We start from the raw sequence: 105,197 nt of genomic DNA, 5'->3' as shown, positions 1-105,197 counted from the left end.
GCTGAATGGTGCTTGCGGGTCTTGCGGCGGATGTCCTTCACGGCCTGGTCGACCGTGGCTCTTTGCTTACCGGATTTCTGTCTCATCTCCACTCCTCGGCGGTTACGATGAGCCAGAAATCCTCCGCTAGGCAATCACATCAAAATGGCCCAAAGGCGCTGACCGGGGACAGGCTGCGCGCGCCGCTCGATCTCGTGCTGGTCCGCAAGATCGGTGCGCCGGGCCAGCCGGAGCTCGCCATGGGCGCAATTGCCGAAGGGGAACCGCCCGCCATCGTCCGCAACGAGGACGTCATCCGCGCGCTCGGGATCGACCGGCTCCGTTTCGATGCCATGAAGATGAAAGCGCTCGAGGAGATCGCAGAGCGCCGCCGGCGCTATATTGGCCAGCGGCCCCGTGCCGAAATCGCCGGGAGGATCGCCATCGTGATCGACGACGGCGTGGCGACGGGCGCGACCACGCGGGCGGCGCTGCGATCGGTGCGGGCGCAGAGACCGCGCCAACTCATCCTTGCCGTGCCGGTCGCTCCTGCCAGCCTGCTGGAGGTCCTGCGCCTCGAGGCGGACCGCGTCGTCTGTCTTGAGGCGCCGCACGACCTCTACGCCGTCGGCATCCACTATCGAAAGTTCGATCAGACAAGCGACTCGGAAGTGATCGAGATGCTCGCCCGCGACCCGGCGACGCGCGTTGTTGCCCATCCAGGAAAAGGAGAAACCTGATGTCGCCGCTGTTCTTCGCCCTCGACACGTCGCACGAATATGGCGAGCGCATCGCCCGGGCCCTCGAGATCGCGCCGGCCGACCACGAGGAACGCGCATTCGAGGACGGGGAGCACAAGGCGAGGCCGCTGATCGACGTCTGGCGCCAGGAGGCGCTGGTGTTCCACACATTGCATGGCGAGCCGGGACGCAGCGCGAACGACAAGCTCTGCCGCCTGCTGTTCTTCGCCGCCGCGCTGAAGGACGCAGGCGCCGACAGGGTGACGGCGATCGTGCCCTATCTCTGCTACGCGCGGAAAGACCGTCGCACGAAATCCCGTGACCCGATCACGTCGAAATATGTCGCCCGAATGTTCGAGGCCGCTGACGTCGACGCGGTCCTTACCGTCGACGTGCACAATCTCGCCGCCTTCGAGAATGCCTTTCGCCGTCCGGTGATCAACGTCGAGGCGACCACGCTGTTCGTCCGTCATTTCGCGTCGCGTCTCCGGGGCGAACGGATCGCGGTCGTTTCGCCTGACGTCGGCGGCACCAAACGGGCCGAACAGTTCCGCAGCGCGCTGGGCGCCGCGCTCGGCGTCGAGCCAACCTCGGGCTTCGTCGAGAAGCGTCGCAGCAGCGGCGAGGTCAGCGGCGACTATTTCGTTGGCGATGTCGAAGGGCGGACGGTGATCCTGTTCGACGACATGATAAGCACCGGCACGACGCTGGCCCGCGCCGCAGCCCGATGCCGCGATGCCGGCGCGGCAAAGGTGCTGGCCGCCGCCACGCACGGTGCCTTCAGCCAGCCGGCCGTGGCCACGCTTTCGGACGCAGGGCTTGAGGAAATGGTGGTCACGGACACGATCGCGACGCCACCGGCCATCCGGGAGGCGCTGGGCGACCGTCTCGCCGTTCTGTCGACGGCGCCGATCCTGGCCGAGGCGATTATCGCCCAGAAGGCGCCTGACGGAGACAATTGACGCGGGCGGACCAGGTTCACCGCCGTCCGCTATGTCAGGGAGTGGCTCGGCCATCAGGCCGCTTCCGATTACGTACCTATGATCGGCGGCGGGCGGGTCCAGATTCACTGCCTGTCCGCCGCGCTGAAGTTCCGGCAGCGGGCCATCCGCGCCGGCGAAATGGAGTGGGCCGGGCTCGCGGCCGACCCCTGACACATATGGTCAAGCCGACGGCGCTCAGGCGGCGCGCCGCGCCGTCTGCAGGCCCGCGACGCGCTCGGTGTCGTGCAGCAGCGCGATCGCTTCCGAGGGCGTCAACCAGTGCTGCAGCGCGGTCAGGTCGCCCGCCAGTTCCGCCTTGGCGCGAGCCACCAATGCTTCGGCATCGAAGGCCGGATCCACGGCCCCGCCCGGCAGTTGCGCCAGGTGCCATTGCCGCAGCGCCGCATCGTCGGCGAGCCGCTGGAGCGCAGGGGCAGCCGGGAAATTCTCCCGAAACCCGGCGTGACGCTCCACCTCGGTCAGGATCGCCGGCCGCGCCGGCCCCTCCTCGGGCGTCAGCAACAGCCCTGCGCGGCGCAACGCGCTGCCGAGGCGCGCGCTGCCACTTGCCCACTCGAGCACACCCGCGGAGATCAGGCCGCCGCTCACCGGCGCCAGCCAGAGCAGGAGATCGGGATTGAGCTGGAAGGCCAGTGCGCCCAGACCGGCGCCGGCCGCGATCTGCAGGCGATGCGCCTTCAGCGCCGCTGCAAACGGAACCCGGCCGTCGTCGCGGCGCTGCGGCTTCCAGCCGCTGTCCCGACCACTCAGCACCTCGGCGACGAGACGGCTCTGCGCGATCATCATCACGGGCGCGTAGAGCGCCGAGAGAACGGTCTCCGCCAGTGCGCCGCCGATCAGCCGGAAGGAGCCGCCGAAGGTCCGACGCTGGCGGGCGTCGAGCAGGACGACGACGACACCCATCGCCTTCGGCGCGAGCAGGATCGCGGTCGAGAAGAGAAACAGTTCAACCGCGCGTTCGGAATCGAAGACCGGCCAGACGGGAAACAGGGACGGACCGGCGAAATAGCCCGGCTGGCCCACCAGGGCCTGGGCCGCGAGCACCAGACCGACGACGACCAGCATCAGCCATAGCGGCGAACTGAGATAGGCCATTATCCCGGACAGGAGATGCAGCCTCGACGGCAGCACCAGCCCCTGCGCCAACAGAAAGCGCGCATGCTGCAGGTTGCCCTGGCACCAGCGGCGATCGCGCACGATCACGTCCTGCAGCGCGGGCGGGGCCTCCTCGAAGCTGCCGGCGAGGTCTGCGTCGAGACGGATGCCATAGCCCGCCCGGCGCAGCAGCGCGGCCTCTATGAAGTCGTGGCTGAGCACGTGCCCGCCGAAGGGCGGGCGTCCGCGCAGTTCCGGCAGGCGCGCTGCCGCCGCGAAGGCGCAGGTGCGGATGATCGCATTGTGACCCCAGAAGTTGCCGTCGCGTCCGTGCCAGGCCGCCAGGCCGCGGGTCACGACAGGGCCGTAGCAGCGGTTGGCAAATTGCTGCATGCGGCCGTAGAGACTTTCGGCGCGCCATACCGCCGGCGCGGTCTGAAGCAGGCCGAGACCGGGATCGGACTCGATCCGCCGCGCCATCTCCACCAGCGTCTCCGGCGCCATTACGCTGTCGGCGTCCAGCACCGCCATCGCCTCGTAGCCGCCGCCCCAGCGCATCACCCAGTCCGCGATGTTGCCGGCCTTGCGCTCCGTGTTGCGGCGGCGATGACGGTAATAGACAGGACAGCGCGGATCGGATTCGCGGACCAGCCCCGAATAGACGACTTCCTCCTCGACCCAGGCGTCCGGCCGGTTGGTGTCGCTCAGCACGAAGACGGCGAAACGATCGGGCGCCACGGCGGCCAGTCCGCGGGCGATCGCTCCGATCGAAGCCGCAACGCGGCCCGGCCGCTCGCAATAGACCGGAAACAGCACCGCGGTCCGGATGCCGGGCAGCGCCCCGCCGACCGGGCGGCGCAGCCGCCGCGGCGCCGGTGCGAGCAGCGCGATGAAGCCCACCACGGCCTGGCAGCCGGCGAAGCTGATCCAGGTGAAATTGACCGCGAAGAGCGCAAGAAACAGCCACTGCAGGCTGGTGACGCCGTCGGTCGCCAGAACCCGGTACATCTCGTGGACGCCGAATGCCGTCAGCGCCACCGAGCCGGCCGCGACGAGAATGCGGGCCAGGAAGACGGACAGGGTATTGCGCCAGCCGCCGACCCGCGGCGCCCGCGTGCCGTCAACCGCCTGGCGGGGCATGTCGAGACGCTGCTCCGGCGGCAGGGCGGGCGCCGTCACCGGCGCGTGCGGCTCAACCCTCGGCCGTCCAACGGTAGAGCCAGGTCTCTCCGACAGGGACATCATCGCGCTTTGGCTGGACACGGATTTCGCTCAGGGGCTGTCCGGAGGGATCGAACCGGACGGCAGCCCTGAGCCCGCCGGTGATCTCGTTGACGTGGACGGTGGCCTGTCGCAGGACACCGGGGACGCAGGTAACGTCGAGGCTCAGATCCGCCGGATCCAGACCCGGCACGGGCGCGTAGTCGATGACGATCTCGCGCTCATCGGATTCGAAGGCCATGCCCTGGGCGCTGCGGATGACGCGGGCCAGGCCCGGCGGCGGCGGAACGTCGTCGGGGAAGCTCACCTGCCAGGAATAGGCATAGGTCTCCCCTTCCAGCAGCGGCTCGGCCGGGCGCCAGTAGGCGACGATGTTGTCGTTGGCCTCCGAGTCGGAGGGGATCTCGACCAGCACGACATGCCCGCGTCCCCAGTCCCCGACAGGCCGGACCCAGGCCGACGGGCGGAGTTCGTAGCGCGCTTCCAGATCCTGGAACGCCTCGAAGCCGCGCTCCCGCTGGATCAGACCGAAGCCCTTCGGCGACTGATCGACGAAGGCGGCGATCTGGAGGGTCCGGGGGTTGGCCAGGGGCCGCCAGATCCGCTCGCCGCGGCCTGTCAGCATCGCCAGACCGAGCGAATCATGCACTGCCGGCCGATGGTCGGGACGGCTGTCCATGTCCATCGGGCCGTGCATGAACATGGACGTCAGCGCGCCGAGTCCGACATGTTCGACCGTCCGGCGGGGGAACAGGGTCGCCTCCACGTCCATCGTCGTCGGATCGCCGGGCCGGACCGTGAAGTGATAGGCGCCCGTCAGGCTCCGGCTGTCCAGCAAGGCGTGGATCACGACATGGCTGGCGCCCTTCTGCGGCCGCTCGATCCAGAAGCGGCGGAAGGTCGGAAACTCCTCCCCGCCGGGCTCGGCGACGTCGACCGCGAGACCCCGGGCCGACAGGCCATAGCGCTGATCCTTGGATACGGCGCGGAAATAGCTGGCGCCCTGAAAGACGAGGAACTCGTCCGGATAGTCGTCGCGGTTGATGGGATAGTGCACGCGGAAGCCGGCAAAGCGGCGCACCCGATCGAGCAGCGCCGCGATCTCCGGCCTCGGCGTCTCGAAGGTCGCGGCGCTCGCGGCAACCGGCAGTGCGACGCCCTCCTCGACGAGGAACAGGTCGACGCCCTCGTTGTAGAGGAACCCGGGCGCGAAGAGCTCGACCGAGAAACGCGAGGGCGCGGTCGCCCAGATCGCCTCGCTCTTGCGGAAGCGGATCCCGCGATAAGTCGAATAGTCCAGACGCGACAGAGCTTCCGGAATGCGTTCGGGCGGCGTGAAGTCCCGCCGCGCCAGGGCCGCGGCTTCCTCGATCACCACCTGCGGCGAGAACGCCGCCTGGCTCGCCAGCGCGCGCGGGACGGCAAGCAGACCGAGACCGGCCGAGAGCGCGGCGATAAAGTCGCGCCGCGTCGACTGCAACAAGGAAACTGGCATCGGATGGGTCTCGTCGATCCCTGGAAGGCCGGCGGACTTGTGCCACGCACCGGCACAGCCGCCGCCGCGGTCCATGCCAGCTTCCGGGTCCATCGGCTTTTCCGGATTGCCTTCCTGCCGCGTGGCCGGACAGGCCCTCGGCGCGCGCTATAAAATGGTCAGACCGCGTCGCCTTGCAAGAGGGTTATGCGAAACGCCGCGGCGGCACGCCTCTACCTCTCATCGGCCGCCTGCCCGGCCATCTCCCGGGGGCGGTTTCGGCGGGCAGGGCCGGCCGTCCCGCCCGTCGGGGCGGCCGCCGGCGCCCTGACCTGACAGCGCGCCCTACCCCGCCTTCCGCTTTTCCGTTTCGTACTCGTCCAGCTTCGCCTCGCGCGTCATCTCGAACAGGTCGACATTGCGGTAGGGGAAGTTGACGGTCACGCGGCCCTTGTCGTTGCGGTAGTAGGTCTGCATTCCCGGATGGGTCCAGACCATGTTCTCGTGGGCCTTCTCGACATGCGCGTTGTAGGCGTCGTGGACGTCCTTGCGGATTTCGGCCGCGCCGATGTCCTGCTTCGTCATCTTGCGGATCAGATCCATGATGTAGTTGATCTGCATCTCGATCACGAACAGCAGGCTGCCGCCATGGCCCGGCTGCGTGTTCGGCCCGTAGAGGATGAAGTAGTTGGGGAAGCCCGGGACGAGCGTGCCCATGTAGGCGCGCGCGTCGTCGTCGTCCCAGACCTCGCGCAGCGACTTTCCGTCCCGGCCCCGCGCTTCGTAGGTGTTGATGAAGCGCAGCACGTCGAAGCCGGTGGCGATGATCAGGACATCCGCCTCGCGGCGCTCGCCGTCCTCGGTCACCAGCGCATTGCCGTCGACCTTCTGGATCCGCTCGGTGACCAGTTCGACCTTCGGATTGCGCAGCATCCGGAACCAGCCATTGTCCATCAGCATGCGCTTGCCGAAGGGCGGATAGGGCGGCACGACCTTCTCCAGCAGATCCTGGCGGTCGCCCAGTTCGTCGCGGATGTACTTGGTGAAATACTTGCGGTGGCCGTCGTTGATGGCGTTGAGCGAGCGTTCCTGATCGGGCCAGTCCGGATCCTTCTGCAATGCCGGATGAACCCGGTCGTTGAACGTCCAGCCCAGGCGGCAACGGTACCACGCCTGATAGAGCGGCACTTCGCGGATCAGGAAGCGGAGCGCGTCCGGCACCGGCTTGCGGAAATGCGGGAACGGCGCCGCCCAGTGCAGGGACCGCTGGTAAATGGTCAGCGATTCGACGTCGTGCTGGATTTCTGGGCAGATCTGCATGGCGCTCGCGCCGTTGCCGATGATCGCCACGCGCTTGCCCTTGAGGTCCAGGTCGTCCGGCCAGCGCGAGGTATGGAAGGACGGCCCGTCGAAGTCGTCGATGCCGGGGATGTCGGGAAAGACCGGCGGGTTGAAGATGCCGGCGGCGCTGACAACGATGTTGGCGTACTCGACCGCTTCGCGGCCCGAGGGGTCGCGCGTGGTCACCTTCCACTGCTGGCGGTCCTCGACCCATTCGGTCGAAACCACTTCCGTCTGGAAGCGGATGTGGTCCCGCAGTCCGAAATGATCGGCGACATGATTGAGATAGGCCTTCAGCTCGTCGCGGAGCGCGAAGAACTTCGACCAGTCCCACATCACGAAGGAGAACGAGTAGAGGTGGTTCGGGGTGTCGACGCCGGCGCCGGGGTAGCGGTTCTCCAGCCAGACGCCGCCGACCTCCGTGTTGCGCTCGATCATTTCGAAGGGAATGCCGGCGGCCTTCAGATGGACGCCCATGCACATGCCCGACGCGCCGGCGCCGATCACCAGCGCGCGGAAGCCTTCCGGGACCTCGATCGGTTCCTGCTCGACCGGCCGGAGGCCAAGCTGCGCCTTCGTCATCTCGCCGTACTCTTCCGGCACCGGCTCGCCCATCGAGATCGAGAGCATCTTCACCAGCAGTTTCGGGTCCGGATCGGGCAGCGCCACCGGCTTGCCGGCCCGCCAGGCGAGGATCGCCTCGAGCGACGCCTCGCGGATCTCCCGCTGAACGTCCTCGGGCAAGCCGCCGCTATCGTTGTCGTCGAGGCCCTGCCCGCGCGACGGCCGGTAACGCGGCTCCAGCCAGCCCAGTTCGCCGGTGAGCTGCACCAGCACCATCAGCAGCGTCGGGATGTTGGCGACGGCGACCGCCTCCTCGAACAGACGGGCTTCGTCGGTGTTGCGTTCCATACTCGATGACATGATCAATCTCTCCCAGATGTGCGGGCCTGAATCCGAATGGCGCGGCGCGGGCCTAGGCCGAACTGCGGGCCGTCCCGCCAGAATTCGCATCGCCGCGCGCGAAGCGGTGTCCGCGCACGCGCATGCCGGCCGCTTCCCTGTCGAAGGTGTCCGTGGTGATGCCCTGTTCGCGGAGCACGACCTTGCGCACCTTCATGGTTGGCGTACGCGGCAGTTCGTCGACGATGCGGACATAGCGGGGCACCATGAAGTGGGCCATGCGCGGCACGAGGAACTCCACCAGCTCGGCTGGCTCGAGTTTGCGGCCCGCGGCGGGAATCACGACCACCATGACTTCGTCCTCGCCATGCTCGGAGGGTACGGCAATCGCGGCGGCCTCCTGCACGTCCGGGTGGGCCGCGACCTCCGTCTCGACCTCGTATGAGGAGATGTTCTCGCCCCGGCGGCGGATCGCATCCTTCTTGCGGTCGACGTAGAAGTAGTCGCCGTCAGCGTCGCGCATCACCGCGTCGCCGGAGTGGAACCACCCGTTCGTCCAGGCCTTCGCCGTGGCTTCCGGGTTCTTGTAGTAGCCGGAATTCAGCGCCCACGGCTCGTCGTCGCGGATGATCATCTCGCCCACAGCGCCGGCAGGCAGCTCGTTGTCGTGATCGTCGACGATGCGGACTTCCGCGCCTTCGCGGAGACGCCCGCAGGTGCCGGCCTTCTCGGGATTGCGCCGGGAGATCAGCGGCACACTGATCTCCGACATGTTGAATGTGGTGTACCATTCGACGCCGACCCGCCGGGCGAAAGCGATCGCCTCGGTCGTAAGCGGCGCCACAAGCATCGATTTCAGCGGCGTCGCGCGTTCGTCCTCGGTTTCGGGCAACTTGGCCAGAAGGGACGCCATCGACCCCATCATCAGTGTGCAGGTCACGCCAAGCCGGCGGACCATCGGCCAGAACTCCTCCGTCCGGAAGGAATCGACGACGGCCAGGGAGCCACCGGTCTGCAGGGCGCGGGTGGTCAGCGACGTTCCCGAAATATGGAACATCGGCAGGTTGAGCAGAATCCGGTCCGAACCGTCGAGCCAGTAGTAGAGCACGGCCGACGTGATCGCGAGTTGCTTGCCGGACGATAGCACGCCCTTCGACGGGCCCGTGGTCCCGGACGTGAATATCAGGCACTGTGTGTCCCAGACCTCGATCGGGCGATCGAGCGGCGGCGGCGCCTCGCCGGCGGACGGTTCCTCGCCAGGGGCCAGCGCATCGCTCTCCAGGACGTTCAGTCCCGGCACGTCCCGGGCCGGGCCGCCCATTGTGACGACAGTCTGCAGTTCATGCGGCTTCACTTCGCCCAGGCGGTCAAGCAGGTCGGCGTGGACGACCGCGACCTTCGCGTCCGACAGCCACACCACGTGTTCCAGCAGGCCGCCGCGGTAGGCCGTATTGAACGGGACGTAGACGGCGCCGAGATAGCTCACGCCCAGAAAGGTGCGCAGGGCATCGGCCCCTGTCGGCTGCCAGGAGACGACGTGATCGCCCTGCCCCACGCCCAGCGCGGCGAGGCCGCGGGCGACGTGCACGGCCTTCGCGCGGAGATCCGCATAGGTCCAGGCGCTGCCATCGTCGAAGACGGCGAACACCCTGTCCGGATGTTCCGCCGCGCGGCGGTCGATCAGTTCCCGGAAGACGATGTCCTCTCGGGCCTTCGGATATGGAATTTCCAGCTTCAACGGGATCTCCCATTCAGTGCTGCGCTACAGGAGGCTTCCGGGCCGCCCCCGAGACTGACTCGGGCGCGGCCCGGACCGTTCCTCAGAGTCCGTAGGTCTTCGGATCGATCTTGCTCCAGACCTCGGTCCAGAGCAGTTCACCGAACGCCTGCGGGCTCGTACGGTCGATGTCGGCCGTGAGCTTCTTCCACTTCTCGATCAGGGCGAGATAGCGGTCTGCCTTGGCCTGGGCGTTCTCGAGCCCGGTGGTCCGCTCGGCTTCCTCCAGGCCGAGCTTCACATCGGTCGCGATGTAGGCCTCGGAAGCCTTCTTCAGTTCCTCGGAAGGCTCGACGAGTTCGATGCCACGCTCCTTCGCGACGTCCTTGGCCCGCTCCTCGTCGCGGACATAGCCGGTGACGATGGTTGCCACGCCATAGGGCGCCACCCGCAGGATGGCGGCGCGCTGATCGTCGGTCAGGTCCGCCCACTGGGGCGCGCCGAAGCTGAAGGGCGAGTTGCCGTTGAAGACGCCCACCGGCAGCATGTTCACGTGGGTGTTCACCTCGGCGAGGTTGAGATTGAAGAACTCCGCCAGTGCGGCCAGCGTCACGTCGATGGTGCCCGTGGAGATCGCCTCGAAGGCCTCGGTGCCGGAGATCGCCACGCGCACCGCGCCGAAATGCTCGGCCCAGCGGCCCTGCGCCGCAGTGGCGGTCCGGACCTTGGTGCCTCTCAGTTCGTCCAGCGTCCTGTAGGCCTTGCGGCCCTGGCCGTAATAGGGCGTCGCCGAGTAGGAACCAAGATAGACATGCCCGTGGCGGGCATGCTCGGCGAGGCACGGCTCGCAGGTGGTGATGTATTCGTGGATCGCACCGGTCATCGCCAGCGCATCGTCGCCGACGATCGCCATGTTGGCGGCCAGATTGAATTCCGGAAACTCCGCCGGGAAATAGGGCGGCAGCAGGAAGCCGACATCGCCGACGCCGTCGGGCAGGCCGGACAGCATCTGCAGCGGGGTCAGCAACACGCCGCCGTGGAGAACCTGCACGGTGACCTCGCCGTTGGTCTCCTTCTCCACCTGTTCGGCGAAGTAGTTGTAGCCGTGGGCACCTGCGCCCTGGGGCGCCAGGATGCTGGACACCTTCAGTTCCGTCGCGCCCGACGTTCCGGCGAACAGTCCGGCCGCTAGCGCGGTCGACGCGATCATACGTCCGAGTTTCATTGACGTTTCTCCCAGTGTTTGAGCGGTTGTGTGTTTCGTCCGATCATTCGGCTTCGCGTTATTCGATGAGGCTTGGCAGGTAGAGGACGATCTCCGGGAACGCCATCAGCATCGCAACCACGACGAGGTCGGCGAGCAGGAACCAGAGCACGCCCTGAAAGATGCGCGTCGTCGTCGTCAGTTCGCCGACGACCCCCTTGATGACGAACACGTTGAGGCCGACAGGCGGCGTGATCATGCCGATCTCCAGGAACTTGGTCAGGACGACGCCGAACCAGACAAGGCTCAGACCGGTCGAATCCATGACCGGGAGCAGGATCGGGATGGTGAGCAGCATGGCCCCGATCGGCTCCAGGAACATGCCGAGGACCAGGTACATCAGCGCGATACCGAGCATGAGCATCAGGGGATCCGCGCCGAGCGAGATCACGTAGGCGGACAGGAACTTCGACGCGCCCGAGAGGGTGAGAAAGCGCGTCAGCAGGCTGGCGCCGATGGCGATGACGAAGATCGCGGCCGTGGTCTGCGCCGTCTCCCTCAGCGCGTCGCGGAAGGCCCTCCAGGTGAGGGTCCGCTTGAAGGTGGCGATGATCATCGACAGCAGTGCGCCCGCCGCCCCGGCTTCGGTCGGCGTGAAGATGCCGCTGAACAGGCCGCCGAACACGCCGGCGATCAGCAGCAGGACGGGCCAGACCTCGCCCAGCGCCCTGATGCGCTCTTCCAGGCTGACACGCTCCTCCACCGGCGGCGCCATCTCGGGCTTCAGCAGGGCGACAGTAACGACGACCACGACATAGCCCACCGCAGTGAGCAGTCCCGCCGCGATGCCGCCCAGGAACAGTTCGGTGATCGGCACCTGGGCAAAGATGCCGTAGATGATCATGATGATCGAAGGCGGAATGAGCGCGCCGATCGTGCCGGCGGCGGCCACGGTGCCCGTGGCCAGCCGGCTGTCGTAGCCGTAGCGCATCATTTCCGGCACGGCGATCTTGCCCATCGCCGCCGCGCACGCCACCGACGATCCCGTGACCGCCGCGAATCCGGCGGAGCCGAAGATGGAGGCGATGGCCAGCCCGCCGGGCAGCACCGACAGCCACTTGCGGGCGGCGTCGAACAGGCCGGTTGTCAGACCCGCCTGGTAGCAGAAGAAGCCCATCAGCAGGAACATCGGCACCGATGTCAGCGCCCAGCTGGATGCGAAGTCGTAGGGGATCGCCGTGAGGATGCCCCAGGCCGGCCTCGGGCCGAGGAGCATCCAGATGCCGCCGAAGGATACGGTGATCAGGGAAATGCCGATCGGCACCCTGAGCAGGATCAGTACGAGCAGGACGGCGATTCCGCCCAGGCCGATTTCGGTACCCATGCGCGCGGCCGCCTAGATGCGCTTCGAGACGGCGGGCTCCGCCGGCCCGTCGTCCGTTTCCATGCCCAGATGGTCGGGCTTCCGGAACAGGGTGATCGCAATCTTGTAGAGGAGCACGAGCGCGATCGCCGCGAAGCCGACCGGCAGCACATAGTAGGAAGGCCAGGTCATGAACTGGTAGCCGAAGTCCAGTTCGAAGGCGCCGATCCGGGTCTTCTTCAACGCATCCAGCAGGGTCTGATAGGCCAGCGTCGCGAAGACCGCGGTCGCCAGGATCCAGGCGAAGACCTCCAGCGCTTTCTGCACGCGGCGCGGCATCACCTGGGTCAGGACCTCGACGCTGATGTGGTTTCCTCGCCGTTCGGCCATCGCCAGCGGCAGGAAGACCACGGCCGGGAGATAGTACTTGGACACGAGGGTCAGCGTACCCGGCACCGAGATGCCGAAGACGTAGCGCATCATCACCTCGAAGGCGATGTGCAGCATCATCAACGCCACGAGGGCGTCCGCCACGATCGCGAGACCGGATGTCAGATAGCGCAGCCAATGTCCCAGCCGCCGCGTCATCTTCCGGATCCGCCTGCCGCGACACCGCAGACATGCGCCGGGCCTCTCCTCCAAAGTCGCGCTGTCATCGCATCCTCCCCAGTAACGACCGCAGCAACGTCATCATAGATATGCCAGCTAAAATATCCAATGATTTAATCTTATAAGAATTTTAGAGTGAAGCCTCGCTGCGGGCCCTCGCCGTCTTTACGTATGCGGAACCACGCGGTAATGGGCGGCGGCCCGACATCGCCGGAAGCTGGCGCCGTCGCGCGAAACAGGTTGGAAGCGGGCCGAAGAGAGGCGTCTTGACGGATATTGGCAGAATAGAGGCCAGGAAGGGGTTCGAGACCCTGGCCGAGGAGTTGAGGGAGCAGATGCTGGACGGGCGGATCGCCCCGGGTCAGGTGCTGAACGAGCGCGAGATCGTCGAGAAATCCGGACTCAGCCGCGGATCGGTGCGCGAGGCATTCCGCGTACTGGAAACCGAAGGTCTGGTATCGACCCGCCGCGGCCGCCATGGCGGCCGGGTCGCCCTGCAGCTCGACGGCGACGTCCTCAGACGCTCCCTCGATCTGTTCATACGCGGCCAGCAGGTGCCGATGTCGGTGCTGGCGGAAACCATCCAGGTCTTCGAGCCGGCGCTGGCGGAACTCGCCGCCCGGCATCGCAGCGACGAGGACATCGCCGTTCTCGAGGATCTTCTCGAAAAGCTCGACCGGGCCGCCGATTCGCCGCGTTTCGTGCGCGGCAACATTCAGTGGCACCTGGCCGTCGCGCGCGCCAGCCACAACCCGATCCTGGCCTCGATCTACCAGGTGATCGGGCCCGACCTGCTGACGCCGAAGCCCGAAGGCTTCGCCAACAGGCAGATCCGCACCGACACCATCAACGCCCAGCGCCGCGTCCTCGACGCCATCATCGAACAGGACTGCGCCCTCGCCCGCCGGCGGATGGAGAAGCACATCATCGCCTACAACCAGCAACTCGAACTGAAGTCCGCCTGAGTCGGGAGGCCCGCCTTCGCCGCCCGCCCCGCCCCGCCCTCTCGGGCCGGGACGGCATGTTCATACCTCAGGGATTGTGTCGGCCGTCACATTTCCCGACAGGTCCGCGCCCTGGTGAAGATTTCTGCCGCCGCGTGCTGGATCGCCCGGGAGTACGCGTATAGGATGCGCGACAGGGAACGGGCGTGGGCGGCGAAGTGGCAGACCAGGTCGAAAGGAAGGACGAGACCGGTACGCCGGGCCCGCTCGGGGCCGGCGCTTTACCGATGTACATCCCCACCGACGATCTATTCGATCAGCAGTGGCATCTGTCTTCCAGCAGCTCCTGGACGATTGATATCAACATCACCGATGTCTGGGACGAATACCGCGGCAGCGGCATTGTCGTCGGCATCGTGGATGACGGGGTGGACTGGCGTCATCCCGACCTGATCGACAACTACGACACCAACCTCGACTACGACGCATACCGGCGCGATTCCGATGCGGGCCATGAATATGGAGACGAGGGCCACGGCACCGCGGTGGCAGGAATCATCGCGGCCGACGACAACGGCACCGGCGCGGTCGGCGTCGCGCCGGACGCGACCATCGCAGGATTCAGGCTCCAGTTTGGTGAAAATGTCTCGACTTCGATGGTTCAGCGTGCGCTCGCGCGGCAAGTCGACGTCGATGTTTCCAACAACAGTTGGGGGTACATCGCGCCATTCTCAGACAATTTCAACGAGTCGGGCTTTAGGTCCTATGGGCAGGCACTCGAAGACGCTGTCGAAAACGGCCGCGATGGACTGGGTACCGTTTGGGTCTTCGCAGCAGGCAATGCCGGCCAGATCGACGACGATGTCAATTATCATAACCTTCAGAACTCTCGCTTCACGATAGCCGTCGGCGCCGCCACTGATTCCGGCAACATCGATCACAGAATGACACCGGGCGCTTCAATCCTCCTTTCCGCGCCAACGGCAGGCGCCGACATTCTGACAACCGATGCAACCGGTTCGGCAGGCTATGAATCCGGTGACTATACCAGCATCGGCAATACATCCGCCGCCTCAGCGGTGGTAAGTGGTGTCGTCGCTCTCATGTTGGAGGCGAACCCGAACCTGGGATATCGCGACGTACAGGATATCCTCGTCTACCGTTCAAGGTTCTCCAAACTCGATACAGCATTCGACTCCCCCTCCCAGTACTACGCAAACGGTGCTGATGACTGGAACGGTGGCGGATTGTTTCGGGACTATCATCTGGGCTTCGGGCTGGTGGATGCGCATGCTGCGGTTCGGCTCGCAGAAAGCTGGCAAGATCAGTCGACGTTCCAGAACGAGGAGGTGCTGACATTCACATCTGCCGGTCCTATCGACCTGCCGGACCGCGCGGTCACAAGTATCGAGATTGATGTCAGTGAAATCGGGTTCGACGTTGATTGGGTCGAACTCACATTCGATTTGTCGCACAGCTACGTTGGCGACGTACACATCACGCTGGACCACGACGGCAAGGACTCACAAATGCTGCCGCGGTTCGGTGTCCATGGCCAGAAGAATGGCTTCGATGCTGATGCACTGAGTTTCTCGACTACTTCCGCAAGGCACTGGGGAGAAAGCGCCGAAGGCACGTGGACAATCAATATCGAGGACTGGGTGAGCCAGGATTCCGGCACTCTGGAATCCTGGTCGCTGAAAATCTATGGCTCCACGACCGGCGACAATGACCAGTATGTCTTCACCGACCTGTTCGGCGAGGTCGCGGCATCACAGACCGCAAGGTCGAGGCTTTCGGACATGGCGGGGACTGACCGCATCAATGCCGCGGCCGCGACAGGCGGTCCCGAAATATTCCTGATCCCGGGAATTGAAGGAAGTATCGCCGGCGCGGGGCTGACACTTGCTGCCGGGACCGAGATCGAAGACGCGGTCACCGGCGATGGAGACGACACGCTGGTCGGCAATGATCTTGCCAATCATCTGGTCGGAGGCCGGGGCGATGACCTGCTTGCAGGTGGAGACGGCGATGATCTGCTGGACGGCGGAGGGGGGTCGGATACGATCTGGGCGGGCGCCGGGTACGATACGCTTGTCGGAGGCGTTGGCAGCGACGTATTCGCGTTCGGACTGACTGCCGGACACAACTACATCGCTGATTTTGACCTCGGCTTGGACCGGATCGATTTCTCTGCTCTTTCAATCACGGCCGAATCTATCCTGATCGATTCTGCCGGCTTCGGTTCAATTGTCCGCATCGATGACTTCATAGAACTGGAACTGGCGTCGGTTGTGGCCACCGATCTGGAACTCGGGCATTTTCTTCTGGATGCGGTGGCCCAACCGGATCTGGTGTCGGAATCAATTGACGACCCCGGCCATGCCACGCTGGTCGGTACAGACGGCGATGATGTGCTGCAGGGCAGCGATCGACATGACTACATAGATGCACGCAGAGGTTCTGACGAGGTTTCGGCGGGAGCGGGCGACGACACGATCCTCAGCGGCAGCAGCAGTAACGATTCAGCTACGCTCCGCGGAGAAGACGGCGATGACCTGATCATCCGAAAGGGATTTGGAGCGGCCCAGTTGTTCGGCGGCGCCGGAGCCGACGAAATTGATGTCAGTATTTCCAACGATCACCTTGTCTACGGCGGTGTCGGCGACGACACCATTACTGTCAGCGGTCGTGTGGGCGCTTCCTACGGAGAGAACGGTGACGATCTCCTGATTGGCGGCTATGAAGATGTGACGCTTTATGGCGGTCTTGGCGCCGATATCCTGATTTCCGAGTATGGCGGGGGCCGCTTTTACGGCGGCGAAGATAATGACCTGCTTCTCAGTTCTGCCGACCAGCGTGACACGCTCGGTGGCGGCGGTGGCGACGATATACTTCTCGGCGGCGAGAACGACAACAATCTGGGCGGCGGAGCGGGCGACGACTACCTCAATGGCGGCGGTGGCTCGGACTCCTATCACGGGGGTGCTGGAAGCGACATTTTCGCCCTTGTCGGCGCACTCGTTTACGTCAGGGACTTCGACGCAGGTCTGGACAAAATCGAGATTGGCCAGGCAGGCGTCGGTTTCGAAGATCTCACGCTGGAAGATGATGCGGGATTCAATGGCGGCGGCGTATTCGTCCGGTTCGGTGAGCACACCTTGTTCGTCGAAGATCACTCTGCTTCTGAATTCGGGGCAGACGACTTCATCGACTTGATGCCTGTCTATGCGGCGCCACAGATCGGCGATGAACTGGCCGGGCGGATTGACGGATCTGTTCTCAACGACGTCATGCTGGGGCTGTCGGGAAATGACACGCTCTTTGACAGCATCGGTGGCGATGATCGCGGTGTTGGCGGCGCCGGAAGCGATCTTCTTTCACTTGGAGGCGGCGACGACACGCTCCAGGGCGATGCCGGCAGGGACACCTTGTTTGGAGGTGAAGGCTCGGATCTCGCGATGGGCGGCAGCGGCAGCGATCTGATTGAAGGTGCAAACGGCAATGACAGTTTGCGAGGCGGCGAGGGTGAAGACAGCCTCTACGGAGGCGCGGGCGACGATTATCTGAACCCTGGACGAGGGGGCGGTATTGTTGACGGTGGCAGCGGCCGCGATCTGGCAGATTTCACCTTTGCCGAAGAAGTCGCTTACGACAGCGGGAACCGAATCGTTAACGCGGATGGCCAGCTCTACCAATTGGCCGGCATTGAGCGCGTTGTCGGAATTACGGTCGGCTCCGTTGATGGTGAGTTCGGCGCTGTCGGTTCGGCGAGTGACGATGCGATAAGCGGTGAGGCGCGCGCAGAGATTCTGGTGGGCCTCGACGGCAACGATACGCTGGGGGGCGACGCAGGCGATGACAGTCTCTACGGCGGTAACGGACAGGATGATCTTTACGGCGGCGCCGGCGACGATCGGCTCGATCCCGGTGCCGGCGGCGGCGTGGTCGACGGCGGCGACGGCCTGGATACAGCGGACTTCGGATTCGCGACTGTTGCGGTACTGTCCGACGACGGCCTGACGGTCGTTGCGGACGGAGACACCTATGAAATCCGCGATGTCGAGAGCTTGCTGGACGTTAGGCTCCCGGCGACCGCCAACGCCGATACGATCATCGGTTCCCCGATCGCTGACGAACTGGAAGGTCTCGGTGGAGACGACCGCATTGTAGGCAATGGCGAAGCCGACAGCCTCTATGGCGGTGCCGGTACCGACAGCCTCTACGGCGGCGAGGGCGACGATTTGCTTGACCCCGGCGCAGGCGGTGGACTGGTCGATGGCGGTGCCGGGTTCGACACCGCGTACTTTGGCTTCGCGACTGACGCGGTGCTCAGCGCTGACGGCCTGACGGTGACCGCCGATGGCGAGGACTACGACCTCATCTCGATCGAAAATCTGCTGAACGTCCGGCACGCCGCCACCGACGGAGCGGACAGCCTCTCCGGATTCGGTACCGGCGACTCCCTGGACGGGCTGGGTGGTGACGACACCCTTCAGGGCCAGGGCGGCGCAGATACGCTGCTGGGCGGAGACGGTCGCGATCAGCTGTTCGGCGGCGCGGATGCAGACAGCCTCTATGGCGGCGCGGGGGACGACACCCTGGACCCCGGCAGAGGCGGCGGCCTCCTGGATGGCGGCACCGGCACTGATATCGCAGATTTCCGCTTCGCAACAGAATCAGTCTGGGACAAGGACGCCGGTACAGTGACGGCCGATGGCGAGGTTTATCAGATTGCCGGTGTCGAAACATTTCTCGGCGTGGATGAATTGCCGTCGAGCCAGAACGACCAGCTGACCGGCTCCGACGCCGCCGACACTATCGACGCCCTGGGCGGTGACGACGCGGTCGACGGGCTTGGCGGCGACGACAGTCTGCTGGGCAATGACGGCAATGACACGCTGAACGGCGGCGCGGGCGCCGACAGCCTTTATGGCGGGGCCGGCGGCGACATGCTGAACCCCGGCGCGGGCGGCGGACTGGTCGACGGCGGCGAAGGCGTCGACACGGCCGATTTCTCCTTCGCCGCCGACGCGATCTTCGATCCCCTGACGAACACGGTCATCGCCGATGGTGAGACCTACACCCTGTCGGGGATCGAAAATCTCGTCGGCACGGAGCTCGCCATCAACGGGGCCGCGAACCTGATCGACGGCACGGAAGCCGGCGAAGCGATCGACGGCCTGGGCGGCAATGATACGATCGACGGTGCGGACGGCGACGACACGCTGACCGGCGGCGCGGGCGACGACCTGCTGCGCGGCGGCGGGGGCACGGACACCGCCATCTTCGCCGGCGCGGTCGGGAACTACGTCATCGCAGCGAACGCGGACGGTTCGCTGACGGTGACCGACACGGTCGGCGGCGACGGCAGCGACACGGTGGCGGCCGACGTGGAAACCGTCCGCTTCGGGGCCTGGACCGCGCGTACCGACGGCCAGACGGGCGGCGGCAATCACCTCCGCGTCGGCGGCGCGGGCGCCGAGACGCTCACCGGGGAGGCCGGCAATGACAGCCTCTCCGGCGGTGCGGGCGACGACTGGCTTGCCGGCGGGGATGGCCCGGACACACTGGACGGCGGCGACGGCATCGACACGGCCGACTATTCCGGCGCGCCCGGCGCTGTCTTCGTCAACATGTTCGGTGGCCAGGGCGGCGGCGGCGACGTGTTGTTCGGCATCGAGAACGTGGAGGGCTCGGCCGCCGGCGACACGGTCTACGGCGGCAGCGACGGCAACCGGTTCCGCGGCAATGACGGCTGGGACTTCATTCTGGGCCGCGGCGGCGCCGACGAGCTTCATGGCGACGGCGGGCGGGATTCTCTCTACGGCCAGGAGGACAACGACATCCTCTATGGCGGCGCAGACGTCGACTATCTCCGCGGCGATCAGGGCGACGACCGGATGTGGGGCGGCGCCATCCTCGATTTCATCTATGGCGGCACCGGCGCGGACGAGATCTTCGGCGGCGACGGCAATGACCGCATACAGGGCGGCGACGGCGCCGATACGCTCGCCGGCGAGGCCCACAACGACGTCATGGCCGGCGAGGCGGGAGCCGATACGCTTTTCGGCGGCACCGGCGGCGACCGACTCGACGGCGGCATCGAGAACGATCTGCTCGACGGCGGCGGCGGCGGCGACCTGATCTGGGGCCGCGACGGCGACGACACGCTCGATGGCGGCGCGGCGCTGGACCAGATGTACGGCGGCGCGGGCCACGACCTGATCCGCGCAGGCCTGGGGAACGACTACCTCCGCGGTGGCGCAGGCGACGATACGCTGGAAGGCCAGTTCGGCGGCAACGTGTTGCAGGGCGAAGAAGGCGACGACCTGCTGACGGGCGCCGAGGGCATCGACATCATGGAAGGCGGCACAGGCGCCGACGCCTTGAGTGGTATGGCGGGCAACGACCGACTCTACGGCGAGGACGGCAACGACATCCTAAATGGCGGCGACGGCATCGACCGGCTCGACGGCGGCGCCGATGCCGACAGCCTGAACGGCGGCGGCGGCAACGATGACGTGCTGGGCGGCCTCGGCGCAGACACCCTCTCCGGCGGCGACGGGTCCGACCGCCTGTTCGGCCAACAGGGCAACGACCAGCTGTTCGGCGGCCTGGGCCTGGATCGGCTTGACGGCGGCGCGGGCAACAACCTTCTCTCCGGCGGCGGTGACAACGATGTCCTGATCGGACGCGCCGGGGCCGACACGCTGGCGGGCGGCGGCGGCGACGACCGGCTCTATGCCAATGAGGGCATCGACAGCCTCGACGGCGGCGATGGCGACGACCTTCTCATGGCCGGCGATGACGGCGACGCGGCCCATGGCGGCGCGGGCGCCGACGGTGTCTACGGCGAAGCGGGAGACGACACGCTGGATGGCGGCGCCGGTGACGACCGGGTCGATGGCGGAACCGGCAACAACCTGATCTCCGGCGGGCTGGGCAATGACACGCTTATCGGCCGCGACGGGCTCGACACGATCGACGGCGGCGACGGCAACGACCGCGTCTATACAGGCGGCGGCGACGACAGCGCCTCGGGCGGCGCCGGCAGCGACTGGATGGTGGGCCAGGCGGGCAATGACACGCTGCAGGGCGGCGATGGTGACGACGGACTCGAAGGCCGCGCCGACGACGACAGACTCGACGGCTGGATCGGCAATGACAGCGTCTTCGGTGGCGACGGCGCCGACACCCTGATCGGCCGGCACGGGGTGGACGAGCTTTATGGCGGCGCCGGCTCGGACCTGTTCTATGGCGGCCTTGATGCCGACACGGCCTATGGGGGCGCCGGCGACGACCGGGCTGTGGGGGATCAGGGCGACGACCTGCTTCTTGGCGAGGCGGGCAACGACATCCTGGAGGGCCGAGACGGCGACGACACGCTCACAGGCGGCAGCGGCGCGGATCACTTCCGCTTCTTCACCGCCGATGGGGCGGAGAGCAACGACGTGATCACCGATTTTGCGGTCGGCGAAGACGCGCTCTGGCTCACCGACATCGCCATCCAGTCGCTCGCCGCCACGGACGCGGACGGAAATGGACAAACCGACGACACGGTCGTCACCTTCTCCAGCGGCGCCACCGCCGCCCTGCTCGGCGTCAGCGGCGTGGACGAAGCCGACCTTTTCTGACCCCTCCCCGGTCGCTGCAAACTCCTCGACGTACACCAGCCGGCCTGCTGCCGGGCCGACGACGCATTCCCCGCGCCATTTGATACAGGTCAAGTCGGGCCGCCCCGAGATGCGCGACGATCTGCGGGCAATGCCGCGATGAACCGGCCAGCGGAGGAGAGTGAGATGCAAGCCGCAGATGTCATGACGCCGAACGTCATTACCGTATCGCCGGACGCCACCGTCCGGGAGATCGCCGAACGGCTGCTCGCGAACCGGATCAGCGCCGTCCCCGTTGTCGACGTCGACGGCGGGCTCCTCGGCATCGTCAGCGAAGGCGACCTGATCCGCCGCGCCGAGACCGAGACCGAACGCCGCGAGAACTGGTGGCTGAGGGTCTTCGCCACCCAGGACGAGGAAGCGAGCAAATACGTCAAGGAACACGGCAGGCTGGCCCGGGAGGTGATGACCCGGGACGTCGTCACCACGACGCCGACGGCGACGCTGCGCGAGATCGCGGACCTTCTCGAACGCCACCACATCAAGCGCCTGCCCGTCGTCGACGGCGGGCGTCTCGTCGGTATCGTCAGCCGCGCCAATATCCTGCGCGGGCTGATCGCGGCCCCGGACCCCCAGCTCAAGACCGCCTCCGATGACCGCAAGCTGCGCGAGGACGTGCTCAAGGCCATCTCCGAGCAATCGGGCCTGGTGATGCCGACGATCGACGCCATCGTCCATGACGGCGTCGCCCAGCTCTGGGGTCTGGCCAGGTCGGATGCGCGCGCAAAGGCGGCCGCTGTGGCCGCGGAGAACGTCCCGGGGATCCGCAAGGTCGAGAACCACGTGCGGCACGTGCCGGGCTGGTATTACGGCCTGTAACATCGAAGGAGACGGCCGGCTTCGCCTTCCGCAGGACGGCGTCGCCGCTGGCCGACGGGAATTGCCGGGCGTAGAATGAGCCTGACCATGTCCCGCCGGGGACGGGCTGTGGGAGGGGATAGCTCGGCATGGAAGCGGAACCGATCAGTGAATCGCCGATCCGTCTGGAGGTTGGCGTCGCCACGTTCGCCGACATCCGGGGGGCGCTTCGCGCAGGGCTGCGCGACCTCGCGAGACGGCCCGCGCTCAGCCTCTTTTTCGGCCTCGTCTACGCCCTGTTCGGCGCCGCCCTGATCGCCGGCCTCACGGTCTTCGACCAGATCTGGATCGTGATCGCCGTCGCCGTGGGCTTCCCGCTGGTGGCGCCCTTTCTTGCCGCCGGGCTTTACGAAATGTCACGCAGGCTGAAGCGCGATGAAGCCTTCACGGCGCGCGACATCTTCAGCGTGATCTTCACGCAGCAGCGCCGCGAGTTCGGCTGGATGTCGTTCATCGTCCTTTTCGTCTTCTGGATCTGGGCCTATCAGGTCCGCCTCGTGCTCGCCCTGACGCTCGCCTATCAGGGTTTCCGTTCGCTGGATCACCTGTTCTCCGTCCTGTTCACGACCAGTGAAGGCGTCACCTTCCTGCTCATCGGCTCGGCGGTCGGCGCCGTGCTCGCCACGGTCCTGTTTTCGATCACGGTGATCTCGATGCCGCTGCTACTGGACAAGCGGGTCGATTTCGTCACGGCAATGATCACCAGCGTGAAATCAGTGGTTCAGAGCCCTGTGGTCATGCTGGGGTGGGGTGCGGCAGTAGGCGCGCTCACGCTGCTCGCCATCGCGCCCCTGTTCATCGGGGTCATCTTCGTCTTCCCCCTTCTCGGCCATACGAGCTGGCATCTCTACGAACGGCTCGTCCGCGAGAAGTGAAGGCCGGAACGCCCTGACCCAGTCCGGTTCGCCGGCTATCGGTGAAACACCGCCCCGTCCGTCAGAATCACGCTGTCCATGGGCACGTCCCAGGGCATCGGGAAGATCGTCTTCATCCGGCAGAAGGCATGACCGACGCCGACGATCTTCGGCATCGGGCGCAGGCGCACGAGCGTCCGGTCGTAATAGCCGCCGCCATTGCCGAGCCGGTAGCCCGACTCGTCGATCCCGAGGAGCGGCACGATCACCGTGTCAGGCATTTCGGCCTCGCCGTCGACGGGCGCCGGTATGTTCCAGACTCCGGGCGCCATGGCGCAGCCGGGACGCCACCGGCGGAAGACGAGCGGCGCTTCCTTCTCCGCCACAACCGGCAGCAGAACGCGCGCGCCGGCAGCGTCGGCGGACGCCATCCAGTCCCGCAGGTCGGGTTCGCCGCGGATCGGCCAGTAGACGGCGATGCGCGTCCCAGCTTCCACGGCGACATGCTCGTCGAGCCGTCTCATGAGTTCGCCGGCCATGGCGCGCCGCTCGCGTGAGGACAGTTTCCGCCGCTCGGCCAGCAGTCTCGTACGCTCGGCGCGCCTGAAACGCGCGACGTCCCGCGCCGCTTCCGGATCCACGGGGTGACCGTCGACCAGCATGTGCGCGAAGCACGGGACCGATCCGGCACGCTCATTGTCGTCGTTCATCATGACGGTCGATCCTACATCCGCGCCCCGCTCCGCGGCCAGCGCCGCGCGGGGCTAACGCGTCAGCCCGCGCTCAAGGCTGTGCCAGATGATGGCGCGGGCTTCCGGGTCGCCTTTCATCAGCGCCCTGACGTAGCTCTTCGCCTGGCTCCGGGTGATGTGGGACGGCAGAGTCGGCACCGTGGGATCGACCAGGGCGTCGATCACCACCGGCCGGTCGGCGGCCAGCGCCGAATCCCACGCCGGCGCAATGTCCTCCGGCTTCTCTATGCGGATGCCCTTCAGTCCCAGCGTCCCGGCATAGTGAGCGTAGTCGAACGCGGGGACGTCCTGTGTTTCCTCGACCTTCGGGGTCTTCGCCTGCGCGCGCAGTTCCCATGTGACCTGGTTGAGATCGCCATTGTTGAGCACGCAGATGATGGTGCGCGGGTCTTCCCATTGCCGCCAGTACCGGGCGATGGTGATCAAGGCATTGAGACCCAGCATCTGCATCGCCCCGTCGCCGATGAAGCCGATCGCCGGCCGATCCGGATAGCAGAACTTCGCCGCCGACGTGTAGGGGACAGCCGGACACATGGTGGCCAGCGTGCCCGACAGCGATGCCTTCATGCCGCGCCGCACCTTCAGCGCGCGCGCAAACCAGTTGGTCGAGGTGCCCGAATCGGCCGACAGGATCACGTCGTCCGGCAATCTGGACGACAGCTCCCAGAACAGCAGTTGGGGGTCCACCGGGTCGGCCTTCTGGTGCGCCCGCTTCTCCGCGCCCTTCCACCAGTCGTCGATGTTGTCCTCGACCTTCCTGCGCCATTTGCGGTCGGTCTTGCGTTGCAGCAGGGGCTTCAGCGCCCGAAGCGTCGTACCCGCATCGCCCTGAAGGTTGACCTCCATCGGGTAGCGCAGGGACAGCATGGCCGGATCGATATCGATCTGCACCCCGCGCGCGTGGCCTTCCTTGGGCAGGAACTGGGCATAGGGAAAGCCGGAGCCGATCATGAAGAAGGTGTCGCAGTCACGGACCAGTTCCCAGGAAGGCTTGGTTCCAAGCAGCCCCGACTGACCGGTCACGCCCGGTTCGTCGTCGCCGACGGCGGCGCGGCCGAGCAGCGCCTTGGCGACGCCGGCGCCCAGGATATCCGCAATCTCCATGACCTCGTCGCCCGCGCCGAGCGCGCCCGCGCCGACGAACATCGCCACCTTCTCGCCCTCGTTGAGAACCGCCGCTGCGCGTTCCAGCTGCGCCTGGTCCGGCGTGACGACACCAGGCGTGTAGCCGGCCCCGCTGTGCATCGTGCCGTGCGCGCGCGGCGGCTCCTCCACCGCATCCGCTTCCTGCACATCGACGGGCACGATCAGCGCGGTGACCGTCCTATAGCCCTTCGCGATTCGGAATGCGCGATCCAGCAGGTGACGTATCTGCTCAGGCGACGCGCACATGTGGACGTATTCATGGGCCACATCCTTGAACAGCGCCGGCAGGTCCACCTCCTGCAGGAAGTCGCCGCCCAGGGCGGGCCGCGGCTGCTGTCCGACGATGGCGACGACCGGCTGATGGTCCAGCTTCGCGTCGTAGAGACCGTTCAGCAGATGGATGGCGCCCGGTCCGCTGGTCGACATGCAGACGCCCACCTCGCCAGTGTACTTGGCGTGGGCGCAGGCCATGAAGGCGGCCTCCTCCTCGTGCCGGGGCTGGATGAAGTCCGGGCCGTCGCCATCGGCGCGTTCGACCGCGCTGAGAATACCGCCGATGCCTTCGCCGCTGTAGCCATAGACCCGTTCCACGCCCCAGTCGCGCAGGCGCTCCAGCATGAAATCCGCGACGGTCTTCGCCATCTTCCTGTCCTCCATCGTCCAGCCACGGCGGGCGTGGTAAAGGCCGGTGCATCGGGACATGGGGAAAACGGTTCGGATATGAACCGCGGCATTCCGTCGAGGCTCACTCGTGCGTCGTGGAACTTCGAAGCCGCGGTGGCAGGAAGTGCGATGCGGGCAGCCGGCTCAGGCCGATTGGCGGTGAATCTCGCCATTGGCGGGCAGCGGCGCCTCTTCGATCTCGACGGCGTCGAGCATCGCGGCGACGCGCTCGAGCGAGGCGACCAGCTGGGCCTGTTCCCAGTCCGCGAGAGCCTGGAAGGCGCGCACGAAGCGTTGCGGCAGGGCGCCCGCGGCCTGCTGCAGGCGCTCATGGCCGATCGGCGTGCTGACGATGTGGGTCTGCCGCCGGTCGGCCTGCGACGGCAGACGCCGGACCATGCCGTGCGCCACCAGCTTGTCCACCAGAGATGTCACTGTCGCCTGGCTGACCCGCATCTGCTGCGCCAGGGCCTTGGGCGTAGCGCTGTCCTGGCTGTCGACGATCTGAAGGACGCGGAGCTGCGTCGGTGTCAGCCCGGCGGCCTGCGCCAGATCGCGGGAATACAGCTCCGTCGCGCGCACGATACGGTGCAGGGCGATCAGGCTGTCATCTGTTCTGTGGCGGGATGCGGTGTTCATGATTCTCTCACGGCATTGAGTCCTATTTGCTTCAGCACGTGAAGATTTTCAATATAAAATTTGCTTCGGCTAAGAGCGTCCATCCGCGACATGCTTAGCCTGTATGCGCCCCGTCGGCGGCTAAATGCGCGTATATATGCGGCATATTCCATCCGCTGGCGGAAAAATATGCTTTGATGGTTGAAATTTCGGCAGCCCCCATATAGTTAGCTTCATCGAAGTTAGTGTGGAGGCGCAGGTACAATGCCCGAGATCATCGGAGACGAACCCAAATCCAAACCTCGAACTCGTGCGCCCCGTCTGCGCAAACCTGATGCGAAAGACGGGGCGGAAATCTGGGCGCTTGTGCGTGATTGCAAGCCGCTGGACGAGAACTCGATGTACTGCAATCTGATCCAGGCCGATCATTTCCGCGACACGTGCGTGGTGGCGGAACTCGACGGCGACGTCGTCGGCTGGATATCGGGACACATGATTCCCAACGAAGACGCGTTCTTCGTCTGGCAGGTGGCGGTGAGTCCGAAGGCCCGCGGCCTCGGTCTCGGCAAGAAGATGCTGCTGCACCTGCTGGAGCGCGACGCCTGCGCCGACGCGGCAGAGCTCAAGACGACGATCACCGAAGACAACGACGCTTCCTGGGCGCTGTTCCGCAGTTTCGCCCGCGCGATCGGCGGCGAACTCACCGATGAGCCGCATTTCGACGAAGAGGCGCACTTCGACGGTCGCCACGACACCGAGCACATGGTGACGATCACCCTGCCCGAGGAATTCGATCTCAAGCAGGCGGCCTGACCGCCGCAGCGAAATTCCCGAATCTCCGAAAGGACGTACGCCATGCCCAACGACATGGACCAGAAGACCTCTGTCTTTGCGCGCCGCGAAAGCGAAGCGCGCTCCTACTGCCGCTCCATCCCCTCGCTGTTCACCGAGGCCCGCGGCTCCGAACTGTTCGACGACGAAGGCAACCGCTATATCGATTTCCTGGCCGGCTGCTCGTCGCTGAACTACGGCCATAACGATCCCGACATGAAGCAGGCGCTGCTGGACTACATCGCCGGCGACGGCATCGCCCACGGCCTGGATCTTCACACCGAAGCCAAGGGCGCCTTCCTCACCGCCTTCGAGGAGCACATCCTGAAGCCGCGGGACATGGATCACCGGGTCATGTTCATGGGCCCGACCGGCGCCAACGCCGTCGAGGCGGCGATGAAGATCGCCCGCAAGAAGACGGGCCGCACCAACATCGTGGCCTTCACCCGCGGCTTCCACGGCGTGACCATGGGCGCGCTGGCCGCGACCGGCAACGGCTACCACCGCGGCGGCGCCGGGATGGACAAGTCAGGCGTCACCCGCATGCCGTACGACGGCTTTGCCGACGGCGTCGACAGCGCCGCGCTGCTGGAGCAGATGCTGACCGATCCGTCGGGCGGCATCGATGCCCCGGCGGCGATCATCCTGGAAACCGTCCAGGGCGAGGGCGGACTGAACGCCGCTTCGACCGAGTGGATCGAGAACGTGGCGCGGATCGCCCGCGACAACGGCGCGCTGCTGATCATCGACGACATCCAGGCGGGCTGCGGCCGCACCGGCACCTTCTTCTCCTTCGAGAAGATGGACGTGCAGCCGGACCTCGTGACCATGGCAAAGTCCATCTCCGGATTCGGGCTGCCCATGGCGATGGTTCTGGTCCGTCCCGAGCACGACGTCTTCGGCCCCGCGGAGCACAACGGCACCTTCCGCGGCAACACCCACGCCTTCGTCACCGCGCGCGTCGCGATCGAGAAGTTCTGGGCCGACGACAGCTTCGAGAAGGCTCTGGAAGAGAAGGCCACGCGCCTGACCCGGGCGCTGCGCAAGCTGGCCGAGACGGTGCCCGGCTCCCGCCTGAAGGGCCGCGGCCTGATGCAGGGGCTGGACGTCCATTCCGGCGAACTGGCCGGCGCGATCTGCGCCCGCGCCTTCGAGCTTGGCCTGGTGGTCGAGACCTCGGGCTCGAACGACGAGGTGGTCAAGATCCTGGCGCCCCTGACGACGCCGGCGGCGCTGTTCGAGGAAGGCTTCAACATGCTCGAGCAGGCGGCCGCGGACGTTACCGGCGGCCTTCAGATCGCAGCGGAGTAAACGTTCATGATCATCAGGGATTTCAATGAGCTGAAGGGCACCGACAGGGCCGTCTCCGACAAGGACTGGACGTCCGTGCGGATGCTGCTGGCCGACGACGGGATGGGATTTTCGTTCCACATCACGACGCTGAAGGCCGGCTCGGAGCATACCTTTCACTACAAGCACCACTTCGAGAGCGTCTACTGCATCTCGGGCCGCGGCTCGATCACGGATCTCGGGACCGGCGAAACCCACCAGATCAAGCCGGGCGTGATGTATGCGCTCAACCTGCACGACCACCACACCGTCCGCGCCGAGGAAGACCTCGTCATGGCCTGCTGCTTCAACCCGCCGGTGACGGGCAAGGAAGTGCATCGCGAAGACGGTTCCTATGCGCCGGCAGACGAATTCGCAAAGTAGTTCAGAGTAGTATCATGCCACATACAGTCGAAAAGATCGGCGGGACTTCCATGTCCCGCCTCAACGAATTGCTTGAACCGCTGTTCCTTTCGGGCGGCGACGATCCCTACGGCCGTGTCTTCGTGGTCTCCGCCTTCGGCGGCATCACCAACCTGCTGCTGGAGCACAAGAAGACCGGCGAGCAGGGCGTCTATGCGCGGTTCGCCAACGCCGACAACGACCATGGCTGGCACGAGGCTCTGGACCGGGTGGCCGAGGCGATGCGGTCGGCGCACCGGGAGATTCTTTCCCACGCAGGCGACGTCGAACGGGCCGACGAGTTCGTGCGCGACCGTATCGAAGGCGCACGCAACTGCCTGATCGACCTGCACCGGCTCTGCGCCTATGGCCATTTCCGGCTGGCGGAACACATGCTGCAGATCCGCGAACTGCTTTCCGGCCTGGGTGAGGCGCATTCGGCCTTCGTCACCACGCTGATGCTGCAGCGCGCCGGCGTGAACGCACGCCGCGTCGACCTGACCGGATGGCGCGACGAGGGCGACATGAGCCTTGATGAGCGGATCACCTCGGCGATGAAAGGCGTCGACCCGATGTCGGAGATGCCCATCGTCACCGGCTACGCGCAGTGCGTGGACGGCCTGATGAAGGAGTTCGACCGGGGATACTCGGAGGTCACGTTCTCCCGCATCGCCGCGCTCACCGGCGCGCGCGAGGCGATCATCCACAAGGAGTTCCACCTCTCCTCGGCCGACCCGAACATCGTCGGGCAGGACGCGGTGCGCAAGCTGGGCCGGACCAACTACGACGTGGCCGACCAGCTTTCCAACATGGGGATGGAAGCGATCCACCCGAAGGCGGCGAAGACGCTGCGCCAGGCGGACGTGCCGCTGCGCGTGACCAACGCCTTCGAACCGGGCGATCCGGGGACTCTGATCGACGATCAGCCGGCCGAGACCGCCGCAGTCGAGATCGTCACCGGCCTCGACATCATCACGCTCGAGCTGTTCGAGCAGGACATGGTCGGCGTCAAGGGCTACGACGCGGCGATCCTCGACGTGCTCAAGCGCCACAATGTCCGCATCGTCTCCAAGGTGTCGAACGCCAACACCATCACGCACTATCTGGACTCCTCGCTGAAGACCATGCGCCGCGTGGAGCGCGACCTTCAGGGGCTCTACCCCGCCGCCAGCATTTCGGCGCGGCCGATGGCGATGGCCGCGGTGATCGGGCGGGACCTGAACGGCCTGTCCGTGCTCACCCGGGGTCTGCAGGCGATCGCCGGCGCGGATCTGGAGGCGGTGGGCGCGAGCCAGGGCCCGCGCAATGTCGATGTCCAGTTCATCTTTGAACGCGACGCCCTGCAGCCGGCCATCAAGGCGCTCCACGCCGCCTTCATCGAGAATCAGCCGACCGAACTGCGCCGCGCCGCCTAGTCGGCCGCGTTTGTGGCTGCCGGGCCGTCGCTGACGGTGTCTAGGGGCGCGGCGAGCGGCAGGCGGACCAGCGCGACCGTCCCCTCCCCGGGGCGGGAGCGGAGCTCGAATTCGCCGCCCAGCAGGGTCACGAGTTCCCGGGTGAGCGGCAGCCCCAGTCCCATACCGCCATGACGGCGGTCATAGCTGTCGGCGGCCTGGCCGAAGGGCGAGAGCACCTTCTCCATGTCGTCGGAGGCGATGCCGATGCCGGTGTCGGCGATCGATATTATCACCGGCCAGTCGCCGGCGCCCGGCGCGGCCTTCACGCGAACCCGCCCGCCGGCCTCCGTGAACTTCACTGCGTTGGACAGCAGGTTGATGATCACCTGACGCAGCTTGCCGGTATCGGACCACAGGGCCGGCAGCGTGCCTGTGGTCTCGTCCACCAGTTCGACGCCCCTGTCCCTGGCCATCGGCGCAACCATCGCGATGGCGAAGCCGATGCTTTCGGCAACGTCCGTCTCCTCCACATGCAGCTCCAGCCGGCCCGCCTCCGAACGGGTCAGCAGCAGGATCTGGTCGACGAGTTGCAGAAGGTGCTGCCCGGCGGTCCGGATCGAGCGCGCATGCTCCTCATAGGCGCCGTCCTTGCCGACCGGGCCCAGCAACCGGTCAACCATGATGTCGGCGAAACCGATGATGGCGCTGAGCGGCGTGCGCAGTTCATGGCTCATGTTGGCGAGGAAGCGGCTCTTGGCGCGGCTGGCCTGATCGGCCTCGTACGCCTTGATGCGCAGCTGCTCGCCCGACTGCTGCATTTCGCCGAGCATGCGGTTGAACGCTTCCGACAGCGACCGGATTTCCCGTGGCGTGGGCTGCGGCAGGCCTTCGACCCGGGCCTCGGCGTTGCCGCCCTCGACCTCGCGCGCCACGGCCGCCACCGTCTCGATGGGCCGCGCAAGATGCCGCGCCAGCACCCAGGCGAGCGCCAGCGCCGCCAGCAGGCCGAGCGCGCCGATCAGCAGGGAGGCCATCTGAACCTGGTTGGCGTGGCGCTCCAGTTCCCGGATCGGCTGCGGCACCATCACGCCCCAGCCCGTCCTGTCGACGCTGGTGAAGCCGGCGATCATGTCGGCCTCCATGGCCGGCGAATAGAAGGTCTCGACGCCGGTTTCTCCGGCAACCATCCGGGCCACCGGCAGGATGGCCGATATGTCCTTCATTTCCAGCCGCCAGGACTCGTTCGGATGCGCCAGAACGCGGCCGAACTGGTCGACAATGGCGGAGTGGCCACGTTCGCCGAAGGCGATCTCCTTCTGGAGACGGAGAAGGTAATTCATGCCCAGCACGCCAAGCGCAGTGCGGCCATCGTCGAGTTGCCTCACCACCACCAGCTTCGGCTGGCCCGCCCAGTTGGCCCTGACGCCGGTGAAGACCACGTCGCCGTCCGCTGCTTTCGCGGTCGCCTGCAGTTCGCTGATCTCCGCCGGCGTATAGTATCCCTCGCGGTTCTCGACATTGAGGATGATGCTGACGGGCCGGCCCCTCTCGTCGACGATGCAGTCATGCTCGAAACCCATCTCCACCAGCAGGCGGGCGACGCCGCCGTCGATGGTCGTGCCGCCGTTCATCGCCGCGATCGAGAGCTGGAACACGGCCTCCACGTCCCGGGCGTAGCGGTCCAGTGCGTGCGACAGGTTCTTCGCCAGCAGCAGGTGGCGCTCGCTGACCTCGTCGAGTTCCTTCTCGTAGGCCGACCGCTGCGTCCAGAAGGCCAGGAGCCCGACGGGGATGACAGCGACCAGGAAGAAGGCGACAAGCAGCATGCTGCGCAGCGAATCGCCCCGCTGGCGACGCGCGCCTGCCTTCCGCTTGCTGTCCGCCTCCGCCATTGCATGCTCCCGGGCCGTCGCGGCCGGTTGTTCCATGCAGTCTACGCCATGCAGGACCGCGCAGGAAACAAGCCGGCATCACACCCGGCGTCATCAGGAAGCGCCCCTGTCACCCGGATCAGCACGACGGTAAAGATCGGATCGGCGGCGGCGGTCGAAGCCACGGAGGCATGAAGATGGCGGATGGCGAGGGCACCGGCATGGCCGGATGCATCGGCGGCGGCATCGTTCTGGGCGGCTGCGCCGTGGTGCTGCTGGCGGCCCTCGCCGGAGGCGTCATCGCGCTCGGCCTCTTCGCCGCGGTCAACCCGATCATCACCACGACCGTTCTCGTCCTGTTGGCGGCGGGCGGCATACGCGCCTGGCAGTTGCGCCGCCGGCACCGCAGCGACGCCGAAGGGGAGCGGCCGACCGACAGCTAGGCGCGCGGCGCGACGTCCTCCATGAAGGCGCGGAGCGCGTCCAGACGGGCATCCACGCCGCCGCGGGCGACCGGATCGAGCAGGATGTGACTGACCCCGATTTCCTTCAGCCGGCCGATGGTCTCCAGCATCTCTTCCGGCGAGCCGGCGATGGACTTCTCCGGCTCCATCGCCTTCGCCGGATCCAGGAAGACACGTAGCGACAGCGTCAGTTCGTCCGGGTCACGCCCGATCGCCCCGCACGCTTCGCGGCACTGCCGCCATTCGTCGGCCACGACCGGACGCGGCTGGAAGGCGGCATGGAACGCCTGTCCGTAGCGGGCGACGCGCCGGAACGCCGGCGTGCTGGAGCCGCCGATCCAGATGGGCAGCGGCTTCTGGACCGGTTTCGGCTCGAAGCCGACTTCGGGAAACTGGTAGAACTCGCCCTGGAACCTAGGCGCCGCATCCTCGAACAGCGTCCGGAAGATCTCGAGTTGCTCGTCCGTCCGCCGCCCGCGGAGGTCCCATGGCATGCCGAGAACGGCCGCCTCCTCTGCCATCCAGCCAACGCCGGCGCCCAGAATGACCCGGCCTTCGGAAAGGACGTCCAGAGTGGCTATCTGTTTCGCCGTCTGTACCGGCGGCCGGTAGGGCAGGATCAGCACCGTCGTACCGAGCCGGATCTTTTCCGTGCAGGCCGCGACAAAGGTCAGGGTGCTGATGGCGTCCAGCCAGCTCATGTCCGGCGAAGGGCCGAAGGAGCCGTCCTTGCTGTAGGGATATTTCGATGCGAACTCGGCCGGCCAGCAGATGTGGTCGCTGACCCAGGCCGAATGGCAGCCCAGCCGCTCGGCTTCGCGTGCGAAGCCGGTCAGTGTCCGTCGGTCGACGTTCCGCCCCAGATGCGGCAGATGAATGCCCCATTCCATGGCTCCCCTCCATGTCCGTTCTCTCCCACTCGCGCCAGTCTAGCGGGGCCGCTAGGATCGTGCGCGGGGAGAAATCGCATTCGGGGAGACAGGGAATGCGCGAGAAGACGATTACCGGCTACTGCAATCCGTTCTCGGCAACGCCGGGCGAGACCATCGGGTTCATGATCTCGACCTACGCGCCGGGCGACTATGAGGCCGAACTGGTGCATGTGCGCGCCGGTGACGATTTCAGCGACGCCAGCGTGGGCATGATCGAGGATGTACTGGCGGCCGATTTCGCCGGAACCTATCCCGGCCGGAATCAGCCGCTCCAGCCAGGTTCATTTGGCGTCGTCGAATCCGGCGCCCCCATCGGCCCCATGGACGGACTGACCATGGCCGCCTGGATCTGGCCCACCCTGCCGGGCGGCCGGTCGCAATCGATCCTCGGCTGCTGGGATGCGGACCGCCGCGCCGGGTTCCGCCTGCTGCTAGACGCCGAGGGGGCGCTGGCGCTGGAAATCGGTGACGGCAAGGGCGGCGGCCGGATGATCTCTACCGGCACGCCGGTCGTCCAGCGCCAGTGGTACCGCGTCTCCGCCAGCTACGACGCGAGGACCGGAGAGGTCCGTCTGAGCCAGCAGCCGCACGGCCTTTCACCGGGCCAGAGCGTGGCCGCCGGGGCCGCGGAGGCGCGAGCGACGCTGGAGCGAGGCCTGCGGCCGGAATCGGGCGAGGCTCCGGTCATGTTCGCCGCCAGCGCCGGCGCCGAAGGTCCCGCCGATCACTACAACGGCAAGATCGACCGACCGCGCATCGCCGCGCGCGCCCTCGACCCGGCGGATGTGGATCGCCTCATGGCCGCCGGTCCGGACGAATCTCTTCGCGGCGACCTGATTGGATGCTGGGATTTCAGCCGCGACATTCCCACCGACCGGATCACCGATCTCGGCCCGGCGGGCCGGCACGGCCGGCTGGTCAACCTGCCGGCGCGGGCCTCGACCGGGTTCAACTGGACCGGCGAAGCCCACGACTGGCGGGAGAAGCCCGAGCACTACGGCGCCGTACACTTTCACGACGACGACCTCTACGACGCGGGCTGGGAGCAGGATTTCTCATTCACCGTACCGGCGGACCTGCCGAGCGGGCTCTACGCGGTGCGCCTGCGCCATGGCGGCGACGTCGACCGCATTCCCTTCGTCGTCCGCCCTCCGCTCGGCACTGCGACGGCGCCCGCGGTCTTCCTGATGCCGACGGCCTCCTATCTCGCCTACGCCAACTACCGGCTGCGCCTGAAAGCCAACCCGCTGTTCGGCGACGGCCGGCCGAAATGCGTCAACGACGCCTTCCTCGGCGCCCATCCGGAACTCGGCGGCTCGACCTACGATCTGCACAGCGACCGCTCCGGCATACAATACTCTTCCCGACTCAGGCCGGTGACCAACATGAAACCGGGCGACAACCGGCCCTGGGGCCTGCCCGCGGACTGCAACATTCTCGCCTTGCTCGACCATGTCGGCGAACCCTTCGACATCATCACCGACGAGGACCTGCACCAGCATGGCGCCGCCCTTCTGGCGCCCTGGCGCTGCGTCATCACCGGCTCGCATCCGGAGTACCACTCGACCGCAATGCTCGATGCGCTGGAGACCTTCACCGGTCAGGGCGGGCGGCTGATGTACATGGGCGGCAACGGCTTCTACTGGCGCGTCGCCTTTCGCGACGATCTGCCGGGCGTGCTGGAGGTGCGACGCGCCGAGGACGGCACCCGCGCCTGGATCGCCGAGCCCGGTGAGTACTACCACGCCTTCAACGGCGAATATGGCGGGCTCTGGCGGCGGCAGGGCCGCCCGCCCAACCGGCTGGCGGGCGTCGGCTTCGCCGCCCAGGGTTTCGAGCGGAGCACCTATTACCGCCGGCGGCCGGAGGCCGACGACCCGCGAGCGGCATTCATCATGGCCGGTGTCACCGACGAGATCATCGGCGATTTCGGCACTGTCGGCGGCGGCGCGGCCGGCGAGGAGATCGACCGCCACGACGTCCGCCTGGGCTCGCCGCGGCATGCCCTGGTGGTCGCGACCTCGGAGGACCACGGCGAACAGATGCTGCGCACCAAGGAGGAGTTCCTGTCGACCATTCCCTGGTTCGACGACCCGAAGGTGCGTGCCGATCTCACCTTCTTCGAATGCCCCAATGGGGGAGCGGTGTTTTCCACCGGATCGATCAGCTGGGCCGGCAGCCTCGGCCACGAGAACTGGAACAACAACGTGGCCCGCATCACGACCAACGTCCTGCGCCGCTTCATCGATCCGACGCCCTTCGAACTGCCCGGCGAGACTGCGAAGGGAGACCGCAGATGAGTCAGCGCAACGCGTTCCGCTTCGCCCATCCCTTCCGCGTCCGCTATGCGGAGATCGACGGCCAGGGCATCGTCTTCAACGCCCACTACCTGACCTATTTCGACACCGCGATCACCGAGTATCTGCGCCATCTGGGCTATGACTACGAGGCCGAGGTCAAACGCACGGGCGACGACTTCCATCTCGTCAAGACGACGCTGGAGTACAGGGCGCCGATTCGCTTCGACGAGGAGATCGAGGTCGGCGTCCGCGTGCCGAGGATCGGCCGTTCCTCGCTGGTCTTCGAACTCGGCATCTTCGGCAAGGGCGAGAGCGAACCGCGGGCGACGGGCGAGAACATCTGGGTGAACACCAACCAGACGACGCACGAAACGGTGCCCGTGCCGGACCGGTTCATCGATCTGATCCGGACCCTCGAAGGCGATGCGCTGGAAGTCGGGCGGCCGGGATGACGGCGGCGGTTCCGGCTGCCGGCCCGGCGCGCTAGACTGCGCTTCGCATCGATCGCCTGTCGGGGGAGAAGGCCATGGAACCGGTCCGCTATGTCGAACGCCTGAACGAGAAGTACCAGTCGCTGGGCTTTCCGCCGTACCAGTGGACCATCAACGAACATGCGCCGCTGACGCCGCTGGAAAAGCCGCTCGGCGCGTGCCGCGTGTCCATGCTCACCACCTCGGGCGCTTCGTGCCGCGGGGAGCCCGGTTTCGACCCGGACGCACGCAACGACCTGCGGCTTGACGCAGTGCCGTCGGACTGGCCGGCGGACGGCTTCGAGATCAACGACAACTATTACGACCACACGGACGCCAACGCCGATATCAATTGCCAGTTCCCCATCGAACGGCTGCGGGAACTGGCGGCGGATGGCGTCATCGGCAGCGTCGCGCCCCGGCTCTGGAGCGGCTTCATGGGGCGCATCTACAAGCGCCAGGCGACACTGGAAAAGGCCGCCTGGCTCGCCGACGAACTGAAAGAGGACGGCGTCGACCTGCTGATCCTGGTGCCGGCCTGCCCGCTGGACCATCAAACCGCCGGACTGGTGGCGCGCACGGTCGAGGAAGCGGGCATTCCCACGGTCTGCGTCTCCACCGGCCGTGATCTCTCGGCGCAGGTGAAGCCGCCGCGCACGGTCTTCGTCAATTTTCCCATGGGCAACGCCTTCGGCCGGCCCGAAGACCGGGCCCAGCAGCGCCGGATTCTGACCGACGCGCTGGAGCTGGCCGCGAGCGGTACAACGCCGGGCGAACTGGTCGACCTGCCCTATGACTGGGGCGAACCGGTGACGGTGTTTTTCAAGGAAACGACGCGCGAATATCAGTTGAAGAAGTAGCAGCGCGGTGACCGCGCCAGCGCCGAACGGGACCGGCAACCCCATGGACGCCTATACGCCGGCCGAGATGGCCGTGCGCGTCCGCACCGTCGGCGTCGCCAAGGTCAGGCTCCCCGCCGTCTCCGTCCTCACCCTGGGCCTGCTGGCGGGGGCGTTCATAGCCTTCGGCGCGGTCCTCTACACCATCGTCATGACAGGCTCGCCGCTGGGGTTCGGGCCCGCGCGGCTGCTCGGCGGCGCGGCTTTCTCGCTGGGCCTGATCCTGGTGGTCGTCGGCGGCGCGGAACTGTTCACGGGCAACAGCCTGATGGTCATGGCCTGGGCGGCGCGGCAGGTGAGCACGGCGCGTCTGCTGCGGAACTGGGCGCTGGTCTATCCTGCCAACCTGGCCGGGGCGCTGGGCACCCTTGCCCTCGTCTGGCTCGCCGGAACCCACGACATGGCGGACGGCGCGGTCGGCGACACCGCGGCGGCGATCGCCGCCGCCAAGCTCTCCCTGAACCCTCTGGAGGCGTTTGCCCGCGGCGTTCTCTGCAACGTGTTGGTCTGTCTCGCGGTGTGGCTCTGCTTCGCCGCCCGCGATGTCGCCGGCAAGGTGCTGGTAATCGTGCCTCCGATCACCGCCTTCGTGGCGCTCGGCTTCGAGCATTCGGTCGCCAACATGTACCTGATCCCGGCCGGGATGCTGGCGGGCGGCGAATTCGACCTCGCCGGCCTGCTCGGCAACCTCGTTCCCGTAACGCTGGGCAACATCGCCGGCGGCGGCCTGCTCGTCGCCGGCGTTTACTGGATCTGCTACCTGCGCGGCCGTACCGACGAGACTGACTAGGTCCGGCGATCGCTCAGTAGCAGGTTGGCCAGTAGGCCAGCGGGTTGGGCTGCCCCCAGGGCTTCGGCTTCACCCGCAAGCGGCGGATCTGCGACTGCAGCCAGCGCTTGGTCTCGGCCGGGTCGACAATCTCGTCGACGCCGAGAATGCCAGCGCCATCATAGGGGTCGGTATCCTCCGTCCACTGCTCAATCAGAGCCGCACGCTCCGCCGCCGCGTCCTCGGCCTGTTCCAGCCGCCCGCCATGCACGACATTGACGCCGACGTCCGGATCCATGAAGGAGAGTTCGGCCGACGGCCAGGCCGCGACGACATCGGAGCCCATGTTGGTGCCGCCCATGGCGAAGTAGGCCAGCCCGAAAGCCTTGCGGAAGACCAGCGAGATACGCGGCACCCGGCAGATCGACAGCGCTTCCACCATCATGATGGCGCGGCTGAGCAACCGGTCGTGCTCCACCTTGGACCCGACCATGAATCCGGGTACGTCCTGCAGGAAGACGAGCGGGATGTTGAAGGCGTCGCAGAGACAGATGAACGCCGTGATCTTGTCACACGCGCCCGGTGAGAGCGCGCCGGCGTAGTGCAGCGGCTGGGAGGCGACGAATCCCACAGTCCGTCCGCCCATGCGCGACAGAGCCGTGATGATGCTGCCGCCGAAGCGCGGTTTCAGCTCGAAGATGCGGTCGTCGTCCGCCAGGTAGCGCAGCACCCGGCGCATGTCGTAGGCGCGGGTGCGGCGCATCGGCACCAGGTCGTAGATCGTCTCGTCGACATCCGCGAGGCCGGGCCAGTCGTGCTCCGGGGGCAATTCCCAGGCGTTCGACGGCAGGTAGGAGAGGAAATCCCGGATCAGCTGGAAGGCCTCGTCCTCGGTTTCGGCGACCCGGTCGATCATGCCGGTGACCTTTTCGTGCACCTCGGTGCCGCCCAGATCCTCGAAGCTGATCTTCTCGCCCGTGGCGATCTCCACCACGCGCGGGCTGGTTACCGCCATGCAGGAACCCCTCAGCTGCACGACGAAGTCGGAGAAGGCGCCCTGGAATGTGCCACCGCCGAAGCAATTGCCCAGGATCGCCGTCGCCAGCGGAACCGAGCGGTTGCGCCGGTGGGTCTCGACGCTGGGCGTGACCTTCACGAAGCCCTCCGAGCCCAGGGTATCGGGAATGCGCGCGCCGCCGGTCTCGGCGAAGAAGACGAAGGGATGGCCGTGCTCCACAGCCTGCTGCAGCATGCGCGTCTTCTTGCGGCTGCCGACCACCGAGCTGGAACCGCGCTTGACGGTCAGGTCGTCGCCACCGACCCAGACCGTGCGGCCATCGACCGTGCCATAGCCGCCGATCTTGCCGTCGCCGGGCGAGGTCGCAGCGTCCTCGGGCCGCTCCGACCGGGCGAAGGTTCCGAGTTCGATGAAGCTGTCGGGATCAAGAAATCGGTCAATGCGCTCGCGGACGGTCAGAGCGCCGCGATCGTGCAGCCTCGCGATGCGCTCGGCGCCGCCCATCTCCTCGCGGATCTTCCGCCGCCGCTCCCGGAACACGCCGGTCACGCTGCCTACATTCTCGTCGCCGGTTTCGCCATCGGCCATTGCCGTCCTCCCCTTGGATCGCAGTTGCCGAACGGCCTACTCCGCCGTCCGCGTCGCCCCGGATTAATGAAGGGGCCTGCGGACGCCGGCAAGGGCCGCGCACGCGCATGGCGGCCCGCGCGAGACGGGCGGCTCAGCGGCCGCTTTCCGACGGGCGGCCGTCCACCAGTTCGACCGCGCTCGAGACGTCGGCGCTCAGTTTCCAGCCATTGTCGAGCACGGCCGAGCGCGCCGCTTCCATCGCGGCGGTGCGCACCAAAGCGAAGTCTGCGCCACGGAAGGTGTCGATCCAGACCCAGACCTCCAGCATGACATGGGTGGCCTCGTAGCTGGCGATCGTCACCCGCGGCTCCGGCGTTTCCAGTACGCCCTCCAGTCCGGCGACCCGGGCGACGATCGCCGCCCGAACCTCCGGCAGCGGCGCGCGGTAGTCGACGCCCAGGGTGAAGGTCGGCCGCCTCAGCCCGTCCCGGGTGAAGTTGATCAGCGGCGAATTGAAGATGATCGAATTCGGTATGTAGATGTCTCGGCCGTCGGCGGTGCGGACATGTGTGTTTCTCAGGTCCACAGCCGTCACCGCGCCTTGCGGCAGGTCGCCCGACTGAATGAGATCGCCGATGCGGAAGGGACGGGAAAAGACAAGAAAGAAACCCGCCAGGAAATTCTCGCCGACGCCGCGGAAGGCAAAGCCGAGAATCAACGCCGTCATCCCGCCGCCGGCGAGCAGACCGGCGGCCAGATTTTCCCAGCCGAGCAGATCGGTGGCCAGCAGCACCCCCAGGAAGGCGAATATCCAGACCGGCAGACGACTGACGAAGTTGGCGTGGATGCGGTCGCCCCGGCGGCGGACCAGCGACCCCAGCGCACGGCCGATGATCCAGCCGACCAGAACGAACGCCAGCAACAGGACGAGCGCGCCAGCGAGGTCGGGCAGTAGTTCCGCCAGACGTTCGAGATGGCGATCCAGTTGCGCGGCGGTCTCCGTCTCGGACTCGTTTTCCATGGCCGCGCCTTGCGTCCTCCAGGCTCGGAACGGGTGATCGGCTCCAATCCTAGGTCGAGGCTCCGCACCGCAGGCGCAAGGCGGCGGCAGCGACTGTCAGACGCGTTCGATCTCACCCATGCGGCCGGACTGGTAGTCGCGGACGGCGGCGTGGATCTCTTCCTCCGAGTTCATGACGAAGGGACCGTAGCGCGCCACGGGTTCGCCGATGGGCGTGCCGCCCAACAGCAGGAAACGCCCGCCCTCGCCGGCCCCCGACACGGTCAGCGAGGCGCCCGGCCCGAAGACGGCCATCTGGCCGCGTTCGACCGTTTCGCGTTCCCGACCAAAGGATACCGTGCCGTCGAAGACATAGGCGGCGGCGTTGAAGTCCGTCGGGATGGCGATTTCCGCCTCCGCGCCGGCGCCGACGCGCCAGTCCTGCAGCCAGATCGGCGTCCGCGTGCCGATCTTCGCCGCTACACCGAAGGCCTCGCCGGCAATGACCACCACCTCGATGCGCCCGTCCGGACTCGCCGCGCGCGGAATTTCGGCGCCGGCAAGATGCTGGTAGCCGGGCTCCGCGAACTTCTCCCGGGCCGGCAGGTTGACCCAGATCTGGAAGCCGTGCGCCGTGCCGCCCGCCCGCTGCATTTCCGGCGAGGGCAGCTCCGAATGGACGATTCCGGCGCCGGCGGTCATCCACTGCACGTCGCCGGCGCGGATCAGCTGGGTCTTGCCGGTGGAATCCTCGTGCAGCTTCTCGCCCTGCAGAATGTAGGAGACGGTCTCGAATCCCCTGTGCGGATGATCAGGCGCGCCGAGCGCCTCCCCCGGTCCGTAGTCGACGGGACCGACCTCGTCCAGCATCAGGAACGGATCGACCTGGTCCAGCCCCCTGGTGGGCACGGGCCGGCGCACCAGAAAGCCCGCTCCCTCGCGCTGCTGGTGCGCGGTAACGGTCTGCGCGATGCTGCGGCTCAACTCATTTCTCCTCGATGGCGACCTTCGCCGCATAGTCGGGCGGCGTGTAGCCTGCCTGCTTGTAGAGATGCACGGTGCAACCGCCATCGGCGCGCGCTGGATCGGCGAAGACCCATTGCGCCCGGCCGAACCAGCGCAGGGTCGCGGAGCCGTTCCAGATCGGGCAATGGGTGCAGTAGACCGGCAGGCGTTCCCGGCCGAAGGTCAGCGGACCGGCTTCCTCGACAAAGGGCAGGTCGCCACCCTCCCCAGCATAGCTGCCGGACTTCCGCAGACGGCCGCCGCTACCGCAGGGATCCATCTCGATGATGAAGCGGTCCGACTCCTCGGTGACGGCGACATGGCTCATGTGCTGCTTCAGAAGGAAGGCGCTGATCCGGGCGAATTCGGCCGTCGGCAGCTTTTCCCAAGCCTCGAAGCCGGCTCGCTGTCCCTCGGCCAGGTCGAGCTGGAACCTCAGAAGTTCGTCCTCGCCAAAATGTTGTAGCGCCCAGGCGAAGCTGTCGGCCATGAAGCGGATGATGCGATCGTGAAAGGGTACGTAATGCGCCGTCTCACGCCTGCGGAGCACCTCTCGTGCGGCCTCGGCGTCGCCTTCGTCGATGCGGGCGACGATCTCCTTCGCCAGCGCGCCGTGGTCCTCGTGGAAGGCTTTCAGGCAGGCAGCATAGGTCTCGGGCAGCGCCGCCGCCTCGCCCGCCGCGCCATCTGCCGCGTCGACGCCCACGCCATAGAGGTTTCCGATGTCCTGCCTGAAGCGGTGAATCAGCGCCGTGATGCCGTTGGCCGCTGCGGCATCCGGTCGGCGTTCCAGGGTCGAGACGGCGAGATCGGCGATAATCCGGACCGTGATGCCGAGGCCGCCCACCATCATGGCGTATTCCTTGGCGAGGCTTCGGGTCTCCCCGTCGCCGTCCTGCACCAGCCGCCGCGCCGCCGCCAGATCGCCGGCGGCCAGCGCGCCGTCGACCTTCTCGCAGAGCCTGACGCCCCATTCCCCGATCGGTATGCTCATGGCCGGATCTCCCCTGTCCTTGCCAGATATCTCCCCGCGTTCAAGCGTGCTTCCCGGCCAGGCTGCTGTCAAACGGCACATCGCCGCCCGCCGGGGCCGTCTTTCGGAGTGACCGCCCACTTCCTATACTGACACTTCAGCGGGTTTCACCCGCCTGACGACTGGGGAGGCGTCGGATGACCAACCATGACCTGAAACCCGTCAGCGGCCGGAGCGTCTGGCACGGCCGCGACCTGGAAGTGGATCGCAGTTTCGAGTTCGGCCTGGAACCGGCAGATGTCCGCGAACTGGAAGACGCGCTGGCGAAGGCGAAGACCGAAGGGCTCGCCTATGCCGATCTGACGGCGGACAATTTCCGCCTGCCAGGGCTCGGCGCGACGATGCGGCGGATCGAGTCGGAATTGCGCGACGGGCGCGGCTTCGCCTTGTTGCACGGCTTCCCGGTCGACGGCCACGACCTTGCCGATCTCGACATGCTCTATTTCGGCCTCTGCGTGCAGCTTGGTCAGCCGCTGACACAGAACAGCGACGCGACGCTGATCCACTACGTCACCGATGGGGCGCTCAGGCCCAACCAGGGCACCCGCGGCGTCGGTCTGCCGAAGGAATCGCGCCTGCATGTCGATCTGACCGACGTGGTCTCGCTGTTCTGCGTCCGCCAGGCGCCGGACTCGCCGCACAGCCGCGTCGGCAGCGCCGGACAGATCTACAATACGTTGCTGGAACGCGGTCCCGAGGCGCTGGAGCGGCTGATGGCCGGCTTTCACTGGTCGCGCATGGGCGAGCAGCTCGGCTGGGAAGCGCCGTATTCCGAGTACCGCGTGCCGCTGTTCTCACTCGCGGCAGGGCAGCTTTCCTGCCGCTACAACCGCAACTGGATCGAAAGCGCCGCCACGAATGACGAAAGCCTGGTCACGGCGGAGGAGCGCGAGATCTTCGACCTGATCGACGAGATTGGCCACGAAGCCCGCTTCGAGTTTCCCTTCGAGAAGGGCGACATCCAGTTCTGCAACAACCTGACCGTTCTGCACGGGCGCGCGGCCCACGCCCCGATCGAAGCGGAAGCCGAGAAGCGTCTGCTGCTGCGCATCTGGCTCGACCTGCCGGACTTCCGCGAGACGGTGGACGAGGCGGTGATCCGGTATGGCATTGGCCGCCACGGCCTGATCGGCTTCACGCCCGAGGAGATGGCGGCAGGCCTGCACCGCCAGCCACGGCCCCGCCGCGCCGACGGAGCGATCCGGCTGTGAGCGCGGAACTGCACTGGAAATCGGCGGCGGAACTGACCGGCGATTTCCGCAGCGGCGCCGTCTCGCCCGTAGAGGTGACGTGCGCCATGCTGGACCGGATCGAGACGGTCGACCCGCTGCTCGGCAGCTATGACGAAGTGACCGCCGAGCGGGCGATGGCTCAGGCGGCGCGGGCCGAGACGGCCTGGCGCGCAGGCGAAGCAGGACCGCTGACCGGCGTGCCGGTCGCCGTCAAGGCGCTCTGCGACATGAAGGGCGTGCGCACCGCCGCCGGCACGAAGGTGATGCGCGAGCGGGTCGCCGAGACGGACGCGACGGTCGTGCGGCGGCTGGAGGAAGCCGGCGCGGTGATCCTGGGCCTGCTGGTGATGACCGAGGGCGCCAGCGCGGTGCACCACCCCGAGACGCCGCAGCCGAAGAACCCCTGGAACCCCGACTACTGGTCGGGCGCGTCGTCCAGCGGCTCCGGGGTCGCCGTAGCCGCCGGTCTCTGCTTCGGCGCGCTGGGATCGGACACCGCGGGCTCGATACGCGCCCCGTCGCACTTCAATGGCGTGACCGGCCTGAAGCCGACCTATGGCCGGGTCTCGCGCGCCAAGGTGTTCCCGCTTTCGGCGACGCTGGACCATTTGGGACCGATGACGCGGAGCGCGGAAGACGCCGCCTCGATGCTGCGCGTCATCGCCGGGCCTGACGAGGCCGATCCGACGGCTGTACGGCGTTCGATCAGCGGCGATCTTGCCGGTCTGGATCAGGGCATCGAAGGGCTCAGGATCGGCGTCGACGAACGCTGGATCACCGACGGGGTCGATCCGGAACTCAGCAAATCGGTTCTGGAAGCGGCGGCAGAACTGGAGCGTGCCGGCGCCGTCCGGGTGAATGTCGATGCCCCCGACCGCGGGGAGGCGATCCGCGCCGGCGCGGCAATCCTGCATGCCGACGTCGCCTTGGCGCACCGCGACCTGTTTCCGGGACGCGAGGACGACTATGGCCCGCACCTCGCGGAGCTCATCCGCATCGGGCAACGCCTGACGGGCGTCGAACTCGCAGAGGCGCACGAACGCCGTCGGAACTGGACGGGGCGGCTGGCCGCGCTGCACGAGGAGGTCGATCTGCTGATCCTGCCGCCGACACCCGCGCCGGCGCCGCCGGCCCGGCTGACTCACGCACTGTCAGGCGACTTCTTCGATCAGGGCGATGTCTTCCGCTTCACCCTGCCCTTCACGCTATCCGGGCAGCCGGCGCTCACCCTGCCCTGCGGTTTCAGCCGCCTGGGTCTGCCCCTGGCGTTCCAGCTGATCGGCCGGCCGTTCGAGGAGGCGGCGGCGTTGCGCGCCGGCATGGCCTGGCAGGCGCGGACCGACTGGCACCTCCGCCATCCGGACGAAGCCGCCTGGCAGGGCCACGCCGCCTGAAACGCGAAACGGCCGGCTTCCCGATGGAAGCCGGCCGTCTGCAACGCTACAGAGGGCAATTGGCAGTGCCGTCAGTCGGCGGCGTCGCCCACGCGCTGGGCGTTCAGGGCCGCGGCATAGGCCTCGCCGGAGGTCATCTCGATGCCCTCATAGCCCGCGCCGGCGACCTGCTTGATACGCTGGACGTATTTCGGCGCGCCGCCGTTGTAGACCAGATAGCGCGGATTGCCGGCCTCGTGGCCCTCGACGTTCGAGTTGTAGCCGGTGAACCAGGACTTGGCCTTCCGCATCAGCATGACCGAGTACATCTGGACCACATGGTCGGTCCATTCCTTCTCGGCCTCGGCGCTCGCCTCGACGCGGGTATAGCCCCGCTCCTGGACGTATTCCAGCATGTCGCTGACCCAGTTCACGCCGGTCTCGATGCCGCGCGGGTAGTTGGTCGACGCAGAGCCTGACTGCGGTCCGGCCGGCAGGAACATGTTCGGGAAACCGTGGATGAACATGCCCAGATAGGTCTGGATCGCCTCGTCCCACTTGGCCTTCAGGCGCTCGCCGCCGACGCCACGGATGTCGATGTGATCGTAGGCGCCGGTGATGGCGTCGAAGCCCGTGCCGTAGATGATGATGTCGAACTCGCGCTCGACGTCGTCGGAGGTCATGATCCCCTTCTCCGTGATCCGCTTGAGCGGCGTCTCGGAGAGATCGACCAGATGCACGTTGTCGCGGTTGTAGGCCTCGTAGTAGTTGGTCTCCAGCGGCACGCGCTGGACGCCAAAGCCGTGGTCGCGCGGAATCAGCTTCTCGGCCAGTTCCTTGTCGTTGACGCGCTGGCGGATACGGTCGGCGATGTATTCGGAGAACTCCGCGTTCGCCTTCTCGTCGGTAAAGATTTCCCGGAAGTTCTGCAGCCAGATGCCGAAGCCCGGCTCGTCATAAAGACGGTCCCAGAGCTTGATCCGCTCCTCCCGCGTGACTTCCCAGAAGCCGCGCCGGTCGGGCTGATGCTCGAAGCCGCCCGGCGACTTGGCGCAGTTGGCGAAGATCTCGTCATAGCGCGCGCGGATCTCCGCCATCTTTTCGTCGTCGATCCGGTAGTTGTTCAGCGGCGCGGCCCAGTTCGGCCGGCGCTGGAACACGGTCAGTTCGCCCACCTTGTCGGCGATCTCGCCGATCACCTGGATGGCGGTGGCGCCGGTGCCGATGATGCCGACCTTCTTGCCCTTCAGGTCCACGCCTTCGTGCGGCCAGTAATAGGTGTGGAAGGACTGGCCCTTGAAGTCGTCGATACCTTCGACGCGCGGCATGGTCGGCTGCGAAAGCAGACCGAGGCCCATGACCAGGAAGCGGGTCGTCAGGGTGCGCCCGTCGTCCAGGCCAAGACGCCAGAGGTTCTCCGCCTCGTCCCAGTGCGCCGACTTCACGAAGACGTTGAACTGCATGTACTTGCGCAGGTCGAACTTGTCGGCAACGAAGTTCAGATACTTCAGGTTCTCCGGCTGCGGCGAATAGGCCTCGACCCAGTGCCACTCGTCCAGCAGTTCCTGCGAGAACGTGTAGCCGTAGGTGTAGCTCTCCGAATCGAAACGGCAGCCCGGATAGCGGTTGAAATACCATGTGCCGCCGAGATCGCCCCCGGCCTCCAGCACGGTCGCGTCCATGCCCATATCGGCGAGGCGCTTGATCTGATAGATGCCGCACACGCCGGCGCCTATCACAATGGCCTCATAGTGTGTCTTGTTCTTGTCGGTCACCATCTGCTCCTGTTCCTGAATGCTTTCCGGCCATTTTCGGCCGATGCGGACCAGCCGTCGCATCTGGAGCGCGGCAGAGGGTCCTCCCCACAGTTTCTGGCCATTAATATACTCATCGGTAGGTTTTTCTGTCAAGTAGTAAACCACACATCGTTGCATGAAATGCTACGCTGCGTCACACAACGCCCGCGCATGGCGGATCGCGAAACCGACCCTGGGAAAATGCACCGCCACCTCACCCACCCTGTCGTCTTCGCGAACCAGGGTAATCCCTTCCGGGCCGTACCCCCTCAGCATGCCGGCGACCGGCTCGCGGCCATAGTCCGTCGGCGTCACTTCGACAAGGTCGCCCTCGCGCCAGCCTTCGGCGTTGGCCATGACGCCAGCCGGCGGCTCCGGCATGGCCTCGCGTGCGGCGTCCAGGGCGGCTTCGGCGCTCATCGCGCGCATCTCGCCGTGGCCGATCGCGGCAATGCGATCCATGAAGGCGATCAGCGCCGGATGCGGTTCGAGAACGCGCGCAACGCCCGGGCCGTTGACGCGGATGAACCAGAGCGGATGGTAGAGCGTGAAATCCGCCAGCCCCGGCCGATCACCGGCGACGAACGGGCGGCCGTCGCGAAACAGGTCCGCCATCCAGGCAAGCCGCGGCCGGAGCTGTTCCAGATGGCGCGGCACCGAGGCCTTGATGCGTTTGATGTCGGCGCCCGCCGCGCCCCGCATGCGGGCCCGATCCTCATGGAACGAAGCCGGCATGACGTCGGCATTGGCCCCCATCACGTAGACCGCCAGGGTCCAGAAGGACGGCCCCTCGGCGAAAGCCGACATCACATTGGCGAGCCCCCGGCCGCCCGCCATGATCGACGGCTCCGGCCAGCACCGCTCCAGTTCTTCGGCGATCCGCCGCGTGTCGCAGTAGATGTCGGCGCCGATCTGCATGACCGGCGTCTTGCGGTAACCCCCGGTCAGCGGCACCAGATCCGGCTTCGGCAGCGTCGAGGGGATTTCGACGCCCGACCAGGCAAGCCGCTTCAGACCCAGCATGGGCCGGACCTTCTCCGCATATGAAGAGATGCCGTAATGATGAAGTATCGGACTGGACACGACCGCCTTCCCCCGTGGTCGCCCTTAACGTTCGTTCAGTGTAGGCCCGCCCCGGCGCCACACCAACCGCGATGTACACGACCCTGCCATGTTGTTGGCCACCGGGCCGCTCGTCGATAGGCTGCGGACGGAGGAGAGGGAGCCGCAAGGGGAGACGCGGATGACACTGCCGATGGACCGGAACAACCTGCAGATGTTCCATATCAACGTGAACTGCAGCAATCTCGATCGTTCCGTTGCCTTCTACAAGGCGCTGGGGTTCAAGGTGATCAACGATTTCAGCATGGATGAGCCGGCGGACGGCCGCGACCGGACGATCGGCGAACGGACGCCCGGCCTGGCGGAGATTCTCGGCGTCGATCCGACCGCGAGGATGCGCGCGGCCTTCCTGCGCCTCGGCGACGATGCGCGCGCGACGATCCTCGACCTGATCGAGTGGATCGAGCCGAAGCCCGGCGGCGCGCCCGCGCACATGACCCAGATGGGCATGGCGCGGCTCTGCTTCCGGGTGAAGGACTGTGACGGGGCCTATCAGGCCGCCGTGGCCGCCGGCGCGGAATGCTTCACCGCGCCGACGATGCTCGCCATGGGCGGCACGCGCCAGAAGGTGTTCTGCTGCTACGATCCCGATCGCACGATCCTGGAATTCCAGGAGTTCCAGAAGCCCTGAGGCGGCGGCGCCTCATTCGGGCTCGGGGTTCTTCCTGGCGAGAAAATAGCGGATCACGTTCTCCATCGTCAGGCCCTGGACGATGATCGAGAAAATGACGATCACATAGGTGACCGTCAGCAGCAGCGGCTTGTATTCGCTCTCGTCGGGCAGTGAAAGCACCAGCGCCACGGAGATGCCGCCGCGCAGGCCGCCCCAGGTGAGCATGGGAATCGCACCCGTGGTGAAAGTACGGCGCAGGCGCAGGACAGTGACCGGCAGCCCGACCGCCAGGAACCGCGCCGCGATGACCAGAGGGATGCAGACGAGGCCCAGTATGATGTCTTCGGTGTGGAAGGCGACGGCGAGCACTTCCAGACCGACCAGCAGGAACAGCACCGCGTTCAGAATCTCGTCGATCATCCGCCAGAAGGCTTCGACATGTTCGCGAGTATTCTCGCTCATGCCGTAGCGGACGCCGCTGTGGCCGATCAGCAGACCGGCCACGACAACGGCGATGGGGCCACTGACGTGCAGGCGGATCGCCAGAGCGTAGGTTCCCATCACCAGAGCGAGGGTGAGCAATACCTCCAGCGCATAGTCGTCCATGCGCCGCATCGCCTGGAAGACGAGCCAGCCTGCCACGCCGCCGAGGACCGCGCCGCCACCGACCTCAACCACGAAGAGCCGCGCCACATCCACCGCTCCGAGCGTGGACTCATGGCCGCCGAAGGCCAGCGCCGTGACGATCAGGAAGAGCACATAGGCCACCCCGTCGTTGAACAGGCTTTCCGCCGCGATCTTGGTCTCCAGCGAATGCGGCACCTTGATGCGCTTCAGCAGGCCGAGCACGGCGACCGGATCGGTCGGCGAGATCAGGGCGCCGAAGACCAACGCGATGATGAAGGGGACCCCGGCGAGAAAGTGGAACCCCGTCGCCACCAGGGCCGCAGAGGTGAGCACGCCGATGGTCGCCATGGAAGCGACGGCCCACTTCTCCTTGCGCAGCGCATCGAAGTCGACATGCAACGCACCGGCGAACAGCAGGAAGCCGAGCATGCCCTCCAGCAGGGTGTCGGCGAAATCGATGCCGAACAGTTCCTTGCGCACCCTGTCGTCGAGAGAAAAACCCGGTATCACGGCGTCGAGGCCGATCAGGATCAGGGACGCGACGAGGCCGATGACGACCAGGCCGATCGTGTTGGGCAGGCGCAGGGAAAACTGGTTGAGGACGCCGAAACCTGCGGCCAGACAGACCAGAATGGCGGCGATCTCGAAGAAATTCACCTGGCGGGCCTCCGGACGCGGTGAAGGAGGGGACCGTCACCGGATCCCGCCGACACTCTGACCGCGCCGCGTCCACGCTTCAAGACGCGCGCGGGCGGCTCGCGTCGGGTCCGCTCAGTCCTTTCGGCGCTTCGCCACCGCGGATGCGCTGCCCGACGGCAACTGACGGCCCGGCGCATAGGTCGCCGTTTCGAAGATGTCGTCCCGCCGCCGCGCAAGGTCGAGGAAGGGCTCGGCGTCGCGCTGCGTTCTGCCCGGGTTCCGCGCGCGCTCACGGAAGGCCCTGTTCATCCGCTCGCCATCGCCGTGGGGCCGGCGGACATGACCAACAAGCGAGGCGACCGACCGTTTGCGCTTCCGCACCTGATCGGCGATTCCATCGACATTCGGCTGAATGCGCGCCTCGTCCGTATTGATCCAGTAGGCCATGGCTTGCCTCCATCAACGCGTGAGCCAGGGGGACGCTACCCTTGTGGAAGAGGTTGGGGCGGAGGGCGCGCCGTTCAAGCCGGCTCCGGCGCCGGTCAGACCCGGATATCGACACCCGTCCGCCTGACAGGCGCGGCGGCCTCTGCTGCCGCGGCCGGCATGGCTTGCGCCTCCAGACGGGTCATGCCGCCCGTCGCAATGCCGGCGATGCGGTCGATCCCCTGGGACAAGGCCGCCATGAAGCCTTCGGCGCGCGACTTGCGGTCGTCCACGGCGCCCAAGCCGTCGGTTGCCGCGCCATCGCCCTGTTCGTCCCGGGCCTCGGCCCCGATGGAATCGCCGGCGGACTGAGGTCCGGCCGTGGCCGCCGCCTCGCCGGTCGGGATATCGGCGGCTTCGCGGGGCTCCGGCGCCTTCACCTCGCCGCCCTCGTCGAAGCGCGCTCCGGCCTCCTCGGCCGTCTGGGCGGCGATCTCGGCCCGGGCCGCATTGCGCTTGGCCGTGGCGTCGGCGGCCACGCGGCGGTCCTGCCCCGACGGCTCGGCCGGAGCCAGGGCCGCCTTGCGGACAATATCCATCTTGTCGACGGTCGCTTGCGGATCGCCGGGCACCGGACTGGTCGAAATGGAGACATGGCCGCCGGTGGCGTAGCTCCGCCCGTCCGGGCCGCGTTCGAGTTCGTATTCCGGCGCGCTGGCGTAGCGGCCGCCGGCGCGGGCGTGCGCCTGTTCATGGGCGCGGACCTCACGGTCCTGGGCCTGCAGGTCGCGGACTTCCTTCTTCTCTTCCTGGCCGAGTTCCGAGGGCGCGCCCGATCGCGGCTCAACCGTCGGCTCTTCGGCCGGCTTGCGGGAGCGGCTGCCCTCTTCCTGGGCCGCCACCAGCGTCCCGCCGGCAACGGTGAAGCCGCCGCGGGCCTCGGCGAATCCGTTGCCGCGGCCGCGGTACTCGGCGAGGCTCTCCGCCACCGGACGCACGCCCTGGGGCGCCGCCTCGCGACTCGAGCGGGCGGTCGAGTTCGCGACCGTCGCCGGAGGCGTCGATGACAGTCCGACGATCATGCCGACCGCTTCCGCGCTCTAGAGACTTCTCGGCTCATGCCGCCAGCAGAACCCGGACAGGTTAACAAATCGTCAACGCCGCGCCGCACCGCACCCTCTGGCCCCGGCGGACGAATGCGGTCAGGATCGCCTGCGGGAGAGAGACAGACGGGGAGAGAAACCATGGCCCGACCGCCGCTTCGGATCGGCGTCGCCTACGATTTCCGCAATCCGCCGGATTCCGGCATCGCCAACACCGAGCTCTACGGCACTATCCTGGACCAGGTCGCCTGGCTCGATGGCCTCGGCCTGGACCTGGTCTGGTTCACCGAGCACCACTTTCTGGAGGACGGCTACCTGCCGTCATGGACGCCAGTGGCCGCGGCCATGGCCGCGCGGACGAAGCATGTCCGCTTCTCGTCGGACATCTGCCTGATGCCGTTCCAGAACCCCGTCAGGCTGGCCGAGGACCTGGCCGTCATCGACAACCTGTCGAACGGACGGATCGAGATCGGCATCGGCATGGGCTATGCGCCGCACGAGTTCCGTGGCTTCGGCATTCCGGTGAAGCAGCGCGTCTCCCGTACCGAGGAAGGAATCGAGGTGCTGCAGCGTTGCTTCTCGGGCGAGAAGTTCAGCTTCGCCGGCAAGCGATACCGGTTCGAGGATGTCGAGATCCGGCCCGGCTATGTCCAGGAAGGCGGCCCGCCCATCTGGATCGCCGCCATGTCGGAGCCCGGGGCGCGGCGCGCCGCCCGCTTCGGCGCCAACCTGCTGCCCCAGGGACCGCGGGCAGAGGTTCTCGATCCCTGGCGCGAGGACATGCGCGCCGCCGGCCACGATCCCGATAGCCGCCGCGTCGGCATCATCCGGTCCTGTCTCGTCACCGACGATCCGGAGCGGGACTGGCCCGCGGTGAAACAGGCCGAGCGCTACCGCATGGAGGTCTATCTGCGCTTCAACCGGGAATCCGGCGACGGTCTCGCCACCAGCCGGGATGTCGACCGCATCCCTCAGAGCTGGGTGGTCGGCGACGTCGATCACTGCGTCGCCGAGCTGTCCGCCTTCATCGCCGAGTACGGCGTCACGGATCTTGTGACCTGGGGCGTGCCGCCGGGCATGACCGCCGCTCAGATGAACCCGCATCTGGAGCGGTTCGTGCGCGACGTCGCCCCCCGCCTCAAGGCGGCGGCGGGCTGACCGCTACTCCGCCGCCTGAGTGCCCGACATGACCGCCGGCATCCGTCCGCTAATGATGTAGGCCAGCGCCTGCACGACCTGTTCGGGCTCCCGGGCGACGGCGTTGGCCGCGCCGTCGACTTCCTTCAGCGCGTGGTCGTGCTGCTCGGGATGGAGCGTGATGTAGGGAATGCCCAGAGCCGCCGCAAAACCGGCGTCGAAGGCGGCGTTCCACTGCTTGTACTTTTCCCCGAAGCGGACGACGACAAGGTCGGCCTCCCGGATCAACGTCTGGGTGCGCATGGCGTTGAGCTGCGCGCCCTTGCGGTCGTGCCAGAACTTGTCCGGTTCGGCCCCGAAGATCGCGACGCCGCAATCGTCGGAGTCCTCATGGACGGTGATCGGCGCGCTCAGATCGACCGGCAGACCGGCCTCGGCGATGCCGCTCTCGATCCGCTCGCGCCAGTCGCTGTGGATTTCGCCCGACAGATAGACGCTCCAGCGCTTCTCGCTCATGGTCTCGCTCCTCATTGGCATGGTTTCCGCCACTATGGCTGGCGTGGCCTCAGGTTCCAACCGGCAGGGCGCGCGGCGGTTCCATCCCGGCGCGCCTTCATCTAGCTTCGGGCGGTCGACACCGCCGCGCCATCATCCGTCTTCCGGGAACCGAACCATGACCAAGCGAACCGCCCTCGTCACCTGCGCCGAGCGCTATATGGGTCCGGCGATCGCCCGCAGGTTCGAAGAACTCGGCATAGCGGTGATCCGGGGCGGCGAGCCCATGAAGAGCCAGGCCGAATGCGAGGCGCTGGTGGCGGCCGCGGGCCGGATCGACATTCTGGTCGCCAACCTGGCCGAACCGCCGATGACCGGGCCGGTCGAGGCAATCGACAATACGGACTGGCGGAGACTGTTCGAATCCATGGTCGATCCGCTGATGTACGTGGTCCGCGCGGTGGTTCCGCAGATGCGGGAGCGGCGGTCGGGCAGGATCATTGCCGTGACTAGCGCGGCGCCGCTCCGTGGCATTCCCAACAACGCCGCCTACTGCGCCGCGCGCGGCGCGCAGAACGGCTTCATCAAGGCCCTGGGACTCGAACTGGCGCGCGAGAACATCCAGGCCAACGCCATCGCGCAGAACTACATCAACAACGACACCTATTATCCCGACGACATTCTGGACAACGCGAAGTTCCTCGAGCACGTCAAACGCAACGTGCCGACCAACCGGGTGGGCGCGGCCGAGGAAACCGCGGAACTCGCCGCCTACCTCGCCAGCGAAAGGTGCAACCACATGGTCGGCCAGATCATCCCTCTGGCCGGCGGCTGGGCGACCTGAGGCTCAACATGACCCGCATCTTCGTAGACGCCGACGCCTGCCCCGTCAGACAGGAGGTCGAGCGCGTGGCCGCGCGGCACGGGCTGGAGGTCTACGTCGTCTCCAATGGCGGCCTCAGACCCAGCCGCGATCCGTTGGTAAAGACGGTGATCGTCGCCGAGGGCGCCGACGCGGCCGACGACTGGATAGCCGAGCGCGCCGGACCGGGCGACATCTGCATTACAGGCGACATACCGCTGGCCGGCCGCTGCCTGGAGCGGGGCGCGATGGCCATCCGCCACAACGGCGACGCCTTCACGCCCGACAACATCGGGGCCCAGCTCGCGGCGCGGAACCTGATGGCTGACATCCGCGCGGCCAATCCCCTCTGGACCGGCGGCGGCGGCCGCCCGTTCGGCAGGGCGGACCGCTCGCGCTTCCTCGACCGGCTGGAGCGGGCGGTGCAGGCCGCGCGGAAACAGTCCGGCCCGGGTGACGACAGTCCCTAGAATTCGGTGGCCAGCCGGTCCAGGCACGCGTTGGCGAGACTGCGGTCGGGCCGCTCGTCGCCGGGCATCGTCGCCCAGCCGCTCTCCATCAGCATCTCGGCGCGGGAATAGGTCGGCGCCGCCTTCATCCGTGTCAGCACCGCGACCCGCTGCGGGTCCGCACCGGCGTTCTGCACACAGAAGGGCACCAGCGCGGCCACCACCTCCGCGTGGGCGCGCTGCGTTGCCATCTGCTCGGCGGAATCGGCTGTCTCCCAGCCAGCCCAGGCAAAGCCGACCAGGGCGAGAAGCGCTGCGCCACCGGCCGCGCCGAAAAGGGCTGGTTTGGTCCATACGGGGGTATTCATGCATAAATTCCTTAAATTTCAGCTGCCGTAACTTCAAAATACGTGTACATTATAAATCAAGTTGCCGCAACGATAGATTTTTTTATTTGTATTTTGCATTTTATTTTTTTCAGTTTTCAAAATTGTTTCGAGCAATTTTTTATATCGATTGAGCGCGATACCATCGAATTTTGCGCCGGGGGCACATATTCGCGAGGCAATTCGCGCGGACGGACCGGCCTTGTCGGCCGTTTCACCCGCTGCCGCCGAGCATTTCCGCCGCGGGACCGATGCGGCAGGCCAGCCTGGCGTTCCCGGAAAACCGCTGCCAGTCCCTTCTCGGTCCCTGCCGAAATCCATGATTGAATTTCCCCCGCCCTATGGCTATATTCGTGGCTGCAGGCAAATTGTCAGGCGCGGGCTTCGAAGAAGTACCCGGGTCATTCGACGCAATCTGCCTGCGAAGCGAAAAAAGCGGCACGAGACGGCATTGCATCGAGTAACGCCCGACGCCGCGAACTGTTCTGGAGAAAGACAATAACCGTAGGCACCGTTAAGTGGTTCAATTCGACCAAGGGGTTCGGATTCATCGCTCCTGACGACGGCTCGAAAGACGCCTTCGTCCACATCTCGGCCGTTGAACGCGCCGGTCTCAGCACGCTCGACGAGGGCCAGAAGGTCGAGTACGAACTCGTCACCGGACGGCAGGGCAAATCCTCCGCGGAGAACCTCACGATCGTCGACTGAACTCGCGGTCGGCCGGGGTCCGGACTCATCTAGATCCGGGTCATGGTTCGGCTACCGTGCATGTGCGGGGGTGCTGGCGACAGCGCCCCCGTCATTGCTTTTGGGATCGGTCCGCGCCGCTCCCCTCCCCTCGCAGATTGGGAAACCTTGATGAAGAAGCCCGCGATGACCGCCGCCGATGCGCGCCGTGAGGCGGACCGCAAGAAGGACAAGCAGTTCATCCGCGACAAGGAGAAGGAACGCCAGTCGCGTCTCGCCAAGACCGAGAAGCTGCGCCTGCTCCGCCTGGCGAAAGAGGAAGCCGAGATCGAGGAAAAGGCGGCCGCCACCGCTGCCAAAGCCGCCAAGAGCGCCAAGAAGACCGCCCGGCCCAAGGCGAAGGCATCCGGCACGCCGGGCGAATAGACCCGCCACCGGGACGCGGCCGGAGCGTCCCGCCAGATTGTCGCCGACCATGCATTGAGGCGGAAGCCCGCCTTCCTCCTTCCGATGTTCAACAAAAGCACAGGGAAGGACCGGCAATGCTCATCAGGATCGGCTACGAGATCGTTCATGATTGCCCGCAGCCGACGCCAATGCTGCTGCTGCTGCACACTCATTTTTCACGCGTTTCGGATTTCGTCCGCCCGGACCACATGATCGTGAGTCCGTCGGTTCCGATGGATGCCTATCGCGACGGCTTCGGCAACTGGTGCACGCGGATCGTCGCCCCGGCCGGTCCGACGACGGTCACCGCCGACGCGTTGATCCGGGATTCCGGCCAACCCGATCCGGCGCTGTACTCGGCCGCCCAACACCCGGTGGAGGAACTGCCCGCCGAGGTGCTGACCTTCCTGCTCGGCAGCCGCTATTGCGAGACCGACCGGCTGATGGAAGCCGCATGGGATCTTTTCGGTCATACGCCGCCCGGCTGGCAGCGCGTCCAGGCGATCTGCGACTATGTGCACAACCACATCACGTTCGACTATTTCCGGGCGCGGCCCACGATGACCGCCCTGGACGTCTTCAACGAGCGTTTCGGCGTCTGCCGGGACTACACCCACCTGGCGATCGCCTTCCTGCGCTGCCTGAACATCCCGGCGCGCTACTGCACCGGCTATCTCAGCGATATCGGCTTCGAGCCGACCGAACCGGATTTCGCCGCCTGGCTAGAAGTCTGGCTCAACGGCGGCTGGCGTATCTTCGATCCGCGCAACAACACGCCGCGCTATGGCCGCATTCTCATCGCCCGCGGCCGGGACGCCACGGACGTGCCCATCAGCCTGACCTTCGGCCCCAACACGCTTCAGAGCTTCCGCGTCTGGACCTATCCCGTCGACGACGCCGCCAACTGAACGGATGCGCTATTCCGCCGGCTGTTCCGCCGCTGCAGGCCCGGTGTCCACGGCGCCGAACAGCCAGTCAAAGAGCGGAAAGGTGAAGTTCATGTTCGCGCGCATCATTCGCGACGGTTCATGGTGCGCGATGTGGTGGCGGCGCATCATGGCGATCAGCGGCGCGTGCCGGACGAAGGCGTTGTCAGGCATGTGGGCGCAGAAGTGCATGACCTCGAACAGGATGTACATCGCCGCCACCGTCGCCAGAAGCAGGAGCGCGGCGTTGGCGGAGGTCGCAAGCCAGGCCAGCCCCGCCACAGGCGTCGACAGCAGCAGGGTCGCCGGCAGCGCGAAGACGGGAAAGAACACGATCTTCAGGTCCCGCGTCCCCTCGTAGCGCGCCAGTTCCCGGGTGAAGAAGCGGTGATGGGTATGGGTATGGCGCTGGTAGAGCGCCCGCGCGATGCGGTTCTTCCGCGGCTGGTGCAGCACCCTGGCGTGCACCCACCATTCGACGAAGTTCCAGCCCACGATCCCGACGGCGATCATGGCGAGGTCGGTCCAGGCCAGCGGCGCGTCGAGTGCCCAGAGGAACAGCGCGATGAAAGCCAGACCGATCCCCAGCGCCGTCAGGCCGTGGCGGACGCCGCTGTAGCCTGCCGGTATCGTATGCCGGAACTCGGCGCGGAATGCCTGTTGTTCGGCAAGGGTCATGGCCGTCCTCCCCGACTTGCCCCGCTGATCGAGCGATCATCCTAACGAAGCGGCGGGCCCCGGGAAACCGCCTCCGCGCAGGCCGGCGCGGCCAAGGGACACAGTCCCGCGGCCGGCCCGTTGTCCGGGGCGCACACCGTTCCCAGATCGCGGTTTCAGCCGCAGGCCGCATCGAACGGCCCGCAACGCCAATCGCAGAGTAGAGGACGCGAGACATGGCCGAGAACAGCAAACGGGTGGCCATCCTGGTCACCGACGGATTCGAGGAAGTGGAACTGTGCGAGCCCCGTGAGGCCTTGCAGGACGCCGGCATGGAGACGGTTATCGTCGCGCCGCACGACGGCAAGGTAACCAGCTGGCAGAAGACCGACTGGGGCAGCAAGTTCGAGGTCGACGCCACCCTGGCCGAGACGGACGCGGCCGACTACGACGCCCTGTTGCTGCCCGGCGGTGTGATCAATCCGGACGCGCTGCGCATCAAGGACAAGGCCGTCGCCTTCGTGCAGAGCTTCGTCGAGGCGGAGAAGCCGGTGGCCGCGATCTGCCACGGTCCCTGGACGCTGATCGAGGCCGGCGCGGCGAAGGGCCGGAAGATGACCTCCTGGCCGTCGCTGAAGAACGATCTGGCCAATGCCGGGGCGGAATGGGTCGACCAGGAGGTCGTGGTCGACGGCAATTTCGTCACCAGCCGCAATCCCGGCGACCTGCCGGCCTTCTGCAGGGAGACGGTCCGTCTGTTCCAGGCTGCCTAGCCTGGTCTCATTCGCCGCCGCGTCACCGTTCGGCGGCGTGCCAGGCGGCGGGGGAAAGTCCAATGAACTTCTTGAAGGCACGGCTGAACGCGGCCTCGGACGCATAACCCACCTCACGCGCGACAGCAGCCACCTTGACGCCGTCACGCAGATATCGGCCGGCCACGTGCATCCGCCACAGCGCAAGATAGTGCATCGGTGTCTCCCCCACCGTGGCGGCAAAACGGGCGGCCAGCACGCTGCGCGACAGGCCGGCTTCCTGCGCCAGAGCGGCCAGCGTCCAGCCGCGGGCGGGATCGGCATGGATCAGGGAGAGCGCGCGCCCGACGCCAGGATCGGCGAGCCCTGACAGCCAGCCGCACCCGCCCCCATCCGTGGCCGACAGATGGCGGCGAAGCGCTTCCACGAACATCAATTCGCTCAGGCCGAGACGGATACTGGCGCCCCCGGCCCGCTCGCGCCGGGATTCCTCGAGCGTCAGTTCGATCAGGCGGTCGAGCAGATCGGCTTCGCCGGCGGCGCTTCGGCGTATGTGCAGAAGCCGGGGCAGGTTCGCCAGCAACGGATTGAACGGCGACAGGTCGCAACCGAGAAAGCCGCAGATGAACTTCGCCGGCGGCGGCGCCCCGCCACCCTCCGGAATGACGAAGGGCAGCCGCCCGGCGGCAAGGTCGCGAAAGAAGTCCATCGTCTCCGCAGGGCCCAGTTCGGGCGGCGTCCCCGGTTCGCTGAGCATGGTGTAGGGATCACCGTGGGGAAACACGACGATGTCGCCGGGCCCGATCTCGACGGCGGGACTGCCGGGCACGCCGGCATGGCCCCGCCCCTCGACCACGACGTGATAGGAGATGATCTGCCGGGCGCCCGGCAGGATGATCTCGGCGAAGGACTTCGCCCGCGGGATGTCCACGCACCAGGGGCTCGAGGCATCGACGACGAAGAACAGCGCGCCTGTCAGTCGGATCGAACGCAGGACATCGGAGAGCGGGTCGGCGCCGGGCGGCGAAATGGACGCCGGAGCAAGGCTTGAGGACGCCTGGTCATGGGCTTCGGACATGGCGCTCCCTAACATCGGAGCGGTCGGGCCAGCCGCAAGACTAGGCCCCGCAACGGAGCAGGGGAAGCTCAGCCATGACGCCTACCGTCGCCGAGAAGCCGCCCGCCGAGATATATGACGAGAAATTCGTGCCGGCCCTGTTCGGTCAGTGGGGACCCGTGATCGCCGGTCTTGCCGGAATCGGCGCAGGGCATCGCGTGCTCGACGTCGCCTGCGGCACGGGCGCTCTGACACTGGCCTGCGCCGAACGCGCAGGCGACAGGGGCCGGGTCGCCGGTCTCGACGCCAATCCGGAAATGCTGGAGGTCGCAGGGCGGAAGACGGACACCGTCGAATGGCATGAAGGGATGGCCGAGGCATTGCCGTTCGAGAGCGGCAGTTTCGATGCCGTGGTCAGCCAGTTCGGCATGATGTTCTTCGACAACCGGCCGCGGGCGCTCCGCGAGATGGCGCGCGTGCTCCGTCCGGGCGGCCGGCTTGCGGTCGCCGTCTGCGGCGACGTCGCCCGTTCGCCGGGCTACGCTGTCTTCGCAGGTCTGCTGGATCGCCTGTTCGGGCGGCAGGTCGGCGACGCCTTCCGCGCGCCCTTCGCGCTGGGCGACAGGGTCCTGCTCGGCGCCATCGCCGGAGAGGCCGGCCTCTCCGGCGCCGCGATCGAGGACCATTGGGGCCAGGTGCGCTTCGACAGCATCGAGGCGCTTGTCTCGACCGAGCGCGCCTGCGTCTGGACCCTCGGCGGCATTCTGGACGACGCGCAGTTCGAAAGCCTGCTGGCGGAATCGGCGCGCGAACTGGCGCCGTTCAGGGGAACGGACGGACGCGTCGCGTTCGACATGCCCGCCCTGATCCTGACCTGGAAAAAGCCGGCGGCCTGAAGCCGCCCCGGCTCAGATCGGCTTCTGGCCGATCACCTTGCGGCCCTTGTTGAGTTCCTTCAGGTACTCGATGCCGTCGGCCGCGATGGCCTCGCCGATGTGCAGGCCCTCCTCGCGCTCCAGATCGTCGACGTCGATCCAGTTGGCGTAGAGCGGCCGCGTGCGGTCGGTGATGATTCCGGCATTGAGCAGGGTCTTGACCAGCACGCGCATGATGTTGGTCGGATCCTTCAGGTCGTTGCGGCGTTTGGAATCGCGATCCCGGTAGACCTCGCGCACCGAGTCGCGCACCCACTCCCAGTCCAGGCCGAACTGCGGGTAGATCGCCCGCTTCTGGCGGATATTGGTGAGATTGAACAGCAGGGTCTCGAAGCACTTCGCCGCCCAGTCCTCGACGATGCAGTGCTCCTCTTCCGAGAGCTTCGGAATGGTGCGGTCCGCCCAGATCTTGCCGAACTTGTGGTGGAAGGCCTCGTCGGTCATGACCAGCTGTACCAGGCGCTTGAGCACCGGGTCGTTGGTGTACCGGTGAAGGTTGGCGAAGGCGCCCATGGCCAGCCCCTCGATCAGCATCTGCATGCCGACCAGCTTCTTGTACACCTCCGGCGCCAGCACGAGCTCTTCCATCAGCGAGCCCAGCGAGTCGCCGACCGGGTAGGCGCTGCCCCAGCGGTGGGCGATGTACTTCGCGAAGCCGGTGACGTGGCGGGCCTCCTCGCGGGCCTGGTTGGAGGCGTATTCCTGCGCGCCCGGATCGACCAGGATGTGGCAGAGGCTGGCCGAGAGGCTGAGCGCGCCCTGCTCGCCGTGCAGGATGGAAGAGACGCCCCAGCGCGTGGATTCGTTCGCCAGCCGGATGCGCTGACCCTCGTCGAGGCGGTCGTAGACCGCGCCCGAAAGCTCCGGCACCTGCTCCGGCGGCATGATGTATTCGTTGTCGATGTCGAAGGGCTGGGAGAAATCCACGTAGACGGGGTTCAGCGGATCCCAGAAATGGTCGTGCGTGGCCGAAATGATCTCGTCGAAGGCGTCGGAGCGGCGATTGTAGCGCTCCACGTCCATCATGACGGAGAAGGCGTCCCGGTCGACTGTGTCGTAGGACCGGTCATGGGTAATGTGGCGGGACATTCGGGCTACCTCCCCAAAGCGACTTTTCCGACCCGGATACTGTCTGCCGCTTACGTTAACGTCAATAGGTTTCGACCCGGCAGCGCACCGCTCCCGCGTCCCGCGCCGAAAACCGGTTTCCCTTTCCGCCGCGTCCTCTAGTCTCACTGCCGGGCGTCACGCGGCTTGACGGAGGGGCGGCGAATGCAGGCGGGATTCAAGGCCCGGCTCGGCTGGGCCATGTACGACTGGGCGGCCCAGCCGTTCTTCACCATCATCTTCACCTTCATCTTCGGCCCTTATTTCGTGAACGTGGTGGTCGGCGATGCGGCAGCCGGGCAGGCGCTCTGGGGCGACACCCAGACCATCGCCGGCCTGGTCATGGCCTTCATGGCGCCGGTGCTGGGTTCGCTGGCCGACGCGACAGGTCCGCGCAAGCCCTGGGTGGTCGGATTCAGCGTCGTCTGCATCGCCGCCTGTTTCGGACTCTGGTTCGCCACGCCCGGCGCCGACGACAGCCGCATCGCGCTGATCGTCGCCCTGGTGGTGATCGGCGTCATCGGGGCGGAGTTCTCCATCGTCTTCAACAACGCCATGCTGCCGTCGCTGGCCAAGGGCGACCAGGTCGGCAAGCTGTCCGGCTTCGGCTGGGCCATGGGCTATGGCGGCGCCCTGATCGCCCTGCCCATCATGCTGTGGGTGACCGGGCAGCTGCCCGGCATGGCAGGACCGAGTTTCCCGGAAGGCAGCTATATCGGCGAGCGGCTGGCCGGCCCCTTCTCGGGCGTCTGGTTCATCGTCTTCCTGATTCCGTTCCTGATCTGGACGCCGGACCAGCCGCGGCTGGTCAGCGACCGCCTGGCCGCGATCCGCGCGGGGCTCCGCGAACTGCGCCAGACCATCCGCACCCTGCCGAAGCGGCGCAACATGTTCCGCTTCCTGATCGCGCGCATGATCTACTATGACGGCCTCAACGCGATCTTCGCCTTCGGTGGCATCTACGTCGCGGCCCAGCTCGGCTGGACAACGCTGGAGCTCGGGCTTTTCGGCATCCTGACGCTGATCTTCGGCGTTCCGGGAAGCCTGCTGGGCGGCTGGCTGGACGACCGCATCGGCTCGAAGCGGACCCTCTTTCTCTCGATCGGCGGGCTGGTGCTGACGACGCTCGGAATCATCTCTATCGGCGACGACCGGGTGCTGTTCTTCGTGCCGATGGCCTTCCCCGTCGCCGGCGACGGCCTGTTCGCCGCCCCGGCGGAATGGGTCATGCTCGGACTTACGGCGCTGCTCGGCCTTGTCGCCGGCCCGTCGCAGGCCGCCAGCCGGTCGATGGTCACGCGCCTCGCCCCGCCCGGACAGCTCGGTCAGTTCTTCGGCCTGTTCTCGCTGTCGGGCAAGGTCACGGCCTTCCTGGCCCCCTTCGCCATCGCGCGCGTGACCGACGCCAGCGATTCGAACCGCATCGGCGTTTCGGTGATCCTGGTCTTCCTGATCGTCGGCCTGTTCCTGCTGGCCGGCGTCCGCGAGGAACGCGACCAGCCGTTCTGAGGGACTCAGCCCTTCAGATCGCCGATCGAGACATAGGCGGAGATCCGTTCCAGGCTCGAATGGACATCGGCCACGACCGGCCCGTCATGCGCCATCACCTCGGCGACCTTCGCAGCGAGATCATCGTCCTTCGTGATCGTCACCCCCATCGCGCCGAAGCTCTCGCCCCATTTGGCGAAATCGGGATTGGCGAGCTGGGTCGAGGCGACGGTGCCGGGAAAGAACTTCTCCTGATGCAGGCGGATAGTGCCGTAGGAGCCGTTGTTTGAGACGAAGACCTTGAACTTCACGCCGCGGGCGATCGCGGTGGCGAGCTCGTGGCCCGTCATCATGGCGCCGCCGTCGCCGAGAAAGGTGATGATCTGCCGTTCCGGCGCGCGCAGGCTGGCAGCCACCGCCGCCGGCGTGCCCATGCCCATGGCGCCGGAGACCGCGCCCAGCATGGTCTGCCGCCCGTTGAAGCGGACATGGCGGTGAATCCAGCTGGAGAAATTGCCCGCGTCGGTGACCACGATGGCGTCGTCGGTCAGGTGCGGCTTCAGCGCCTCGACGACAAGGCCGAAATTGACGCCGTCGTCCGCCGGCTCAGGCGCGCCGCCCATCAGCTTGTCGACATAGGCTTTCAGCCGCGCGTTCCAGTCGCCCCGGCCGCCCCCGCTCCCGCGCGCGGCGAGCGCCTCGAGAAAGGCGACGGGGTCCGCCGTCAGACCGATTTCGGCGGCGAAGATCCGGCCGACGACGCCGGCGTCCGGATAGACGTGCACCAGCGGCTGCTTCGGCGGGATCGAGGGGAAGACATAACCCTGCGTGGTGGTGTCGCCCAGGCGCGTGCCAACGGCGACGATCAGATCGCTTTCCGACAGCAGCTCCACCTGCGGCTTCGGAATGTTGAAGCCCAGATAGCCGGCATAGAGCGGGCTGTCGTTCGGGAAGACGTCCTGATGCTTGAAGCTGGTGACCACCGGCAGCGACCACGCCTCCGCCGCCTTCAGCAGCGCCGCGCGGGCCGGCGGCAGGTCGAGCAGGCCGCCGGCGATCATCACCGGCCGCTCGGCCTTTGCCAGCAGCTTCGCGACACGGTCGACATCGTCACCCGCCGGCGCCGTGCGCGGCACGGGCATCGGCTCCGCGGGCCGCGCCTCCGTCTCGTCGAACTGCATGTCTTCGGGCAGCACGATGACCACCGGCCCCGGCGTCCCGCTCTGCGCGATCTGGTAGGCGCGGGCGACAATCTCCGGGATGCGGTCGGCGTCGGAGATGGTCCAGACCGCCTTGGCGATGTCGGCGAACATCTTCGAATAGTCAATCTCCTGAAAGGCCCCGCGGCCGATCTCGTCACGGGAAACCTGGCCGATGAACAGCACCAGCGGCACGGCGTCCTGCTCGGCCGTGTGCACCGCGATGGAGGCGTTGGTGGCGCCGGGTCCACGGCTGACCAGCGCGATGCCGGGCCGTCCGGTCAGCTTGGCGTCGGCCACCGCCATGAAGCCCGCGCCCGATTCGTGGCGCGCCTGGACCAGTTCGATGCGGTTGCGCCGCGCGAAGGCGTCCAGCGTGGCCAGGTAGCTCTCGCCTGGCACGCAGAAGGCGCGGTCGGCGCCCTGCGCCTCCAGGCAGGCGACGATCAGATCGGCGGCGCGGGTCATCGGCATGTTCCTCCCCGGGATCAGGTTTTTCTTGTTCTCCAAGTGCTTCCTAGCACGGGCTGATTTTGCATACCAAGCTTGCAGCGGACGCGCGTGTCTGGAAGTATACGCCCTTCCAACAGGCCACGTTCCAGATGGTCAAGGATCAACAGGGAGGAGTTTACCCATGCGAATCATGACTCGAGTTGCGGCCGCCGCCGCTCTGGCCACGCTGCCGTTCGCGGCCGGCGCCGCCGAGGGCGGGCTGCCGGACAAGATGACCTGGACCGCCTATGGCACCACGGCCTCGGGCTACGCCCAGTCGGTGGCCGTCGGCGATGCGCTGAACAAGGCCTATGGCGTCAAGATGCGCGTCATTCCGGGCAAGAACGACGTTTCCCGCATGGCGCCGCTGCGCGACGGCCAGGCGGACTACTGCGCCTGTGGCGCGGCCGCCTATTTCGGTCAGGAAGCCGCCTTCCTGTTCGCTTCCGAGGAGTGGGGCCCGCAGCCGCTGCGCGTGGTCATGACCGCGATTGGCAAGAACAACCTGGCCCTGGCCACCGCCAAGGACGCCGGGATCGAGACCATGGCGGATCTGAAGGGCAAGCGGGTTTCCTGGGTGGTCGCGGGCGACGCGCTGAACTGGAACGCCGCCGCCAACATGGCCTTCGCCGGCCTGACCTGGGACGATGTCGAGAAGGTCGAGGTCTCGGGCTTCAAGGCGTCGATCGACGCCATCATCAATGGCCAGTCCGACGCCGCCTTCATGTCCACCGTGACGCCGCATGCGCAGCGTCTGGCGGCTTCCCCGCGCGGCCTCCACTGGGCCGCCCCTGCCGCATGACGACACCGAAGGCTGGAAGCGCCTGCAGGCGGCGCAGCCGATCGCGCTCAAGCACGTGGGCACCCAGGGGGCGGAAATGTCGCCCGAGAACCCGCATGTCGGCTACACCTATCCGTACCCGATCCTGGTGACCAATGCCGATCAGGACGCCGACGAGGTCTATGCCCTGATCAAGGGGATCCACGAGAACTTCGACGCCTACAAGGACTCCGCGCCGGGCGCCGACGGCTGGTCGATGGACAACCAGTCGATGGTCTGGGGCATCCCCTATCACGAGGGCGCCATCCGCTTCTTCAAGGAGCAGGGCATGTGGACCGACGAGGCCCAGGCCAACCACGAGACGCTGCTGAAGCGCCAGAAGCTCATCAAGGACGCCTGGGACTCGATGGGTTCGGTCGCCGGCATGAGCCCGGAAGAGGTCAGCGCCAAGTGGATGCCGATCCGCGCCAAGGCCCTCGAGGACGCCGGCCTGCCGGTAGTCTTCAACTGAACGGTCGGAAATGAATGAACCAGAGCGCCGGTAAAGAGCCGGCCGGCCCCGCTGGGGGTCCGCCGGACGCCGCGCGACCGAAGATGGCAGTGGCCGATGCCGAGAACCGGTATCGGCCATTGTCGCCTTTCTGGCGCGGCATATTGATGACCGCAACGGTCATCACCGTTCTCCTGTCGATCTACATGCTCTTCAACCTGGGACATACCTTCGGTTATGTCCCGGTCGATACGCAGTATTTCTTCATCCTGCTGGCGCTGCTGCTGCCGCTCTGCCTCCTCGTCTTTCCGCTCCGGAAGGCCGGCAAGGCCGGTTCGCACGGGACCGAGCGGGCCCTGTTCGGATTCGACCTCCTGCTCATGGCTGCGGCAGTCGGCGCCAACGTCTATCTGTTCACCTACGCCCGCGACATCGTGAACCTGGGCTGGGAATGGGCCGCGCCCACGCACATCCAGATCGCCTCGGGTATTCTCTGGCTGCTGGTTCTCGAGGCCACGCGGCGGGCCGCCGGACTCTCCGTCGTCCTGATCGTGCTCGTCTTCTCCACCTATCCCCTTTACGGTGAGTGGCTGCCGGATCCGCTGGAGACATTCGAGAACGAGCCCTTCGGCAAGACGGTCGCCTATCACGCGATCTCATCCGAATCGATCCTGGGCATCCCCTTCCGCGCCTTCGCCAATCTGGTCATCGGCTTCCTGATGTTCGGCGTGGCGCTGCAGCACACCGGCGGCGGCAAGTTCTTCATCAACCTGGCCTTCTCGCTGCTCGGGCATGTCCGCGGCGGCCCGGCCAAGGTCGCCATCTTCTCCTCGGGTCTGATGGGTTCCATGAGCGGCAGCGTCATCACCAACGTGCTGACCACCGGTTCCCTCTCCATCCCGGCGATGAAGCGGACGGGCTTCAAGGCTCACTACGCCGCCGGCGTCGAGGCCTGCGCCTCGACCGGCGGCGTGCTGATGCCGCCGATCATGGGCGCCACCGCCTTCATCATGGCGATCTACCTGAACGTGCCCTATTCGGAGATCATCATCGCCGCGGCGATCCCGTCCTTCCTCTACTTCTTCGGCCTGTTCATGCAGATCGACGCCTATGCGGCGTGGATGGGGCTTAAGGGCCTGCCGCGGCACGAGATGCCGTCGGTCAGGGAAACCATCAAGGAGGGCTGGCACTACATCTTCGTGTTCCTGCTGCTGGTCTTCATGCTGCTCTATCTGCAGCGGGAGGCGCTGGCCCCCTACTATGCGACCGCCCTTCTGATCGTCCTCAACCAGGTCACGCCGGGCAACCGCTGGGGCTGGAAGGAAATCGAGAACTTCATCACCGGCGTCGGCCGCCTGTTCGCCGAACTGGCCGCGATCCTCGCCGGCATCGGCATGATCGTCGGTGCGCTGTCGATGACCGCCAAGATATCGACGCTCGCCAACGAGCTGCTCTCGATGGCCGGCGGCGACATCTTCCTGCTGCTGCTGATGGGCGCGCTCGCCAGCTTCATCATGGGCATCGGCGTCACCGTCACGGTCGCCTACATCATCCTGGCGATCACCCTGGCGCCGGCGCTGACGCAATCGGGACTCAATCCGATGGCGGTGCACATGTTCATGCTCTACTGGGGCATGCTCAGCTTCATCACCCCGCCGGTGGCTCTGGGGGCGTTCGCGGCGGCGAGCCTCGCGGGCTCCAATCCCATGCGAACGGGGTTCGAAGCGATGCGGCTGGGATCGGTGATCTACTTCATCCCGTTCTTCTTCGTGCTCAATCCGGGCCTGATCATGCAGGGTACTGTGCCGCAGGTGCTGGTGGTCACCGGCACCGCGGTCGTCGGCGTCGTGCTGCTCGCCTCTGCGCTTCAGGGATACATGATCGGCGTGGGCAAGCTGACCCATCACCGGATGCTGCAATGGCCCATCCGTTTTGCGGTAGGACTCGCGGCGCTTCTGTTCCTGGCGCCGGGGGGCGAACTGACCGGATACACCCATGTCGAACTGGTGATCGCCGGTCTTGTCATCGGCCTGCCGGCCGTGGCGCTGGCCTGGATCCAGGCCCGAAGTCACGCCGTGGCCTGAGAAATCCGACCATCGCCGGACCTACCGAGGGGGCCGTCCTGACAGGGGCGGCCCCTTCGTCTATGATGGAACGGTGAAACAGCAACGAAATCAACGAGCGCGCAACAGCATGACGCGTACTCTCCGGGCCGCCCTCGCAGCCCTTGCCATCATGACCATCGCACCTGCGGTGCTGGCGCGCTGCGAGGTGGACAAGCCGGTGACGTTGGCCGACCTGAACTGGGATTCCAGCGCCTTCCACGTCGCCGTCGCGGCCCGCATCCTGAAGGATGGCTATGGCTGCCACGTCGAACGGAAGCCGGGGGCGACCCGGCCACTGTTCAAGGCGCTCGCCCGCGGCGAGGTCGATATCATGATGGAGGTCTGGAAGGACAACATCCCGACCCTCTGGCGGCAGGCGGCACAGGCAGGCGACGTGATCGAGATGGGCGTCAACTATCCGGACGCGGTCCAGGGCTGGTTCGTGCCCGCCTATCTGGTCCAGGGCGAGGACGCCCCCGCGCCGGACCTGGAATCCGTCCGCGACCTGGCGGGCTATCGCGACCTGTTCGCGGACCCCGAGGACCGCGGCAAGGGCCGCTTCTACAACTGCATGCTGGGCTGGGGCTGCGAGAAGGTGAACACGCGGAAGCTTCACGCCTACGGACTGGCCGACGACTTCAACAACTTCCGGCCCGTTTCCGGCCGCGCCCTGGTGCGCGCCATTGCCAGCCACTACGAAAAGCGGGAGCCGTTCCTGACCTACTACTGGGGACCGACCTGGGTGTTGGGGACCTACGATCTGGTCATGCTGGAAGAGCCGCCCTACGACCCCGATATCTGGTCGGAGATGAACCGGACCCGAAGACCCGAGGCAGCGACTGCCTACCCGACGTCCGCGATAACCATCGCGGTAAGCGACGAGTTCGCCGAAGCGGCGCCGGAGATCGTCGGCTTTCTGGAATCCTACCGCACCTCCAACGACCTGGTCTCGGCGGCGCTGGCGGACATGCGCCGTCTTGAAGGCGACGCGGAGGCGGCAGCGCGGCGCTTCCTGACCGCACGCCCGGAGATATGGACCGAATGGGTGCCGGAGGATGTCGCCCGTCGCGTGCGCGAGGGGCTTTCCTGACCCGGCCGGCTGCGGCTCAGGACAGCCAGCGCTTGCGCCGCCGGTAGTGCTTGGTCTCGCGGAAGCTCCTCCGGCCGTCGGAGGACAGGCCCAGATAGAATTCCTTGACGTCTTCGTTGTTGGCCAGGCTCTCGGCGGTGCCGTCCATCACGACGCGGCCGTTTTCCAGGATGTAGCCGTATTGCGCGAAGCGAAGCGCGATATTGGTGTTCTGCTCGGCGACAAGAAAGCTGACGCCCTGTTCGCGGTTCAGGCGGGCGACGATCTCGAAGATTTCCTCGACCAGCTGCGGCGCCAGGCCCATCGAGGGCTCGTCCAGCAGGATCAGATTGGGTCGCGCCATCAGCGCCCGGCCGATCGCCGTCATCTGCTGCTCGCCGCCGGAAATATAGCCGGCCTCGGCGCTCCGGCGTTCCTTCAGGCGCGGAAAGTACTGGTAGACCAGATCGATATCCTTCTGGATCTCGCCCGCTCCGTCGCGACGCGTATAGGCGCCGGTCATCAGGTTCTCCTCCACCGTGAGGTGGCCGAAGCAATGCCGACCCTCCATCACCTGCACGACGCCCAGCTTGACGACATCGTTGGGCGTCAGCCGGTCGATCCGCTTGCCGCGGTATTCGATGAACCCCTTGGTAACCTCACCGCGTTCGGACCGCAGCAGGTTGGAGACGGACTTCAGGGTCGTCGTCTTGCCTGCGCCGTTGGCGCCGAGCAGACAGACGATGCCGCCCTCGGGCACTTCGAGCGAGACGCCGCGCAGCACCAGAATGACGTGGTCGTAGATGACCTCGATATTGCTGATCGACAGCAGAGGCTTGGTCGCTTCGCTCATCGGCGGCTCCGGCAGGATCGGTTCAGGGGGGACTGACGGGCCACGGCGCCCCGGAGCATTCTCCGTGACGCCGCGCCGTCAATCGGATCGCGAGGATCAGGCGCCGCAGTCGCGGGGCGTGATGCCCTTCTCCGCCGCATAGGCGGCGGCCGACTTCTCCACCATCGGACGCACGATCGACTGGTCGGTCTCGATCCAGTCCGAGGCGGACGTCCACGCGCCGTTGTTCCACTGCAGGAAGCGCACCGGCGCGCCGCCCTCATGGTCCTGGCAGGTCATGGCGAACTCGGGCAGCAGGCCGACGGCGCCCAGCTTCTCCAGCCGGGCCTTGTCGAAGGTGAGCTGCTCCAGCGCGGCCTGTACCTCTGGGCCCGTCACCGGCCGGTTCTCGCCCACCATCTTCATGGCGTCGCGGATCGCCTCCGTGCCGACCATGGCCATGGCGAAGGCGCGGTTGACGTAGATCGTGCCCAGGCGGTCCTGATCGACCGAGCCCTTACCCTTGCTGTAGAGGTGCTCCATCATCCACTGGATCACCGGATAGTCAGTGCCCGCGCCGTGGTAGCCGGCGGCGTAGTAGCCCTCGGCCGCATCACCGGCGGGACGGGTATCCTCCTCGGAACCCGACCACCACACGCCGACGATCTTGTTCGCCGGGAAACGCACGCGCGCAGCTTCCTTCAGCGAGGTCGGGTTCATCACGCCCCAGCCGCGCAGGATCACGTAGTCCGGCCGGTACTGCCGGGCGATCTGCAGCCAGATGGCCTTCTGGTCCAGCCCCGGATGGGCAACGGGAAAGTTGCGGAACTCGAAGCCGTACTTCTTCGCCTGCTCCTCCAGGACCGGGATGGTCTCCTTGCCGTAGGCCGAGTCGTGATGGACGTTGGCGATCTTCAGGCCCTTGAGCTTCTCCATCCCGCCCTCGAGCGAGCCGATGAACTTGATCTTCGCCGTCGACTGACTCCAGTAGTTGGTCAGAGCCGGAAACAGATAGGGGAAGACCCGGCCATCAGAGGCGTCCGTGCGGCCATAGCCGATGGTGATGATCGGGATCTTGTCGGCTTCGGCGCGCTCGAACACCGCGTAGGTGCCGCCCGTCGAGAACGGATGGTAGAATGGCGAACCGGTCGGCCCGTTGTTCTTCATCTTCTCGTAGCATTCCACGATGCGGTCGGTCTTGTAGGCCGTCTCGCACTTCTCGTAGGTCAGCTTGACGCCGTTGATGCCGCCGTCGCGGATGTTGAGGAACTCGTAGTAGTCGGCCATGCCGTCGCCGAAGGCCGAACCGCCGGCGGCGTAGGGCCCCGTCCAGTAGGCCGCTACCGGTATGAACTGTTCGGCCGCTTGCGCCGAGCCCGCCAGCATGGCGGCGGCGGTCACGCCGATCGCAACTTTGCGGAATTGCATCGTTGTCTCCCTGTATGTCGCGCTCCGTGTTCGGAGCCTGATTATTGTCGCCGGTAAGGATACCATGCGGAACCTGGCTCCGCCAGCCGATCGCCGTCCTCCGGCAGGGGCAGCGCCGACCGTTTCAGTACGGGAACGGCCAGAGTCTGAGCTTTTCCTTCGCCAGTTCCCAGATGCGGGCGAGGCCGAACGGCTCCACGATCAGGAAGAAGACGATCATGCCGCCGAAGACCACCAGTTCCAGGCTCGCCAGCGTATCCGTGGCGACGGCGCCGCCGAACAGGCCGGCGACGTTGGTGATCACGATCGGCAGGATCACGAAGAAGCCGGCGCCCAGATAGGAGCCGACGATGGAGCCCAGACCGCCGATGATGACCATGAACAGCACGTCGAAGGCGCGGAAGATGTCGAAGGCCTGCGCCTCGACCGAACCGAGGAAGACGAAGGCCCAGAGCGCGCCGGCAAGGCCGCAGTAGAACGACGAGATGGCGAAGGCCAGCAGCTTGGTCTTCAGGATCGGGATGCCGATCACCTCGGCCGCCACGTCCATGTCGCGGATCGCCATCCACGACCGGCCCAGCGCCGATCTGACCAGATTCTTGGCGATCACCGTCATGACGACAAGGAAGCCGAGACAGAGCAGGTATCGCTCCCAGGCCGCGTCGATGACATAGCCGAATGTCTCCAGCGGCGGCGAGGAGATGACGCCGGAGCTGGCGTAATTCGAGAACCAGCCGAAATGGGTCAGCGTCCATTCGATGAAGAAATGCGCCGCCAGCGTCGTCACGGCCAGGTAGAAGCCCTTGATCCTGAGACTTGGCAGGCCGAAGGCGATGCCGACCACCGCGGCCACGACAGCCGCAAGCACGAAGACGATGCCGAAGTGCATCCACGGAAAGGACGTCGCGATCTTGTAGGCGGCGAAGGCGCCCACGGCCATGAACCCGGCGGTGCCCAGCGAGATCAGCCCCGTATAGCCCACCAGGATGTTCAGCCCGATCGTCGCCAGGGCGAAGATCAGGAACGGGATCAGGATGGAGCGCAGCAGGTATTCGCCGGCGATGGCGGGCACCACGACCGCGGCGAACAGCGTCACCGCGAGGACGAACAGGCGCTCCTCGCGCAGGACCAGATGCGCCTCGTCCTCGCGGTAGCTCGACTTGAACTGGCCGGCTTCTCTGAAGATCATGGTTCAGACCCGCTCGATGATCTTCTCGCCGAACAGGCCCTGGGGCCGGAACAGCAGGAATACGGTGGCCAGCACGAAGGGGAACCAGTTTTCGGTTCCGCCGCCGAAATAGCTGCCGATGAACACTTCGAAGAACTTCTCGCCGGCGCCGATGATCAGACCGCCGACGACCGCCCCGGTGATGGAATCGAAGCCGCCGATGATCAGCACCGGCAGCGCCTTGAGCGCCAGCAGCGCCAGGCTGAACTGCACGCCGGTCTTGGCGCCCCACATCATGCCCGCGACCAGCGCGATGATGCCCGCGGCGCCCCAGGTGATGGCCCAGATGGTCTGCAGCGGAATACCCACCGACAGCGCCGCCTGATGATCGTCGGCGACCGCGCGCAGGGCCCGGCCGTATTTCGTCCGGTTGAAGAAGATCGTCAGGATCACGACCATGGCCGCGGCGATGCAGGCGGCGACGATCTCCTGGCGGGAGAGGAACATGCCCGTGTGCTCGATGAAGAACTCGACCGGCGTGTCCTCGATGCGGATGTCGAGGGCGTAGACGTCGGAGCCCCAGGTGACCTGGGCGATACCCTCGACGAGGAAGTTGAGGCCGATCGTGGCCATGAACAGGATGATCAGCGGCTGGTTCACCAGCGGCCTGAGCACCACGCGCTCGATGGCGATGGCCAGCACCAGCATGATGATGAGCGTGAGCACCAGCGCCAGCCAGAAGTTCACCCCCATTTCGAGCAGACCGACGAAGCTCAGCGCCGCGAAGAAGACGAAGGCGCCCTGCGCGAAGTTGAAGATGCCCGAGGCCTTGAAGATCAGCACGAAGCCCAGCGCCACCAGGGCGTACATCATCCCCGTGAGGAGACCGCTGACGATCACCTCCACCAGGAACATCGGCTGTTCCGGAATGATTTCCAGCATGTCCGCGCTACCCCTCTACGCCGTCCTGGTGCGAGACGCCCAGATAGGCCTCGATGACCTTCGGATCCCTCTTGACCTCGTCCGGCGTGCCGTCGGCGATCTTGCGCCCGTACTCCAGCACCGCGACACGGTCGGAAATATCCATCACGACGCCCATGTCATGCTCGATCAGAATGATCGTGGTGCCGAACTCCTCGTTCACATCGAGGATGAAGCGGCACATGTCCTCCTTCTCCTCCATGTTCATGCCGGCCATGGGCTCGTCCAGCAGCAGCAGGTCCGGTTCGGCAGCCAGTGCGCGGCCCAGTTCGACCCGCTTCTGCAGGCCGTATGGCAGCCGCCCGACAGGAGTCTTGCGAATCGCCTCGATCTCCAGGAAGTCGATGATCTCCTCGACCTTGCGGCGATGCGCCAGTTCCTCCCTGAGCGCCGGCCCCCAGCGCAACGCCTGCAGCAGCCAGTGCGACTTCATCATCAGGTTGCGGCCGGTCATGATGTTGTCGAGCGTCGACATGCCCCGGAACAGGGCAACGTTCTGGAAGGTTCGCGCGATGCCGCCGGCGGCGGCCTCATGGGGTTTCATCTGCCGGCGCTTCTCGCCGCGGAAGGTGATCGTCCCCTCCTGCGGATGGTAGACGCCGTTGATGCAGTTCAGCATCGACGTCTTGCCGGCGCCGTTGGGACCGATGATGGCGAAGACCTCGCCCTCGTTCACTTCCAGGCTGACGCCGACGATCGCCTTGACGGCGCCGAAGCTGAGCGAGACGTCCTGGACCGAGAGAAGCTCCGGCCCGAAGGTCCGGGCGGGAAGCTGTTCCGCTGTGCTCATGATCCCTTCCCTCAGCCGGCCTTGCGCAGCGGCTCGGCCGGCGTCGCCTGCGGCGACTGGCGCAGCGGCTCGAACGTCCGGGCGTCGCGCACCTTCACATTGGCCCTGAGCGAGCCCTTGCGCCCGTCCTCATAGGTGACCTGGCTCTCGATGGAGGCTTCCTCGGCGCCGGAGAACAGCGCCTCGATCAACGGTTCGTAGCGTTCCGCGACGATGCGGCGGCGGACCTTGCGCGTGCGGGTCAGTTCGCCGTCATCGGCGTCGAGTTCCTTGTGCAGCAACAGGAAGCGCCGGATCTGGGAACTCGCCAGTTCCGAATCCCGGGCCAGGTCGGCGTTGACCTTCTCGACGCAGCCGGCAATCAGGTCGGAAACCGCGGCGCGGCCGGCCAGATCGGCATAGGAAGCGAAGGAGATGCTGTTCTTCTCCGCCCAGCTGCCTACCGCCTCCTGATCGATGACGATGAACGCGGTCACGAAATCGCGGCCATCGCCGTGGCACACCGCCTCGCGGATGGCGGGGAAGAACTTCAGCTTGTTCTCCAGGAACTGCGGCGCGAACAGCGTGCCGTCGTTCAGCTTGCCCACGTCCCTGGCGCGGTCGATCACCTTCAGATGCCCGTCGTCGGTGAAGATACCGGCGTCGCCGGTGTGGATCCAGCCTTCGACCAGCGTTTCCTGCGTCGCCTCATCGTTCTTGTAGTAGGCTGTGAACACACCCGGCGTGCGTACCAGTATCTCGCCGTCGTCGGCGATGCGTATCTCGCAGCCCGGCGCCGGCGGTCCCACGGTGTCGGGACGGACGTCGCCATTGCGCTGGATGCAGGCGTAGGCGCAGCTCTCGGTCTGACCGTAGAGCTGTTTCAGGTTGAAGCCGATGCCGCGGTAGAAGTTGAAGATGTCGGGCCCCATCGGCGCGCCGCCCGTATAGGCCAGTCGCACCCGGGAGAAGCCCAGATTGTCCTTCAGCGGTCCGTAGACCAGAACACGGCCGATGGCGTAGAGTAGCCGATCGATCGGATTCACCTTCCGCCCCTCCAGGATATCGATACCGCAGCGGCGGGCAACGCCGATGAAGAACTCGTACATTCGGCGCTTGATGGCGCCGGCGTCGTCCATGCGGATGGTGATGTTGGTAAGCAGGTTCTCGAAGATCGCCGGCGGCGCGAAGAAATAGGTCGGCCCCAGTTCCCGGATGTCATTGAGCAGCGTCTCTGCGCTTTCGGGACAACTTACGGGAAACCCGCCGATGACGCCCTGGGCGAAGAAGAAATGATCGCCCACCCAGGCCATGGGCAGGTAGCAGATGATCTCGTCGTGCTCGTTCAGTTCCTCGAACTCGATCACCGCCCGGGCCGCTGTGATGATCGAATGATGGGTGTGCATGACGCCCTTGGGGTTGCCTGTCGTGCCGGAGGTGTAGGCGATCAGGCTGACGTCGCCGGGCTCGCCCTTCGCCACCTCGGCCTCGTAAAGGTCGGGCTTGTCGGCCTGCAGCCGGCGGCCCATCTCCTGCACATGCTCGAAGGAATGCAGGAACGGCATGTCGTAGTTCCGCATGCCCCTCTGGAAGAAGCAGACCACCGTCTCGATGGACGGGCAGGCATCCTTGATCTCGAGGATCTTGTCGACCTGTTCCTGGTTTTCCGCGACGACGAACCGGACTTCACCGTGGTCGAGGACGAACCGGGCCTCTTCGGCGCCCGAATCCTGGTAGATGGGCACGGCGATGCCGCCCATGGCCTCGACGGCGAGGAAGACCCAGTAGAGCTGCGGCCGGTTGTCGCCGACGATGGAAACCTTGTCTCCGCGCTGCAGGCCGAGGGCCTTGAACCCCAGAGCGAGAGCGCGGATGCCCTCCTCGGTTTCCTTCCATCGATAGCTCTGCCAGATGCCATAGTCCTTCTCGCGGAAGGCGACCCGGTCCGGCCATTGACGTGCGTTTCGCAAGACGAGCTTCGGCAGCGTGTCGCCACGCGCGATGCTCGCGCTGACATCGGTCATGCGCTCGCGACCTCCCAATCGCAGCGGCGGAACCCCTGTCGTTCCGCCTTGTTCGTGACCCGGCCGGATGTTCTGTTTCGCTTCCGTGACGGACCGTTCCGTGATTAAGGCGCGCCCGAAACGATCGGTCAAGCAAAGGCTCGGGACGTGTTCTCCGGATGCCGGCGCGACCGACGCCGGAACCCGTCGGGACTGAACCGGAGGAAGACGCCATGCTGGACGCCACCCCTCTCATGAAGATCTACGCCCGCTGGCGGATCGCCCGGCTGAAGCGGCGCAGCCCGCGTGAGGCGCAGGAGCGGGAGTTGATGAAACTGCTCCACTGGGCGAAGGACACGCGTTTCGGCAAGGCCCACGATTTCGCGGAGATCCGCACGGTCGAGGACTTCCAGGCCGCCGTGCCCATCGCCAGCTACGAGGACTACTGGCGAGACTGGTGGCGCGAATCGTTTCCCGTCCACGACAACATCACCAGCCCTGGTCGGACGCCTCACTTCGCCGTCACTTCAGGCACGACCTCGGGCAAGACCAAGTACATCCCGGTGACCCGCGAAATGATCGCCTCCAACAAGAAGGCAGCCGTCGACGTCGTGGTTCACCACCTGGCGAACCATCCCGACAGCCGCCCGCTTGCCGGCAAGACCTTCATGATGGGCGGATCCACCGACCTGGTCGAACAGGCGCCCGGCGTCGACAGCGGCGACCTCAGCGGCATCGCAGTCACCACCCAGAGCGCCTGGACGAAGCCCTTCGCCTATCCGCCGACCGACGTCGCGCTGTGGGAGGACTGGGAGAAGAAACTGGACCGCTTCGCCCGCGACGCCTTCGAGGAAAAGATCACCATCTGGACCGGCACGCCGAGCTGGATGCTGATTCTGATCGACAGGATGCGGGAGATCGCGGAGGGACGGCCGCTGTTCCCGAACCTGGAACTGCTGGTCCATGGCGGCGTCTCTTGGGAGCTCTACCGGGAGCGGTTCGCGCCCTTCCTGGCCGAGACCGGCGCCAAGACGCGGGAAGTCTATCCGGCCTCGGAAGGCTTCATCGCGGTCGCCGACAGGGCCTATGAAGACGGTCTGCGACTGATCGCGGACAACGGCATCTTCTTCGAGTTCGTGCCGCTCGAGGAACTCGATTCGGACAATCCGACCCGGCACTGGGTCGGCAATCTGGAAACGGGACAGGACTACGCCGTGGTGCTGTCGTCGAATGCCGGCCTCTATGCCTACATGGTCGGCGACACGGTCCGCTTCGTCGACCGCGACGGTCCGAGGCTGAAGATCACCGGGCGGACCTCGTACATGCTCTCGGCCTTCGGCGAGCACCTGATCGGCAGCGAGATCGAGACCGCCGTGCACGACGCCGCCGGCGACCAGGGTGTCCAGGTGGCCGAGTTCACCGTCGGTCCGGTGCTGCACGCCGAACGGGGCGGCCGCGGCGGCCACATCTATCTGATCGAGACCGAGGGCGGGAGCGCCGATGCCGACCGTCTCGCCAAGCGTATCGACGAGCGGCTTTCGGAGGTCAACGACGACTACGCGGCCCACCGCGCCGAGGGTACGGGCATGGAGCCGCCGCGCGTGGTGCTGGTCGGCGAAGGCGGCTTCGAGCGCTGGATGGCTTCCCAGGGCAAGTCCGGCGGCCAACACAAGGTGCCGCGCGTGATCGCCGACGCCGACCGGTTCCGCGCCATGCTGGGGGATTTCGGTGTCGACCCGGAGTCAGGCGAGCAGCAGGGCCAGTAGTATCAGCACTGCCGTCTCGCTCAGCACGCAGGCCGCGCCCAGCACGTCGCCGGTATAGCCCCCGAAACGCCGCGCCGCCCTGCGCCCCACCGCTTCCGCCACGGTCAGCGCCAGAACCGGCGCCAGCACCAGTCCCGCAATGCCGAACGGCGCCACCACGGCGGCGGCCACTAGCGCCAACAGTGCGAGTCCGCCGGCGGCGGCAACCGCGCCTTCGCCCGGCTCACCTGCGGCCCTGCCCGCGCCGTCCGTCCGCGCCGGGGCGCCGGTCAGCATCAGCCAGGCCATGGCCGCCCGCGACAGGGTGGCCGCGGCGAGCAATGCCGCCAGCGCCTCGCCGCCCGAGAGGCCGGAAAGCGCCGCGACACGCGCGGCCAGCAGCAGGATCAGGGCGATGACGCCATAGACGCCGACATGGCTGTCGCGCATCGCCGCAAGCCGGGCGGTCCGCCCGCCCCGCGCCCCAAGTCCGTCGAAGAAGTCGGCCACGCCATCCTCGTGCAGGGCGCCCGTGACAACCACCATCGCCGCGACCGCGAGGACCGCCGCCAGCAGACCCGGCCCGCCGAAGCAGTGGGCCACCACGAAAGCGGCGGCGCCTGCGGCAGCGACAACGACGCCGGCCAGCGGAAAGGCCCAGACCGCCTCCGCCAGCGTCCGCTCTCCGCCCCCGCGAGCGGGAAACCGTACCGGCAGCCGGGTCAGCCAGGCGAGGGCCAGCGCCATTTCAACCTGCCGACGCCGGTTCATGACCGCTTCATCACCAGCGGCAGGCCGGCGGTCACGAACAGCACGCAATCCGCCGTCGCGGCGACCTCCCGGTTCAATGCGCCCTGGGCGTCGCGGAAAGCGCGGCCCAGCCGGTTGTCGGGCACCAGCCCCAGTCCGACCTCGTTCGAGACCACCACGGTGGGACCGGAGCGGACAGCGAGAGCCGCGATCAACGCAGCCCGGTCGGCGGCGAGATCGGCCTCCGCCAGCAGGCGGTTGCTCAGCCAGAGTGTCAGGCAGTCGACCAGCATGGGCGTCTCGGCGTCTTCCCGGATCGCGGCAGGAAGCTCATGCGGTGCTTCGATCGTGCGCCAGTTCCGGCCCCGCTCCGCCTGGTGGCGGGCGATGCGTTCGGCCATTTCGTCGTCCAGCGCCTCGGCTGTGGCGACGTAGACCGGGGTCGCGGTCCCTGCCGCGGCCCGGATCAACCTCTCGCCCCAGTGGCTCTTGCCCGAGCGCGCGCCTCCAAGCACCAGGGTCAGCGCCGGCGCGGCCGCTCCCTCTCCCAGCGCTTCGGCCCAGGGATCCATGGCTCAGACGTCGCCCTTGCGTCCCGCGACGGCGGCCTCGGCGAAGGTCGCCATGCCGTTGTGACAGGCCAGCGCGGCGCGCACGAGGCCCAGCGCGGTCGCAGCGCCCGAGCCCTCCCCCAGCCGCATGCCGAGATCGAGCAACGGATCGAGCCCCAGCCCCTCAAGCACCCGCCTATGCCCTGGCTCCGCCGAACGGTGCGCGGCCAGGGCATGATCCAGCGCCGAACGATCCAGCCGGTAAAGCGGCGCCACGGACGCGCAGACAATATAGCCGTCCAGCAGCACGGGCACGCCATGGCGGCGGGCGGCCAGGCAGGCGCCCATGATGGCGGCCATTTCCCGACCGCCCACGCGGCGGAGCGCCTCCAGCGGATCGCCAAGGGCATCGCCATGGAACGCCAGCGCGCTATCCACCACCTCGGCCTTGCGCGCCAGCCCTGTCTCATCGAGCCCCGCCCCGCGGCCCGCCCAGTCGGCACCGGTGCCGCCGAACAATGCGGCGGCGACCGCGGCCGCAGCGGTCGTGTTGCCGATGCCCATATCGCCAAAGATCAGGATGTCCTCGCTGCCACCAACCGCGTTCACGCCCTTGCGCACCGCCTCAAGGAAGCCTTCCTCGGTCATCGCCGGCTCACTCGCCAGATCGCCGGTCGGCTCGTCGACGCCGCAATCGATCGCCTCCAGTCGCGCGCCGAACGCCTCGGCCAGCTGGCAGATCGCGGCGAAACCCGCGCGGAAGCCGCCCAGCATCTGGGCATTGACCTCGTCGGGGAACGGGGAGACGCCGTTGCGGGTGACGCCGTGGCTGCCGGCGAAGACGATGATGCGGGCGTTGTCGAGGCGCGGCCGGAGGGTGCGCTGCCAGCGCGCCATGTGCACGGCGATGTCCTCCAGCCGGCCCAGCGAACCCTCGGGCTTGACCAGTTCGGCCTGACGCGCGCGCGCGGCGTCGGCTGACGCCACGTCGCCGCCGGCAAAATCGGTGCAGGCCGCCCGAAGGGCCTCCATGGAAGACAGATCGATCATGACGCTCCCGTTCGTTCCTGAATCCGCCGTGCCCGCGCCCGGCCGAGGCGGCTTGGAATCGCGGTGGCGGCGCGATATGGCATGGAGCCGTTTCGCACAACCGGAGCCGACATGGAAAAGATTTATGTGACCGCCGACGAGCTGTTGCGCGATTCCTTCGAGCTCGGGCTCAGGGTCTACGAGAGCGGCTTCCGCCCCTCCTTCATCGTCGGCGTCTGGCGCGGCGGCGCGCCCATCGGCATCGCGGTGCAGGAGGTACTGGACCACTACGGCGTGCGAAACGACCACATCGCCATCCGCACCGCGTCCTATGTCCGCCCCGGCGAACAGGCGAACACGGTGCGCGTCTTCGGCCTCAACTACATCATCGACAACATCGACGCCGACGACCAGTTGCTGATCGTCGATGACACTTTCGATTCGGGGCGCAGCATCGATGCCGTGATCACGGAAATCGAACGCAAGTGCCGGCGCAACACGCCCACCGAAATCCGCGTCGCTACCGTCTTCTTCAAGCCGGCGCTGAACCGCACCAGCCGCGAGCCCGACTATTTCATCCACCAGACGGACAGGTGGATTGTCTTCCCGCACGAGATCCACGGCCTGACGTCCGAGGAAATCGCCCGCCACAAGATCCATCCCGGCATCGACCGGGCCAAGCCGTCCTGACCGGAATCAGACCAGATCTGCGCCCGTATAGGGCTGCAGACCGACGCATTGCACCTTCGCCTCGCCGCTTTCCAGCAGGGTGGCGCGGCGGTTCCAGTATTCCGCCTCCGACACCAGCCAGGGCTGCAGCCTGGGCGCCAGCGGACCCGCGGCCGCCAGAATTTGCCGGGTCTTGGCGAAGGCCTTGCGGATGGCCTCAGTATAGAGGGGGGTGATGTCTTCGAATGTCGGCGCGTCGAAGCCGATGTCGTCGGCCATGTCGCGGAAGCGTTGCGGGCTGACCAGATGCATGGGCTGCCGCTCCAGCGCCGACCACACAGCCACCTCGGGGCACTCGGGATCGTCACCCGTGAGAAACAGATCGCTGAAATAGATCTTTCCGTCCGGCTTCAGGACGTGGAACAGATGCCGCAAGACCCGGTGCTTGCGCCGGACGTGGGTAAAGGGTTCCTTGCCGATGATGGCGTCGGCAAAGCCCCTCTTGAGGCCCGTGTCATGATAGTCACGCCGGTCCGCCTTGACGCGGGAGCCCCTGGAACCGAGCCAGCCCTGCGCCAGATCGGCATGCTCGACCTCGTCGTTGTAGGCGAAAATCGCGGCTTCGCAGTCGCCGGTCAGTCGATGGCCCAGACCGCCCATGCCTGCGGCCAGTTCCACCACGCGCGATTCCTCGTTGAGTTGCAGAGGGCCGGCGAGCCGCTCGTAGACAGCGTCGGCGGCGGGACTGATCATGCCGGGACCGAAGAGACCCTCCAGCAGGACGATGCGTTCCTCCGGCCACGGCCCCTTGTCGGATTGGCACTCCGCATCAAGTGCGCCGGATTGTGACGCGCGCCGGGACGGCGCAGACGGTCGTGCGTCCTCGTCACCGCCCCACCAGGAGTTGAGGCGCTGCCACAGGCCGCCATTGCGTGTCGTCCCGCCCTGTTCGTACTGGGTGCTCAAACGATGAATCCTGCCCGGTCACGGGTTTTTCGAACCACCACTCATAACAGCCGCGCCCTAAGGCTTGGTAAACGCGGCGGCGGCTATCCAGACGGCCCCGATGACCCGCAATGCGGGATTCCGCGCTCGCTTCGGGCGGATCCGATCAACTGCCAAGCAAGGCGCGGGCGAGAACCACGTTCTGGATCTCCGTCGCGCCGTCGATGTACTGGCCGATCTTTGCCGATGCGAGGTGCCGGGCGGCGGGCTCCTCCAGCCGGAGGCCGTTGGCGCCCATCACCTGCATGCAGTCCGCGATCCGATGCAGCGCGGCGCGGGTCGCAAATTTCTTGGCGTGGGCGGCCGCGCGGGTGGCGTCCCGGCCGGCATCGACCAGCGCCGCGGCGCGGTAGGTCAGCAGCCGGCTCGCCTCCAGGTCCGTCTCGACATCCGCGAGCATCCACTGCACGCCCTGGAAGTCGGCGATCCGCCGGCCGAATGCCTGGCGTTCCTTCACATAGGAGACCGCCCGATCCAGCGATGCGCGCATCATGCCGACCGACATTCCACCGACGAAGATACGGGCCGCGTCGATGCCCGACATGGCCGCGCGGAAGGCCCGCTCCTGCGGCAGCAGGACGTCCGCTTCGGTCAGGCGGACGCCGTCGAAGCGGAATCCGCCGGCGCCGAGCGCATGGCCGCCGGCAAGGTCATAGGGTCCGACCCGGCTGACGCCCGGCCGTCCGGCCTCGACCAGAAAGCACATCACCCCCCGCCAGCCCTGCTCGGGGTCGGCCTGCGCATAGACCGACAGGACGTCGGCGTGGGCGGCGCTGGATATCCAGGCCTTCTCGCCCTCGAGACGCCAGCCGCCGTCATCGGCGACGGCGCGGCAGGCCACCGCCGTGGCGTCGGAGCCCATGCCGGGTTCGGTCAGGAGGAAGGTGCCGATGCGCCGGCAGGCCAGCATGTCGGGCAGCAGGGCGCGGCGCTGCGCCTCGCTGCCATTGCGGGCGATATTGCCCATCAGGTTGTCATGGACGATCAGACCGAAGGCGAACGGCATGCAGGCCGCGGCCAGTTCCTCGAAGACCCGGCAGGCGCCGGTCAGACTGAGTCCGTGCCCGCCCTCCGATTCCGGCACCAGCAGCCCGGTCAGGCCGGCGTCGGCGGCCCGGCGCTGGGTTTCGGCGGGATAGACCCGGTCCTTCTCCCAGCGCGCGGCGTGAGGCGCCACCTCTTCGGCGGCGAAACGGCGCGCCGTCTCGGCGATCGCGGCTTCACGCTTCGTAAGCTCCGGCTCGAAGGCCATGTTCCCCTCCCCTGTCGATGACTTTGCCGAGCATAGCCCCGGCGCCGGCAACGCGAAATCGATCAGCCCGGCGCAGGAGCGATGACAGCACGGCGTCAATCCGGTTACAGTTCGGCGTCGGAAACACCGGGGAGGCGTCCGGTCCGCAGCCGCGCGCCCGTTCACCATGCCGAGAACGCTCAGTTCGGCCCAGGTCGAAGCCTTCGATCGCGACGGATATCTGTTTCCGTTCAGGGCCTTCGCGCCCGAAACGGCTGCATCCTATCGCGCCAGGCTGGAAGCGTTCGAGGCCGCCGAAGGCGGTCCCATCCGATCCAACATGCGCCACAAGGTGCATCTGCTCTTCACCTGGGCCAACGAGATCGTGCGTCATCCGCGTATCCTCGACGCGGTGGAGGATATCATCGGAGCGAACATCCTCTGCTGGTCGACCAATTTCTTCATCAAGGAGGCGCGCGATCCCGGCTTCGTCTCCTGGCATCAGGATTCGACCTACTGGGGGCTGGAACCGCCGGAGGTCGTCACCGCCTGGGTGGCGCTGTCGGACGCGCCGCTGGAAGCCGGCCCGATGAAGTTCCTGACCGGGTCGCACCATCTGGACCAGTTCGCCCATCACGACACCTTCCACGAGCACAACCTGCTGAGCCGCGGCCAGGTGATCGACATGGCGGTCGAGGAGGAACGGGCGGTCGATGCGCCGCTGAAGGCAGGCGAGTTCTCGCTCCACCACATCCGCCTGGTGCATGGTTCGGAACCCAACCGCACCGGCGACCGGCGGATCGGTCTCGCCATCCGCTACATCCCGCCCCACGTCCGGCCGGTGAAGGCCGCGAACTCGGCCATGCTGGTGCGCGGGGTCGACGCCTGCGGCCATTTCGAGATGGAACCGGACCCGGCGAACGATCTCGATCCGGCCGCGCTGGCCGCCCACGAGGATGCCATGAAACGCCAGCTCGGGGCGCTTTACGAGGGCACAGGCGTCACCGTCGCCCGGGACTGAAGGCCGGAGTCAGATCGCCATCATGCGGGCGCGGGAGCCACGCTCGATCGCCGCTGCCGGCAGACGGCCGACGCCCAGCGACTGGCGGATGATCATCAGCACCTGCAGTTCCGGCTGGCTGGCCTCGCCGTCCGCGGCGGCGACGTCGCAGGCCAGCGCGTAGGCGGTCTCGGCCAGGCGCGGCGGCAGGGCGTCGGCGACGTCACGCATCAGTTCCTCCAGCCCCTCCTCCTTTTCCAGATAACCGAGGCAGGATTCGGAGTCGGCGGAAAGATCGTCGAGATCGTAACCCCGGAAGGCGGGCAGGATGCGGATCATCTCGCTCATCAGGATGATCTCCTGCTCGGCCAGTTCCTTGTCGGCGCACGCGGTCAGCACCATGACGTGCACCAGCGCGCTGTGCGGGCTCATTTTCAAGGCCATCGGTTTTTCCTCATTTCACGCGGATTTGCCGGACGCCTCGGGGACGCCGAAGAAGGTTCTAACACCCTCGACGGCTTCGGCAATGCCCACCCGGCGGATTTCGACCTCGGGCGGAAAGGCGTCGCAGAGCCGGCTCGGCAGCATCGGATCCAGCATCACGAAGACGCCACGGTCGCCGGCGCGGCGGAGCAGACGGCCATAGGCCTGCTTCAGGCGGAGCCTGACCAGCATGTCGTCATAGCGCCGGGCGCCGAAGGCCTTGCGCCGGGCCTTGTGCAGGATGTCCGGCCTGGGCCAGGGCACGCGATCGAAGACGATCAGCCGCAGCGACTCGCCCGGCACGTCGACGCCATCGCGCACCGCGTCGGTTCCCAGCAGGCAGGAATCGGTCTCGGCGCGGAAGATGTCGACCAGCGTCGAGGTGTCCATCGGGTCGACATGCTGCGCATAGAGCGGCAGGCCTGCGTTCTCCAGCGGCTCCAGCAGACGTTCGTGGACATTGCGCAGCCGCCGGATGGCCGTGAACAGTCCGAGTCCCCCGCCGCCCGAAGCGAAGAACAGCTCGCGATAAGCCGCGGCGATCTCGTCGGGCCGGTCGCGGCGCACGTCGCCGACGACGAAGATCCGGGTGTTCTCGCCATAGTCGAAGGGCGAAGGCACACTGAGGCGGACAGCCGGCGCGACCATATGCGCGAGGCCGGTCCGGGCCTCGGCGGTGCTCCAGTCGTCCCCGTCGCCCGAACGGTCGCGCAGGCTGGCCGACGTGATGACCGCCCCGTGGGCCGGCTTCAGCACGGTCTCGGCGAAGGGCCCGGTCGGATCGACAACATGGCGGTGGAAACCGACGTCGACCTCCCGCCCGGCGATGCGCCGCACCGAGAACCAGTCGACGAAGCCTTCCGCCGGCGGGCCGCCCACGCCGCCCAGCATCGACATCCACGCCCCCAGCACCGCCTCGCAGCGGTACTCGATGCCGTTGATCGCCGCTTCAAGCCTGACCCGCTCGCCCGTCGGCAACTCGTCGGTCTCCTCGTCCAGCCGGGCCGCCAGCGCCGACTTGAGCCCGACCAGGGGCTTGCGGATCTCGTCCAGCGCCTGCACAAGCGTCTGCGCCGCTTCCGGCAGGCCGGGCACGGGGGGAGCGGTCTCGCATTCCAGGCCGTAGGGGTTGTCCGGCCCGGCGCTGCGCGCCATCACCTGCTGGCGCAGCCGGGTCAGGAACGCCTCCGTCGGACCGGCCGGGTTCTCGCCCTTCAGCCGCGTCAGCCAGTCGAAACCCGGCAGGACCCGGGCGGCGTGGGTCACCCGGTCCAGCGCCGCGGTCGCATCGTCGTCGCCAACGATCAGGTCGGCGATGCGGCGGGTCAGGCCCCGCGCCCGGCCGCGCGCGCCATCCTCGGCGCCCCGGATCCAGCGCCGGAGTTCGGCGGCCTCCAGCCCCGACAGTTCGGCCGAGAAGGCGCTATCGGCGGCGTCGAGCAGGTGGTGGCCCTCGTCGAAGACATAGCGCCGGGCCACGCTCTCCTCGGCCCGGAGCTGGACTGCGCGCGCCAGCACCAGGGCGTGGTTGGCGACGACGATCTCGGCGCGTTCGGATTTCTTTCGCGCCACCTCGATGAAGCATTTCCGGTAATGCTCGCAGGCGGAGAACACACACTCCCCGCGCCGGTCGGCGAGGCCGGTGGTGCGTTCGGAGCCGAACAGCAGCGTCAGCCAGGACGGGAAGTCGCCGCCGGCCAGGTCGCCGTCGCGGGTCGCCTCGATCCAGCGCGCGACCAGGGCGAGCGGCACGATGTCCGCACGCCGCGCCGCGCCGCCCTGCACCGCCTCCATGAAGTTCAGCAGGCAGAGATAGTTCTCGCGCCCCTTGCGGATCACCGCCCGCTCGGCCTTCAGCTTCGGGTCCGGGTAGAGGCGGTCCAGTTCCTGATCGAGCTGGCGCTGCAGGTTCCTGGTGTAGGTGGAGATCCACACCGCGCCGCCGTTCTTCTCCGCCCAGACAGAGGCCGGCGCGACATAGCCCAGCGTCTTGCCCGTGCCGGTCCCCGCCTCGGCCAGCACGATACGCGGCTCGTCGACATGATCCCGGGGCCGGAAGGCGTGCGCCGCGCCCTCGGCGTAGCGGCGCTGGGCCTCGCGCTCTTCCGCGCCTGTCCCCAGCATGGCGCGCAGACGATCCGCCGCCTCCACCGGTTCGACAGCGGCGGAACCGGGCGGCGGCGGCGGGGCCATGTCCGGGAACTCCGGCACCCGCGTCCAGGCGTCGAGGCCGCGAAAGCGCGATTTCGAGCCCCCCTCGCCCAGCGCCTTCAGCACCGGCGCCGCCCAGGGCCAGCCGCCATCGGCCATCGCCTGGGCCAGCGAGGCCGCGCGCGTCCGCGCTTCGCCGCCGAGCTCAGAGAGTTCGGCCAGCAGCACTTCGGCGATTTCCGGCAGGCGCGCCGGATCCGGGGGTTTGCCGGCCGGCGCAAGGCCGACGGCGCGGGCCAGGCCGTCCAGGGTCGGCAGACAGAAGCGCGCTGGCCTGACGAAGGCGAACAGTTCCAGCAGATCGTGCGCGGCGAAGCGCCGGATACCCAGCCGCCGCGCCACCGTCGGCATGCAGACCACCAGCGGCAGATCGCGCGCGATGCGGCGTCCGGCGGCATCCGCGTCGAGATCCTCGATCTCGCCGTCGGCGGTCATCAGCACCCCGCCGCGGCCCGCCATCGCAAAGGCGGGCACGCTGGGCAGAGCGATTTCGGGCGCACGCGAATCCATCGCCCGGACTATAGCGATCCCGAAGCCGTTCCGCGCCGCCCGATCCGCTTTCCCTTTGCGTCATCCGGCGCAACTGACTAGGGTTCACTTAGGAAATTCCGAGCCTCAGGAACTGTGGAGCAGCACCCATGGCCGTTGCCGAAAGCGTCGAGGAAAAGGACGGGGGCCACTACCGCGCCGGCGCGGAAGAGCTGGCGCACCTGCCCGGCAAGCCGAGCCGGATTCCGCTGAAGGGCACGATCGATTTCATCCGCGACCCGCTGGCCATGACGATGAAGGCCCATGCCGATTACGGCAACGTCTACAAGTCGCGCACATTCATGCAGTGGTCGGTCTCCATGCTCGGTCCCGACGCGCTGGAACTGGTGCTGATGGACCGGGACAAGAATTTCTCCTCCCGCGCCGGCTGGCACCACATGCTCAGCCGCCTGTTCTCCGACGGACTGATGCTGCGCGACTTCGACGATCACCGGGCGCACCGGCGGATCATGCAGGTCGCCTTCAAGCCCGCCCCGATGAAGGACTATCTGCTGCGCATGAACGGCGGCATTCGGGAGCGCCTTGACGCCTGGGAGCGCGCGCCGGAGTTCCTGTTCTACCCGCAGATCAAGCAGCTCACGCTGGATCTCGGCGCCAGCGTCTTCCTCGGCATCGACGCCGGACCCGAGGCGCGGCGGATCAACCAGGCCTTCGTCGACGAGGTCGCGGCCTCCATCGCCGTCGTCCGCAAGCCGGTGCCGGGTCTGAAGATGTACAAGGGCGTGAAGGCGCGGCAGTTCCTTTCCGAGCTGTTCGCGCGCCTGATCGAGGAACGCCGCGGCAGCGAGACCGAAGGCGACGACATGTTCAGCCAGCTCTGCCGCGCCGAGTCCGAGGACGGCCGCATGCTGACCGACCAGGAAATCATCGATCACATGAACTTCCTGCTGATGGCGGCCCACGACACGACCACCAGTTCGCTGACCACGATGATCTGGGCGCTTGCGGCGCATCCCGAATGGCAGGAGCGCATCCGCCGCGAGATCGCGGAGATCGGCGGCGCGGAACTGGGCTATGAGGATGTATCGCGAATGGACGTGGCCGAGCGCGCCTTCAAGGAAGCGCTGCGCATGATCCCCCCGGTGCCGTTCATCCCGCGCCGCGTGGTGCGCGAGTTCGAGTTCCAGGGGCAGCGCATCCCCGCCGGCGCGAACGTCTCGGTCAGCCCGGGCTATGTCCACATGATGCCGGAGCTCTGGACGGACCCGCAGAAGTTCGATCCCGACCGCTTCAGCCCCAACCGCGCCGAGGACAAGAACCACAAGTTCGCCTGGGCGCCGTTCGGCGGCGGCGCGCACAAGTGCCTGGGCATGCACTTCGCCTACATGCAGGTGAAGGCCTTCGCCTTCCAGCTGCTGCAGCGCTTCGAGGTCTCGATCGAGCCCGGCTACGAGCCGAAATGGGCGCGTATCCCGATCCCGAAGCCCCTGGACGGCCTGCCGGTGAAGCTGACCCGGCTGTAGGCCGGGCGGCCTCATGGACGGACGCGTTGCGCCCGTTTCATCCTGCCGGGGATTGCTCTAGGCTCCCCCGCCAATCGACCGGACACATCATGTAGTGGGAGCAGACGATGGCGATCGGTTCCAATGCGGTCCGCATGGGCGCAATGGCGCTGGCGGCCCTGGTCATGCTGGACGCGCCGAAGGCCGGCGCACAGAACCAGGCGCCACAGCCCCGGAGCGAAGTGGTCGGCACGCACGGCGACTGGGAGAAGCGCTGCATCGATCTGCAGGCGCAGGGCCAACGCTGCGCCCTGGTGCAGATGGGCGACAACCCGACGGCCCAGGTCCGCGCCGTGGCGACGCTGACCCGCGGCGGCGAGAACGGGGCCGAGACCGTCGCCCGCTTCGAGGTGCCGATCGGGGTCCATCTGCCGAGCGGTCTGCGGGTCCATATCGACGGTCAGGACTTCGGCGGCGTGCCGTACCAGTTCTGCCACCCCGACCGCTGCGCCGCGATCGCCATCCTGTCTGGCGAGCAGGAAGCCGCGCTGAAGGGCGGAAGCACGGCGACGATTACCTTCTTCGCCGATCCGGAGGTGCCGATCGAGGTGCCGATCTCGCTGATGGGCGTGACCGCCGGACTCCGTTCCCTCGAATAGGCCGAACGGGACTCAACCGGCGCTGCGTTGCCGCCGCCGCAGCGCCGCCATCGGCGTGACCTGCCCGCTTGCCGATCTGCCGGCTGCCGTGAGCGGCTTCATCTGCACCCTGGAATCCGGCTCGCCCTCGATCCACAAGCCCTGCCCCGAGGCCGGCGTGAAGCCGTATTGCAGATAGAGCCTGGGATCGCCGATCAGCACCACCAGGTCGATGCCCGCATCGGCGACCTTCTGCAGACTCTGGTTGACCAGCGCCCGGGCCGCGCCGCGGCCGCGATAGGACGGCGCCACGGCCAGCGGCCCCAGCAGCATGGCGTCGACGCCGCCGGCCCGGCAGGGCCAGTACTGGATCGCGCCGACCATCAGGTCGCCGTCCCAGGCGGCCATGCCGAAGCGTTCGTCCTCGTCGACGTGATCGCGGAAACGATAGGCGATCTTCTTCTCCCGCTCGGGGCCGAAGGAGACGTCGAGCAGGGCGGGGAGCGCCGCCCGTGCGACGGCATTCAACAGGGTGAACTGGAACATGGAGGAACTTTCGGATCGGCTGATGGGGACGATTTCAGGGCATCGCGTCCCGGGCGCCTCTGCCGCCCCGGACACGTCAGACCTGTCGTCGTCGTGCGATCCGAACTCTCATCATGGATTCCCAGATAAGCGATACGCGCCGGCACCGCAAAGGAAATCGTGCCGCGCGCTGACCGGCGGACGGGCAGGCGCCTCGGGGGCCGGCAGGCGCGGGCCCTGCGATTCCCATTCGCCGGCCTCGTAGATCTCGGCGAAAATCCCGCTCTTTCAGTCGACTGCTGGAAAGTTCAAAAAAACCCAAATCACTCATGGCCACCCACAGCACGCGATGTCAAAATGCTCCCGAAGAAGAACCTTTTCATCGCAACAAACAGATGCGTAGAACAAGTTTCTTCCGATCTCAAAAAATACAACCTCTCTCGAAGAACGAAAAAATAGCAATACTGAATTTTCCTATTATTAAATATAGACCACTTTTTCATTTGAATCAAGAGACTATGTTCTGATATATTACTTAATATATCCGGACAGTGATATTTGCAATATTGAATAATTTGTATATCCGCGAAATCTGATTCATATTCAGATGAAGATATCCCACCCTCTTCACTAATATTATCCCATTTTCCCCAGTTTAAATACAGTTTATGTTTCCCAAAATCAAAAGCGTTTACAAGTATTTTTGTCTCCGATCTCGCACAAATATAGAAATTATGATCATTTTTTGCTATTTTTGCGAGATGTTCAAAGAATTCTTTCTGATTTATACAGATTTTTTTATATACATTTTCATCACCTCTCTCTTGGCAAATAACCGTAGTGGATATCAGAAAAACTAGGGCGCTTATCGTAGAGAATATTGCCAAGGTCAGCCAGCGATACTTTGCATGAGTTCTTACCATTCCACCACTCCCGGGTCCTGGGCGGCGGGAACGGGCTGGAGGGATTTGACCTTCCGGTCGCGCTTGAGCGTCGCCAACACCTCATTGCGGCCGCCGAAGGACACCACCGCGTAGACCAGCCAGAGCTTTTCCTCGCCGCCCGACGCCGCGTTCCCGCTCATGCCATTCCCCTGCACCGAATGATTGCAGAAGTATGAGCCGATGGTGATCGCGGTTTCAAGTCAGGCCAGGACTTTCCGGCACTTTGCCCAGATGCCGGCAGGTCGCCGCCACGCAATGGCGCAATGGCGGCGTGTCCCGGGATTCGATGCCCCCCCCTCGCCGCCTTCGGCGTTGATAGCCCGCTTCGGTCGCACTAGCTTTGAGCGCCGCAGGGAAGATCAGGGGGAGACATTGATGTTCTATCGCGCCGAGCAGGACCACGGCCTGAAGCACAACCCGTTCAAGGCGCTCGTGTCGCCCCGGCCGATCGGCTGGATTTCCACGCGGGACCGGCAGGGCGGCTTCAACCTGGCGCCCTTCAGCTACTTCAACGCCATCACCGACTACCCGCCGACGGTTGTCTTCGGCTGCAACGGCCCGCATCCGGAAGGCGACACCAAGGACACCGCGGCCAACGCCCGCGACACCGGCGAGTTCGTGGTCAACATGGCCACCTGGGAACTGCGCGAACAGATGAACAGGAGCTCCGCCCACGTGCCGCGCAATGTGGACGAGTTCAAGGAAGCGGGGCTCACTGCCGCCGACTGCGAATTGGTCTCGGCGCCGCGGGTCAAGGAAAGCCCGGTCAACCTGGAATGCCGGCTGGTGCAGGTCATCCAGCTCCGCTCCAGCAATCCGAAGATCACCAACAACATGGTCGTCGGCGAGGTGATCGGCATCCACATCGACGAGCGGATCATCAAGGACGGCATGATCGACATGCCGACCTACCGCCCGATCGCCCGGCTCGGCTACATGGACTACACCGTGGTCGAGAAGGTCTTCACCATGGACCGGCCGGACTAGGGGACGTCCCCTTCGGGGTCAATCAGGTCAGAATACTCTGGTGTCATGCCCGCCCCCGTGCGGGCATCCGGGCAGAATATCGACTTGTGGCGAAGCCGCACCGGACCCCCGCACAAGGCGGGGGTAACGAGTTAGGCAGCGCGAACACAATTTGAAACCGGTCAGCTAACGCCTGACCGCCGGCGCCTCGACGGGCAGGCCGTTGCCGCGCCAGGCGAGGTAGAGCTCCAGCGCCAGGTAGGCCTCGGAACCGAGCGGCCGCGGCTCGGCGACGCGCTGGTCGTCGCAGAAGCGGAAGCGCCGGTGCGTCGAGCCCACACCGGACCAGCGCAGCAGATAGGCCGGATAGGCGTTGATCTGGCCCTGACTCAACTGCTCGCCGCGGACCCATTGTCCGGCGCGCTCGTCGTGGCACTGGAAGCAGGCCAGATTCATCTGCCCGCGCCGCTCGCGGTAGAGGGCCTTCCCCCGCTCGAAGAAGGGTTCCGCCGCGCCGTCCACGGCGACGTCGACCGGCCTGCCCGCCGACAGGCTGCGCAGGTAAAGCGCGAGCGACAGCATCGGCTCGGATTCGAGCGGAAGAGGATCTGCCTCCATACGCGCCTGCCGGCAGTCATTGATCTGGCGCTCCAGATTCACTACCCGTCCGTCCCGGACCACGGGATAGCGCGCGGCAACGCCTTCCAGATCAGCCGGCGAATGGCAGTCGGCGCAGGCCCTGTCCGCTGCGCCCGACTTCCGCGCGAAGATCGCCCGCCCCTTCTCCAGCCAGAACAGACCCGGATTGGCGAAGGGATCGGCCTGCATCTCGCGGACCGCAGGCGTCGCCCATTCCAGGCCGGACTTCGGCGGATCGGGCGGCTCCGCCATTGCCATCGGCGCGCCGGTGACCAAGATGCATCCGACCAGAAGGAAAAGACGGGGCCCTTTCATGAGCATAAGCATCGCAAGAATCGACCATGTTGTCCTGAATGTCACCGACATGGACCGGGCCATCGCCTTCTACCGCGAGGTTCTGGGCTGCGAGGTCGAACGCACGGTAGAGCGGATCGGTCTGGTGCAGATGCGCGCCGGCGCCTGCCTGATCGACCTGTTTCCGGCAAAGGCCCCGTCCGAGACGCCGAACATGGATCACTTCTGCGTCCGCGTTGAGCCGTGGAACGTGGACGAAATCATGGCGCACCTTGAGAAGCATGGCGTCGACAAGGGCGAGACGGTCACCCGCTACGGCGCCGAGGGCGACGGCCCGTCGATCTACATCCAGGACCCGGACGGCAACACGGTGGAACTGAAGGGCCCGCCTGTCGGCTGAAGACGATCAGATCACCCGAAGACGCCCGTGACGCCATCCCGGAGCAGCTTGAGCCCGACCAGGAAGACGAAGACGTAGCAGATCAGGTAGAAGGGCCTCTCGGGGATCCGGTGGTGGAGCCAGACCCCGGAGAGCATCGCCAGCGGGCAGATTGGCGCGAGCACCAGGGCGGTCATCAGGTTCTCTTCCGTCAGCAGCCCCAGATAGCCATAGGGCACCAGCTTGGCGTAATTCACCGCCATGAAGAACACGGTGGTGGTGCCGACGAAGACCGTCTTGTTCAGCTTCAGCGGCAGCAGATAGACCTGCAGCGGCGGACCGCCGGCATGGCCGATGAAGCTGGTGAACCCGGACACTGCGGACCAGAAGACGCCCCGCACCGGGTTCTCCGGCCGCGCCTCGTCGCGGCGGCGCCCGCCCAGCCAGTAGTTCAGCGAGAACAGCACCGCGATCGTGCCGATGATCAGGCGGATCATGTGCTCGTCCACCCACCCTGCCAGCGCCGTTCCGATGCCGATGCCGAGCAGCGCGCCGGGCGCCAGATAGAGCATCAGCTTCCGGCTCCAGTCGCGGCGGTAGCTCCAGACGCCGAAGATATCCATCAGACACAGGATCGGCAGCATGATCGCCACGGCCTGCAGCGGCGGCACGACAAGCGACAGGGTCGGCACCGCGACGATGCCGATCCCTGCGCCGAACCCGCCCTTGGAAATGCCGGTCAGCATCAGGACCGGCAGCGCCACCGCGTAGAAGACGGGGTCTTCGATCAAAGATGTCGCCCGATCGCCTCGACAGTTGCGGACACGATCTCGTCGGCCTCGGCCCGCGTCAGGCAGAGCGGCGGCGCAAAGCCGATGATGTCGCCCTGGGGCATGGCGCGGGCGACGACGCCGAGTTCGGCCATGGCGCCGACCACGGACGGGCCGACCTTCTTTGCCGGATCGAAGAACCTGCGGGCGCCCGGATCGTCCATCAGTTCGACCGCGGCCAGCATCCCCTCGCCGCGCACTTCGGCGACGTTGGAATGGTTCTTCATGGCGTCGGCAAGGGCCTTCCGGAAATAGCCGCCGACCTCGGCCGCGTTGTCGACCAGCCCAAGCTCGTCCACAAGCTTCAGGTTGGCGATTCCTGCGGCTGCTCCGATCGGATGCGCCGAATAGGTCCAGCCATGACCGATCGGGCCCAGTTCGTCGGTGCCCCGCATCAGTACATCGTAGACGTCCTTCGAGATGATCGATCCCGAAAGCGGCGCATAGGCCGAGGTCAGCCCCTTGGCGATGGTGATGATGTCAGGCGTGATGCCGTAGTGCGCGGAGCCGAACATGGAGCCGAGGCGGCCGAACCCGGTCACCACCTCGTCCGCGATCAGCAGGATGTCGTGCTTCTTCAGCACCGGCTGGATCGCCTCCCAGTAGCCTTCCGGCGGGGGCACGATTCCGCCCGTGCCGAGCACCGGTTCGCCGATGAAGGCGCCGACCGTCTCCGGTCCCTCGGCCTGGATCATCTCCTCCAGCTTCTCGGCGCACCAGGCAGAGAATTCCCGCTCGCTCATGCCCGCGTCGGGACGGCGGAGAAAATACGGCGCCTCGGTATGCAGGATCCGGTCGAGCGGCAGGTCGAACTTCTTGTGGAACAACTCCAGCCCGGTCAGGGAGCCGGTGATCAGCCCGGAGCCGTGATAGCCCCGCCAGCGGCTGATGATCTTCTTCTTCTCCGGCCGGCCGAGCACGTTGTTGTAGTACCAGACCAGCTTGACGTTGGTCTCGTTGGCGTCGGAACCGCCGAGGCCGAAATAGACCGACCGCATGTTCGCCGGCGCGCGTTCCACGATCATGTTGGCCAGCGTGATCGAGGCCTCGGTGCCGTGGCCGACATAGGCGTGGTAGTAGGCCAGTTCCTTCGCCTGGGCGGCGATGGCGTCAGTGATCTCGCTTCGGCCGTAGCCGACGTTCACGCAGTAGAGCCCGGCAAAGGCGTCGAGCAGGCGCTTGCCGTCGCGATCCTCGATGTAGACGCCCTTGCCGCCCGTCACGATGCGGTTCGGCGACTCGCCGCGGGCATGCTGGCCCAGATGGGTGGACGGATGGAAAAAGCTGTCGCGATCCCACTGGTCGAGCTGATCGTTTCTGAGCATGGCTACCTCGCTCTCAGGTGTTGATGACGGATCCCGCACCGGCCGCACGCGCGCGCTTGAGCGCATGGGTGGCGATGGCCGTGTCCTGCGCCCCCGTGCCTGTGAGATCCACGATGGTGACGTCCCGGCCGCTTTCGCGGCCCGTCGCGTCGCCGGCGATGACCGCCCCGAGTTCGGGCGGCGTCTTCCCGCCATCCATGCCGGCGGCGAGCACGGCCTGCCATTCGCCAGCAGTTCCACATTGGCTCAGCCGGTCGGCGACATAGAGATCGGCAGCGGCAATCGCCGTCGGATCGATCTCGTTCTTGCCGTCCTGGTCGGAGCCCATGGCGGTGATGTGCAGCCCCGGATGCAGCCAGTCGGGCCGCACCAGAGGCTCGCGGGAAGGGGTGGTGGTGACGACGAGTTCGCTTCCGCGCACCACTTCTTCGGGACTCGCCGCCGCTTCCGCCGCGACACCGAGAGCCGTTTCGAGATCGCCGGCGCAGGCCAGCGCCCGGTCGCGGTCCCGCGCCCAGACAAGCACCCGCTCGAAGGGCCGCACGAGATGCGCCGCCTGAAGCTGCAGCCGCGCCTGAACGCCGGCGCCGATGACGCCGGCGGTCGTCACCGTCTCCGGCGCCAGATGCCGCGCCGCGACGGCGCCTGCGGCGGCCGTCCTGATGTCGGTCAGATAGCCGTTGTCGAGCAGCAGTGCGTCGACCAGACCGGTCTTCGCGTTGAACAGGATCATCAGCCCGTTGAGGCTGGGCAGGCCAAGCTGCGGATTGTCGAAGAAGCCGGGCGAGACCTTGATCGCGAAGCCGTCAAAGCCGGGAATCCAGGCGGTCTTCACGTCGACTTCGCCGTTCACCATCGGAAGGTCCATCGACAGGATCGGCGGCATCACGACCTCGCCGCCGGCCAGGGCGCGGAAAGCGTCCTCGATCACGTCGACAAGCTCGAGTTCGAGGGCCACGACCCGGCGCAGCTCGGTTTCGGTCAGCACCGCAATCTCAGGCATGGCCGCCGCCTCCCACTTGGACATTCCCGAAGCTCAGTCTCTCGCCGGCGATCACGGCCGAGAACTGGCCCATGTCCACATTGCGCCCGGTGATCAGGAACGCCGCCGGACTCCCGAGATCCAGCTTGCCGGCCAGCAGCGCCGCGTGACCCACGGCCGAGGCGCCCTCCGCCACCAGGCGGTCGCGGGCATAGAGCGCACGCATGCCGTCATAGATCTCCTGCTCGCTCACCAGCACGATGTCGTCGATCAGAGCGCGGCAGAGCGCGAAGGTGAGCCGGTTGTCCAGGCCGATGCCGCCGCCCAGGCTGTCGGCCAGCGAGGGCACCTCCTCCACCTCGACCGGATGCCCGGCGCGGATGCTGTCGTGCATCGCTGCGCCGCGGTCCATGCTGACGCCGACGATCCGGATGTCCGGACGAATCGATTTCGCCGCCAGGGCGACGCCAGCCGCGAGCCCGCCGCCCGAGAGCGGTATCACGATGCAGGCGAGGTCCGGCCGCGCTTCCAGCAGCTCCAGCCCGATGGTGCCCTGCCCCGCCACCACCAGAGGGTCGTCGAACGGCGAGATCCCGATCATGCCCTCGTCGGCGATCAGCCGATCCGCCTCGCGCTGGGCCTCGTCCTGGCTGCGGCCGATGCGCCGCACTTCGGCGCCCAGTTCGGCGATCGCGGCCGCCTTTCCCTCAGGCACCAGATTCGACAGGCAGATGACCGCCCGGATGCCGAGGCGGCGCGCGGCGTAGGCCACGGCGCGGCCGTGGTTGCCCGTAGAGACCGAAACCACGCCGCTCTCGCACGCGGCGGCCACGTGCGCGGCGACCGCGTTGGCCGCGCCACGCAGCTTGAAGGCGCCGGTCGGCTGCAGGATCTCCAGTTTCAGCAGGATCTCCTCTCCGGCCGGCCCGGAGAGCGCGGACGCGACAAGCGGCGTCGCCACGGCGACACCCGACATGCGCTGTCGCGCGGCATAGATATCGCTCAGATTCAACACCGCGTTTTTCCCTTGGGCTGTCCACACGTCATTGACACGGCGCGCGCGTCAATTCAACGCTGGCCGCGCCAACCCTTACGAGCGAGAGACGACATGCCAGACGTGACCCTGCCCTTCGATCGTGCGGAGTATCACGACAGGCTCGCAAGGGTCAGGCGGGCGATGGACGATGCCGGACTGGACGTGCTGTTCACCTGCGATCCCTCCAACATGGCCTGGCTGACGGGCTATGACGGCTGGAGCTTCTACGTCCACCAGGGCGTCATCGTGGGGCCGGAAGGCGAGCCGGTGTTCTGGGGCCGACGCATGGACGCCATGGGCGCGATGCGCACCTGTTACATGGATGCGGCGAACATCGTCGGCTACTCGGACGACTACGTGATGTCGAGCGACTCGCACGCCATGGAGCACCTGGCGGAGACCATCAAGGCGCGCGGCTGGGACGGCCGCCGCATCGGCGTGGAGAAGGAGAACTACTACTATTCCGCCCGCGCCCATGAGGTGCTGGAACGCAATCTGGAAGGCGCGCTGGTCGACGCCACCCTGCTGGTGAACTGGCAGCGCGTGATCAAGTCGCCGACCGAAATCCGCTTCATGCGCCGCGCCGCGCGCATCGTGGAGAACATGCATCGCCATATCCTGGAGATCGTCGAGCCGGGCCGGCGGCGGAACGAGATCGCGGCCGCGATCTACCATACCGGCCTGTGGGGCTCCGAGGACGAGGACGGCCTGTTCGGCGGCGACTATGCGGCCATCGCGCCGCTGATGCCGACGGGCCGGGACGCGACGGCGGCGCATCTGACCTGGGACGACCGGCCATTCGAGGAGGGCGCGGCGACATTCTTCGAGATAGCCGGCTGTTACCGGCGCTATCATGCGCCGCTCTGCCGAACGATCTTCCTAGGCGAGCCGCCCGCCGACATGCGCTTCGCCGAGGAGGCAGTGATCGAGGGGATCGAGGCCGGCATTTCCGCCGCGCGGCCCGGCAACACCGCCGGCGACGTGGCCCGCGCCTTCTACGACGTACTGCAGAAGCGCGGCATCAAGCGCGAGGGCCGCTGCGGCTATCCCATCGGCCTCTCCTACCCGCCCGACTGGGGCGAGCGCACCTTCTCGATCAGGCCGAACGACCAGACGGAGTTGAAGCCCAACATGACCTTCCACCTGATGACGGCGCTGTGGATGGACGAATGGGGCCTGGAGATCACCGAGCCCCTCAGGGTGCGCAGCGAGGGGCCGGCGGAATGTCTGGCCAATTATCCCCGCCAGCTGTTCGTGAAACCATGACCGTTCTCGACCAGACCCGCGAGATCCTGGACCACCTGATCGGCTTCGCGACCGTTTCCGCCGACAGCAATCTGGAACTGATCGCCTATGCCAATGAGCGCCTGGACCGCATCGACGCCCGCACCCACCTGACGCTCAACGCCGAGGGCACCAAGGCGAACCTGTTCGCGACCATCGGCCCGGACGTCGACGGGGGCGTGGTCCTGTCGGGCCATACCGACGTGGTGCCGGTCGAGGATCAGGACTGGTCCAGCGACCCCTTCACCGCGCGATTCCAGGATGACCTGATCTATGGCCGCGGCGCCTGCGACATGAAGGGATTCATCGCCTGCGCGCTGGCGATGGCGGAAAGCTTCGCCGAAGCGGACCTCAAGCGTCCCCTGCATCTGGCGCTGACCTATGACGAGGAAGTCGGCTGCCTGGGCGCGCGGGTGATGCTGGAGGCGCTGAAGGACTCGGGCCGCCGTCCCGCGGCCTGCATCATCGGGGAACCGACCGGCATGCGGGTGATCGAGGGCCACAAGGGCTGCTGCGAGTACAGCACCAGCTTCGACGGGCTGGAGGGTCACGGCTCCCGGCCCGAACTCGGCGTCAACGCCGCCGAGTACGCCGTGCGCTACGCGGCGGAACTGATCGCCGCCGCCGAAGACCTGAAACAGCGGGTTCCCGCCGAGAGCCGCTTCGAACCGCCCTGGTCGACCATCTCGCTGGGCCGGATCCATGGCGGCATCGCCCACAATGTCATTCCCAATCATTGTACGGTGGACTGGGAATTCCGGCCGGTGAACCGCGCCGACGCCGACTATGTCCGTGAACGCATGCGCCGCTATGCCGACGATGTGCTGCTGCCACGAATGCAGGCCATCCACCCGGAGGCGGCGATCCATCATCGCGTCATCGGGGAGGTCGGCAGTCTGGAGCCCATGCCGGGCTCGGAGGCCCTGGCGCTGGCGCGCGCGCTGACCGGCGGAAACTCGTCGGACGTCGTCTCCTTCAACACGGAGGCCGGTCTGTTCCAGGAACTCGGTATACCGACCGTCGTCTGCGGCCCCGGTTTCATCGACCAGGCCCACAAGCCCGACGAGTTCGTCAGCCTGGACCAGCTCTCCCAGTGTCTCGACATGATCGCAGGGCTGAAGGTGCGGCTGGCGGCCTGACCGGGAATTCCCTACACTTCCGGGAAAGCTCTGGGAGGATGCCATGAACGATCAGTCCAACGCGCCGAAGTTCGGCAAGGCGGTGCACGCCACGCCGGAGAGCGCGCCCGAGGTTCCGGGCCGCCGGGCCTTCTTCAGCTACCGCGATCTGGGCGTGACGGAAGCGACGGGCGGCAAGATGCGCGCGCAACTCACCACCGCCGACAAGGGCATGACCGAGTCCACGGGCTGGCACTATCACGAGTGCGAGGCCCAGTTCGTCTATTGCACCAGCGGCTGGGTCGATCTGGAGTTCGAGACCGGCGAGTCCGTCCGGGTCCAGGCCGGCGAGTCGATCTTCATCCCGGGCGGGCTGAAGCACAACGAGTTGCGGACCTCCGACGACTTCCAGATCCTGGAGGTCTCGGTGCCGGCCGACATGGGCACCGTGCCCTGCGAGGATCCGCGGGGCTGAGGCCTGTCGGGCGGGGATCTATTTCCGCCAGACGAGAATCAGTTCCACGTCTCGCGACCGGCCGGCCAGCCGTTGGTCGCCGGCCAGCACGTCGAGTCCGCTCAGGACGATACCGGCCCTGTCGGCGTTGAGGCCCCAGGCGAAGGGAAGGAAGATGTGCTCCGCCGTGACCCACTCCTTCTCGGCGAAGTGGACGCTGCCCAGCGTGGCCAGCGGCACGGCCTTTTCCGCGCATCGCCGGAAGGTCCAGATCATCGCCTCCAGCCGGTCGCCATAGAGCGCCGCGTCCAGCGTCCGGCCCGTGGCGTCCCGGCCGGCCAGTTCGGTGATGAAGGTGCCGACCAGACGATAGCGGATTACGGGTGGATCGCCGACGACCTCGACAACCACCAGATAGGGCAGCAGCCGGGGCACGGCCACCGGATCGAAGGCGTCCCAGGAAGGCAGGCCCGGCCCCTCGCCGCGAAGCGTCAGCCAGTGGTCACGAAGCGCGCGGTTCACATCGCTGAGCAATGGCTGGCCGGTCTCCGGATGCAGTGGATCGCTCATCGTACCTCGAATTGTCGTTCGTCAGGGGGGAGCGCCGACCGCAAACCCGAAGCGGCGCGGCTCTGATGCCAATTCGTAACGACCGGCGCAAGAGTCGGGACGCACATGGCGGCAATGTGGCGGCACTGCCCGCAATTTGACCAACGACCGTCTGTGCGCCGCGAAATTGGGCACCGGAAATCCGCCTGAGCGGCCGGCGAAGCGGACCATTCGCGGAAGTGTCTGAATTTCCGGGCCGAATTGGCCTGGGCTCCCCCGTCACCGCTCTGGCACGGCGATTGCCAATGGAACCGCAATGGGCGGCTAGGGTTCCGGTCCGCGCGTCGCCGCGGGCGACTGGTCCGAGAGCCGCCATCCCGGCCGCGCACAGGCCGGGACACACGGCGGGCCAAAATCCCGGGAGGTTTCAATCGGCGGCTTGTGGTCGGCCGGGAGCCTCTTTCTCCTCGCCGCGCAGGCCGGCCGGCACAGGCGCAGCGAGGAGAACGAACGCATGAAACGCATCATCGCAACCATCGCCGCGACGGCGGTCATCGCCATCGGGCTGGGCGGACCGGCGCAGGCGGAGAAGAAGGACAGCTTCCGCGTCGCCTGGTCGATCTATGTCGGCTGGATGCCGTGGGGGTACATGGAAGACTCCGGCATCATGGACAAATGGGCCGCCAGATACGGCATCGACGTCGAGATCGTGCAGATCAACGACTATATAGAGAGCATCAACCAGTACTCCGCCGGCGCCTTCGACGGGGTCAGCGCGACCAACATGGATACGCTGTCCATTCCCGCCGGCGGCGGCGTCGATACGACGGCGCTGATCGTGGGCGACTTCTCCAACGGCAACGACGCCGTGCTGGTGAAGGGCGATCGCGCCTTCGCGGATCTGAAGGGCGAGCAGGTCAACCTGGTGGAGCTCTCCGTCTCCCACTACCTGCTGGCGCGCGGCCTGGAGAGCGCCGGCATGTCGGAAGCGGACATCGGCATCGTCAACACCTCTGACGCCGACATGGTCGCGGCCTTCGCAACGCCCGGCGTCACCGCCGCGGTGACCTGGAACCCGCTGGTCTTCACCATCATGGAAATGCCGGGCGTCTCCAAGATATACGACAGTGCGGACATCCCCGGCGAGATCATCGACCTGATGGTCGTCAACACCGAGACGCTGGCCGACAACCCGGACTTCGGCAAGGCGCTGGCCGGCGCCTGGTACGAGACCATGAGCCTGATGGCCGCCGACACCGAAGCGGGCAAGGCCGCGCGAACGGCCATGGCGGAGGCGTCCGGCACCGACCTCGCCGGCTATGACGCCCAGCTCGCGACCACGAAGATGTTCTACGATCCGGCGGACGCGGTCGCCTTCACCGAGGACCCGAAGCTGCTCCAGACCATGGATTTCGTGCGCAACTTCCTGTTCGACCACGGCATCCTGGGCGAGGGCGCGCGCTCGGTCGACGACATCGGCATGGCCTTTCCCGGCGGCGCCACGCTCGGCGATACCAACAACATCAAGTTCCGCTTCGATCCGGCCTACATGGTGATGGCCGCCGAAGGGAAGCTGTGACGAACCGCGCGAAGCCTTTTCGAGCCGCCATGCCGGCCGGCCCGACCTTCCCCGGCATGGCGGTTCCGAAGTGCGCTGGATAAACCGCCGCCCCGTCAGGTCGGTCGCGGTGCTGCTCGCCGCCCTGCCCTTCGCGCTCACCCTGCTGGCCTATGTGGTCGGCTCGGAGGTCCGCCGGGCGGAGAACCCGAACGACAAGCTGCTGCCGGCGCCGGCGGAGGTGATCGAGCGCGCCGCCGAACTCGCCACCGAACCGGACCGCCGCAGCGGCGACGTCCTGCTCTGGCGGGACACGGCGGCCAGCCTGCAGCGCCTGGCGGTCGGCGTCGCCATAGCCGCCTCGCTCGGCCTCGGCTTCGGCCTCGCGATCGGTCTGTTCCCGGCGGGCCGCTCCACCCTGGCCTCCTACGTCGCCTTTCTGTCCCTGATACCGCCGCTGGCGCTGCTGCCGATCCTGTTCATCGTCTTCGGCCTGGGCGAGGTCTCGAAAGTCGTGCTGATCGCCGTCGGCATCACCCCCTTCATCATCCGCGACCTGAGTCAGCGCGTGCTGGAGATTCCGACGGAACAACTCGTCAAGGCGCAGACGCTGGGCGGCTCGTCGTGGCAGATCCTGCTGCGCGTCGCCCTGCCCCAGGTGGCGCCCCGGCTGGTGCAGGCGGTCCGGCTCTCGCTGGGGCCGGCCTGGCTCTTCCTGATCGCGGCCGAGGCGATCGCCGCGCAGGACGGCCTCGGCTACCGCATCTTCCTGGTCCGCCGCTATCTCGCGATGGACGTGATCCTGCCCTATGTCTGCTGGATCACGTTTCTCGCCTTCGCCATCGACTGGTCGCTGCGCCGGTTCTCCCGGCGCGCCTTCGGCTGGGCCCATACGGAGGGAGAGAGCCTGTGAGCGCGGTCTCCGTCCGCCGGGTCTTCAAGACCTATGGCCACACACCGATTCTGGAGAACGTCGACCTGGACATCGACGAGGGGCAGTTCTGCGCCATCGTCGGCGCCTCGGGCTGCGGCAAATCCACCTTCCTGCGCATGTTGCTGGCCCAGGAGATGCCGAGCGCCGGCGAGATCCGCATCGACGGACAGCCGCCCGCGCGCGAACCCGGCCCCGACCGCGGCGTCGTCTTCCAGCGCTATTCCGTCTTCCCGCATCTGAGCGTGCGCCGGAACCTGCTGCTGCCGATGGAGTTCGGCGGGAGCCGCCTGCTCGGCCGGCTGTTCGGTCCCCGCCGGCAGGAACTGGAGCGCGAGGCCGACCGGGTGCTGGAGCGTATCGGGCTGGCACACATGGCCGACGCCTGGCCCAGCCAGCTCTCCGGCGGCATGCAGCAGCGTCTCGCCATCGCCCAGGCGCTGGCGCTGAAGCCGAAGGTGCTGCTCCTCGACGAGCCCTTCGGCGCGCTGGACCCGGGCACCCGCAAGTCGATGCACGAATTCCTGCTCGATCTCTGGCGGGAAACCGGCATGACCATCTTCATGGTCAGCCATGACCTGTCCGAGGCTTTCACCCTGGCCAACAGGGTGCTGGTCTTCGACAAGCGCCGCTGGGACCCCCATGATCCGACCGCCTTCGGCGCCACCGTGACCTACGATTTCAAACTGACCGAGAAAGACTGGGAGAAACCCGATGTTCCTGCCTTTGGACCGCCGGACGCGCCGCAACCGGCCGCCGGCTGACGCCGCGACCCGGGAAAGCCGCCGCCGCCACCACCCCGACCTCTCCAAGCTGAGGGGCTGGAAGTCCATGCAGGCCGAGGCCGGCATTCCGGGCGACGAATGGGACAAGGAACGCCGCTGGGCGCTGCGCATGGGGCTCACTGGCGCGGATTCGATCGAGGACAAGTCGATCCCGACCTTCGCCCGCGGGGAACTGCCCCACTACGCCGGCATCAACACCTTCCTGAAGGCGCCCTACACCGAGGACGTGACCGAGGTCGGGAACTACGACGCGACCGTGCTCGGCGCCCCCTTCGACGGCGGCACCACCTACCGCCCCGGCACGCGCTTCGGGCCGCAGGGCATCCGCAAGATCTCGGCGCTGTACACCCCCTACAACTACGAACTGGCCGTCGACCTGCGCGAGCAGATGAGCCTCTGCGACGCCGGCGACATCTTCACCATTCCCGGCAATATCGAGAAGACCTTCGACCAGATCAGCCGCGCCTGCGCCCACGTCTTCTCCACCGGGTCGATGCCGATCATCCTGGGCGGCGACCATTCGATCGGCTTTCCCACCGTGCGCGGCATCGCCGAGTGCACGTCGAAGACCATCGGCATCGTCCACTTCGACCGCCATGCCGACATCCAGGAAAAGGACCTGGACGAACGCATGCATACCACGCCCTGGTTCCACGCCACCAACCTGCCCAACGTGCCGGCGAAGAACCTGGTCCAGGTCGGCATCGGCGGCTGGCAGGTGCCGCGCGAGGCCGTGGCCGTCGCCCGCGAGCGCGAGACCAACATCATCACCATGTCCGACGTGGAGAAGATGGGCATCGACAGGACCGCCGAAATGGCGCTGGAAATGGCCTGGGACGGCGCCGACATGGTCTATCTGTCCTTCGACATCGACTGCATCGACTGCGGCTTCGTGCCCGGCACCGGCTGGCCGGAACCCGGCGGCTTCCTGCCGCGCGAGGCGCTGGGGCTGGTTTCCCGCATCGCGGCAGAGGGGATCTGCGGCATGGAGATCGTGGAGGTCTCGCCGCCCTACGACACCTCCGACATCACCGCGCTGATGGCGACGCGGGTGATCGTCGACGCGCTGGGCTCCATGGTCGCCGCCGGCAAGCTGGGCGCGCACGGCGGCCTGATCGACAAGCCGGTCGAGTTTCCCATGGGCGACTACGATGCCGCCCGCGACGGTGCGCGGTGGACGACCAGCGCGCGGAAAGGCTGAGCCATGGCGC

The 105,197-nt window shown here is 66.7% G+C and carries 95 protein-coding genes and 1 riboswitch (1 of these 96 only partly in view); of the genes, 46 read left to right on the top strand and 49 right to left on the bottom strand.

Going from position 1 to position 105,197, the window contains the following annotated elements; all coding sequences use genetic code 11:
• Positions 1–107 precede the first annotated feature (107 nt).
• Positions 108–719, top strand: coding sequence for a phosphoribosyltransferase (locus CWC60_RS19270; protein WP_109795532.1), 612 nt, complete (start codon positions 108–110; stop codon positions 717–719).
• Positions 719–1,681, top strand: a complete 963-nt coding sequence (locus tag CWC60_RS19265; protein ID WP_109795531.1) for a ribose-phosphate diphosphokinase — start codon at positions 719–721, stop codon at positions 1,679–1,681. The genes CWC60_RS19270 and CWC60_RS19265 overlap by 1 nt, the downstream gene beginning before the upstream one ends.
• Positions 1,682–1,897: 216 nt before the next feature.
• On the opposite strand, the gene mdoH is transcribed toward CWC60_RS19265, so the two are convergent.
• The 7 genes from mdoH to CWC60_RS19230 all read right to left on the bottom strand — a co-directional run bounded on the left by mdoH (position 1,898) and on the right by CWC60_RS19230 (position 12,629).
• On the bottom strand, positions 1,898–3,997 hold the full coding sequence (mdoH, locus tag CWC60_RS19260; protein WP_206420048.1) for a glucans biosynthesis glucosyltransferase MdoH: 2,100 nt from the start codon (positions 3,995–3,997) through the stop codon (positions 1,898–1,900).
• 13 nt (positions 3,998–4,010) lie between these two features.
• On the bottom strand, positions 4,011–5,627 hold the full coding sequence (locus tag CWC60_RS19255; protein WP_109795529.1) for an OpgD/OpgG family glucan biosynthesis protein: 1,617 nt from the start codon (positions 5,625–5,627) through the stop codon (positions 4,011–4,013).
• A 231-nt stretch (positions 5,628–5,858) separates the two neighbouring features.
• A complete protein-coding gene (locus tag CWC60_RS19250; RefSeq protein WP_109795565.1) occupies positions 5,859–7,778 on the bottom strand; it encodes a flavin-containing monooxygenase in 1,920 nt (639 codons plus the stop codon).
• Between the two features lie 52 nt (positions 7,779–7,830).
• Positions 7,831–9,495, bottom strand: a complete 1,665-nt coding sequence (locus CWC60_RS19245; protein ID WP_206420047.1) for an AMP-binding protein — start codon at positions 9,493–9,495, stop codon at positions 7,831–7,833.
• 82 nt (positions 9,496–9,577) lie between these two features.
• A complete protein-coding gene (locus tag CWC60_RS19240; RefSeq protein ID WP_109795528.1) occupies positions 9,578–10,699 on the bottom strand; it encodes a C4-dicarboxylate TRAP transporter substrate-binding protein in 1,122 nt (373 codons plus the stop codon).
• A 58-nt stretch (positions 10,700–10,757) separates the two neighbouring features.
• Positions 10,758–12,062 carry a TRAP transporter large permease gene (locus tag CWC60_RS19235; protein ID WP_109795527.1) on the bottom strand — a complete coding sequence of 435 codons (1,305 nt, stop codon included), beginning with the start codon at positions 12,060–12,062 and terminating at the stop codon, positions 10,758–10,760.
• A 12-nt stretch (positions 12,063–12,074) separates the two neighbouring features.
• Positions 12,075–12,629: a TRAP transporter small permease gene (locus CWC60_RS19230; protein ID WP_109795526.1), complete on the bottom strand. Its 555-nt coding sequence runs from the start codon at positions 12,627–12,629 to the stop codon at positions 12,075–12,077.
• Positions 12,630–12,916: 287 nt separating this feature from the next.
• Here CWC60_RS19230 and CWC60_RS19225 point away from each other — a divergent pair, with 287 nt between their 5' ends.
• From CWC60_RS19225 to CWC60_RS19210, 4 genes are all read left to right on the top strand, one after another.
• Positions 12,917–13,615: a FadR/GntR family transcriptional regulator gene (locus tag CWC60_RS19225; RefSeq protein WP_125182829.1), complete on the top strand. Its 699-nt coding sequence runs from the start codon at positions 12,917–12,919 to the stop codon at positions 13,613–13,615.
• A 185-nt stretch (positions 13,616–13,800) separates the two neighbouring features.
• Positions 13,801–21,231 carry a S8 family serine peptidase gene (locus tag CWC60_RS19220; RefSeq protein WP_109796347.1) on the top strand — a complete coding sequence of 2,477 codons (7,431 nt, stop codon included), beginning with the start codon at positions 13,801–13,803 and terminating at the stop codon, positions 21,229–21,231.
• 165 nt (positions 21,232–21,396) lie between these two features.
• The gene (locus CWC60_RS19215; protein ID WP_109795563.1) at positions 21,397–22,089 is read left to right on the top strand and encodes a CBS domain-containing protein; all 693 of its coding nucleotides are present in this window, start codon (positions 21,397–21,399) and stop codon (positions 22,087–22,089) included.
• A gap of 128 nt (positions 22,090–22,217) precedes the next feature.
• Positions 22,218–23,003, top strand: a complete 786-nt coding sequence (locus tag CWC60_RS19210; RefSeq protein WP_109795523.1) for a DUF2189 domain-containing protein — start codon at positions 22,218–22,220, stop codon at positions 23,001–23,003.
• A gap of 35 nt (positions 23,004–23,038) precedes the next feature.
• Here CWC60_RS19210 and CWC60_RS19205 read toward each other — a convergent pair whose 3' ends face one another.
• The 3 genes from CWC60_RS19205 to CWC60_RS19195 all read right to left on the bottom strand — a co-directional run bounded on the left by CWC60_RS19205 (position 23,039) and on the right by CWC60_RS19195 (position 26,182).
• Positions 23,039–23,692 (bottom strand): 5-formyltetrahydrofolate cyclo-ligase, encoded by a 654-nt coding sequence (locus CWC60_RS19205; protein WP_109795562.1) that lies wholly within the window; start codon positions 23,690–23,692, stop codon positions 23,039–23,041.
• A gap of 54 nt (positions 23,693–23,746) precedes the next feature.
• Complete coding sequence (locus tag CWC60_RS19200; RefSeq protein WP_109795561.1) at positions 23,747–25,522, bottom strand: thiamine pyrophosphate-requiring protein; 1,776 nt, start codon at positions 25,520–25,522, stop codon at positions 23,747–23,749.
• A gap of 165 nt (positions 25,523–25,687) precedes the next feature.
• Positions 25,688–26,182 (bottom strand): MarR family winged helix-turn-helix transcriptional regulator, encoded by a 495-nt coding sequence (locus CWC60_RS19195; protein ID WP_109795522.1) that lies wholly within the window; start codon positions 26,180–26,182, stop codon positions 25,688–25,690.
• A gap of 243 nt (positions 26,183–26,425) precedes the next feature.
• Between CWC60_RS19195 and ectA the strand changes: the two genes are divergently transcribed.
• From ectA to CWC60_RS19175, 4 genes are read left to right on the top strand one after another with little or no spacing between them, the layout of a single operon-like run.
• Positions 26,426–26,974: a diaminobutyrate acetyltransferase gene (ectA, locus tag CWC60_RS19190; protein ID WP_109795521.1), complete on the top strand. Its 549-nt coding sequence runs from the start codon at positions 26,426–26,428 to the stop codon at positions 26,972–26,974.
• A 42-nt stretch (positions 26,975–27,016) separates the two neighbouring features.
• Positions 27,017–28,303 carry a diaminobutyrate--2-oxoglutarate transaminase gene (gene ectB, locus CWC60_RS19185; RefSeq protein ID WP_109795520.1) on the top strand — a complete coding sequence of 429 codons (1,287 nt, stop codon included), beginning with the start codon at positions 27,017–27,019 and terminating at the stop codon, positions 28,301–28,303.
• A 6-nt stretch (positions 28,304–28,309) separates the two neighbouring features.
• A complete protein-coding gene (locus tag CWC60_RS19180; RefSeq protein ID WP_109795519.1) occupies positions 28,310–28,705 on the top strand; it encodes an ectoine synthase in 396 nt (131 codons plus the stop codon).
• A 14-nt stretch (positions 28,706–28,719) separates the two neighbouring features.
• A complete protein-coding gene (locus tag CWC60_RS19175) occupies positions 28,720–30,138 on the top strand; it encodes an aspartate kinase (RefSeq protein ID WP_109795518.1) in 1,419 nt (472 codons plus the stop codon).
• Here CWC60_RS19175 and CWC60_RS19170 read toward each other — a convergent pair.
• Positions 30,135–32,012 carry a sensor histidine kinase gene (locus CWC60_RS19170; protein ID WP_164516641.1) on the bottom strand — a complete coding sequence of 626 codons (1,878 nt, stop codon included), beginning with the start codon at positions 32,010–32,012 and terminating at the stop codon, positions 30,135–30,137. The two genes, CWC60_RS19175 and CWC60_RS19170, sit on opposite strands and share 4 nt — an antisense overlap.
• A 176-nt stretch (positions 32,013–32,188) precedes the next feature.
• Between CWC60_RS19170 and CWC60_RS19165 the strand changes: the two genes are divergently transcribed.
• Positions 32,189–32,434, top strand: coding sequence for a hypothetical protein (locus CWC60_RS19165; RefSeq protein ID WP_125182828.1), 246 nt, complete (start codon positions 32,189–32,191; stop codon positions 32,432–32,434).
• On the opposite strand, the gene CWC60_RS19160 is transcribed toward CWC60_RS19165, so the two are convergent.
• On the bottom strand, positions 32,431–33,345 hold the full coding sequence (locus CWC60_RS19160) for an LLM class F420-dependent oxidoreductase (protein WP_109795515.1): 915 nt from the start codon (positions 33,343–33,345) through the stop codon (positions 32,431–32,433). The two genes, CWC60_RS19165 and CWC60_RS19160, sit on opposite strands and share 4 nt — an antisense overlap.
• A gap of 95 nt (positions 33,346–33,440) precedes the next feature.
• Here CWC60_RS19160 and CWC60_RS19155 point away from each other — a divergent pair, with 95 nt between their 5' ends.
• From CWC60_RS19155 to CWC60_RS19140, 4 genes are all read left to right on the top strand, one after another.
• On the top strand, positions 33,441–35,687 hold the full coding sequence (locus tag CWC60_RS19155) for a LamG domain-containing protein (RefSeq protein WP_164516640.1): 2,247 nt from the start codon (positions 33,441–33,443) through the stop codon (positions 35,685–35,687).
• Positions 35,684–36,139 (top strand): acyl-CoA thioesterase, encoded by a 456-nt coding sequence (locus tag CWC60_RS19150; protein ID WP_109795513.1) that lies wholly within the window; start codon positions 35,684–35,686, stop codon positions 36,137–36,139. The genes CWC60_RS19155 and CWC60_RS19150 overlap by 4 nt, the downstream gene beginning before the upstream one ends.
• A 74-nt stretch (positions 36,140–36,213) precedes the next feature.
• Entirely contained in the window at positions 36,214–37,017 is an 804-nt protein-coding gene (locus tag CWC60_RS19145) for a glycine/sarcosine/betaine reductase selenoprotein B family protein (protein ID WP_109795512.1), read from the top strand.
• Positions 37,018–37,024: 7 nt separating this feature from the next.
• Positions 37,025–37,846 (top strand): formate/nitrite transporter family protein, encoded by an 822-nt coding sequence (locus tag CWC60_RS19140; RefSeq protein ID WP_206420046.1) that lies wholly within the window; start codon positions 37,025–37,027, stop codon positions 37,844–37,846.
• Between the two features lie 13 nt (positions 37,847–37,859).
• Here the strand turns inward: CWC60_RS19140 and CWC60_RS19135 are convergent, their stop codons facing one another.
• The 4 genes from CWC60_RS19135 to CWC60_RS19120 all read right to left on the bottom strand — a co-directional run bounded on the left by CWC60_RS19135 (position 37,860) and on the right by CWC60_RS19120 (position 42,412).
• A complete protein-coding gene (locus tag CWC60_RS19135; RefSeq protein ID WP_109795511.1) occupies positions 37,860–39,431 on the bottom strand; it encodes an acyl-CoA carboxylase subunit beta in 1,572 nt (523 codons plus the stop codon).
• Between the two features lie 133 nt (positions 39,432–39,564).
• On the bottom strand, positions 39,565–40,434 hold the full coding sequence (locus CWC60_RS19130) for a mechanosensitive ion channel family protein (RefSeq protein ID WP_109795510.1): 870 nt from the start codon (positions 40,432–40,434) through the stop codon (positions 39,565–39,567).
• A gap of 96 nt (positions 40,435–40,530) precedes the next feature.
• Entirely contained in the window at positions 40,531–41,397 is an 867-nt protein-coding gene (locus CWC60_RS19125) for a pirin family protein (RefSeq protein WP_206420045.1), read from the bottom strand.
• A gap of 1 nt (position 41,398) precedes the next feature.
• Entirely contained in the window at positions 41,399–42,412 is a 1,014-nt protein-coding gene (locus CWC60_RS19120; RefSeq protein ID WP_109795508.1) for a hypothetical protein, read from the bottom strand.
• Between the two features lie 176 nt (positions 42,413–42,588).
• Between CWC60_RS19120 and CWC60_RS19115 the strand changes: the two genes are divergently transcribed.
• Both CWC60_RS19115 and CWC60_RS19110 read left to right on the top strand, forming a co-directional pair.
• Complete coding sequence (locus CWC60_RS19115) at positions 42,589–43,662, top strand: TauD/TfdA family dioxygenase (RefSeq protein ID WP_109795507.1); 1,074 nt, start codon at positions 42,589–42,591, stop codon at positions 43,660–43,662.
• Positions 43,659–45,077 (top strand): amidase, encoded by a 1,419-nt coding sequence (locus tag CWC60_RS19110; protein ID WP_109795506.1) that lies wholly within the window; start codon positions 43,659–43,661, stop codon positions 45,075–45,077. The genes CWC60_RS19115 and CWC60_RS19110 overlap by 4 nt, the downstream gene beginning before the upstream one ends.
• Positions 45,078–45,148: 71 nt before the next feature.
• On the opposite strand, the gene CWC60_RS19105 is transcribed toward CWC60_RS19110, so the two are convergent.
• Entirely contained in the window at positions 45,149–46,831 is a 1,683-nt protein-coding gene (locus CWC60_RS19105) for a flavin-containing monooxygenase (RefSeq protein WP_109795559.1), read from the bottom strand.
• A 165-nt stretch (positions 46,832–46,996) separates the two neighbouring features.
• Positions 46,997–47,935 carry a glutathione S-transferase family protein gene (locus CWC60_RS19100; protein WP_125182827.1) on the bottom strand — a complete coding sequence of 313 codons (939 nt, stop codon included), beginning with the start codon at positions 47,933–47,935 and terminating at the stop codon, positions 46,997–46,999.
• Between the two features lie 160 nt (positions 47,936–48,095).
• Between CWC60_RS19100 and CWC60_RS19095 the strand changes: the two genes are divergently transcribed.
• On the top strand, positions 48,096–48,605 hold the full coding sequence (locus tag CWC60_RS19095; protein ID WP_164516639.1) for a VOC family protein: 510 nt from the start codon (positions 48,096–48,098) through the stop codon (positions 48,603–48,605).
• Between the two features lie 12 nt (positions 48,606–48,617).
• On the opposite strand, the gene CWC60_RS19090 is transcribed toward CWC60_RS19095, so the two are convergent.
• From CWC60_RS19090 to CWC60_RS19080, 3 genes are all read right to left on the bottom strand, one after another.
• Entirely contained in the window at positions 48,618–49,871 is a 1,254-nt protein-coding gene (locus tag CWC60_RS19090) for a cation:proton antiporter (protein ID WP_109795503.1), read from the bottom strand.
• Positions 49,872–49,985: 114 nt separating this feature from the next.
• Positions 49,986–50,300 carry a hypothetical protein gene (locus CWC60_RS23755; protein WP_164516638.1) on the bottom strand — a complete coding sequence of 105 codons (315 nt, stop codon included), beginning with the start codon at positions 50,298–50,300 and terminating at the stop codon, positions 49,986–49,988.
• Between the two features lie 95 nt (positions 50,301–50,395).
• Positions 50,396–51,361 (bottom strand): putative metalloprotease CJM1_0395 family protein, encoded by a 966-nt coding sequence (locus CWC60_RS19080; RefSeq protein WP_109795501.1) that lies wholly within the window; start codon positions 51,359–51,361, stop codon positions 50,396–50,398.
• A 162-nt stretch (positions 51,362–51,523) separates the two neighbouring features.
• On the opposite strand from CWC60_RS19080, the gene CWC60_RS19075 reads away from it, so the two are divergent.
• Positions 51,524–52,540, top strand: coding sequence for an LLM class flavin-dependent oxidoreductase (locus CWC60_RS19075; protein ID WP_164516637.1), 1,017 nt, complete (start codon positions 51,524–51,526; stop codon positions 52,538–52,540).
• A 3-nt stretch (positions 52,541–52,543) separates the two neighbouring features.
• Here CWC60_RS19075 and CWC60_RS19070 read toward each other — a convergent pair whose 3' ends face one another.
• Positions 52,544–53,035 carry a YtoQ family protein gene (locus CWC60_RS19070; RefSeq protein ID WP_109795499.1) on the bottom strand — a complete coding sequence of 164 codons (492 nt, stop codon included), beginning with the start codon at positions 53,033–53,035 and terminating at the stop codon, positions 52,544–52,546.
• Positions 53,036–53,192: 157 nt separating this feature from the next.
• Between CWC60_RS19070 and CWC60_RS19065 the strand changes: the two genes are divergently transcribed.
• Together CWC60_RS19065 and CWC60_RS19060 are read left to right on the top strand one after the other, a co-directional pair.
• Positions 53,193–53,858 carry an SDR family oxidoreductase gene (locus CWC60_RS19065; RefSeq protein ID WP_206420044.1) on the top strand — a complete coding sequence of 222 codons (666 nt, stop codon included), beginning with the start codon at positions 53,193–53,195 and terminating at the stop codon, positions 53,856–53,858.
• Positions 53,859–53,866: 8 nt separating this feature from the next.
• Positions 53,867–54,346: a YaiI/YqxD family protein gene (locus tag CWC60_RS19060; RefSeq protein WP_109795498.1), complete on the top strand. Its 480-nt coding sequence runs from the start codon at positions 53,867–53,869 to the stop codon at positions 54,344–54,346.
• Here CWC60_RS19060 and CWC60_RS19055 read toward each other — a convergent pair.
• Complete coding sequence (locus CWC60_RS19055; RefSeq protein WP_109795497.1) at positions 54,343–54,693, bottom strand: hypothetical protein; 351 nt, start codon at positions 54,691–54,693, stop codon at positions 54,343–54,345. The two genes, CWC60_RS19060 and CWC60_RS19055, sit on opposite strands and share 4 nt — an antisense overlap.
• A 33-nt stretch (positions 54,694–54,726) precedes the next feature.
• Positions 54,727–55,032, bottom strand: a complete 306-nt coding sequence (locus CWC60_RS23340) for a hypothetical protein (protein WP_125182825.1) — start codon at positions 55,030–55,032, stop codon at positions 54,727–54,729.
• A 177-nt stretch (positions 55,033–55,209) separates the two neighbouring features.
• Here CWC60_RS23340 and CWC60_RS19050 point away from each other — a divergent pair, with 177 nt between their 5' ends.
• The 3 genes from CWC60_RS19050 to CWC60_RS19040 all read left to right on the top strand — a co-directional run bounded on the left by CWC60_RS19050 (position 55,210) and on the right by CWC60_RS19040 (position 56,753).
• Positions 55,210–55,419 (top strand): cold-shock protein, encoded by a 210-nt coding sequence (locus CWC60_RS19050; RefSeq protein ID WP_109795557.1) that lies wholly within the window; start codon positions 55,210–55,212, stop codon positions 55,417–55,419.
• A gap of 150 nt (positions 55,420–55,569) precedes the next feature.
• A complete protein-coding gene (locus CWC60_RS19045; RefSeq protein ID WP_109795496.1) occupies positions 55,570–55,824 on the top strand; it encodes a hypothetical protein in 255 nt (84 codons plus the stop codon).
• Between the two features lie 116 nt (positions 55,825–55,940).
• Positions 55,941–56,753, top strand: coding sequence for a transglutaminase-like domain-containing protein (locus CWC60_RS19040; protein ID WP_109795495.1), 813 nt, complete (start codon positions 55,941–55,943; stop codon positions 56,751–56,753).
• A 9-nt stretch (positions 56,754–56,762) separates the two neighbouring features.
• Here the strand turns inward: CWC60_RS19040 and CWC60_RS19035 are convergent, their stop codons facing one another.
• Entirely contained in the window at positions 56,763–57,449 is a 687-nt protein-coding gene (locus CWC60_RS19035) for a sterol desaturase family protein (protein WP_109795494.1), read from the bottom strand.
• A 215-nt stretch (positions 57,450–57,664) separates the two neighbouring features.
• On the opposite strand from CWC60_RS19035, the gene CWC60_RS19030 reads away from it, so the two are divergent.
• A complete protein-coding gene (locus tag CWC60_RS19030) occupies positions 57,665–58,201 on the top strand; it encodes a type 1 glutamine amidotransferase domain-containing protein (RefSeq protein ID WP_109795493.1) in 537 nt (178 codons plus the stop codon).
• 22 nt (positions 58,202–58,223) lie between these two features.
• On the opposite strand, the gene CWC60_RS19025 is transcribed toward CWC60_RS19030, so the two are convergent.
• On the bottom strand, positions 58,224–59,258 hold the full coding sequence (locus tag CWC60_RS19025) for an AraC family transcriptional regulator (RefSeq protein WP_109795492.1): 1,035 nt from the start codon (positions 59,256–59,258) through the stop codon (positions 58,224–58,226).
• 74 nt (positions 59,259–59,332) lie between these two features.
• Here CWC60_RS19025 and CWC60_RS19020 point away from each other — a divergent pair, with 74 nt between their 5' ends.
• The gene (locus tag CWC60_RS19020; RefSeq protein WP_109795491.1) at positions 59,333–60,133 is read left to right on the top strand and encodes a methyltransferase domain-containing protein; all 801 of its coding nucleotides are present in this window, start codon (positions 59,333–59,335) and stop codon (positions 60,131–60,133) included.
• Positions 60,134–60,145: 12 nt separating this feature from the next.
• Here the strand turns inward: CWC60_RS19020 and CWC60_RS19015 are convergent, their stop codons facing one another.
• Positions 60,146–61,261 (bottom strand): ferritin family protein, encoded by a 1,116-nt coding sequence (locus CWC60_RS19015; protein ID WP_109795490.1) that lies wholly within the window; start codon positions 61,259–61,261, stop codon positions 60,146–60,148.
• Between the two features lie 183 nt (positions 61,262–61,444).
• Here CWC60_RS19015 and CWC60_RS19010 point away from each other — a divergent pair, with 183 nt between their 5' ends.
• On the top strand, positions 61,445–62,788 hold the full coding sequence (locus CWC60_RS19010; RefSeq protein WP_109795489.1) for an MFS transporter: 1,344 nt from the start codon (positions 61,445–61,447) through the stop codon (positions 62,786–62,788).
• A gap of 5 nt (positions 62,789–62,793) precedes the next feature.
• On the opposite strand, the gene CWC60_RS19005 is transcribed toward CWC60_RS19010, so the two are convergent.
• The gene (locus CWC60_RS19005) at positions 62,794–64,434 is read right to left on the bottom strand and encodes a thiamine pyrophosphate-dependent enzyme (protein WP_109795556.1); all 1,641 of its coding nucleotides are present in this window, start codon (positions 64,432–64,434) and stop codon (positions 62,794–62,796) included.
• A 166-nt stretch (positions 64,435–64,600) separates the two neighbouring features.
• Between CWC60_RS19005 and CWC60_RS19000 the strand changes: the two genes are divergently transcribed.
• The 4 genes from CWC60_RS19000 to CWC60_RS18985 all read left to right on the top strand — a co-directional run bounded on the left by CWC60_RS19000 (position 64,601) and on the right by CWC60_RS18985 (position 68,924).
• A complete protein-coding gene (locus tag CWC60_RS19000; RefSeq protein ID WP_164516636.1) occupies positions 64,601–65,260 on the top strand; it encodes a TAXI family TRAP transporter solute-binding subunit in 660 nt (219 codons plus the stop codon).
• Positions 65,202–65,750 (top strand): TAXI family TRAP transporter solute-binding subunit, encoded by a 549-nt coding sequence (locus CWC60_RS18995; RefSeq protein WP_109795487.1) that lies wholly within the window; start codon positions 65,202–65,204, stop codon positions 65,748–65,750. The genes CWC60_RS19000 and CWC60_RS18995 overlap by 59 nt, the downstream gene beginning before the upstream one ends.
• Before the next feature lie 146 nt (positions 65,751–65,896).
• The gene (locus CWC60_RS18990; protein ID WP_206420043.1) at positions 65,897–67,813 is read left to right on the top strand and encodes a TRAP transporter permease; all 1,917 of its coding nucleotides are present in this window, start codon (positions 65,897–65,899) and stop codon (positions 67,811–67,813) included.
• Between the two features lie 109 nt (positions 67,814–67,922).
• Positions 67,923–68,924: an ABC transporter substrate-binding protein gene (locus tag CWC60_RS18985; RefSeq protein WP_109795485.1), complete on the top strand. Its 1,002-nt coding sequence runs from the start codon at positions 67,923–67,925 to the stop codon at positions 68,922–68,924.
• A 16-nt stretch (positions 68,925–68,940) separates the two neighbouring features.
• Here CWC60_RS18985 and CWC60_RS18980 read toward each other — a convergent pair whose 3' ends face one another.
• The 6 genes from CWC60_RS18980 to CWC60_RS18955 form a co-directional block, all read right to left on the bottom strand.
• On the bottom strand, positions 68,941–69,756 hold the full coding sequence (locus CWC60_RS18980; RefSeq protein WP_109795484.1) for an ABC transporter ATP-binding protein: 816 nt from the start codon (positions 69,754–69,756) through the stop codon (positions 68,941–68,943).
• 96 nt (positions 69,757–69,852) lie between these two features.
• Positions 69,853–71,163: an ABC transporter substrate-binding protein gene (locus tag CWC60_RS18975; RefSeq protein WP_109795483.1), complete on the bottom strand. Its 1,311-nt coding sequence runs from the start codon at positions 71,161–71,163 to the stop codon at positions 69,853–69,855.
• A 124-nt stretch (positions 71,164–71,287) separates the two neighbouring features.
• A complete protein-coding gene (locus tag CWC60_RS18970) occupies positions 71,288–72,352 on the bottom strand; it encodes a branched-chain amino acid ABC transporter permease (protein ID WP_109795482.1) in 1,065 nt (354 codons plus the stop codon).
• A 3-nt stretch (positions 72,353–72,355) separates the two neighbouring features.
• A complete protein-coding gene (locus CWC60_RS18965) occupies positions 72,356–73,273 on the bottom strand; it encodes a branched-chain amino acid ABC transporter permease (RefSeq protein ID WP_206420042.1) in 918 nt (305 codons plus the stop codon).
• Between the two features lie 7 nt (positions 73,274–73,280).
• Entirely contained in the window at positions 73,281–74,102 is an 822-nt protein-coding gene (locus CWC60_RS18960; protein ID WP_109795481.1) for an ABC transporter ATP-binding protein, read from the bottom strand.
• 11 nt (positions 74,103–74,113) lie between these two features.
• Positions 74,114–76,105 carry an AMP-dependent synthetase/ligase gene (locus tag CWC60_RS18955; protein WP_109795480.1) on the bottom strand — a complete coding sequence of 664 codons (1,992 nt, stop codon included), beginning with the start codon at positions 76,103–76,105 and terminating at the stop codon, positions 74,114–74,116.
• Between the two features lie 212 nt (positions 76,106–76,317).
• Here CWC60_RS18955 and CWC60_RS18950 point away from each other — a divergent pair, with 212 nt between their 5' ends.
• The gene (locus tag CWC60_RS18950) at positions 76,318–77,850 is read left to right on the top strand and encodes a GH3 family acyl-acid amido synthetase (protein WP_109795554.1); all 1,533 of its coding nucleotides are present in this window, start codon (positions 76,318–76,320) and stop codon (positions 77,848–77,850) included.
• On the opposite strand, the gene cobS is transcribed toward CWC60_RS18950, so the two are convergent.
• From cobS to cobT, 3 genes are read right to left on the bottom strand one after another with little or no spacing between them, the layout of a single operon-like run.
• Positions 77,827–78,600, bottom strand: a complete 774-nt coding sequence (gene cobS / locus CWC60_RS18945; RefSeq protein WP_206420041.1) for an adenosylcobinamide-GDP ribazoletransferase — start codon at positions 78,598–78,600, stop codon at positions 77,827–77,829. The two genes, CWC60_RS18950 and cobS, sit on opposite strands and share 24 nt — an antisense overlap.
• Positions 78,597–79,151, bottom strand: coding sequence for a bifunctional adenosylcobinamide kinase/adenosylcobinamide-phosphate guanylyltransferase (gene cobU, locus CWC60_RS18940; RefSeq protein ID WP_109795479.1), 555 nt, complete (start codon positions 79,149–79,151; stop codon positions 78,597–78,599). The genes cobS and cobU overlap by 4 nt, the downstream gene beginning before the upstream one ends.
• A 3-nt stretch (positions 79,152–79,154) precedes the next feature.
• Complete coding sequence (cobT, locus tag CWC60_RS18935) at positions 79,155–80,177, bottom strand: nicotinate-nucleotide--dimethylbenzimidazole phosphoribosyltransferase (RefSeq protein WP_109795552.1); 1,023 nt, start codon at positions 80,175–80,177, stop codon at positions 79,155–79,157.
• Between the two features lie 114 nt (positions 80,178–80,291).
• Here cobT and CWC60_RS18930 point away from each other — a divergent pair, with 114 nt between their 5' ends.
• Positions 80,292–80,849, top strand: a complete 558-nt coding sequence (locus tag CWC60_RS18930) for a phosphoribosyltransferase (protein ID WP_109795478.1) — start codon at positions 80,292–80,294, stop codon at positions 80,847–80,849.
• A 6-nt stretch (positions 80,850–80,855) separates the two neighbouring features.
• Here CWC60_RS18930 and CWC60_RS18925 read toward each other — a convergent pair whose 3' ends face one another.
• Complete coding sequence (locus CWC60_RS18925) at positions 80,856–81,794, bottom strand: SAM-dependent methyltransferase (protein ID WP_125182824.1); 939 nt, start codon at positions 81,792–81,794, stop codon at positions 80,856–80,858.
• A gap of 145 nt (positions 81,795–81,939) precedes the next feature.
• Positions 81,940–83,085 (bottom strand): acyl-CoA dehydrogenase family protein, encoded by a 1,146-nt coding sequence (locus CWC60_RS18920; protein ID WP_164516635.1) that lies wholly within the window; start codon positions 83,083–83,085, stop codon positions 81,940–81,942.
• 166 nt (positions 83,086–83,251) lie between these two features.
• On the opposite strand from CWC60_RS18920, the gene CWC60_RS18915 reads away from it, so the two are divergent.
• Positions 83,252–84,085: a phytanoyl-CoA dioxygenase family protein gene (locus CWC60_RS18915; RefSeq protein ID WP_109795475.1), complete on the top strand. Its 834-nt coding sequence runs from the start codon at positions 83,252–83,254 to the stop codon at positions 84,083–84,085.
• 9 nt (positions 84,086–84,094) lie between these two features.
• Here the strand turns inward: CWC60_RS18915 and CWC60_RS18910 are convergent, their stop codons facing one another.
• Both CWC60_RS18910 and CWC60_RS18905 read right to left on the bottom strand, forming a co-directional pair.
• Positions 84,095–84,508 carry a tellurite resistance TerB family protein gene (locus CWC60_RS18910; protein ID WP_109795474.1) on the bottom strand — a complete coding sequence of 138 codons (414 nt, stop codon included), beginning with the start codon at positions 84,506–84,508 and terminating at the stop codon, positions 84,095–84,097.
• A gap of 15 nt (positions 84,509–84,523) precedes the next feature.
• Positions 84,524–87,268 carry an ATP-dependent DNA helicase gene (locus tag CWC60_RS18905; RefSeq protein WP_206420039.1) on the bottom strand — a complete coding sequence of 915 codons (2,745 nt, stop codon included), beginning with the start codon at positions 87,266–87,268 and terminating at the stop codon, positions 84,524–84,526.
• Positions 87,269–87,396: 128 nt separating this feature from the next.
• Between CWC60_RS18905 and CWC60_RS18900 the strand changes: the two genes are divergently transcribed.
• Complete coding sequence (locus tag CWC60_RS18900; protein WP_109795473.1) at positions 87,397–88,770, top strand: cytochrome P450; 1,374 nt, start codon at positions 87,397–87,399, stop codon at positions 88,768–88,770.
• Between the two features lie 107 nt (positions 88,771–88,877).
• Positions 88,878–89,408: an invasion associated locus B family protein gene (locus CWC60_RS18895; RefSeq protein WP_109795472.1), complete on the top strand. Its 531-nt coding sequence runs from the start codon at positions 88,878–88,880 to the stop codon at positions 89,406–89,408.
• A gap of 12 nt (positions 89,409–89,420) precedes the next feature.
• Here CWC60_RS18895 and CWC60_RS18890 read toward each other — a convergent pair whose 3' ends face one another.
• Positions 89,421–89,933, bottom strand: a complete 513-nt coding sequence (locus tag CWC60_RS18890) for a GNAT family N-acetyltransferase (protein WP_109795471.1) — start codon at positions 89,931–89,933, stop codon at positions 89,421–89,423.
• 895 nt (positions 89,934–90,828) lie between these two features.
• Positions 90,829–90,996: a hypothetical protein gene (locus CWC60_RS23750; RefSeq protein ID WP_164516634.1), complete on the bottom strand. Its 168-nt coding sequence runs from the start codon at positions 90,994–90,996 to the stop codon at positions 90,829–90,831.
• Between the two features lie 235 nt (positions 90,997–91,231).
• Here CWC60_RS23750 and CWC60_RS18885 point away from each other — a divergent pair, with 235 nt between their 5' ends.
• Entirely contained in the window at positions 91,232–91,843 is a 612-nt protein-coding gene (locus CWC60_RS18885; RefSeq protein WP_109795470.1) for a flavin reductase family protein, read from the top strand.
• 165 nt (positions 91,844–92,008) lie between these two features.
• On the opposite strand, the gene soxA is transcribed toward CWC60_RS18885, so the two are convergent.
• Positions 92,009–92,713, bottom strand: coding sequence for a sulfur oxidation c-type cytochrome SoxA (gene soxA, locus CWC60_RS18880; protein ID WP_164516633.1), 705 nt, complete (start codon positions 92,711–92,713; stop codon positions 92,009–92,011).
• A 61-nt stretch (positions 92,714–92,774) separates the two neighbouring features.
• Here soxA and CWC60_RS18875 point away from each other — a divergent pair, with 61 nt between their 5' ends.
• Positions 92,775–93,155: a VOC family protein gene (locus tag CWC60_RS18875; protein ID WP_109795550.1), complete on the top strand. Its 381-nt coding sequence runs from the start codon at positions 92,775–92,777 to the stop codon at positions 93,153–93,155.
• A gap of 11 nt (positions 93,156–93,166) precedes the next feature.
• Here the strand turns inward: CWC60_RS18875 and CWC60_RS18870 are convergent, their stop codons facing one another.
• From CWC60_RS18870 to eutB, 4 genes are read right to left on the bottom strand one after another with little or no spacing between them, the layout of a single operon-like run.
• Positions 93,167–93,925 carry a sulfite exporter TauE/SafE family protein gene (locus CWC60_RS18870; RefSeq protein ID WP_206420038.1) on the bottom strand — a complete coding sequence of 253 codons (759 nt, stop codon included), beginning with the start codon at positions 93,923–93,925 and terminating at the stop codon, positions 93,167–93,169.
• Entirely contained in the window at positions 93,922–95,289 is a 1,368-nt protein-coding gene (locus tag CWC60_RS18865; RefSeq protein ID WP_109795468.1) for an aspartate aminotransferase family protein, read from the bottom strand. Before CWC60_RS18865 ends, CWC60_RS18870 begins: the two co-directional genes overlap by 4 nt.
• Positions 95,290–95,302: 13 nt before the next feature.
• Complete coding sequence (locus tag CWC60_RS18860; protein WP_109795548.1) at positions 95,303–96,292, bottom strand: cyclodeaminase; 990 nt, start codon at positions 96,290–96,292, stop codon at positions 95,303–95,305.
• Positions 96,285–97,286: a hydroxyectoine utilization dehydratase EutB gene (gene eutB / locus CWC60_RS18855; protein ID WP_109795467.1), complete on the bottom strand. Its 1,002-nt coding sequence runs from the start codon at positions 97,284–97,286 to the stop codon at positions 96,285–96,287. The genes CWC60_RS18860 and eutB overlap by 8 nt, the downstream gene beginning before the upstream one ends.
• Before the next feature lie 93 nt (positions 97,287–97,379).
• Between eutB and CWC60_RS18850 the strand changes: the two genes are divergently transcribed.
• From CWC60_RS18850 to CWC60_RS18840, 3 genes are read left to right on the top strand one after another with little or no spacing between them, the layout of a single operon-like run.
• Positions 97,380–98,573 (top strand): M24 family metallopeptidase, encoded by a 1,194-nt coding sequence (locus CWC60_RS18850; protein ID WP_109795466.1) that lies wholly within the window; start codon positions 97,380–97,382, stop codon positions 98,571–98,573.
• Complete coding sequence (argE, locus tag CWC60_RS18845) at positions 98,570–99,730, top strand: acetylornithine deacetylase (RefSeq protein ID WP_109795465.1); 1,161 nt, start codon at positions 98,570–98,572, stop codon at positions 99,728–99,730. Before CWC60_RS18850 ends, argE begins: the two co-directional genes overlap by 4 nt.
• A gap of 43 nt (positions 99,731–99,773) precedes the next feature.
• The gene (locus CWC60_RS18840) at positions 99,774–100,184 is read left to right on the top strand and encodes a cupin domain-containing protein (RefSeq protein WP_109795464.1); all 411 of its coding nucleotides are present in this window, start codon (positions 99,774–99,776) and stop codon (positions 100,182–100,184) included.
• Positions 100,185–100,202: 18 nt separating this feature from the next.
• On the opposite strand, the gene CWC60_RS18835 is transcribed toward CWC60_RS18840, so the two are convergent.
• Positions 100,203–100,733: a PAS domain-containing protein gene (locus CWC60_RS18835; RefSeq protein WP_109795463.1), complete on the bottom strand. Its 531-nt coding sequence runs from the start codon at positions 100,731–100,733 to the stop codon at positions 100,203–100,205.
• A 292-nt stretch (positions 100,734–101,025) separates the two neighbouring features.
• Positions 101,026–101,138: riboswitch (guanidine-I (ykkC/yxkD leader) on the top strand.
• An 88-nt stretch (positions 101,139–101,226) separates the two neighbouring features.
• On the opposite strand from CWC60_RS18835, the gene CWC60_RS18830 reads away from it, so the two are divergent.
• From CWC60_RS18830 to CWC60_RS18810, 5 genes are all read left to right on the top strand, one after another.
• Positions 101,227–102,291 carry a putative urea ABC transporter substrate-binding protein gene (locus CWC60_RS18830; protein ID WP_109795547.1) on the top strand — a complete coding sequence of 355 codons (1,065 nt, stop codon included), beginning with the start codon at positions 101,227–101,229 and terminating at the stop codon, positions 102,289–102,291.
• 70 nt (positions 102,292–102,361) lie between these two features.
• Positions 102,362–103,183 carry an ABC transporter permease gene (locus CWC60_RS18825; RefSeq protein ID WP_109795462.1) on the top strand — a complete coding sequence of 274 codons (822 nt, stop codon included), beginning with the start codon at positions 102,362–102,364 and terminating at the stop codon, positions 103,181–103,183.
• On the top strand, positions 103,180–103,965 hold the full coding sequence (locus CWC60_RS18820; protein WP_109795461.1) for an ABC transporter ATP-binding protein: 786 nt from the start codon (positions 103,180–103,182) through the stop codon (positions 103,963–103,965). Before CWC60_RS18825 ends, CWC60_RS18820 begins: the two co-directional genes overlap by 4 nt.
• Complete coding sequence (locus CWC60_RS18815; protein ID WP_109795460.1) at positions 103,916–105,187, top strand: agmatinase family protein; 1,272 nt, start codon at positions 103,916–103,918, stop codon at positions 105,185–105,187. The genes CWC60_RS18820 and CWC60_RS18815 overlap by 50 nt, the downstream gene beginning before the upstream one ends.
• A 3-nt stretch (positions 105,188–105,190) precedes the next feature.
• Positions 105,191–105,197, top strand: the 5' portion of a protein-coding gene (locus CWC60_RS18810) for an ABC transporter permease (RefSeq protein WP_109795459.1). 434 nt of this gene lie beyond the right edge of the window; the window shows 7 of its 441 coding nt (coding positions 1–7); it begins with the start codon at positions 105,191–105,193; the stop codon falls past the right edge of the window.

This window comes from Minwuia thermotolerans, assembly GCF_002924445.1.
GTDB classification, from domain to species: Bacteria; Pseudomonadota; Alphaproteobacteria; order Minwuiales; family Minwuiaceae; genus Minwuia; species Minwuia thermotolerans.
This window is presented reverse-complemented; position numbering and strand designations above follow the sequence as displayed.

Coding starts and splice junctions, on each gene's coding strand:
- CWC60_RS19270 (WP_109795532.1), top strand. CDS start 108: ATGAGCCAGAAATCCTCCGCTAGGCAATCACATCAAAATGGCCCAAAG.
- CWC60_RS19265 (WP_109795531.1), top strand. CDS start 719: ATGTCGCCGCTGTTCTTCGCCCTCGACACGTCGCACGAATATGGCGAG.
- CWC60_RS19255 (WP_109795529.1), bottom strand. CDS start 5,627: ATGGACCCGGAAGCTGGCATGGACCGCGGCGGCGGCTGTGCCGGTGCG.
- CWC60_RS19250 (WP_109795565.1), bottom strand. CDS start 7,778: ATGTCATCGAGTATGGAACGCAACACCGACGAAGCCCGTCTGTTCGAG.
- CWC60_RS19240 (WP_109795528.1), bottom strand. CDS start 10,699: ATGAAACTCGGACGTATGATCGCGTCGACCGCGCTAGCGGCCGGACTG.
- CWC60_RS19235 (WP_109795527.1), bottom strand. CDS start 12,062: ATGGGTACCGAAATCGGCCTGGGCGGAATCGCCGTCCTGCTCGTACTG.
- CWC60_RS19230 (WP_109795526.1), bottom strand. CDS start 12,629: ATGACGCGGCGGCTGGGACATTGGCTGCGCTATCTGACATCCGGTCTC.
- CWC60_RS19215 (WP_109795563.1), top strand. CDS start 21,397: ATGCAAGCCGCAGATGTCATGACGCCGAACGTCATTACCGTATCGCCG.
- CWC60_RS19210 (WP_109795523.1), top strand. CDS start 22,218: ATGGAAGCGGAACCGATCAGTGAATCGCCGATCCGTCTGGAGGTTGGC.
- CWC60_RS19205 (WP_109795562.1), bottom strand. CDS start 23,692: ATGAACGACGACAATGAGCGTGCCGGATCGGTCCCGTGCTTCGCGCAC.
- CWC60_RS19200 (WP_109795561.1), bottom strand. CDS start 25,522: ATGGCGAAGACCGTCGCGGATTTCATGCTGGAGCGCCTGCGCGACTGG.
- CWC60_RS19195 (WP_109795522.1), bottom strand. CDS start 26,182: ATGAACACCGCATCCCGCCACAGAACAGATGACAGCCTGATCGCCCTG.
- ectA (WP_109795521.1), top strand. CDS start 26,426: ATGCCCGAGATCATCGGAGACGAACCCAAATCCAAACCTCGAACTCGT.
- ectB (WP_109795520.1), top strand. CDS start 27,017: ATGCCCAACGACATGGACCAGAAGACCTCTGTCTTTGCGCGCCGCGAA.
- CWC60_RS19180 (WP_109795519.1), top strand. CDS start 28,310: ATGATCATCAGGGATTTCAATGAGCTGAAGGGCACCGACAGGGCCGTC.
- CWC60_RS19175 (WP_109795518.1), top strand. CDS start 28,720: ATGCCACATACAGTCGAAAAGATCGGCGGGACTTCCATGTCCCGCCTC.
- CWC60_RS19170 (WP_164516641.1), bottom strand. CDS start 32,012: ATGGCGGAGGCGGACAGCAAGCGGAAGGCAGGCGCGCGTCGCCAGCGG.
- CWC60_RS19165 (WP_125182828.1), top strand. CDS start 32,189: ATGGCGGATGGCGAGGGCACCGGCATGGCCGGATGCATCGGCGGCGGC.
- CWC60_RS19160 (WP_109795515.1), bottom strand. CDS start 33,345: ATGGAATGGGGCATTCATCTGCCGCATCTGGGGCGGAACGTCGACCGA.
- CWC60_RS19155 (WP_164516640.1), top strand. CDS start 33,441: ATGCGCGAGAAGACGATTACCGGCTACTGCAATCCGTTCTCGGCAACG.
- CWC60_RS19150 (WP_109795513.1), top strand. CDS start 35,684: ATGAGTCAGCGCAACGCGTTCCGCTTCGCCCATCCCTTCCGCGTCCGC.
- CWC60_RS19145 (WP_109795512.1), top strand. CDS start 36,214: ATGGAACCGGTCCGCTATGTCGAACGCCTGAACGAGAAGTACCAGTCG.
- CWC60_RS19135 (WP_109795511.1), bottom strand. CDS start 39,431: ATGGCCGATGGCGAAACCGGCGACGAGAATGTAGGCAGCGTGACCGGC.
- CWC60_RS19130 (WP_109795510.1), bottom strand. CDS start 40,434: ATGGAAAACGAGTCCGAGACGGAGACCGCCGCGCAACTGGATCGCCAT.
- CWC60_RS19120 (WP_109795508.1), bottom strand. CDS start 42,412: ATGAGCATACCGATCGGGGAATGGGGCGTCAGGCTCTGCGAGAAGGTC.
- CWC60_RS19115 (WP_109795507.1), top strand. CDS start 42,589: ATGACCAACCATGACCTGAAACCCGTCAGCGGCCGGAGCGTCTGGCAC.
- CWC60_RS19095 (WP_164516639.1), top strand. CDS start 48,096: ATGACACTGCCGATGGACCGGAACAACCTGCAGATGTTCCATATCAAC.
- CWC60_RS23755 (WP_164516638.1), bottom strand. CDS start 50,300: ATGGCCTACTGGATCAATACGGACGAGGCGCGCATTCAGCCGAATGTC.
- CWC60_RS19080 (WP_109795501.1), bottom strand. CDS start 51,361: ATGATCGTCGGACTGTCATCGACGCCTCCGGCGACGGTCGCGAACTCG.
- CWC60_RS19075 (WP_164516637.1), top strand. CDS start 51,524: ATGGCCCGACCGCCGCTTCGGATCGGCGTCGCCTACGATTTCCGCAAT.
- CWC60_RS19070 (WP_109795499.1), bottom strand. CDS start 53,035: ATGAGCGAGAAGCGCTGGAGCGTCTATCTGTCGGGCGAAATCCACAGC.
- CWC60_RS19065 (WP_206420044.1), top strand. CDS start 53,193: ATGACCAAGCGAACCGCCCTCGTCACCTGCGCCGAGCGCTATATGGGT.
- CWC60_RS19060 (WP_109795498.1), top strand. CDS start 53,867: ATGACCCGCATCTTCGTAGACGCCGACGCCTGCCCCGTCAGACAGGAG.
- CWC60_RS19055 (WP_109795497.1), bottom strand. CDS start 54,693: ATGAATACCCCCGTATGGACCAAACCAGCCCTTTTCGGCGCGGCCGGT.
- CWC60_RS23340 (WP_125182825.1), bottom strand. CDS start 55,032: ATGGATTTCGGCAGGGACCGAGAAGGGACTGGCAGCGGTTTTCCGGGA.
- CWC60_RS19045 (WP_109795496.1), top strand. CDS start 55,570: ATGAAGAAGCCCGCGATGACCGCCGCCGATGCGCGCCGTGAGGCGGAC.
- CWC60_RS19040 (WP_109795495.1), top strand. CDS start 55,941: ATGCTCATCAGGATCGGCTACGAGATCGTTCATGATTGCCCGCAGCCG.
- CWC60_RS19035 (WP_109795494.1), bottom strand. CDS start 57,449: ATGACCCTTGCCGAACAACAGGCATTCCGCGCCGAGTTCCGGCATACG.
- CWC60_RS19030 (WP_109795493.1), top strand. CDS start 57,665: ATGGCCGAGAACAGCAAACGGGTGGCCATCCTGGTCACCGACGGATTC.
- CWC60_RS19025 (WP_109795492.1), bottom strand. CDS start 59,258: ATGTCCGAAGCCCATGACCAGGCGTCCTCAAGCCTTGCTCCGGCGTCC.
- CWC60_RS19020 (WP_109795491.1), top strand. CDS start 59,333: ATGACGCCTACCGTCGCCGAGAAGCCGCCCGCCGAGATATATGACGAG.
- CWC60_RS19015 (WP_109795490.1), bottom strand. CDS start 61,261: ATGTCCCGCCACATTACCCATGACCGGTCCTACGACACAGTCGACCGG.
- CWC60_RS19010 (WP_109795489.1), top strand. CDS start 61,445: ATGCAGGCGGGATTCAAGGCCCGGCTCGGCTGGGCCATGTACGACTGG.
- CWC60_RS19005 (WP_109795556.1), bottom strand. CDS start 64,434: ATGACCCGCGCCGCCGATCTGATCGTCGCCTGCCTGGAGGCGCAGGGC.
- CWC60_RS19000 (WP_164516636.1), top strand. CDS start 64,601: ATGCGAATCATGACTCGAGTTGCGGCCGCCGCCGCTCTGGCCACGCTG.
- CWC60_RS18995 (WP_109795487.1), top strand. CDS start 65,202: ATGCGCAGCGTCTGGCGGCTTCCCCGCGCGGCCTCCACTGGGCCGCCC.
- CWC60_RS18990 (WP_206420043.1), top strand. CDS start 65,897: ATGACCGCAACGGTCATCACCGTTCTCCTGTCGATCTACATGCTCTTC.
- CWC60_RS18985 (WP_109795485.1), top strand. CDS start 67,923: ATGACGCGTACTCTCCGGGCCGCCCTCGCAGCCCTTGCCATCATGACC.
- CWC60_RS18980 (WP_109795484.1), bottom strand. CDS start 69,756: ATGAGCGAAGCGACCAAGCCTCTGCTGTCGATCAGCAATATCGAGGTC.
- CWC60_RS18975 (WP_109795483.1), bottom strand. CDS start 71,163: ATGCAATTCCGCAAAGTTGCGATCGGCGTGACCGCCGCCGCCATGCTG.
- CWC60_RS18970 (WP_109795482.1), bottom strand. CDS start 72,352: ATGATCTTCAGAGAAGCCGGCCAGTTCAAGTCGAGCTACCGCGAGGAC.
- CWC60_RS18965 (WP_206420042.1), bottom strand. CDS start 73,273: ATGCTGGAAATCATTCCGGAACAGCCGATGTTCCTGGTGGAGGTGATC.
- CWC60_RS18960 (WP_109795481.1), bottom strand. CDS start 74,102: ATGAGCACAGCGGAACAGCTTCCCGCCCGGACCTTCGGGCCGGAGCTT.
- CWC60_RS18955 (WP_109795480.1), bottom strand. CDS start 76,105: ATGACCGATGTCAGCGCGAGCATCGCGCGTGGCGACACGCTGCCGAAG.
- CWC60_RS18950 (WP_109795554.1), top strand. CDS start 76,318: ATGCTGGACGCCACCCCTCTCATGAAGATCTACGCCCGCTGGCGGATC.
- cobS (WP_206420041.1), bottom strand. CDS start 78,600: ATGAACCGGCGTCGGCAGGTTGAAATGGCGCTGGCCCTCGCCTGGCTG.
- cobU (WP_109795479.1), bottom strand. CDS start 79,151: ATGGATCCCTGGGCCGAAGCGCTGGGAGAGGGAGCGGCCGCGCCGGCG.
- CWC60_RS18930 (WP_109795478.1), top strand. CDS start 80,292: ATGGAAAAGATTTATGTGACCGCCGACGAGCTGTTGCGCGATTCCTTC.
- CWC60_RS18920 (WP_164516635.1), bottom strand. CDS start 83,085: ATGGCCTTCGAGCCGGAGCTTACGAAGCGTGAAGCCGCGATCGCCGAG.
- CWC60_RS18915 (WP_109795475.1), top strand. CDS start 83,252: ATGCCGAGAACGCTCAGTTCGGCCCAGGTCGAAGCCTTCGATCGCGAC.
- CWC60_RS18910 (WP_109795474.1), bottom strand. CDS start 84,508: ATGGCCTTGAAAATGAGCCCGCACAGCGCGCTGGTGCACGTCATGGTG.
- CWC60_RS18905 (WP_206420039.1), bottom strand. CDS start 87,268: ATGGATTCGCGTGCGCCCGAAATCGCTCTGCCCAGCGTGCCCGCCTTT.
- CWC60_RS18900 (WP_109795473.1), top strand. CDS start 87,397: ATGGCCGTTGCCGAAAGCGTCGAGGAAAAGGACGGGGGCCACTACCGC.
- CWC60_RS18895 (WP_109795472.1), top strand. CDS start 88,878: ATGGCGATCGGTTCCAATGCGGTCCGCATGGGCGCAATGGCGCTGGCG.
- CWC60_RS18890 (WP_109795471.1), bottom strand. CDS start 89,933: ATGTTCCAGTTCACCCTGTTGAATGCCGTCGCACGGGCGGCGCTCCCC.
- CWC60_RS23750 (WP_164516634.1), bottom strand. CDS start 90,996: ATGAGCGGGAACGCGGCGTCGGGCGGCGAGGAAAAGCTCTGGCTGGTC.
- CWC60_RS18885 (WP_109795470.1), top strand. CDS start 91,232: ATGTTCTATCGCGCCGAGCAGGACCACGGCCTGAAGCACAACCCGTTC.
- soxA (WP_164516633.1), bottom strand. CDS start 92,713: ATGGCGGAGCCGCCCGATCCGCCGAAGTCCGGCCTGGAATGGGCGACG.
- CWC60_RS18875 (WP_109795550.1), top strand. CDS start 92,775: ATGAGCATAAGCATCGCAAGAATCGACCATGTTGTCCTGAATGTCACC.
- CWC60_RS18865 (WP_109795468.1), bottom strand. CDS start 95,289: ATGCTCAGAAACGATCAGCTCGACCAGTGGGATCGCGACAGCTTTTTC.
- CWC60_RS18860 (WP_109795548.1), bottom strand. CDS start 96,292: ATGCCTGAGATTGCGGTGCTGACCGAAACCGAGCTGCGCCGGGTCGTG.
- CWC60_RS18850 (WP_109795466.1), top strand. CDS start 97,380: ATGCCAGACGTGACCCTGCCCTTCGATCGTGCGGAGTATCACGACAGG.
- argE (WP_109795465.1), top strand. CDS start 98,570: ATGACCGTTCTCGACCAGACCCGCGAGATCCTGGACCACCTGATCGGC.
- CWC60_RS18840 (WP_109795464.1), top strand. CDS start 99,774: ATGAACGATCAGTCCAACGCGCCGAAGTTCGGCAAGGCGGTGCACGCC.
- CWC60_RS18835 (WP_109795463.1), bottom strand. CDS start 100,733: ATGAGCGATCCACTGCATCCGGAGACCGGCCAGCCATTGCTCAGCGAT.
- CWC60_RS18830 (WP_109795547.1), top strand. CDS start 101,227: ATGAAACGCATCATCGCAACCATCGCCGCGACGGCGGTCATCGCCATC.
- CWC60_RS18815 (WP_109795460.1), top strand. CDS start 103,916: ATGTTCCTGCCTTTGGACCGCCGGACGCGCCGCAACCGGCCGCCGGCT.